Raw genomic sequence first — 84,768 nt, forward strand, 5'->3', positions numbered from 1 at the left:
CAATGTCATTAAGTTAAGATGACTCAATTAAGATCTCTATACCAGAAATGGTATAGGGGTCTTCTTTTTTATAAACATATGTTGACATAACAAGAGAAATATGTGGCCGCTTTCGCTACTGATGTTTTTAAGGTAGCGAAAGCGGCCCTTGTAATTAAGGAAAAAACTTGATTGCAAGGAGGTCGCATATGAAACCAAAGAATGTAAAAAAACTTTTATTTTCTGCAATTGAATCTACTACCGAAAACTATACTGGCTATGTTAATAACACACAAATAGACTTTACAAGAAACCGAAAACTTTCATTTTCAACAATTATCAAAGCTATCATTGGAATGGGAAGTAAGAGCATCACAAATGAGCTAATAGATTTATTTCCGGATGTTGAATCTTTACCATCTGCATCTGCTTTTGTTCAGCAACGTCAAAAAATAAAAACAGACGCTTTTAAGAGTATTTTTAATGATTTTACTTCAAAGTTGATAAATATAACTGATGATTTAGTTGTACTTGCTGTAGATGGTTCTGATATTCAAATACCAACTAATCCAGATGATAAAAGTTCTTTTCATCCTGGTTCCAATGGACAAAAGCCATACAATCTTTTACATTTAAACGCTCTCTACAATCTAGAGAATCATCTGTATACTGATGCTATCATTCAAGGAAAGATGAATACCAACGAACATTCTGCATTACAGGAAATGGTAGATAATTCTTCAATTAACAGAGCATTAGTAATAGCTGATAGAGGCTATGAATCTTATAACAATATGGCACATATACAGGAAAAAGGTTGGTTTTTCCTAATTCGAATAAAAGATGGAACTACTGGTATAAAAAATGGTTTGGATTTACCTGATATACCAGAGTTTGATGTAGACATAAATCTAAAGCTTACACGTAAACAAACAAAAGAAATGAAGAATTTATTTCTGACAGATAGAAATCACTACAAATTAATCCCACATTCAACGCCTTTTGATTATCTACCCCTAAAACTAAAAAAAGCTGATGAGGTGAAGTTTTTTGAACTTAACTTTAGGATTGTAAGATTCAAAATTACCGAAGATTCTTATGAAACAATACTTACAAATCTGGAAAAAACAGAATATTCCCCTGAAAGATTAAAAGTTCTATATGAATCTCGCTGGGGAATAGAAACTTCATTTAGAGATTTAAAATATACGATTGGGATGCTGAATTTTCACTCAAAAAAGGTGATGTGTGTCCAACAGGAAATCTATGCACATCTCATAATGTACAACTTTGCAGAAATGATTACCTCGCACGTAGTCATTGATAAAAAGCAAAGAAAATATACATACAAAGCCAACTTTTCAGTAGCTGCTCATGTGTGTAGACTATTTTTCCTCGAAAAAACAACATCACCCAATTTAGAAACCATAATTGCAAGAAATACTATTCCTATTAGACCTGGAAGGCACCGTGATAGAACCCTTACAGTAAGAGTATTTCGTGGTTTCCTATATAGAGTAGCATAAAAAAATGAAAAGTTAAAAATGCTATTTAAGCAGATTGATAATCTGTCTTATTATTATGCCCAAAAATGAAAAAACAAGATTGAAGCTCGATACTTCAATCTTGTTTTCTTCATTTTAGCCTCCACCGCAATGTTAACTTAATGACATTGGGCTTTTATGCCCCGCTCTTTTTTAAAGGAGAACTATAATGAAAAATATTATAGAGAACAATCCTTTTATCTATTAATTAAACTCTACTGAGTCGATAATCATTGCAAGCTCATCACTAACCATCGTATCTACTTCTTCATCAACACCCATGTATTCAACACATTCGAATAAGAGTGTCTTACCATTATGTTCAACGACGATTGCTGTATCGTATAAACCTAAGCCCTCTCCTACCTCAGATTCCATACATACCCAGTAAGCAAATTTCTCATCCATTGAAAATGGACCCTCATGAGTTGTAACCTTACCATCCCACATAGCAACTAAAGAATCTCTAGCTTCTTCCTGAGTCATACCTGTAAGTACTGAAACTGTTACCATGCATCTTCCTGAGCAATCGCCAACATAATCAAACCCAACAAAATCATTTCCTTCTTCTACTTCAAAAACCTCTGAATTGTATTCTACTGTCCATCCATCCTTGCTCTCATATGTTTTGTAATCTGGCATGCAATACTCTGTAGCAACTGTATTGTTAACCTCGGCTGCTGTTACCTCTGGAGCATAATGTCCAGTTGTTACCTCTGCAGTATCATTTGCAATTCCTGTGTACAATAACATTCCGATTATTGTTACAAGACTTAAACTCATCATTCCTTTTACAAACTTTTCAAAACTCATTTCTTTGTCCTCCTAATACCTTTTTCGTTCCCCTGTTTTTTACCTTTTCCCTTTTTCTGATGTAATAATATCATGTGATTTATCACACAAGTGTCACAGCAAATTTTTCCATAAAAAACGAGGCACCTATGATTAAAGTGCCTCGCTGTATTACGATATTACTATATGATGATATTACGATATTATTTTATTTGCTGTTAACATTGACGCTGCCAAATGAGCAATCAACATCAATATTCTTTCTATCTGTATTAGGAGCATCAATATCTACATCACCAAAATCACATTCACAATCAATCTTGTCGTATGTACCTGTGATATCAATATCGCCTGCATTTGCACTAACCTCAGCAGACTTGGCTGTAGAATCCATAAGATTGAGATCACCTGCATTTGCATCAATACTAATTTTTTCTGCTGTCGCATTCTTTACATCGATGTCACCTGCATTTGCATCAATATCAAACTTCTCGGCTGTTACATCATTTATATCAATGTCACCTGCGTTTGCATCAATATCAAAATCATCTGCCTGAATATCCTTGATATCAATATCTCCTGCTGCGATGTCAATCTTAAGAATGTCTAATTTTGTGTTGTTTGGAACAACTATATCAAGCTTGTAACCATCTAGGCTCTTCATATGCTTAGCACTTTCTTTCTGGATGATTGTAAGCTTTCCACCTTTAAGCTCAACTGTAGGCTCATACTTTTCTGGGAAAGTAGCATCTACTGAAAGACCTGTGCCATACTTGATATTAATATCAGCTGCACTCATATCAATAACAATATCGGTTACCTTTTCATTTGAGAAATCATAAGTCTTTGTATCTGAATTTCCGTTGTGCCAGCCGTCACTGAACCAGCTAAGACCACCAAAGTTCACAATGTGTCCCCACATAGCTGCTATCACAACAATTAATGTAATCAACCAAATTATAACTAAATACTTCTTAGTCCATTTCTTGTTTTCCATTCTTAATCCTCCTCCGCTGCCAATACAACATTTAATAATCTACGTAAGATTGCACCAATCACCCAAATAAGCCATGTGATATGCCAATCCATAGTAATGAAACTAATAATCAGATATAAGCAAGTAACTGTTGGCCAGTAAACTTCCATAACGCCTTCTGCAAATTTATTTACATACACGATATCATCCTCATCCTTTCCATAATTACCACTGATTGTTTTTGAATCATTAAGCTTTAAAACCTTTTCATAGCTTCCCATTACTGTAGTAGCATAGATAATCATGCAAACACCTGCACCTACGAAGTAGAATAAGCAATTAGAAACGATATCAATATCAATTGCTGCTGTAGGAATCCAAAGAATAAAGAGCATAATAGCTACTGCAATCATTACTGCGTGTGGAACCTTGAAAGCCTTTTTCTTTGCCTTTACCATATCAGCTGTTGACATATCAATCTGGCAAAGCTCTTTATCTAAGAATTTCCAATCATTTCCTCTGATACCTGCGAATACAAATAATGCAACTGCTACAGCGATGCTGATAAACATTCCTGTTACACCAAGACCATCTCCTACCTCTCCTCTAAGAAGGAATTCAAAAAGGATTGGCCATGTAACTGATGTGATGCAAAGTAGCACGCCGATACCGATTAATAATCCATTTCCCTTCATGACATTTAAGTAGTCCTCAATTTCTTCCATACGAAGGAAACGACGTGGCTTTGATTCTTCTCTCTCGTGAGTCTCTTTAAGTTCCTTAGTAAGTCCAAGATCTTCTGCAAGCTCATCAAGATTTCCGAACTCTGCAATGACTGTTCCAACTGCCTGATTTTCATTTACCCCATCAGTAATCATCTCATTAAATTTATCTTCCATCATTGAAAGCAACTCAGCCTTAGCTTTCTTAACCTCTGGAGTATTTGGCATATTTGCGAACATTGTCTCCAAATAGTTTTTTATTGTTTCCATATATGTTCTCCTATCTTCTCCTAATCCTGTTTTTCAATAAACCGTTCAACAACTTCTTTTGTTAGTTCCCACTCTTCACATTTCTCCCGGTAAAAATCTTTACCTGAATCTGTGACTCTGTAATAAGTTCTTTTCTTTCCGTTCCCCTCTGGATCTGGGTCCGCAACGAAGGATTCTATGTATCCGTTTTTCTCCATTCGGGTGAATGCCGAATAAAGTGTGGTCTCCTTGATTATGTATTTCTCCTCGGTGATTTGTTTTATCTGCTTTGATATTTCATAACCATAGGATGGCTCTTTTATCAGGATGCTAAGAATCATGGTGTCGTTGTAGCCACGGATTACGTCACTACTGATTTCGCCCATATTAACCTCCTTTATCTGTCGTACTATGTCTATCGTACTTTACCTGACGTACTACGACAGATGAAGTACTCCATGTGTTGAAGTAAATATACTACGACAGGCAAAGTATGTCAACACCTTTTTTGTAAAAATTTTTTTCAGACAAAAAAAAGCTATCTGAAACTTTCGTTCCAGATAGCTCAATGTGCGATATTTTTATACTGCATTTACAGCAACAACTCTAAGCTCATTGCTTGAGATAAACTCAGTTTTAATCCCCACTCTGTTAAGCTCAAAAGCCTTTCTAAAAACTTCCTCCAATGTTGCGCACTTAATGATTTCGCCAATTGCCATTTTCAAACTCCTCCTAAAAATTTTCTTACTGACTATTCTATCGGTCAGCTTTTTTGTTTTCTTAACTCTTTTCAGGAGAAATAATACCATGTCTTTTATCACACAAGTGTCACACTACTTAAATGTAACAATAGTAACGCCAGCATCACCCTCTCCAAACTCACCGAGATGGAACTCCGCTACGTTCTTGCACTTGCGAAGATACTGCTGCACGCCTGCTCGAAGGGCACCTGTTCCTTTGCCGTGTACTACACGTACTGAAGTAAGGTGACTGATATAGGCATCATCAAGATACTTCTCAAGCTTCGCAATACCTTCATCAACTGTGCATCCAAGAAGATTAATCTCTGGAGAGATGGATGCTGCCTTATTGAATCCACCGTAAGTCATATTCTTAACTCTTGTACCCTTCTTTGGAACAAACTTATCATCTTCCTCGATAAGCACAAGGTCCTTAATATTCACTGTGGACTTCATGATACCCATCTGTACTGTCACATCACCCTTTGAATTAGGAGCTGTGCAAACATTTCCTGTAAGATTCATAGAAAGAACCTTTACCTTATCTCCCACATGAAGATTTGTAGGTATGTTGTTGTTCTCCTGAACCTCCTGCTTTTCCTTAGCCTTGCTCTTTGATTTATTTACACCCTGACCCAGAGCCTGACGCTTTGCTTCCATGGCAGAAATATTTCCGCCACCCTTACCAAATTTATTAAAGTCACGAATGGCTTCATCAGCAATATCTTTTGCCTCCTGAAGGATAGCTGCTGCATCCTCATGAGCCTGACGAATAAGCTCCTCGCGCTGTGCCTTAATCTTTTCTTCCTTTGCTGTTGCATTGGCAAGCTTAGCCTCTGCTTCCTTAAGAGCAGCTGCTGCCTCTGCTGCGTCCTCCTCTACCTGATGACGCTTCTGCTCCAAATCTACCATCAAATCTTCAAATGACTTATCGTCCTCTGAAAGTCTACCTTGCGCATCCTCAATTAAATCAGCAGGAATTCCAAGCTTTGAAGAAATTGCAAAAGCGTTAGACTTTCCTGGAACACCAATAATCAAATGATATGTTGGGCTAAGAGTCTCCAGTGAAAATTCACAGGAAGCATTTTCCACTCCCTCTGTTGAAAGAGCATATACCTTAAGCTCACTATAGTGAGTGGTAGCCATAGTTCTAACATCTAAAACGTGAAGTCTGTCTAAGATAGACTGCGCCAGAGCTGCACCTTCCTTAGGATCAGTACCAGCACAAAGCTCATCGATAAGAATAAGGAACTGAGGAACCTTCTGCTCCTCCTTTGTTCCGTGTATTACCTTTGAGTAGACAAAATCCTTCTTATTCTCAGCTATAAGCTTCTCAGTCTCCTTGGAATAGCTTCCACCATTGATTGCCTCTAAAATGTGGACAATGTTAACCATGTGAGATGAGAATGTGGAAAGTGACTGCTCGATAGACTGCTCGTCACCGATATCTGCATAAACATCATCAAATACTGCTATCTGACTTCTATCCTTTGCTGGAATATGAAGACCAGCCTGAGCCATAAGTGTAAGCAGACCACAAGTCTTAAGTGATACAGTCTTACCACCAGTATTAGGTCCTGTAACAAGAAGAAGATTATAATCCTCTCCCAGCTTTATATCTGTAGCAACAACCTTCTTAGGATCAAGAAGTGGATGTCTTGCCCCACGAAGGTTTATGATTCCATCCTCATTAAACTCAGGACTGCTGGCATTGAGCTCGATTGCGTAACGTCCCTTTGCAAGAATGAAATCAATCTCTGTAAGTAATTCGTAATTACGGATGATTCCCTCTGAAGCCTCTGCAATCTGATTAGAAAGAATAGCAAGGATTCTCTCTATCTCATCCTGCTCACGTACCTGAAGCTCACGCATCTCGTTGTTCAAATCAACAGCCTGCATTGGCTCAATAAAGAAGGTACTTCCTGTTGAAGACTGATCGTGAACCATACCTGGAACCCTTGATTTGTAATCAGCACGAACTGGGAGACAGAAGCGTCCACCACGAACTGTAACTACTGGTTCCTGAAGGTAGCCTCTTGTAGTGCTGTTGTTAAGCATAGAATTCATTACGCTTTTAATCTTCTCGTTAGTGCGCTGCATTCCCTTTCTGATGTCAAAAAGAGCTGTGCTGGCATCATCTGCAATAGTCTCCTCATCAATGATGCATCTTCTAATCTCGTTGAGAATCTTCACCTCTGGAGAAAGACCATTGAAGTAGAAGGACAGGGCATCTTCCTCCTCCATCTGGCTGCCATACTTAGCAACTCGCTTTGTAACCTCAAGGACATTTGCTACCGCAAGAATCTCCTCAATACTGAGAGAAGAACCAAGCTCCAATCTGGCAAGTGAAGGACGTAAATCTGTAGTGCCGCTTACACTTACATCCGAAAACTTTACCAAACGATTAAAGGCGCAGGCTGTCTCCTGCTGCATCACCTTAATCTCTTCGATGTCATTTATTGGAAGGAGCTGCTTACAGCGAAGCTTACCTGACTCACAGGTAGCCTTCTCGGCAAGTCGCTCTATTATTTTGTCGTACTCTAATGTTTTTAAAACTTTAAGATTCATTATTCTTCTGTTCCTCTCATATATGAACATATACAATCTTATATCATTATATATAATCTTCGATAAATATCTACATAAAATAAGGGCTGGATTTCTCCAGCCCAATACTTATCTAGATTTCTCTATTCTTAATCTCAATATAAGATTTCACAACTTCAATCAGTCTGTCATAGTCCATAACTCCAGTATCCAGACAGAAGTCGTAGTTTCTGGCATCGTTCCAATCACGACCTGTGTAATACTTGTAGTAATCAGCACGGTGCTTATCAATATCATGCATACGCTTCAAAAGCTCTGCATCTGTTCCACTTACCTGTCTGCGCAAACGAGTGAGGCAATCCTCCTCTGATGCATAGAAGAAAAGCGAAAGCACATAGGCTCTGTCCTTCAAAATATAATCTGCACAGCGGCCTACTATAATACAGCTCTGAGTGTTGGCGATTCGCTTGATAACATCTGCCTGAAGCTCAAACAAATTGTCATCTGAGGTGAAGGCTGCATACTCTGGACTTAAAGGAAGTCCCTTGTAATGTGCCTTGGCAGAAAGGAAAATCTTTCTGACATGCTCATCAACCTCTCCGAAAAGCTCCTCGTTGATTCCACTCTGGTCTGATGCCATTCGAAGAATCTCTCTGTCATAAACTGGAAGACCTAGCTCCTTGCCAAGCTTCTTCGCAAGTGTAAGACCTCCCGAACCATAACTACGTGCAATCGAAATAACTAGCTTCTTGTCCTCTGACATGTGAAAACCTCCCCCATATTTACGCATTTCCTACGCTAAGCAAGAAATGCTTATTCTCCCAAGTATGCCTTCTTGATAGAATCATCATTCATAAGAGTTTTAGCATCTCCCGACAAAACGATATTCCCCGTCTCCAATACATACGCTCTGTCTGCAATAGCAAGTGCCTTCTTTGCATTCTGCTCTACCAAGAGTACTGTGGTGCCTGCCTTGGAAATCTCCTGGATGATATTGAAAATCTCCTCAACGTAGATAGGAGAAAGACCCATTGAAGGCTCATCCATAAGGATGATGCGTGGCTGACTCATAAGAGCTCGTCCCATAGCAAGCATCTGCTGCTCACCTCCTGAAAGGGTACCTGCCAACTGATTCTGGCGCTCCTTCAAACGTGGAAAACTTTCGTATACACGCTCAAAAGCATCCGCGATTTCCTTCTTGTTACTTCTAGTATATGCTCCCATTTTCAAGTTTTCAAGCACTGTTAATCCTGGGAAAACTCTTCGTCCTTCAGGCACATGAGCCATGCCCATAGATACTATTTTGTGTCCTGGAATCTTTGTGATATCAACGCCTTCAAGGAGCACCTGTCCTGAAGTTGGCTGAAGCATACCAGAGATTGTCTGAAGAGTGGTGGTCTTGCCGGCGCCGTTTGCACCGATGAGCGCAATGACCTCCCCTTCGTTAACCTCAAAGGAGATGCCCTTTAGAGCTTGGATAACTCCATAATTTACGATTAAGTCTTTTACTTCTAACATATTACTCTCCTAAATAAGCCTTAATAACTTCAGGGTCATTTAACACATCGCTGGTCTTTCCCTGCGCAAGCACGCGCCCGAAGTTTAATACCGTAAGCTTCTCACAGATTCCTGAAACTAGCTTCATATCATGTTCAATAAGAAGAATTGTCACGCCAAATTCTTTTCTGATGAGAGCGATTGTGTTCATCAAATCACGCGTTTCATTTGGATTCATACCTGCTGCAGGCTCATCCAATAGAAGAAGCTTTGGATTAGTAGCTAAGGCTCTTGCAATTTCAAGCTCTCGCTGTTTTCCATAAGGAAGATTAGAGGCGAGAATATCAGCCGAAGAATCAAGTCCAAATACTGAAAGAATCTCCAGTGCCTTTTTATCCATTTCCTTCTCTGTGGCAAAATACTTTGGAAGTCTGAAAATACCTGTTGCGGTGCCATATTCAAAGGAATTGTGTAATCCGATTTTTACATTATCAAGTACACTCTGGTCTCCGAAAAGACGAATATTTTGGAAGGTACGAGCTACACCAGCCTTGTTAATGTCTGCTGTTTTCTTACCTGTGACATTCTTACCATCCAGATAAATCATTCCATCTGTAGGTTTATAGATTCCGGTAAGCATATTGAAAACTGTAGTCTTACCTGCTCCGTTAGGTCCAATCAATCCATAAAGCTCTCCCTGCTCGATAGAAAGATTAAACTCATCAACAGCTCTAAGTCCTCCGAAGGAAATGCCTAAATTTGTAACTTCAAGTAAGCTCATTACTGCACCTCCTTCTTCTTAAATTTGCCAAGTATAGCTGCTGTTGTAAGACCGTGATCATCTCTCCACTTAAGGATAGCTGGTGCCCAGTTAAAGAGCATCAGAACAATCAGCACAATTGAGTAAATAAGCATTCTGTAGGTTGAAAGTCCTCTTAAAAGCTCAGGGAGCATTGTCAGAACAACTGCTGCAATAACCGAGCCTGAGAAATTTCCGATTCCACCAAGTACTACATAAACCAGTATCATGATGGACATGTTATAACCAAAGTTGTTTGTTGTTGCTGTAAGAGAATTGATGTTGTGAGCATAAAGCACTCCACCAAGTCCTGCGATAGCTGCCGAAATAGTAAATGCCACAAGCTTGTACTTTGTAACAGGAAGTCCTACTGTCTCCGCTGCAATCTGATTATCACGGATAGCCTTTACTGCACGACCAGTTCTTGAGTTAACAAAGTTGTGTGTAACAACAAGTGCCAGAATAAGCAACAATACTGCAATAGTAAATGTAGACTGACGAGGCGTTCCAGTAATACCCTGTGGACCATTGATGAGCATCTTGCCATCAATATCCATTCCGAGAGAAAGCTGATCCTTAATAGAGAAATGTACTCCCTTTGAATCCTTGCCAATGTACATAACATTGATAACATTCTTGATAATTTCGCCAAAAGCCAGCGTAACGATTGCAAGATAATCACCTCGAAGTCTAAGAACTGGAATAGCAATTAAGAAACCAAAAAGAGCTGCCATTGCTGTTCCAATTACAAGAGCTAGAATAAATCTTGGCACATCAGGAATGGTTTCCTGGAATACTCTTGAGAAAAATGCAGAAGAGAACGCACCAACGCACATAAATCCTGCATGTCCAAGAGAAAGCTCTCCTAGATATCCAACGCAAAGATTAAGTCCAACTGCCACAAGAGAATAAGCACAGACTGGAACAAGAAGTCCCTTCATAAGAGAGCTAAGATTTCCTGTGCTTTCCATAACTGACATTACAATGTAAAGTACTACGATAACACCGATTGTCACTAATAATTTCTGTGTAGATTTGTTTAAATTCTTGTATAAATTCATAGTCGCCACCTACACTTTCTCTTTGATTTGCTTGCCTAAAATTCCGGTAGGCTTAACCAAAAGTACAATAATTAATACCGCAAATACGATAGCATCTGCCAGCTGGCTGGAGATGTATGCTTTTGCTAAAATCTCGATAATTCCAAGAAGGAGTCCACCGATAAGTGCTCCTGGAATTGAACCGATTCCACCAAATACAGCAGCTGTAAATGCCTTGATACCTGGCATTGAACCTGTATAAGGAGTAAGTGATGGATATGAGGAACAAAGAAGTGCACCTGCGATTGCTGCAAGTCCTGAGCCAATTGCAAAGGTAAGTGAAATGGTTGCATTTACATTGATACCCATAAGAATTGCTGCTTCCTTATCCTCTGAAACAGCACGCATTGCCTGACCTGGCTTTGTGTTCTTTACGAACCACATAAGGACAATCATGATTACTACACATGTAATAATGGTAATGATTGCATTGCCTGTGATTTTAAGTGTGCCACCAGCAAGTGAAATTCCCTGCCACTTGATTACTGAAGTGAAGCTTACAGGATTTGAACCAAACAACATCAACGCCATATTCTGAAGGAAATAGCTGACACCGATAGCTGTAATCAACACTGCCAGATTAGTTGCCTTTCTAAGTGGTTTATATGCTATCTTTTCTATAATCATTCCAAGTGCTGTACAGCATACAATCGAAATAACAATAGAAAGTACAGCAGGCATGCCAGAATTTGCCATGCACATGAAAACAACATATGCGCCAATCATGATAACGTCGCCATGAGCGAAGTTAAGCATCTTTGCGATACCATAAACCATGGTGTATCCCAAAGCGATTATTGCATATACGCTTCCAAGGCTTAATCCATTGATTAAATAGGTTAAAAATCCCATAACTACAATACTCTCTTTCGTATAAGATAAAATTAGATGCAGAGCTGCCCCATCTTGGAACAGCCCTGCATCGTCATTGATGCGCTAATTAATCTACTGAAGCATATGCTCCATCTTTGATAATTACGGCTTTAGGTGCCTTTGATACCTCACCTTTATCGTTCCAGCTCATTCCCTCACCTGTAAGTCCATCGTAAGATACCTTCTGGATCTCAGCGATAAGTGCCTCGCAGATTTCCTCTGCTGAAGCCTCAGGTGTAAGACCTGCTGACTCAAGAGCCTTCTTAAGGATGTAAACTCCATCGTAAGCATCAGCTGCGAACTGGTTAGGTGTTCCGCCAAACTGCTCTTCATACTTAGAAACAAAGTTCTTTGTTGCCTCATCCTCTGCGTCAGCAGCGAATGGTGTAAGAAGGTATACACCTTCTGCAAGGCTTACATCGAAGTTTTCAACTGAAAGAAGTCCATCAAAGCCATCTACACCAAACATTACTGGAGCATATCCCATTTGGTTTGCCTGTGTAAGTACGATTGATCCTTCTGTGTAGTAGAAAGGAAGGAAAAGAAGATCTGCCTCTGCGTCCTTACACTTCTGAAGCTGTGTTGTGAAATCAGTCTTTGAATCTGCAGTGAAAGCTTCTGTTGCCACGATCTCAAGTCCAATTGCCTGAGCCTCTGCTGCAAATGTCTGATATACACCTGATGAATATGGATCTGAGCTATCGTAAATTACGCCCACCTTTGTTGCCAGCTCATTATCCTTAATATAGTCTGCAGAAACCTTTCCCTGGTTAGGGTCAGAGAAGCAAACCTGGAATACATTGTCATGTCCGCTTGTTACATCTGTTGATGAAGCAGATGGTGTAAGCATAAACATTCTATCTGCGTATGTCTCAGCAGATACTGCCTGTCCTGCACCTGAAGTAACTGTTCCTTCGAGAATCTGCATTCCCCAGTCCTTCAAAGTATTATATGCATTTACTGACTTCTGCTGATCAGCCTCGTCATCCTGGAAATTGAAAGAAATATTATAGCCATTAATTCCGCCTGCCTCGTTAACTTCATCTACTGCAAGCTGAATAGCATTCATAACACCCTGTCCGTACTGAGCAGCACCACCTGTGATTGGTCCAATACCACCAATTCTCCATGTGAGTTCTCCTGATGTGTCTACTGATTCTCCACCTGTAGCTGCTTTGTCACTTCCGCAACCTACAAATAAAGAAGCTGCCATTGCTGCACAAAGTGCTAAACTTAAAGCCTTCTTTTTCATAATTATACCTCCTGTCTTTTTCGCCGGTGAAACTTCTCGTTCACTTCAACACTTTAGTTCGCGAAACTACTTTGAAGATATAATAAATCTTGTTTAAACTATTTGCAAGAAAAACTTTCACACTTTAACTCGTTGATGTGTCCCTCGGGTAGTTTTTCCTCATCAAGTACCAGTGGTCCAAATGCCGTTCTTTTAAGCTCTAGCACGGTTTTCCCCACTGCAAAAAACATCCTTTTTACCTGGTGAAATTTTCCTTCATGAATGGTAATATAACAGGATTTTCCACCTTCATATTTCACTGTAGCAGGTGCTGTGGGCTCGCCCTCACCAATGTGAACTCCCGCCTCCAGAGCTGCCACATCCTCAGAAGTTAATTCATCATCTAACTCTACATAATAGGTTTTATCCACATGCTTCTTAGGCGAAAGCATGTCGTGAGCAAGCTGGCCGTCATTAGTGATAAGCAAAAGACCTGTAGTGTCCTTATCTAATCTTCCAACAGGTGCCAGCCCCTTTGGTGCATCAGGACACTGACTGTAAAACACATCCATGATTGTTCTCTCATGGGCATCTTCTGTAGCGGTGATAACCCCCTTAGGCTTGTTGATAACATAGTATGAAAATTTCTTATATGTGTATTCTTTACCCTGATATGAAATCAGGACTGTATTTTCATCTACCTTAGTCTCAGGTTTTGTAGCTTTTTCTCCATCAACAAAAATAAGGCCCTTCTTAAGAAGAGCCTTAACCTCAGACCTTGTTCCGATATTTAATTCTACCAAAAGCTTGTCTAATCGCATCATATTCAATTCACCTTAGTATGAAATTACTTCGTAACCTGTCTCTGTAACAAGTACCTGATACTCCCACTGAGCAGATGGCTTACCATCAAGTGTGGAAACCTCCCAACCATTGTTAGGATCAGTCTTAATCTTCTGTGTACCCATGTTAATCATTGGTTCGATAGTAAACATAAATCCTGGAACTAAAAGAAGCTCTGTGCCAGGAAGTGTGTTGTAACCAACCCATGGCTCCTCGTGGAACTCAAGTCCTACACCGTGTCCGCCAATCTCACGAACAACCTGATAACCATTAGCGTGAGCGTGCTTGCAAATAGCAGCACCTACATCACCAAGGAAGCCCCATGGCTTAACCTGCTCAAGTCCAAGATCACAACACTCCTTTGTAACCTCAACAAGTTTCTTTGTCTCTGGATCAACATCACCAATCATAAACATTCTTGATGAATCAGAATAATATCCGTCTAAAATTGTAGAACAGTCTACATTTACAATATCACCGCTTTTAAGAATTACATCCTTTGAAGGATATCCGTGGCAAACCTGATCATTTACTGATGTACATACGCTATATGGGAAGCCCTCATAATTAAGAGGAGCTGGAATACCACCCATTTTTGTAGTGGTATCATATACAATCTTATCAATTTCTGCTGTGCTCATGCCTTCATGAATTGCCTCGGCAACTGCATCGAGACAAGCCATGTTAATAACTGCTGACTGTCTAATCTTCTCTACCTGCTCTGGTGTCTTAAGCATGTCATGTGTTGGAACCTTGTGCCCCTTCACAGCAAAGCTTTCAATCTTTCTATCCATTGCCTCGTGGCACTGCTTATACTTACGACCACTGCCACACCAGCATGGGTCATTGCGATTTATCTTTTGCATTTCTACGTAAACCTTTCTTCTCTGCTTTAAACTTTTCCTTGTCCTCATCAGTCAAACCATTAATATAATTTATCTTTGTATGTTTGAGAGTAATGTCTCCAAGAACAAACTTATCCCATAACTTTTTATTTATTTTAACAGAATGCTCGTCTCTGATAAGACCATAGTTATAGCCATCGTATTTATAGGCTGCCTGGCTAGGTCCATTTTCTTCAGCGAGGTGATTCTGATATTTTTCTGCTATAGCTGCAATTCTAATTTGCTCATTTATAGTTTCCTCATCACAAGGAAGCTTTTCCCACTGCACATCAAGTAAATCCTCCCAGAAATCATTGATGGCATAAGCAAGGTCTGTCTCTTCTTCAGCAGAGAGAGTATCCAGCCCCTCTGCTACCGCAAGCCGATAAAAAAGATGGTCATGAATGGCCATATCTATAACTACATCCTTAGATGCGCTTTGGATAAAGGTTTCATTGGTGTAGAGATTCCAGAAATCTTTTGTGTAATCAGCATTATACACCTTTGCCTGCTCCTCTACCTTCCTTTCTTCAAAAAGAATGTAGAAGGCAAGATCTCTGAAGGTAACCTCTTCATCATCAATGGTAACCGCAGCGTCATCCAGGTGTGCATTATAATCCAACGGCCCCCTGCCATCTCCCATGTTTATAAGTGCGTAGACTACTACACCTGCGCACAAAATAACACCTATCAGTTTTGCAATCCTTTTAATAATCATAGCACCCTTCTAATCGTAATGATTGAGTGACATGTAACAGGTCTGTAGTTAGTAATACCTGTGGCTGTACTCTGAGCCTCTACAATAAGACCGCCACCAGCATAAAAAGCTACGTGACCTGGGTAACAAACTATATCTCCCGGCTGCATATAATTATAACTTACTTCCTGACCCACACTACGGAAAGAACCCGAGGTCATACGTGAGCCGTAGGTAATGCCAAAGTTTGCAAGGACACCCTGTACAAAACCTGAGCAATCACAGCCGTCTGTAAGGGATGTTCCACCCCAAACATATCTGTTTCCAACAAACTGATTTGCATAGGATACAACACTGGAACCACTGATTCCTGTGGTATAACCTGGATTTAAATCGCCATTAACATTGTAGTTTCCTGATGTCTTAACAGCACCACTTGTTCCACCAGCTGCAGCTCTGGCGGCAGCTTCTCTGGCAGCTCTAAGTGCTGCTTCTCTGGCGGCAATCTCCTTAGCTTCCTTAAGCTCCGCATCCAAATCGTCCATCTCGCCGCGCTTCTCAGTAACCATAACCTCAAGAGCAGATTCCTGAGTCTTCAGTTCCTTTTTCGCTGATTCGAGGGAAGCCTTTTCTTCCTCTAATGCAGCTGCAAGCTCTTCGATTTCAGCCTGTGTGGCGATGAACTGGTCAAGCTTAGCTCTATCATATTTCTCAACACTCTTAGCGTAATCAACTCGATTTAAAAACTGTGTTATCGATCCTGACTGAACGAGCATCTCAAAAAGACTTTCCTGTGGTGTCTCGTACATGTATTTGATACGAAGCTTCATTGCTTCATACTGAGCTTCCCTGGCTGCTGTAGCATCTGCTAATGCTGCCTGTGTATCTTCAATTTCTGCTGCAGTAGAATCAATTTCTGCATTAATCTCGGCTATCTGGCTAACCAAGCTATATAAATCAGCATCTAAGGCATCTATCTCATCCTGTAATGCGTCCTGCTCAGCTTCAATCTCTGAAATAGAACGAACGGCATTGGAAACTGTGGAATCCGAAGCAAGCACTGCAACGCATACCACTATACATAAAGCTGCCTTAGCTATTTTTGAATATTTCATAAACACTATCTCCAATAACCTTATAAACCCAATATATAGAGAAATTTACACAATCCCTCTATATTATGATACAAGTTATAGGAACCCTTTTCAACCTAAAAACGAAAATGACCTCAGCCTAAGCTGAGGTCTAATTTGAAGCCATTATGAAATTGTAACTAGCAAAGTTTCATGCGAATTTCCTTAGTAATTATGTCTGTATAGCTGAAGGATAACAACTGTGATGGACATGTCTCGGTGTCGTCAACTAATATAGTAAATACACTTGGGTAAGCTTCTTGAATAACACCTTGCTGAATGTCAACCTTGTTACGACCCTTGTCTAACTGAATAACAACTCTACTACCGCATTGCGATCTAACAGATTCGCGCACCTTGTCGAAGTCCTCTCGTTCCATGATGTCTCCCCCTTTTCTAGCAATATAAATATTGCAGTTCTAGCAATTTATATTTTGCTGAATCTAGTTTACCATTTTTTGTATAATTTGTCAAAATTTTATACAAGTTTTTTGAATATTTATTATAAAAAATGTCTGTCAGACCTAGAAAACGTTACACTTTATAACTTTTATTAAAGCTACATTTAAACTTCAAAGTAATCACATTTCATTCATTTGATAATTAAGTTTGACTAATTTATAATGAAATTATCAAAAACCTTGGAGGTACACATGTTAAGAACTATCATAGTGGTTTTGTTTATCAGTATTTTTCTGATTTGCAGTATTCCTATTTGGGGAATTCTTTTTATTTTAGGATTATTCAATAAGAGAGCAAAAGACGTTATCGGTTATAAAATTGTAGCTTGGGCCTTTGGTGTGGTTGCCTTCCTAGCTGGTGCGAAATATGAAGTACACGGCTTAGAAAACATTCCAAAGGATAAGACCGTTCTTTTTGTTGGAAATCATCAGAGTTACTTTGATGTAGTAATCGGATATCATCTTTGCCCTGCTGTCACAGGTTTCCTTGCAAAGGACGACATCAAAAAAGTTCCTCTTCTCAGCACCTGGATGGTAATAAACTATTGCTTATTCCTTACAAGAACAGATCCTCGTCAGGATTTAAAGCTTATTTTAAAAGCTCAGGAGTACATTAAGTCTGGCATCAATATGTTCGTATTCCCAGAAGGAACACGTTCTAAGACTGGTGAGATGGCTGAATTCCACGAAGCTTCTCTCAAGGTCGCAACAAAGACTAACAGTCTTATTGTTCCTGTTTGCTTCACAAACACAAGAGAGGTTTTGGAAGCTCACATGCCTAGATGCAAGCGTGCAAAGGTAATCGTAACCTTCCTTCCACCTATCGATCCAAATGCACTTGAGGGCGAGAATAAAAAACGCCCTGGAGCATATATCCAGAGCGTAATGAAAACTCAGCTTGATGCTGATGCAAAATTACTGTAAGCGATTCTTAATTGCTTCTACAACAGCGGTAAAGTTCATAAAGTGTGAAGCCTTAACCAATATAGTGTCACCACCGCGAATAATAGGTAATAAGTCTTCTAACATAGCTTCTACATTGGTATAGTGATGTGCCATGCAGGAGCTATTTTTTTGACTAAGAGATTTATTAATCTCCTCTGAAAGCTCACCTACTGTAAATACATATCCGATATGATTATCCTCAAGAGTCTGACCTATCTCATAATGGAGCTGACGCTCGTCCTCTCCAAGCTCTCCCATATCTCCAAGAACTGCAATCGAACGTCCTGGTGCTTTTCCAAGAACCTCAATAGAAGCCTTCATAGATACTGGATTTGCATTGTAGCAATCATCAATGATAGTAATATCTCTAACTTCGATAACGTTATTACGACCAGCAATTGTGCTAGCCTTCTCAAGGCCACGCTTGATTTCGTCATTTGTAAGACCAAGAACCTTGCCCATTGCTGTAGCAGCAAGTGCATTCATAACATTATGTGTTCCAGGAAGTGGAATATTAGCCTCGAAGGTTTCTCCGAAGGCATTGATTAAAGCATAAGTGCCTGTCATGCCATCTGCTGTAACTTCGCTGGCGCTAACCTCCTGTCCATTAAGACCATAGAAAATCTTTCTGATTCCGAGAGTATCTGCATTTATAAGCTTGTCGTCATCTCCATTGAGAATGACAGCGCCATTCTTATTCATATGCTCAAAGACTTCTGTCTTTGCCTGCAGGATTCCATCTCTTGTCTTAAGGAATTCAAGATGGCACTGACCAATATTTGTCATTACAACAAAATCTGGCTTTGCAATATCTCCCAAGCGATGCATCTCGCCAAAATCTGAGATACCCATTTCAACTACAGCTACCTGATGCTCATCTTTTATTCTGCAGATAGTAAGTGGAAGACCAATCTCGTTGTTGAAGTTGCCCTCAGTCTTGAGCACGTTGTACTTTGTACCAAGAACTGATGCAAGCATTTCCTTTGTACTTGTCTTTCCAACACTTCCGATAACACCTACAACAGGAATATCAAGCTGCATTCTGTAATTTGTAGCAATCTGCTTTAATGCAAGCTTTGTATCCTTCACGATGATGTATGGACCTGAAGCATTTTCAAGCTTTCTTTCTGAGAGGCTTGCTAAAGCTCCCTTTGAAAAAGCATCTTCAATAAAATCGTGACCATCAACTCTTGCGCCAACCATTGGGATGAACAGGAAATCCTTTTCGACCTTTCGGTTGTCATTGACGGCACCCTGTATTTCTGAATTTTGAAGGGCCTCCATGCCCTCTGGCATAATAAGCTGCCCGTCAACCACCTGAGCAACATGTGCCAATGTCATATTTTTCATATATCTTCTCTCTAATCTATGCGTACTTCATTAATGAAACCTTGATGAGATGCTCACACAAATCCTCAAAGTTCATGCCAACTACAGCTGCTTCCTGTGGAAGGAGACTTGTTGGTGTCATGCCTGGAAGTGTGTTTGCTTCAAGGCAATAAATGTTTTCCTTTTCATCCATCATGAAATCGATACGAGCATATGTTGTAAGACCAAGTGCCTTGAAGGCTGTCTGAGCATACTGCTGCATCTTGGTAGTAGCCTTTGTACTGATTTCTGCAGGACAAGTCTCAACAGCAGAACCTGCTGCATATTTATTCTTGTAATCATAGAAGCCCTGCTTTGGAGCAATCTCGATAATAGGAAGAGCCTTTCCTTCAATAACACCATCAGAAAACTCTCTACCCTTGATAAACTGCTCAATTACAACTTCATCTTCCCATTTGAAGGCTGCATCCAAGGCCGCATCAAGCTCATCTGGAGTATTTACGATAGTAACACCGATTGATGAGCCACCACAGTTTGGCTTAACGATGCATGGATACTTATCAAACTTGAACTTCTTGCGGTTTTCTTTCTTAAGTGAAACGCCTGTTGGAACAGGAACTCCTGCTTTTTCAATGACATTCTTTGTCATCTGCTTATCCATGGCAATTGCACTTGAAACGTAGTCATTTCCCGTGTATTTTATTCCAAATAAATCAAAGGCAGCCTGAACCTTACCGCTTTCGCCCTCTCCACCGTGAAGAGCCATAAATACCACATCAGCCTTCTGACAGATTTTGATAACGTTTGGTCCAAAGAAGCTTGAGCTCTGATCTGGACGGCTAGCCTTAATAGCCTCAAGGTCTGGTGCCTCTGTAGGAATATCTGCAACCTTTACAGAATTAGCCTCACTATTCTCAAAAATATCAGTGATATCACATTCTGCATCCTTATATCCCATAAAGACATCAAGCACTAATGCTCTATGACCTCTGTTTCTAAGGGCTTTTGCCACCATTGTACCAGACTTGAAGGAAACGTCTCTCTCTGAGCTTAATCCACCAGCCAAAACTACTATATCCATAAAACTACCTTTCAAATATTAAAAATTTATTTTACCATGCGTTAATATAGTATTTTTTTCGAAAAAATACAAGTGCCCCAGGATAACCAGTTTCCTTATTTGCTCTAGATTTTCACTAATGTGCCATTCATAAACTCCACAAGATCTTTTGATGCATTTAAAAAGTTTCTTATTATGTCAGCTCCATTTCTATCTCCTATGGATTCGCAAACATCCATTTGAATCATTAATGAATGAAATAAGGTCCGTGTATCATTATCACTTAGATATCTGGTAAATATATATTCCAAGCACTGTTTTACTGTAGAATAATCATTTTTCATCATGCAAACCTTTGCTAGAGCAAAGGAAGTCTCCAAATATTTATCCACCATAAATGGGCTTCTTGGATCTAATTCATTTGCCAACAGACCTCTACATATTAATTCAGCAGTCTCTATATCCCCCATAATTCGATATGCCTCGCTAATTTCGTAAAAAATCTGATATTCAACCTGAGATAATTTCACATTTGGTAAATCCCTATAATCCGGTATCTTTCTCCTAAGCTCAAAGGTTTGTATTATCTCATCAAGGAATTGTTCTACACTGAGTCCTCGCTTCCTTATTGATATAAGATGCCCTAATGTGTAATATTGCATGTTTTCCCGTTTTTCCTCTTCGTCGTTCTCCTCCTCACACTCCTCCATCAAACATCTAAACTTCTCCAGCTTCTTTTCTATTTCGTCTCCACGTCCCTTTTTTATAGCCATCAGTAATTCTTTTCTAGCTGCCTTAAGACCAAATACGCTTTCCATCCACAGCTCATCATAGATTATCCCAATGGATTCAAATATGCTGTCTAATTTCATAAATATCCTTCGGCTTGGCAGTTCTTTTCCAGCCTCAAGCCTTGCAATTGTGCTTATAGCGCAATCAATCATTTCCGCTAACTGCTGCTGGGTTAATTTGAATTCTTTTCTCAACCATTTCAAGTAGTTACTGAAACCTGTTTTGTGCATAAAAAATACCTCCTATATCTATAATGTTAATGAATCGCATTATATCAACAGGAGGTTAAAATTCGTTGTTAAATTTTTTATTAAATCCCGAACTTTAGAACTCTGGCTCTATAAGACCGTAAGCTCCGTTCTTTCTCTTATAAACTACATTAATTTCATCTGTATCAGCATTTCTGAACATAAAGAAGTCATGTCCAAGCATTTCCATCTCAAGGCATGCATCCTCAGCATACATTGGCTTCATATCAAATTTCTTAGTACGGATAATCTGAATCTTATCATCATCCGCTATCTTTTCCTCAATGAAATCCTGAGCGAAAATAGCTCTTGAATCAGACTGTTTTCTGTCGATAATCTTATTTCTGTGCTTCTTGAGCTGAGCTTCCAATGTGTTTGTAACTGCCTCGATTGAAGCATACATATCAGAAGTAACTTCCTCTGCTCTCAAGTAACTTCCCTTCATAGGGATTGTAACTTCTATTTTCTGACGTCCTTTCTCTACGTCCAATGTAACGATTGCTTCAGTATCCTTGTTAAAATACTTGTCTAACTTCTTAAAGCGCTCCTCCACCGCTTCCTTAAGACCCTGGGTTAATTCGATGTTCTTTCCTGTGATTGTTGTTTTCATGATGTCGTACCACCTTTACCGAATATTTAATAAATTAAGGAGGGACCCATTTATGGGAGGATCCCTTCATTTCCTGAACTGCCCATTGCCAAAGGCAATTTACCATGGCAGTTCTTCCTTTGATTAATAATGGAATTTAATTTATTATGTAATTAGTATAGCAATTGAATTTAAAAACCTCAAGAATTTATCTGATAATTAATAATTTCTTAATATATTGTATATACTAATAATGTGTAGTACAGCAAATAATAAGGAGATTCTCATGAAAAAGACCGCTTTAATAACTGGAGCAAGCAGAGGTATCGGACGTGCCATCGCCATTGAACTGGCAAAGAATGGCTATCATCTTGCCCTGTTTTGCCACAGCAATATAGACATGCTGAACGCGCTCGCAGAGGAGCTTGGCAAAAAATACATAGTTGAAGTTTACACCTATTGCGGTGATATATCTGACTATGGATTCACCATTCCAGCCTGCGAGGATGCTTTAGAAAAGCTTGGGCAGATAGATGTACTTATCAACAATGCCGGCGTGGCTCACCTCGGATTACTAACATGTATGTCTGTGGATGAGTGGGAACACGTTATTAACACCAATCTTTCAGCTGTTTTCTATACCAGCAAAACCATCGCACCTTCTATGATTCGCCGCAAGTCTGGTGATATCATCAACATCAGCTCAATGTGGGGCTCTGTAGGTGCCAGCTGCGAGGTAGCTTACTCAGCTTCTAAGGGTGGTGTAAATTCCTTCACAAAAGCCTTTGCCAAGGAGCTTGCCCCTAACGGAGTTGCTGTAAATGCCATCACCTGCGGTGTTGTTGATACAGATATGAATGGTCAGCTCTCTGACGATGAGAAGGCTGAACTTGCAGAAGAAATTCCAGTTGGTCGCTTCTGCAAGCCTGAGGAGATTGCACAAACTGTTTTAAGCATAATAAATGCCCCATTCTACATGACGGGGCAGATAATCGGAGTTGATGGGGGCTATATTTGATATATAACAAGGACTATAATTCCCATCACGCATATAATATAGGGTAGAAATACATTTTTATATGCTATTTCTAGTTTTGAGAAGGGCTAATTTAGATGTCCAAGCATATAATAATCAAATTATTTAAATAATTATATGCTTTTTTAGAAGTTTTATGTCTCTAAATATCTTGTATGAGCATATAAAATGAAAGGTTTTTTCTTTTTTATATGCTTGATAAACTAAAAATGCCTGTTTTAAGCATATAATTATTTAGAAATTTAATAAGTTATATGCTTTGTCATTTAAAAATGGATTATAAAATCAACCTCTTCAAGTATTCCCTATACTTCTCAGCCTCCTCATCAGGGAAGCAAATACTTGCTCCAACACCTGTGAGCCAACCATACAGCTGAGGGCTGACCGCCACATTGATTCGAGCCTTTACATAGTCTTCTCCGTCAGGTCGAAGGTCTATGCCTGTGCCAAATTTATCAAGGGTGACACCTACCAAATGCTTCGGAAATCTAATAGTGATTGCACGTTCCTCGCCAGCAAACATGCTGACATGATGTCTGGCGTACTCATGAGGGTTCAGGGCATTTCGCTGCTCTATACCTTCTCTAGAATCCTCAAGCATTTCCGCAGAAACCATTTTATCCACACGATAGTGACGTATCTCCTGATTCTCTCCGTCAAAAGCTACAAGATAATAGTTCTCATCATTTCTAATAAGGAAAGCTGGGCTTACCTTATATATCTTTCCTCCATGACGGGGCTTCATTTCCTTTGTCAGTGTCCATTCCTGATATTTGAAGGACATCATCTTATCGTTATCCAGACATTGATAAATAACATCAATTGTATAGAAAATCTTTTCATTAGCTGAAGTCGCCTTTTCAGGCACAACCACTTGACGCTGAAGCTGGGCGGCATCCTCCTTGCCTGCCAAGGTAGTCAACTTTTCCACAAGGTCTTTGGTTTTCTTCTGAGATATAAACTTTGATGCGCCAACTGCATCCACAAGAAGCTTTAATTCAGCCAGCTCAAATACGCGTGTGCCAATGTAGTAACCATGGTCGCCCTTTACCACATCCACACCAGCATCCATCAGCGTATCCATATCCTTATAGACTGTCTTTCTTTCCGCTGGAATTCCCCTTGCTTTAAGGCGGCGAGTCATTTCCACAGCATTGATTTGATGCTGTTCGTCACTCTCTTCCATAAGAATTTGATATTCATGTATAATCTTAAGCTTCTGGCCCCCAACGTGTGGCATTACCCCAATCCTCACTTTTCTATTTTATTTAAAACTTTTGTGATATAATCCTTATGTTTAAGTATAAAAGAAATATCAATTGTTTAAAAGGAATTATATGAGTAGACAAGATTTTTATAAAAAATGCAGAGAAGATTATCCTACCTTCACTTATCAGGGATATTCTTATGATTTAAATAACGAAGGTATCAGCATGACCTTTGATTTTTCTATCGATGGTCTAAGCGAATTTCATCCTACCTGGAGCATTCCACGCATCAACGAAGTAGCATCAATCGATGAAGCCCTTATTGACGACATGGTGTTCTCTCTTGGTATGGTAGAGCTTGTCAGCTATTGGAAGATAGCCTGCCCACCTACAGTAATTATCAAGGACAGAAACCTTTCTGCTGAGCAAATTAGCTGGTGGAAGAAGCTTTACTTCAACGGACTTGGGGAATTCTATTACACTAACGGTATCGAGGAGGACTTCGATGATTTCATGACTGTAAAATGCGAAGGAACAAAGCAGCCTAGATGCATCACTCCAAAGGACAGACCTCGCATCTCAGCTGGCAAGAAGCCACGTGTTATGGTTCCAGTAGGCGGCGGAAAGGATTCAGTAGTTTCTATCGAGCTTCTTCGTGAAAAAGCTGATGTTAATTGCTATGTTATCAATTCAAGAGGTGCTACAGATGCTACTGTTGAAGTGGGTGGCCTTACAGACCACACTATCTACGCTAAGCGTACTCTTGATAAAAATATGTTAGACCTCAATGCAAAGGGCTTCTTAAATGGTCACACACCATTTTCTGCGCTTGTTGCATTTTCAAGTATTATTGCTGGATATCTTAATGATTTACAGTTCGTGGCTCTTTCAAATGAGAGCAGTGCCAATGAATCCACTGTTGCAGACAGCTATGTAAATCATCAGTATTCAAAGAGCTTCGAGTTTGAGGCAGATTTCAGACACTATGAGAGAGATTTCATTGGCTCAGGAGTTTTCTACTTTAGCTTCCTGCGCCCACTTTCTGAGCTTCAGATTGCCATGCTCTTCTCACGTTTCAAGAAGTACCACGGCATTTTCAAGAGCTGTAATGTAGGTAGCAAGCAGGATATCTGGTGTGGACACTGTCCAAAGTGCCTGTTTGTTTATATCATCCTGTCTCCATTCCTTACACTTGAGGAATTGGATGCCATCTTTGGCAAGAGACTTTTCGAGGATGAGACTCTCATGGAGGATTTCGACAAGCTATGCGGCATCTTACCAGAGAAGCCATTTGAATGTGTAGGTAGCCGTGACGAGGTTAACGCCGCAATCACAGAAGCTATCAGCAAGTATGCTAAGAAGCAGCTTCAGCTTCCTGTACTTTTGATGCACTATCAGGACTCAGCAGTAGTTCCTGCCATCACATTCGAAAAATTCAAAAATCAGTATTCATCAGAACATGCTTTAGATGAATTCTTTGAAAATATAATTAAGGACGCACTATCAAATGAAGGAAACAATTAGAAATTTAGTTAATAATAAAAAGGTTTTAATTTTAGGATTTGGCCGCGAGGGCCAGTCAAGCTTTAGAATGATTTCATCCGTAGGCGGATATGAGTGCCTCGATATTGCAGATGCTAACGCTGTCAGCTCAGATCTTACAGCTATGCACAATGTTATTACAGGTGCTGCTTACTTAGATTGTCTTGATGACTACGATGTAGTTTTCAAGAGCCCAGGAATCGTTCTTCCAAAGGATATTAAGGAATATAAGTGCCACATTACCTGTCAGGCAGACCTGTTTCTTCAGGTTTACGGTGCTCAGACAATAGGAATTACAGGAACTAAGGGCAAATCCACAACATCTTCACTTTTATATCATATACTTAAGACATGTGGTAAGGATGTTCTCTTCGGTGGAAACATCGGTCTTCCTATTTTTGATATTACAGACCAGATTCATCCACGTACTATTATCGTGTTTGAGCTCTCATGCCACCAGTTGGAGTATGCTCACTACTCACCATCAAAAGCTATCCTCTTAAATCTCTATGAGGATCACCTTGACCACTATGGTTCAGTAGAAAAGTACTGGTACGCAAAGCAGAACATTTACAGAAATCAGGGCTACTGCGATTTCCTTTTCTGCAACCCAGATTTCTTACCAAAGCAGGGCGAATGCAAGGCTGCAATTATCAAGGTTAAGTCAGGAGATTTACCATTTGCATCCTTTGAGGAGATTCCAGGAGTTACACTTCGTGGTACTCACAATCTTTTCAACACAGCTTTTGTTTATGACGTTTGCCGTCGCTACGATATTAGCGATAAGGAATTCATGGAGGCTCTTGCAAGCTTCAAGACACTTGCTCACCGCCTTGAGTTCATCGGTACAAAGGACGGAATCGATTATTACGATGATTCAATTTCAACCACAGTAGAATCTGCTATCAGCGCCATTAAGGCAATTCCAAATGCAGGCACCATTCTCTTAGGTGGTATGGATAGAGGTATCGATTACGATCCACTTGTAGAATTTTTACAGACACGCACTTTAGAGCACATTATCCTCATGTACGACAGTGGAAAGGTTCTTCTTGAGAAGCTTCAGGCTGTTGCTACACCAGAATTTATGGAGCATGTGCATTACATAGAAGAATTAGCTGACGCCTGCGAATATGTTAAGGAAAACGCTAGCAAGGGCACAGCAGTTATTCTTTCACCAGCTGCAGCAAGCTATGGTGTATTCAAAAACTTCGAGCAGCGCGGTGATTTCTTCAAGGAACAGATTGGATTGTAAAAGCAGATGAGGTGTATTTATGGCACGTTCACGTTCCGGATTTTTAAATCAAGAAGGTCCAAGAGTAAAATTCTGTACAAAATGTAACTGTCGAATACCTGTAAACTCTCCTTACGAGCTTTGTAGGGATTGCATGAAAAAAGAACTCTTTCCAAAAGTGAAAGAGTTCATAAATGAAAACGATGATGTTAACGAAATGATTGTCGCTCAAGAGTTTGGAATTGAACGTTCCATCGTCCATGAGTGGGTTGTAGAAGGTCATCTAGAGTATAAGAAAAGGCTTGATTTTTAATCAAGCCTTTAAAAAATTACAAAATTAGATGGCTGATTTATGCAATTAATGCTCCTCTTGACTTCTATAAGCAGTTAAAGCATGCCACCTTGTGATTATCCTTATAATCATAAAGCTCTGGCTGCTCAGTTTTACATCTTTCTGTGGCATAAGGGCATCTGGTATGAAATCTGCAGCCCCTAGGAATATCAAGAGGGCTTGGAATGTCTCCATCAATAATATCCCTATCCAAATCTAAAATATTTTCGGGCTCAATTCCCGGAACAGACTCTAAAAGAGCCTTTGTGTATGGGTGCTTCGGATTGAAATATACTTCATCGCTGTCTCCGATTTCCACCATCTTTCCCAAATACATTACACCGATTTTATCTGATATATGACGAACCATATTTAGGTCGTGGGCTATAAAAAGATAAGTAAGACCAAATTCATTCTGCAAATCTGATAAGAGATTTACCACCTGCGCTTGTATCGACACGTCCAAAGCAGATATTGGCTCATCACATAAAATAAACTCTGGATTTACAGCAAGGGCTCTTGCGATACCTATACGCTGTCTCTGCCCACCTGAAAACTCATTGGGATATTTGTACATGTCTGAGGCAGTCAGTCCCACCTTATTTAAAAGTGAAACAATTATCTCCTCCTGCTCTTCTTCAGTCTTTTTTCCAAGCATGGAAATATTTTCACTCATGATTTCTTTTACAGTCATGTGTGGATCTAATGCTGAATAAGGGTCCTGAAAGATTATCTGCATTCTCTTATGAATATTTTTAAGCTCTTTGCCTTTGATGTTTGTAATATCTGTCCCATCATAGATTATCTGTCCCTCTGTAGGCTCAAGCATTCGGATGATTGTTCTTCCAAGAGTGGATTTTCCACAGCCCGATTCGCCTACCAGGCCAAAGGTCTCACCCTTTTCGATTTTGAAGGAAATATCATCCACTGCTTTGACAGTTTCTTTTTTTGCTCCAAAGAGCTTTCTATTTACAGCAAAATGTTTGCTAAGATTTTTTATTTCTATTAAAGTGCTCATTACAAATCCTCAGTTATGCTCTAGCCAATTCTACGTATGTGTTATCTACCTGAATCAATCTTTCACGCTCACCCTTTTGACATTTAGGAATAGCCTTTAAAAGCGCCTTTGTGTAAGCATGCTTAGGAGAATACAGAATTTCTTCCTTAGTGCCTACTTCCACAATCTCACCGCTGTTCATTACAGCTATCCTGTCTGCAATGCTGGCTACCACTCCCAAATCATGAGTGATAAGTATGATGTCCATTCCCTCTGTCTCATGTAAGCTTTTCAGTAGTTTTAAAATCTGAGCTTGGATAGTAACATCAAGTGCTGTGGTAGGCTCATCAGCGATTAGAAGCTTTGGCTTTGAACAAAGCGCCATTGCAATAAGCACTCTTTGTCTCATACCACCAGAAAACTCGTGTGGATACTGCTTCAAGCGCTTTTCAGGTGATGGTATTCCTACCTTCTTAAGCATCTCTATAGCCTCGTCTTTCGCTTCCTTTGTGGAAATCTTATGATGTCTTTTTATAACCTCCACAAGATGCGCTCCTACTGTTTTTAATGGGTTTAAGGCAGTCATTGGATCCTGGAAAATCATAGCAATCTCGTTTCCACGGAGAAGTCTTTTTTCTTTCGTGGTGAGATTTTTCAGCTCTCTTCCATCAAAAAGCATTTCATCTGTATATGCTTTTCCATTCTCAGGAAGTATATCCATAAGAGCCTTCATTGATACACTTTTTCCACTTCCAGATTCACCCACTATGGCAAGCACTTCCCCCTTATCCATAGAGATATCTATGCCCTTTACCACCTTCACAGAATCTTTATCCTGTTTGAAATCCACCTGTAGATTTTTTATTGAAATCAAATTACCCATTTGCATACCTCGTACCCATTAAGAAGCTCTGCTTGGCTCTAAATATATTCTAAGAAGATTGCCAAGCTTATTAAATGAAAATATCGTAAATACGATAAGGAGTCCTGGAATAAGTGCCATATAAATAGAATTCTGCAGATTACTCTGTGCAGCCTGAAGAAGCTTTCCCCAGGATGACAAAGGCTCCTGAATTCCTATACCAAGAAAGCTGAGAGCCGATTCTGTCATAATGGCATCAGCTATTCCCGATGTAGCTGACACGATGATTGTAGGCATAACAGCAGGCATCAGATGTCTTAGAATAATCTTTACTGTATCTATCCCAAGAAAGGATGCATACTGAATGTATTCACGCTCCTTCAAGCTCATTACCTCTGCTCTTACCAAACGGGCTATTTCCATCCATGAGAAAAATCCGATAACAACAATTATGGAAAGAAGTCCCTTTTTGAAAAATATACTTACTACAGTGACAAGTATGAGCCATGGAATGGACTGGATAACATCTACTATTCTCATCAGGGTGAAATCCACCACTCCACCTAAAAAACCGGCAAGCATACCTATGGAAACTCCCAACACCGTGCTCATCAGCATGGCAAGAATACCAACTGTGATGGATACTCGACCTCCATATACAACTCTGGCAAAATAATCTCTTCCTATCTCATCTGTTCCAAACCAATGCCCCTTTGATGGCACCTCTAGGATATGAAGTACGTCTGTCTTTGTAGCCTCCAGTGGAAGCAGTGGAGCGATTATAGAAATCACAATTATAAAGATTAAAAATATGGCAGCTAAAATAGCAAGCTTATCCTTTAGGAAGGCTGCCCTTGTCATTTTGTTTCGTCTTTTTTTATCGTTCTTCAAAGCCTATACCGCCTTCCTGATTCTTGGATCTACCACGCAATAAAGTACATCAGATAGAAGATTTCCTATTATTACAAGTGTGGATGATAATACAAGTATTACCATGATTACTGGATAATCCATTCCCTGAACAGCCTTCACAAAATAAGGTCCAATTCCTGGCCAGCTGAAGACCGTCTCTGTAATTACTGCTCCTGTTACAAGGGTAGGCAGAGCCATACCTAGTCTTGTTACGATTGGAAGCAATACATTTTTTGAAACATGCTTAAAGATGATTTCTGATTTTTTTGCACCGAATGCTCTTTGCACCATTACATAGTCCTGAGAAAACTCGGTGATTGTAGATGAACGTACATATCTGATATTTCCTGGTAAAAATGCAAAGGTCAAAACCACATATGGCATCACAAAATGCTTTAGATAATCTACTAAATCATTGCTTCCTATGGTGTTCATTCCAAGAAGCGGAAGCACTCTTAATTTGTAACCAAACACATAAATCAAAAGCATGGCAATCCAAAACGTAGGAACAGCCAATCCAACTGATGCAAATCCATCAATTAATGTATCTGCCTTTTTTCCTCTGTTGGCTCCAGCTATTAAGCCTAAGATAATAGCAAGGATATATGCTGTCACATATGATGGAAGCACCAGCTTTATTGTGTTAGGGATACGTGAAATCAAATCATTAAAGATGCTTGTGCCATTTACAATGGAGTAGCCGAAGTTTCCATTTATAAGACCACCAAGCCATCTAATGTATCTGATATACAACGGTTTATCGTATCCATATTTTTGTCTGATTAACTCCACCATCTCCGGAGACATCTTTGGTGTAGTCATTGCATCTATGGCATCGTATGGAGCCAAAGATATCAGAGTAAAACATATCATAGTGATGATAAGCAATAATGGAATTGCATTTATTATTCTTTTAAAAATATATTTGAGCATTTGTACCTCCGCTCTTTTCCAAACATGGCACATCCCCGAAGGAATGTGCCATGACAGATTTACTGAGCAATTTTAAGATATGATGTATCCTCAAAAGTGTATACAGGAACAAGCTTTGAATCCTCGATACCCTGTATTCTGTTATTTACTACTAAAATCTTATTGTTTGATGTAATTGGATAGAATGTTGCCAAATCCTGAATCTCTGCCTGAAGCTTGTTGTAAATCTCCACTCTCTTTTCAGGATCATTTTCAGATCTGCCCTCTGCAAAAAGCTTATCAATCTGTGGTGCATCATAGTACATGTAGTTGTAGCTTGCACCAGACTCAAATAAGCTTGAGAATGTATCAGGGTCAATTCCCATGATATATCCACCAAAGTACATATCATAATCATTGTTTGCGTCGTGCATCTGAGCTGAAAGTGCTGTACCATCTGCTGCATCAAGCTCTACTGTGATTCCTACCTCGCCAAGCTGCTGCTGTAATAAGAGTGCCTGAGCTGTCTGTGCTGGATCACTTCCTGAATATCCAACCTTAAGGGTTAAATCCTTTACACCAGCCTCCTCAAGAAGCTCCTTTGATTTTTCTACATTCTGTGTGTACTTTTCAACATCCTCTGTATAGAACTGGCTTGTTGGTGGTACGAATGTGTATGGTGTTAAATAAAACTCATCTGAAAGGTAGCTGGCAATGTTCATGTCATCCTTGTTTAATGCGAAAAGAATTGCCTTTCTTACATTAACATCTGGAATATTTTTTGCATTAATCATAACATATCCTACACGTCCCTCTGAGTATGAATATGTTGAAAGATTATTAGCCTCTAAATCAAGCTTGTCTACCTCTGAAGGGATTGCCTGATATGCATCTACCTCTCCACTCTGTAAAGCAAGAAGTGCTGTGTCTGAATTCTCAATAATTCTAAATACGATGTTTTCGATTGAAGGCTCTCCCTCAAAGTAGTACTTGTTCTTCTTGAACTTTACATAAGAACCAGGAACATATTCAACTACCTGGTAAGGGCCTGTACCAACTGAATTCATGTTGTAATCATTGTGCTCGAAATCTGTTACATCCTTGTAGATATGCTCTGGCATAATGAAAATCTGGCTGAGCATCTCAAGGGCTGTTGGAGTTTCAAATGGGAATGTAAATGAAACTGTATAATCATCAATCTTGTTGATCTCTACTGTGCCTTCATCATATACAAGCTGTGAATAAGCCCATCCTAGATTTTCCTCCTGCTCCATAGCAGTGTATGTGAATACTACGTCATCAGCTGTGAAAGCCTCACCGTCAGACCACTTTACATCATCTCTAAGATTGAATGTATAGGTGAGATTATCCTCTGTAGAATAATCTGTTGCCAAGAACCAGTTAATACCGTCGGCATTGTACATATAAAGAGGCGAATAAATTAATTTGATAGTAGAAAGGTCCCATCTACTACTACTTGTGATTACGTTTGTTGACTCTCCTGGATCCCCGCTAATAGCATATGTAAATGTATTATTTAAATCCGAGTTTGCAACAATTTCTTCTGCTTCTATTTTTGCTGCATCTTCAACTACTGGATCTTTATCTCCACATGCTACGAGAGACCCCGCAAGCATTACAAATGCTAAACTCAATGATATCTTCTTAAATATCTTGTTTTTCATACATCTTATCCTCCGTATTTGCTATTATTCTTAAGACAGATATTTGCCGTATTTGCTAAATACCTATCAATTAAGTAGGTTTTACGAGGATGAGTATAACATGCTTTTTCTAAACTGTGTAATATACAAAAGTGATAGTTAACTATAAATTTAATTTATAATCAAATATGTTGATTACAAGGGCGTAACTGAGTGTATTTCTAGCACAAAAAAGACCTGAGTTTTAGCTCAAGTCTTTAAAGATGACAATATCATTTATATTTGCTACTATAACCTACTATCATGACAAGTAAAATACACTGTCTGCCTGTCGGCTGCAATCTTATGAAGGAGTTTTAACGACTCCTTTATTTTTTTGTCATCAAGATTTGTAAATGGATCATCCAAAATAAGGATTGGCTTCTCATCTGGATAAAGCACATCTACTAGTGCGAGACGAGAACATAGTGCCACCAAATCCTGATAACCCTGAGAAAGGTACTCAGCGCTCTTTGTGCTTCCAGAATAAGAAAGCTTTATATTAAGATCCATATCAAGCTCAAAGTCATCAATGGCATAGCCAGACTTTGTGCCATCTGGGCTATCAAGAAGACTAAGATACTTGTGCAGACCATTCTGAAGTGGCTGCATATATTTTGACAGGAAGCTCTCCCTTGATTTCTGAAGGAAATCCTCTGTCTTGGCAAAAATATCCGCGTTCTTTTTGTATTCCTTTTCCTGCTCCTCGAGACGCTCAATCTGCTCTGCTATATCAGCAAGTTGCTCCACCTTCTCTAAGGCCTGTCCAAGGTTATCCTTCTCCTGGATAATCTGGCGATTAAGCTCCATAATCTGCTCATCAAGTGCGGTCTGTTGCTGCTGTAAATCATCCACCGAGAGCACCTGCTCATTTACATCATACATAGCCTCGAATCTGGCCATCTCATCCTTGAGTTTATTTACACGTTCTGAAACAGCTAAGTATTCGCGCTTCTTCAGACTGATTACCTGAACCTTTTCAGCTCGTTCTAAATTCTCCTCAACAGGGAAATTCTTAAGAACATTATTTATATCCGCAGTCATAGTGCGAATTGTGTTATCGTGGCGGGCAAGCTCCTCCTGCTTGGCAAGGAATTCTATAAATCTCTGTGCATCCTTCTTGAGCTGAGCTAGGAACTCATACTCTCCACCCATATCATAGAGATTGATTCCATAAGCCGATGCAAAAGGCTGAATCTTTGTGTAAAGCTCCAGCTGAACATCTGCCAGCTCATCCAAAGTGCCTTCCGCCTCCTGATGGCGTGACTGCTCCTCAGCTAAAAGATGTCTGTATTGATCAAGCTTTCTTCTGATTTCGTAAACATTTTCCTGCATGGTTGCAGCTCTGGTAAGAAGGAAATGAGAAAGGAACTCCTCACATTCTTCTTCCAACTCACGAAGCTCAAGCTTACTAATTTCAAGAGCATCTTCCTCATCCTTAATTCGCTCTTCAAATTCTTTTCTTGTGTCCAGCTTAATCTTACGTGCTCGTCTACCTGTCAGATAAAGAATAATAATATCGATAACCCCTGCTGCAAAGCTGCTTATCTCTATTATTCTTCCCAACTGGTCATCAATATATCTTGTGAAAACCAATCCTATTAACACAAAAATAATAAGTAGAATAGTTCCAAGAATATGCCAAACAGAAATGCTCTTGCTCCTACTATGTCTTTCCTCTGCATCCCTTTCGGCTATGAGAGTAATCAAACGCTCATTACTCTGTTCTACTCTGGCACTGATACCTGTAATAAGTGTGGTCTGATGCTCAATGTGGGCAAGCTGCTCGTCGGTTGGAACCATCTTATCAAAAAAGAATCTGAGCTCAGTGAGTAGTCTGCTGGATTCCTCTGAAAGCTTTGAATGCTCTGCCTTTGCCCTAAGCTCAGAAAGATTAGCTGCCATTTTGTTCCAAATAGCAAATTCACTCTCATCAGGAATCTTTATTTCAAAAGGCTTATCAAATACAGGAGGCTCCTTCTCCTGCTCATCCTCTATAACCTTGACTGCACGCTCATGGACTGACAAATCACGCTCTGTCTGCTCCAGCACAGCCAATTCATCATCCGTAGGAACTCCTGCATGGAAAAATGCCTGTAATTCTTCAAATGACTCAAGCTCATTAGCAAGATTCTCTTTGTGAATCTTGTAGGCACCAATCTCCTGCTCCCTTTTACTCTGAAGCTGAATTGTCTCAGTAAGCTTTGCCTTGTCAGCAGAAAGCTTGTCTATATTAGCCTGCTTTTCCTCAACGAGGCAGCTCATAGCCTCCACACTTTCTTCTATAGCTGGAAGCTTTTCATACTCTTCTCTACAGCGGCTAATCTCCTGCTTCACCGAAACAAGCTTACCAGGATTAACCTTACTGTTTCTGGTGTAGTTGGATTTGGCATCCTTTATACTCTTTAATGCCACATCGAAATTGCTGATATCATCCTTTGCTGCAGCAAGATTTCCCATCTTTGCATTAAGGGAATCTGTCATAGCTGTGGCAAGACTGGTCTGTGGGATGTAGACACTCTTCTCAAAAGAATCTCTGTCCACACGGAACAGCTCCTCGCCTATATTTTCTGTATAATCCTCAGAAAGAAGCCCTGTAACATTATCATACAAGGCAAATTTATCATCCTTATCCGTCTGGCCGAAAGTACGCTCGATACGATATTCCTTACCCTTGGCCTGGAACACTATATTTCCACCGCAGATGCTTCCATCCCATGGAAGATAGTGATTGCGCTCTAACAGCTTTTTCTTTGTATTTGGCGAATACTCAAGGCCATAAAACATAGCCTTCATAAATACAGAGAAGGTTGTCTTTCCCCAACCATTCTCTTGCATGATTGAATTGAAGCCCTCATCAAAATCAAATTTAAAATTCTTGATTTTACCAAAATGGGCGATATAACATGATACTATTTTCATTCGATATCCTCCCCCATAATGGCTCTAATACCTAACTCTATAATCTTAGCCTTCTCGTCTTCATCCATATCCTGTGCCTGAACAAGACGGACGAATTCTCCCTTGAGGGATTTGTCATAAAGAAAGCTATCGTAGTCTACCATAGTCTTTGTACGGTCATAGCATTTTACAAAGAAATATTTTGACTCAAAGGCACGTACAAATCGAACTATATCAATCTCGTCATCCAGCTCACGCTCGCCGGTAATGACAAACTTTATCATATCCTGTGGATCCACGTCATCAAGAAGGCGCTTAGCCTTATTAATGGCACCCTGAAGGTCCATCTCAGCCTTTACATTCACCTCAATCTCGTGAAGACGACGCTTAGCAAATGGGATAAATTCAGACTCAATTTTGCCGTCCTTTATCTCCAAAAGTGAAAAGCCTTTGTCCCCTGTCTCATCAAAGCCACGACCCTCCAAACAGCCTGGATAACAGTATACTCCTCTGTCATCAAGCTGCTCGTAGATATACTTATGGACATGGCCCAAAGCAAGATAATCTATGAACTTTCCTTTAAGTGTAGTGGTATTAACGATTTCTGCACCATCCTTACCATTATAGTCGGACTGTTGTCCGTGAAGCATGACAATATTGATAGCTGCAGAATCAAGTACGAGGCGCTGTGCCAATGTAGAAACATTGGTAGAATTAAGCTCCATACCTGTGATAACAACATCATCGCAGGTATAGCTTGTCCAGCCCTCTGAATTAAACATATGGAAATTAGAGGGAATTGTATCAATTCCCTCTTCCATAAAATCGCATCTGTCATGATTACCCTTGAGGTAGTAGAAATCTATCTCTGGGTGGGAAACTATCTGCTCTACCACACGCTTTTTGTATTCCTTGCGGATATGTGGCTTGTCAAATAAGTCTCCTGATATAAGAATCGCTCTAACATGATTTGCTTCAGCATACTCAACCATTCGCTCATAGGTCTCCATGAGCTCACCGCGCCTAAGTGCGGCCTGGTCTTTATCCAAATTACTCTCCATTTTGGAGTCTAAATGCAAGTCAGCACAATGAATAATACGCATACAATCTCCCTAACATTAATTCTCCCCATATATGATAATATTAGTGCGGGTTTGTGTCTAGCATTTTAAAGCTATTCACTTAGCTTAAACTGACTAACAACTCTTGAAAGGTTGTCAGAGATAGAATTCTGGTCATCTGACATATCATTAATGTTAGATACAGTATCTGAAAGGTGATCAATAGAATCCATGACTTCTCCGCTGTTAGCCGCAGTATTCTGTGTTGCCTCCGCAATATTCTGCAGTGCAAGACGCACCTCGCTCATTATGTTCTGAATAGAATCAGTCATTATTGAAAGCTGTTCTGAACTATTCTTTATGTTCTCTGCATCCTGTCCATATCTTTCTGCTACACCAACGAAATTCTTGTAATCAGGTGTAACTGTGTCTGATACATAATCAAGAAGTGATTTAGCATTTGTAGAAAGACCTTCGAATGCATCCTTGATTGCAGAAATAGTTTCCTGAATCTTTTCTACCGAATCAGAAGTCTGACCTGCAAGTTTTCCAATCTCAGTTGCTACTACTGCAAAGCCCTTGCCCTGCTCACCTGCTCTTGCAGCCTCGATAGAAGCATTAAGAGAAAGCAATGTAATCTGGTCAGCAATATCAGCAATAACACTGGCCATCTCACCAATATTTTCAACAACCTGAGACTGAGAAATACTTTCCTCTAACTTCTCCTGGAAGCTAGCCTGAAGGGTCTGAGATTTATCAAAGGCCTCCTGGCTGTTCTTTCCGATTTCAGTTGCACGCTTTTCAATATCAATTGCCAAATCAAGACTATTCTTTGTCTCTTCGTTAAGGTTATCCGCAGACTGGGCAACCTGATCAACAGAAGCTGAAAGCTCTTCTGTAGCTGCTGATGAATTCATCATATCCGCATTTACAGATGTCATAATATCAACAATCTTATCGAATTCTGTCTTCAGCTCCCCAGCTGCAACCTTAAGATTACTGCTGGAATTATTTATCTCAACTGCATAATCAGATATGCTCTGAATAACGCCCTTGTTGTTTCCATACATTTCATTAAGGGAATTAGACATTACTGCCAGCTCATCCTTACCCTTTATTGAAAGCTGATTAATAGTAAAATCTCCACCTGCCAGTTCTGTGGCAAATTTCTGTACTCTCTTGATAGTCTTGGCTACGCCACCAATACCTATGATGATTATTATAATTGCAAGGCAAACTGCTACGATACAAACAAGTACAAGTCTATTAATCAACAGATATATTGGCTGTAGAAGCTCATAGCCATCAATGGAAATCATAAATTTCCAGCCTGTTTCTTCTATTGTGTCGTAGAATACCTTGTAATTGGTTTTTCCTTCTTGGTAGCCTGTAACACCTGATGGATTTTTCAAAACATCCTCTGCCATAGCAACAAAGGATGGATTGGAATCTTCTGACACACTCTTTCCATCCTGAACCATCTGGTCGTCGTGACCTGCTATAAGCAAGCCGTTTGCAGCCGTAAGAATACCAACACCAGTCCTTCCAACCTTAACATTTCCAATTATATCCGTAATTGCGGTAAGCTCAATATCAACAGTTACGCAACCGATTTTCTTGCCTCCTGCAATAATAGGAGTAGAGCAAGATGACATAACAATTCCTGATGATGGATCATAGTATGGGTCAGTAATCATTGCAACATCTGAACCCATAGCATTGGTATAATATTCCTGATTAAAGTAATCATACTCGGCATTGCTATAATCCCAGGTAGTTACTGTGGAATTACCATCCTTGTAAACATAAGGGCCATAGTACTGCTGCTCAGGGTCATAAGCATAAGGCTCAAACCAAAGTCCAGAGCCTAGAACAATGTCATTAGTAGCAATCATATCCTGTAGCATCTTCTCGTAATCGTCCCACTGAGTGTAAGTGTAGGAATCTGCTACACTGATAGCAATAGCATCTGCTAAGGTCTTAACATCTCTAAGGTATCCTCCAACGATGGAATTGTTAGCCTTAAGCTCTGCCTCCATTGCCTGCTGTGTCTTTTCATCTACCAATGCATTACTTGATGTTGCAGACATGATTGTAAGAACAATCTGTGCTAACACAAGCACTGGTAAAATCATAACTAACATCTTGGTTCCAATCTTCTTGAAATTCATAGGCGCCCCCCACTAAAGTTTTATTTCAACCTACCATTTCATTCATAACAATTTGTCCCTATATGCTAGTATTCAGTTTTATTCTCCCTGCTTTAAAAATATATTTTCTATAGCATTTATAATTTTCGTCTGCATTGGTGGTTTTACAAAATAACCTGCAGGCTTAAGATCAAGTACAGCATCTACATGCTCCTTGTCAGCAATTCCAGTTAAGAAAATAACAGGAACATTCTTGTAATCCTCCTCTGCACGAATCATTTCAAGGGTCTGACGACCATCAACAACAGGCATCTCATAATCCAGAATGATTAAATCTGGACTATCCTGTCCCATTGCCTTCATGCACTGGGCAGCCGAGGTAGCAAGCGTCACTCTGTACTTATCCTGAAGCATATTTCTCATATTACGAAGAAGAACAGGATTGTCATCAACTACAATGATGTGTTTTTTCTCAGTATCCACAACCGCATTGATGATTACATCAGCGTTCATATTGAACTCCTTGCAAATCTCACGGATGATAGTCTCTCTTGTAGGCTGTGCGATATGCCTGCACTGTCCAGAATAGTAATATGATATGAACATCTGCTTTTTCTTTTCACGACCATACGTAATAACTGGAAGATCAGGATTATATTCCTTTATTGCTTCAAAAACCTCCTCATGAAGATTCTCAAAACCATCAATATCCATCAAAACCAAATCTGGTGCATACATCTTGAGCATACTCTTTACTATCTTTCCGCTGTCTGTACATAGCTGAGTATGAAAATGCTGTTCAAGAAAAGAATTTACATCGCTGGTGTCGCTACTAAAATCTCCTACAATTAATATTTTTCGCATGTCTATTCTCCTTAGTAATTACTTTTGTAGTTCGTCTATATCCATCAGAGCACCTTCGTCATCCAGATTCATAACATGAATATTAAGATGCTCTATTTTTTCCTGTATATCCTTTGGATATGAGAATGCCATTAGCTGCTTCATAACCTTATCTGCCTGATCGCTGTTGTGACTCCTAATAGCCATTTTCAACATCTCAAGGAAAGCAAATAGGTCGTCCATATCCTCCAATAATGGCTTTTCCACATCAGATGAGAGCACCGAAAGTCTTTCTTTCATGATATCCATCTCATCCAATAACACCGGAGTTAAGATTCTTACTCGATCCATATGACCATCTCTTGCTGCGAACTCGCAAAGCTTTGCTAATCCACCAAGAGCTGTCGCACCAATAGTGTTGGCCATACTCTTCACCCCATGAACCTTGATTCTATAATCCTCCAGTGGGAAACTGTCTTCATCGATTTCACCATAATATCTCATGATTTCATCGCGCTCATAGCCGATAGACTCGTAAAAATCTACTGCTGTCTGGAAGACCATATTGGCTTCTGGGAAATGAAGGAGTGCATAATCCCAATCAACTCCCTCCACCTCTGGAAGCTCAACCTGCTTAACGCGATTCTTTCTTGCCTCGTCAGTAGCATTTGTCTCGTGATATTCCAGCAAATCCTCTGGAAGGAAATCTCGAATCATCTTTTCCAGCTGTGCTGGAACAATAGGCTTTGAAAGGAATCCGTGGAATCCCAAGGTCATATATCGTTCCTTTGCTCCCGCGATGGCATTTGCGGTAAGTGCGATAACTGGTGTTCCAAGACATTTATTCCCCGGAAGAGTTGCCATCATCTTGAAGGTCTCAAGACCATCAAGTCCCGGCATCATGTGATCCAGGAAAATCATGTCGTAATGTTCTTTCTTAATCATTGAAAGGCATTCATCACCACTTGCCGCTTCCGCTATCTGAACCTTAGCCTCCTTCAATAGCGCAACGAAGACCTTTCTGTTCATGGTATTATCATCAACCACCAAAAACTTGGCTCTAGGAGCCTCAAAGCTGGTGCTGTACTCGTAGTTAGCGGTAAGCTGTTTAAGCTTCTGATTGAAATCTCCAATGTCCTCATCATTTACTATTTCCTGATTAATAGTAAATGAGAAGGTTGAACCTTTTCCGTAAACACTTTCCACTTCAAGGTTACTTCCCATCATCTTCAAGAGATTCTGGGTAATGGCCATACCAAGACCTGCGCCCTCGATGTTTCTGTTACGGTTTTCCTCTAATCGCTCAAAGGACTCAAACATTCGCTTAATATCCTCTGGCTTAATACCAATTCCTGTATCCTTAACGGCGAAGGTCAGGTCTACTGTATTATCGTAATTACGTTTACATCTCGCAGAAATCTCAATTGAGCCTTCCTGAGTATACTTTACTGCATTGGTAATAATATTTGTTAATATCTGTCGTATTCTTACGTCATCACCGAACATGTCGCAAGGAATATTGTTGGCAATATCAAGCTTGACTTCCAGACCCTTTTCCTTTGCTCTTAAGGTGACGTTATTTAGCACATCGTGCATCAGACTCATGAACTGATACTCACCGTTTACCAGCCCCATCTTACCTGACTCAATCTTTGTGATATCAAGGATATCATTAATCAGCGACAACAGGTTCTGCGAAGCAGCCTTGATATCCAAAGCATACTCCTCAACCACCTTCTCTGAAGTCTCTCGAAGAATCATCTCATCCATACCCATGATGGTGTTGATTGGAGTTCGAATCTCGTGAGACATGTTTGCAAGGAAGCTACTCTTTGCCTCTGTGGCTGTCTGAGCCTGACGCTCCGCCTTCTTAGCCTGAAGTGTCTTTTCCAGCAAGTCATCATTATTAATGGCTGCCTGCTTAAAAAGATTTCTATAAATCGATTTTTGGAATTTAATAATCGAACCAACAGCCAAGGCACTTATCAAAAGTGACTGTACAACGTCATAGTAAACACTTCTCTTAGAATCAAGGGCAATTACATAGTCCGGATGATAATAAGAGACTACGAAACAACCAATGATAATGGCTATATCTGTCAAAAGCATGAAAACGAAATCCATGCCATCCAAAAGCATGAATACAAATACGATTCCCATGGACAGCCAGCAGACCATACCACTGTTAATACCGCCTGTCAGGAAAAACATCACGGGAAACAAGCCTATACCCACAGTAAAACAGACCGCTATAGTAGCGTTCTTCAGCCTATTTCTATAATTAGCCATGTAAATACATACACCATCAATAATGCAGGCAATTAGAATTACCACTGTAAGAGCTGGTGTAGTGCCATTAATCGCATTAAAAGGAATGGCCACAATACCGCCCATGAAACCTATGATGGTGATAATATTGAACAATATCAGGTCCGTCGGTAAATCCGGACTAAAAAAGTGTTTTATAAATCCAATTAGTCTTTTCAAAGCAAACTCCAATTATATTTATAAATTTAACTTTTTACACAATCCGCCTAGCGTAAAATACTCTAATATAAATATAATGTTTTTGCTTAATAGACACAATGTCAAAACCATGAAGTATTTGTGAAAAAAGCCTACTGACCACTACATTTCGTGGCCGGTAGACTTTCTGTAACACAATCGTTTATATATTCTCTATTTGCCAGTCTACAGGAGCAAGTCCCTTAGACTGTAAAAACTCGTTTGTCTGACTAAAATGCTTACATCCAAAGAAGCCTCTGTAGGCTGAAAGTGGTGATGGATGTGGCGCCTTTAAAATCAAATGATTTGGATTATTCAGCTTGGCACATTTCTTTGCAGCTGGCGAACCCCAAAGCAGGAACACTATTGGTCTGTCCTGTTTATTAAGAATATCGATTACTGCATCTGTAAACTCCTCCCATCCCAAATCCTTATGGGAATTAGCCTGATGAGCTCTTACTGTAAGCACGTTATTGAGCATTAACACGCCCTGACGTGCCCATTTTTCAAGATATCCATTGTTTGGAATATAACAGCCCAAGTCATCCTGAAGCTCCTTGTAAATATTTACAAGAGATGGTGGAGTCTTTACTCCTGGCTTTACTGAAAAGCATAATCCATGGGCCTGACCTGGTTCATGATATGGATCCTGACCTATGATTACCACCTTTACCTCTGAAAGAGGGGTAAAATCGAAGGCATTGAAAATATCATCAGCTGGTGGAAATACCGGACCCTCGTGATATTCTCTTTTTACGCTCTCATATAAGCTCTTATAATATGGCTTTTTGAACTCTGGGGTCAGTGGTTCAAGCCAGTCATTTGAAATTGCAGACATTCTATTCTCCCTACGCTAAAATCCAGTCATCAAGAGGCAACCAAAAGCCCTTTTCCTTCAACTCCTGCTCGATTAAATCCAGTGTCTCTTCGTCGGCTGCACTGATGATGTGATAATGATAACCACTGGTAGCTGAGCTAAGTGACTTTGATTTACCAGACTCGATGGCCTCCATAAACTCCTTTGCCTCACGGCGTGAGCTTACATTAAGAGGTGCCTCAAGTCGATTGTAATATCTGTGATTTATGATGATATTCTCCGCTACGCCACCGTTATCTACAATGGCAAAAAGCTCATCTAAAATCTGATCATCTGTGTGACGACTTTTGATTATTCTCTTACATTTATTGGTATTCGTAATTACGTATCCACGGTTTGTGGAAGTAACCTCGACACCATTAGCTCTGATAAGGGCGATATCTGTGACAACTACCTGACGACTAACATCAAGCTGCTGTGCCAATGCTGTTCCAGATACAGGCTTATCAGATTGCTGGATAATCTCTATTATTTTTTGTCTTCTAGCCTGTCCGTCCATTCTATCCTCCATCTATTAAACTGCGTGAAGATTCTTCATTGAAATATCAAGGATTGGTGCTGAGTGAGTAAGTGCACCACTTGAAACATAATCAACTCCGCTGTCGATGATGTTTGCGATATTCTCCCTTGTAACATTTCCAGAGCACTCGGTCTTTGCTCGACCATCTATTATTTTAACAGCTTCTTTCATTGTTGCAACATCCATATTATCAAGCATGATAATATCTGCGCCTGCCTCCACTGCTTCCTTTACCTGCTCAAGAGTCTCTGTCTCAATCTCAATCTTGCGAACGAATGGCGCATAAGCCTTTGCCATTTCGATAGCCTTTGTGATAGAGCCTGCTGCACCTATATGATTATCCTTAAGAAGAATTCCATCTGAAAGATTGTAACGATGATTCTGACCGCCGCCACACTTTACTGCATACTTCTCAAATATTCTCATGTTAGGTGTTGTCTTTCTGGTATCAAGAAGAACTGTCTTGCTTCCCTTTAAAAGAGAGGCAACCTCATTTGTGTAAGTAGCAATACCGCTCATTCGCTGAAGATAGTTGAGAGCGACACGCTCACCAGAAAGGAGCACTCTAATGTCACCCTTTACCTTAGCCATAAGCTGGCCCTTCTTTACCTCATCGCCATCCTTAACATACTTTTCTACAATAGTATTCTCATCAAGAATCTTAAATACTCTCTCATAAACATCCATACCACAGATGATTCCATCCTGCTTACAGATAAGCTCTACCTCGCCTGGCTTTGCCTCTGGCATTACTGAGTTAGTACTAACATCCTCGCTGGAAATATCTTCTCTGAGAGCCATTCTGATAAGCTCGTCCGCATTTAAAGTCATAGTAATATTGTTCATTTTATATAGCCTCCTTCTTGGCTCTTAAAAATTCTTCTCTTTTAATTTCTCCCACTACCATTGCATGATAGTTTTCCATAATTGATGGAAGATCCTCGTATCCATCAACATTCACAAGATTATCAAAATCTTCTGTAGTTTTAAAGCTCTTCGTATTTACGATATCTGCTGCTGCACGCTTTGCAAAAACAAGACTCTCTAAAAGAGAATTGCTGGCAAGTCTGTTGCGTCCATGAACGCCGTTACAGCTGGTCTCTCCAACCGCGTAAAGCTGTTCCATTGTAGTTTTGCTATCCTTATCTACATAGATACCACCCATGAAATAATGCTGGGCTGGAACTACAGGCACCCAGGTTTCAAGTGGATCATAGCCTGCCTGCTTGCAGCGTGCATATATATTAGGAAAATGATTTAAAATTTCTTCTCGTGGAATAGGTGAAAAATCCAGCCATACATGCTCAGTCCCGTCCTTTTCCATCTGAGCAAAAATAGCTTTACTTACCACATCTCTAGGCTGAAGCTCATCTGTAAAACGCTCTCCAGCTTTATTTCTAAGAACAGCGCCCTCACCTCTTACAGACTCTGAAATCAGGAAGCTTCTTCCACTCTGATTTGAATAAAGTGTTGTTGGGTGAATCTGAACATAGTCACAATTCTCCAGCTTAACATTGTGATACATGGCAAGTGCCAGTGCATCTCCTGATATATGGCGATAGTTTGTGGAATGTGGATACACGCCGCCAAGGCCACCACAGGCAAGCACTGTCACATCTCCCTGAATTGCTCTTGTCTTTCCATCCATATCTGCCACAACGATTCCATAGCACACATTGTCCTTACATACCCAGTCGACCATTGTAGTATGCGCCATAAGAGTAATGTTATCGCGCTCCTGTGCTCTGGCTAAAAGTTTGCTGGTAATCTCTCGTCCAGTAACATCTTCGTGGAAAAGAATTCGATTATTTGAATGGGCTCCTTCCTTCGTAAATACGAATTCACCATTTCTCTTTTCAAATTCTACTCCATACCCCTCCAGGTCTTTGATAATATCCTGGGAGCTTCTAATCATAATCTCTACAGACTCTACTCTGTTCTCATAATGACCTGCACGCATGGTGTCTTCAAAGTATGCCTCATAATCGTCCTCATCTCTGAGCATACAAATACCACCCTGGGCTAAGAAGCTGTCACAGCCATCCAAAGCATCCTTTGAGATTACAAGTATTTTCTTTTCTCTAGGTAAGCTTAGTGCACAGAAAAGTCCTGCCACACCGCTACCAACTATAATTACATCATATCTCTTATCCATAGTTATCTATATCCCCTACTGCGCTAATTCAAGCATACGATGTAATGGCTTCAACGCCATCACCTTCTTCTCTTCACTTACTTCCACCACCCCAGTACCGTCACGGAGGCAATCGCGCACCTTCTCAAGAGTAACCTTCTTCATATTTGGACAAATCTGTACCGAACCAGCTGCATAGAAAGTCTTATCTGGATTCTTCTGCTTAAGCTGATAAAGAACACCAAGCTCTGTAGAAATAATGAATTCCTTCTTATCAGACTTTGTAGCATAGTCGATTATTCCAGAAGTACTTCCGATGTAATCTGCATACTCAAGTACATCAAGAGTACATTCTGGATGGATAAGCACCTCTGCCTCAGGATGAGCCTCCTTGGCACGTTTTACCATGTCAGCTGTTACATTCTTGTGTACATGACAGTAGCCATCGTTGAAAATGAAGTTCTTTTCAGGAACCTTTGTAGAAATATATCTTCCAAGATTTTCATCTGGGATGAAGAAGATGTTCTTATTTGGAAGAGACTTTACAATCTTCATGGCATTTGCGCTTGTAACACATACATCAGAGTGCATCTTAAGCTCTGCTGTAGAATTGATGTAGCAAACCACTGCAACATCCTCGTACTCTCTTCTAACTTCCTCAATACGCTCAATCTCAGCCATATGAGCCATTGGGCAATCGGCCTTTTCATCAGGCATAAGAACAGTCTTGTCAGGATTGAGAATCTTTGCAGACTCTCCCATAAATTTTACTCCTGCAAAAACAATTGTCTTTTCCTTTAAACCAACAGCCACCTTTGCCAGATAGTAGCTGTCGCCAATATAGTCTGCGATAGCCTGCACTTCCTCATTCACATAGTAATGTGCAAGGATTACCGCATCCTTCTCTTTCTTCAGCTTTTCTATTTCTTCCACCAGCGTCATAAATTATTCTCCTTTTACTCGACTTTCCTAGTAGTGTCATTTAACAGAAACTATAACACATGTAAAGTCTACTGACAAGACAGTTGTAAAAACAGTGAAAACAATTGTCCTTGAGTGGACTTTTCCCTTAGAATATGTATAATTATGTATTTGCTAATAATAAGTTTTTAACCGTTAGGAGAATTTTATGAATAATAAGAGCTCAAGAGCTTCAAACATAGAACTTCTGCGCATTGTAGCAATGTTTATGATTATCAGCTATCACATCATTCTTCATTGCGTAAACGTCCAGCTGGTAAATGTCACTTCAATAGAAAAGCTGCAGAATGGATGGTTCAACAATCCTCTGTTTTATAAACAGCTTTTGGCGCTGGCACTTATGATGCCCTTTGGACTTGTAGGTAATGCACTTTTCATTATGATTTCTGGATATTTCCTCACTGATAGAGAAATCGACATGCTAAAGATATCTAAGAAATTGCTGTCACAGCTTTTATTCGCAGCTGTCACCTTGGTACTTGCCTCATCCTTATTTATTTGGAAGTACACACAGATAGATGTAAATGAAAATCTTTTCAGCTACATAAGAATTCAGTATTTCAACAAAATGTCCTGGTTCGTGGGATACTATTTCATCATCATGCTACTGGCATTTTGCTTTTTGAATAAGTTCCTTGCCAGTCTTGATAGAAAGAAGTATTTAGGCTTCCTATTTACAATCCTTGCTATCTCTCAGCTCAGCTGGTCTGGTTCACTTTTAGATGATTTAGCAAAGGGACTTCGCACTGTTGTAATCGGAATTTTCCTTTACGCCTTAGGAGGCTACATCAAGAAATACAATCCTTTCGATAAGGTTCGTGGATACATTTTCTTCCTGGTTGTCATCCTTACTAACGTGCTTATTGGTATTTCGTATCACAACACTGTTATTGGAAAGATTCAGTCCTACTATTACAATCAGACTACCACAACTGTTCAGGTTACCGATTTTACCCAGTCTATTCCTAAGTTCGATAACTACAGTATTGTTGTTGTCATCATTGGTGTATGCATCTTCGAGCTCTTCAGAAGAATCAATCTTCCTGAGCTTCGCATCATCAACACCTTAGCAAAAGCTACCTTTATGATTTATCTTCTCCACGATAACGGTTTTGCCTACAGTATCTGGCAGACTCAGGATTGGATAACACTTCTTTACAATGATTTCTGGGGCTTTGCCTTAAAGCTCTTTATTTGGACAGCAAGTGTGTTCGGCATCGGACTTGTAGCTTACTGGATATTTGTTTTACTTTCATATGTAATAAAGAAATCAAAATGGTTATATATTAAAGAATAATGACAAGAGGAACTCATAACACAGATTGAGTTCCTCTTTCTTTTTTAATATAAAGACGTATCACCTTAGTAAACCAATAGTTTCCATCCATCAACCAAATGGATATGTGTCAATTGTGTGAAAACACTATGCAGCATTATTTTACCATGTTAATATTGCTGCTTGTGTGCGTTATATAACATTTTTATATATCACATTGTTGTAATTTGTTAACGTGTTTATTTGTTCGTGGAGGACATCAAAATGAAAAAAACAAGAAATTTGAAGGGTAGCGTAAAAGCGAAACTCATTTCTATCATGCTTTTGATAGCTATCATCCCTTTAATGGTAGCAGTTAGCATTAGTTATGTTAGCTCAACTAACAATGCAAAAGAAGTTGCAAAGCAGAATTTGGATTGGCAAGCTAAGTACATCGAGTCTGAAGTAGACAAGATTTTTACAAAATGTGCAACTGCACTTGGAAGCTTTGCTTCATCACCAGAAACAATCGCTTTCTTAAAGGGTGAAATCACTGACCCAACAGTTGTAAAAAACTCAATTAAAACAATCAACGAGTCTTTCGGTGATGATAACACAATTGTTATGTCAAACGCAAATGGTGACATGGTTTTACGTAGTGATGACGGTGCTTTAAAGAACATTGCGGAAAGAGATTATTTCCAGAACGCTATGCAAGGTTCTACTTATGTATCAAATGTATTCGTAAGCTCAGTTACAAACACAAGAAACATCTGTGTTGCTGTACCTATTCATGATAACACTTCCGATGCAATTATCGGTGTTGTACATAAGACATTAAATCCAGATGATATTCATACATTATTAGCTGCTGAAGCTGATGAGGCTTTCCTTGTTGATAAGGAAGCTACTATGGTTGCTCACTCAGATTTTGAAATTGCAGCTACAGATGAACCACAGAACTTTGCTTCATCACCATATATGACTTCAGAAGATGAGACTGGTTTCTATATTAGTACATCTAAGGGGTATCCTGTATATGTTAGCTATGTAAAAAATGCAACTTCTGGTTATGTAATTTGTACTGGCCAGGCTGAAAGTGACATTATTCAGACTGCTAGAGATGGTGCACGCTTCATTGTCTTAATTGGAGTAGGTTTAGTTTTTGCTGCATTTATCATTTCTATTGCTATTGCAACTGTCTTTACAAAGATAATTGTTGAAGTAAATACAATCTTATCTGCATTAGCTAATGGTGAATTTAAAAAGACAAATAAATATACAAATCGTAGAGATGAGTTTGGCCAGATGATTAATAATGCTAACTCTCTTATTGATAAGCTTTCAGTCATCGTTGGTCATATTAAGAGTTCTACTGCTACAGTTGGTGAGTCTTCTGATGAATTATCAGAGATGGCAAACCAGATTGCTTCTACTTCTGAGTCAGTTGCAGAGGCAGTACAGCAGATCGCTAGTGGTGCCATCGAACAGGCTGAGGAAATCCAGTCAGCTGCTGATAGCACAACAAAGATTACAGAAGCAGTAGATAACGTACAGTCTGCTACTACAGATATGTCAAACCTTGCAAACCGTATGAAGTCTGCATCAGAGGCATCAAGCAACTCTCTTGCAACACTTCAGAATACAAGTTCAGAAATGACAGCTCAGATTGAAGAAATTTCTTCAAAAATTTCTTCAACTCAGAACGCCGTTGCAAATATTAACGAGCGTGTAGAGGGAATCTCTGGTATCGCTGCTCAGACAAACCTTCTTTCTCTTAATGCTTCTATTGAGGCTGCAAGAGCTGGTGAAGCTGGTAAGGGATTTGCTGTTGTTGCTGAGGAAATCAGAAAGCTTGCAGATGATTCAGAAAGCCTTGCTTCTGAAATCAGAGTATTAATGGATCAGCTTTTAGCTGAAGCTGAGCAGGCCGTTACTGCTGCATCACAGGTTATGAATGGAAATGAAAACCAGCAGAAGGCTCTTAGCGAAACTCTTTTCGCTGTAGAGGGTATGCTTACTGATATTCAGGAGACAGTTTCAAGTGTTTCTAAGATTTCAAACGCTGCTAACACATGCGTATCTTCAAACACAGTAGTTGCAAATGCTATGTCTTCACTTTCTGCTATCTCAGAAGAGAATGCAGCTTCATCAGAGACAACTGGTGCTTCTGTTGAAGAGCTTTCAGCAACAGTTACTAACCTTGCTGATTCTGCAACAAATCTTAGAGATATTGCAGAGCAGTTAAATGAAGAAATGAAATTCTTTAAATAAGCATTATATACACTGTAATTGGAGAAACGAAATGTCTGATTTAGTTATTAGAGATAATAAGAATATAGAAGAAAAGCAATATATTGTTTTTACTGTAGATAACAAAGTTTACGGCATCGATATTATGCATATAAGCACAATTATAATGATGCCTGAGATTACTGAAATGCCACTTAGTGCTGACTACATAAGAGGAGTAATTAATCTTAGAGGTCATGTTATTCCAATCATTAGCATGCACAAGAGAATGAATTACGGAGAAGAAACTATTACTAAGGATACCCGAGTTATCGTTTTCAACATTAACGAAAATGAGCAGGTTGGTATTATTGTAGACACTGTAAGAGAAGTCACTGTAATTTCTAGTGAAGAAATTGAAAATCCTTCTCCATTTGTAAATTCAAGAGATACTTTTATTTCTGGCGTTGGAAAAAAGGATGAAGAATTAATCTCAATTCTTGATGTTAATACTATAGTTGATACAGAAATAGTTTTAGACGAAAAGATTGCATAAAAATGAGCTCCACCGCTTGCTTACGGTTGGAGCTCTTTTCTTTATTTTGCTAATGCTTCTTCGATTCCCTTTGCTAACTGATCTGCACAGCTTGTGCCCTTCATGCCGCATATGTTTCCTTTTAATACTTCTACTGTGTGAGCTGCATCAGCTCCTTCTAAGAGCTTGCCGATAGCCTTTGTATTACCATCACAACCACCAGTAAATTTTACGTTGTGAAGCTTTCCATCCTCTATCTCAAAATCAATCTTACGAGCACATACGCCCTTTGGGATGTAAGTATACTTTTCCATTAAAATAACTCCTTTTACTTATCTATAGAATTTAACAAATCAAGATTTTTAACTTCTGTTTCTGTGAAGGTCTTCTCAGAGAAATCTGCTGGCATAACTGATGGGCTATACCAAACCTGCCCCATAAAATAATTCATAAGATTTGCATCTCTGAAAGAATATCCATGGCGAGCATACATTTCATTTTTGATGATATGAATAACATCCTTTGGAATGCCTTCAAAATCTGAAGCTGAATAAACCTTATTGCTTGTATCAAACAAATATGTAGCAAAGCGTGCGTTGCCAGACACACCTCTGCTCTGCCAATAGCTTTCAACTGGTGGCCAGTATGATGTCTCCTCTAAATAGTGAGAACGTTCTGATACTGCTGCATCTATTTCTTCCTGTGACCAGTTTGCTACAGCCGAAGCGTACTCACCTGGGTCAACTACCTCGATTACCACATCACCATAATCAGTGGCTGGTTCTTCAAGAGAATCCCCTGCAGAAATATCCTCAGAGCCCTCTGCTGACTGTTCCTTAACAGGAGTAGCTGCATGCTCCTCGCTAACTGCTAAAGTCTTCTTTTCATGATTGAGTACACTGAATGTGATAACGCCTGCTAATATACCAACTGCTAAAGCTATGCACCCCTCAACAATCCATCTTTTCACATTTGGGTTGTCATCGAGAAAGTCTTTTATATCATCAACCCTGTCCAAAATCCAATCTCTGCAATCCAAAAATCTTTCTTTTACTTCTTCCATAATTCTTCCCTTTTTTGTTTTAATCCGTTACATTTTGTAACCATTTCAGATTATAACATATTTTTATCTCATTCTGTAAAAATTATTACACTTTTATTACATTGTCTGTTCAATAGCACTTCTGGTAGCCTGTACTGAGCCCTGAGCCATCTGTTTGCTACCGCCACCCTTGGCTCCAAGAAGCTCTCGAAGCCCTGCTGCAATAGCACCACAATCCCTTGTCTTACTTCCGATAACAAAGCTGTAACCTTCCTCGTCATCTCCTGAGAAGATAGCGCACAGTCCGTCATGTCTTACTACCAAGGCATTCACACCCTCACGCATTGTCTTCGCATCCAAATCCTCCGTGAAGATTGTCACATCAGAAAGCTCTGATGGATATTTTGCTATCTGATTCATAAGAATATCCGCTTTAATCTGGGATATTTTATATTTCAGCTGCTTGTTCTCTTCCATGATTCCGGAGATTCTATTTGGCAAATCCTCCTCTGGACAGTTAAGCTGCTGATATGATTTTGCCAGCAAATCCATACGGCGATTATAGTCATTAAGTGCTCTAAGGCCACAAAGGATATATACTCTGGTGCCACCCTTGTATTTACCGAATGATACCACCTTGAGCATTCCCACCTGACCGGTAGTCTTCACATGAGGCGCACAGCAGGCACAGATATCTACACCCTCGATTTCCACAAGACGAACTGCTCCCTCAATCTCTTTTTTACTGCGATAATCCGTAACCGCAAGAGTAGCCTCATCAGGGAAATATGCTTTCACTGACACATCCTTTGCAATAATCTCATTTCCGGTTCTCTCTATGAGACGAACCTGCTCATCGCTCAACTCAATATTCAAATCCAGTGTTACTGTATTGTCACTAAGGTGAAAACCAACATTATCTGCCCCATAAAGCTTATGTGCCAATCCCGTAAAAATATGCTCACCTGTATGCTGCTGCATATTTCCAAAACGATGTGCCCAATCTATGGTTCCAACTACCTTTTGACCTACTTCAATAGGCTTATCGCACAAGTGATAAATTACATCATCCTCTATTTGAACATCAGTTACACTTACCTGGCCAAGGATACCTATATCGCTTGTCTGGCCCCCCTGTTCTGGGAAAAACAAAGTCTGATCCAAAACAATCTTATAACCATTCTCAGCTTCCTCACAGGAAACCACCTCTGCAGTAAATTCAGTTGCAAAAGAATCGTCGTCGTATAAAGCTATTGTTTTCATCCGATCTTCTCCTATATAAATTCAGGGCTTCTGCCTCTCAGCAAAAAGCCCCTGTGCTCTAATTCTTTCTGAAAAGAATATCTCTGTTGATTTCTGTATAAAATGCTTCTCTGAGACGCTTATTACTGTAATTCATGCTACGAAGCCACATGAGCTTTGTCATGGTAGCCTCCAGTGTCATATCGTAGGACTCAATCATATGGAAATCCTGCTTTACCTGACGGCCAACCTCATAGATAGTCATATTGCTGCCCTCATTGGCAACCTGAGTAGTCATAACAGCAAGCTTGTCTGTACCCTTCCACTTTTCCATTTCCTCGTAGAAGGTCTCCATAAGTGTCTCTGGCATTCCGCCTACACCGAAGCTCTCAATAACCACAATGTCGTAGTTCTCAAAAAGATAGCTGAGCACTTCTGGCTTCATGCCTGGATAGAGCTTAAGCAAGGTAACCTTATCTGACATATCGTAGTAAAAGCTTGGTATGCCTCTAACTGGTACCTCAGGGATATATCTGATAATAATTCCATCCTGAATAACTGCAAGGTATGGGAAATTAATGCTGGAAAAAGCATTGTAGCTTTTTGCTCTTTCCTTCTTTGCTCTTGTACCGCAGATTACCTTGCCATCAAATACAATGCTGACATTCTGGGAATCATCATCCGATGCGTAGATAAATGAATCTAAAAGATTTGTCTTGGCATCAGTAACATCCTTGCTGATAGGCTTCTGTGAGCCTGTCACCACAATAGGCTTTGCAGAATTCTGAATCATGTAGCTGAGTGCCGCTGCTGTATAGGCAAGAGTATCTGTTCCATGACACACAACAAATCCATCATAATTAGCGTAATTTTCTTCTATCGCATTTACGATATCTTTCCAAAGTACAGGTGTCATGTTGGAGCTATCTATATTCATTACCTGAATAGTCTCCACCTGGCAAACTTTTTTCACCGCTGGGATATAAGCTAAAATGTCCTCCGCCGTAAGTCCTGGTGTAAGTCCTGCATCTGTCTGTTTTGAAGCAATGGTACCTCCGGTACCAATCATAAGTATCTTTTTCATTGTTAGTTCTTTCCGATTGGGATTCCAAAAATCTTAGTCTGGAAGCCCTCATATAAAGTATTGTAATCTGTATAATTTATATTGCTCTTGAAATAGCTGTTCCAGGTATCTCTAAGGGTATCGCAGATTGCCTTTCCCTCCTGCTCCTCGCAGAGAATTGTAGGGAAAACATAATAAATCATAAAGTAATTAAGATTCATCTGATCTGCCCCGCGAACCTTGCCGAATTTCTTGAACGACATAAAAACGTCCTCACAAAATTTCTGAGACTCAGCTGCCACATCCTCAGCCTTAACCAAGTCAGAAAGCTCGTCATATCTCTCCTCCTTAAAACGATTTGTATTTGATTCGTAGCTGGCCTTATTGTGAACCTTACTAAGGTAAATTACATCCTCAAAAATCTTGTCTACATTGTAACTCATAACACCTTCTCCATTTCTATTACTCTATTATTTCCTTGAGCTCACTTATATCATCAATCTTTGCCACGTAGCTGTCGATTGAAGCTCCATAGCCATAAGCTGCCCAGATGAAATCAACTCCTGCCTTGTCGCATGCATCCTTATCCCCCTGAATGTCACCTAAATATACAGGATGCTTGATATTATTCTTTGCAACAAGTCCTTTTATATTATCTGCCTTTCCAAGGCCATTGTCACCATAGCAAATGAAATCAGTAAAATATTTTCCATGACCGGTACGCTCCAGATAGGTCTCGATATAACCAGCCTGACAGTTGCTGACAATATAAAGCTTTGTTCGCTTGCTAAGATCCTCCAGAACATCCTCAAGCCCTGGATAAGTAGTATCAATATCGCTGACTGCCAAGTCTGCCATCTCATACTCCTCGCAAAGCTCCAAGGTCTTATATCTCTTTGCTGGGTCTGGATCTGGAATGCTGGCATCTGCAATGTCAGTCATTGTCTTACCAAATAAGCCCATCAGCATCTCTGGAGTGAACTCAACATCATATCCCATTTCCTTTGCGGCTCTTGTCCAGCTTCCTGCGAAAACTGGAATGTTGTCCCAGATAGTGCCATCCATATCAAAAATGATACCGTCTGTAGTAATTTTGCTCATAAAAATAACCTTACTTTCTAATATCAACTAGGTGCTATTTTACAATATTTCACGTATAATGGGAACTCATAGAAAGGATTTATTATGAACGACGACGAGCAGCTTTTATATAAAAGATTAATTGAGCTTTCTAACAGAGCTTATCAAAACAATATATATACTTTTAGCGACTTTCTTAGTCTGAGTCAGCAGGAGGTTATGTATCAGGCAGCCAGAGACAAGGGCTTTGCACCTATCTCCTACGATTTATTTGGCGGCTATGAAAACTGCGAGAGAAAAATGGTTCGCTTCGGAAGTGAATCTGCCTTTGGCTATGAGGTAGAATTTCCTATCAAATGCATCAAAGTAGAGCCTCTTGCAAAGAAGTTTGCCAAAGAATATACCCACAGAGATTACTTGGGTTCCCTTATGAGTCTTGGTATCGATAGAAAAAAATTCGGCGATATCTTCGTGGATGGCATGGACGCTTACATCTATGCCGACGAATCTACCGCCGATTATCTTCTTGAAAATTTTGTATCTGTAGGACGTAATTCTGTGAAATGCTCCATCTCTGAGCTTCCAGAATCCTACAAGCGTGCCGCACTAAAGGAGGCCACCATTCAGGTTGCTTCTCCTCGCGCAGATGCAGTCATTGCAAAGGTCTACAACCTTAGCCGAAAGGATACCATCCCTTATTTCACAGAGAAGAAGGTTTCCGTAAACGGCCACATTGTAGAAAACAATGACAAACTTCTTTCCGCCGGGGACTCTGTCTCCGTGCGAGGCTTCGGAAAGTTCAACCTCGTTGAAGAAGGAGGGCTCTCTCGAAAAGGAAAGCTGAACCTTGTTGTAGAAATATTTGGTCGTTAAAGTGCCCCAATAAGATGCTGTGCAATAGCTGCAAAGCCTGCATCATTTGGGTGCCCCGCCAAGAAGGACCCTATCGTATATACGGTACCATCTGGTGTGGTGTACTGATCACCAGCCTGAAGCATGTAATCCTGCACACCCTGAATATCAGAAAGGCTTACATAGGTAATGCCCTGCGCAGAAGCTACTTCCTTCTTTGTGCTGATTATGCTCTTATATGGCCAGAAATTATCAAGCATTACAATCCTTGCATTAGGATTGTAGGTCTTGATGTAAGTAATCATATCTGTAAGATCTTCTTTGAAATGGTCCTCATGACCTTTTACATTTTCACCAAGCTCGATAACGATTGTTCCATACTGGTATTTGGTAATGTATGGGTCTAAATCATCTACTTCATAATTTCTAGTACTTGAGAATTCCCAGGAACGAAGTGACATGTAATCATATGAGCTATAACCCTTTGCAGCAACTGTCAGATGTACATAGTCATTCTCAGCCGCTGTGGCACCACAGCCCCATCCTGAGCCCCACCAATCTTTTGTAGCTGGATAAAGAGTGATGGAATTGCCGATGAATAAAATATCCTTTGTAGCTGATGGTACTGACTTTGAGGTGGAAATAGGAAGAGGAATTGGTAAGTATTCCTCCGATACATCCTCAAAAGATATATATCCGTAATCGCCATTTACCTTAATTTTGTAGTAATCTGTTTCATTGCACTTTGCAACAATAGCAACTCGTGAATCCAAGGAAAGAGTACCTATGATTTCAGCGGCATCGTAAGGTTCCTGACGTACAGTAGCTTTTGACTGTGCATAATAGGTGGCTTCAAAATCCTTGAAGGTATATTTATCTTTTTTCTCAGAAGAATCCTTGTCTTCTTCTTTTTCTGCCTCGAGCCTTGCAGCTTCTTCCTCTGCCAAACGCTGCTCTTCCTGCTCTTGTTCTATACGTTCTCTCTCAGCTGTCTCAAGTTTATTCTCATATACAACAAGGCAGCCAAAGACAACAATTAATGCAAATAATGATATCCACAGAGCAATTACTATCTTCTTCTTCAAAATAATTCTCCTATCAAAAAAAATCTATTTAATTTATAATTGACGTTAATAAAAGGATTATAACACTAATAGGCAGATTAGTCATTTAGGGGAATTATGAAACCAATTTTATCAGCGGCCCAGATGAAAGAGTGGGATTCAAAAACAATTGAACAAATGGGTATGCCTTCCCTGGTTTTGATGGAGCGTGCTGCCCTTGCAGTTTGCAACAGGATTCGTCATTCATATTCTGACAAACTTAATTTTGGAATATTTGCAGGTCCAGGTAACAACGGTGGTGACGGCATAGCAATCGCGCGTATCCTTCACGCAAAGGGGGATTCTGTTAAAGCTATCGTCCTTGGTGATTCAAAGAAATTCTCACCTCAGCTAAGACAGGAGCTGGAGATAGCTGGAAACTATGGTGTGGAAATAATTTATCCATGGAATATAGATGATATAAGTGTTAAAGAGTTTTCCAGATTATTTGCGGACTGCGATATGCTGATAGATTCTCTTTTTGGCATAGGTCTGACTCGCGGATTAGAAGAAGATTACGCAGTTGCGGCTGAATATATTAACCAAAGCGGAAAGCCTGTTGTAGCTGTGGATATCCCATCCGGTTATGATACTGACAGTGGAAAACTGTTAGGAGCTGTAGGTGTTAGAGCTGATATTACCGTGACCTTTGCCTATATGAAAAAGGGATTGGTTCTGGGAGATTGTAAGGTGGCTGCTGGAAGTATTTATGTGGCTGATGTGGGAATTTATTGCAAGGATAATTCCGTGGCTCAATTACTCGATGATGAGATTCTTTCATCGATTCCAAAACGTGAACCTACCGCCAATAAAGGTACCTGCGGAAAAATCCTTGTAATCGCTGGTAGCGAAAGCATTTATGGAGCCTGCTATCTGGCTGCCAATGCCGCACTTGTGACGGGCTCTGGTCTTGTAAAGATTTATACTCATCAGAATAATATAGAATCCATTCAACAGAATTTACCTGAAACAATGTATAAGGGGTACACCTCTTTTAATGATGTCGAAGTGATGGAGCAAATTGCATGGGCTGATGCTATTGTTATTGGTCCAGGACTGGGCACCTCTGATGTGTCCGCACAGATTATCAAGACGGTATGTGAGCATGCAAAGGTGCCTGTAGTTGTTGATGCTGATGGCGTTAATCTGTTGGCAAAGGATTTAAAACTGCTTGATGAACTGACTGGCAGAGTTCCTGTAATCCTTACGCCTCATTTAAAGGAGATGGAGCGACTTTGCAATACACCTGTAAATGAGATAAATTATGATATTGAAAATGTGGCAAAAGAATTTGCTGCAAAGCACAACTGTGTTGTTGTTCTTAAAAATCACACCACAGTTATTGCTACCGTAAATACGATATTCTATTGCAACAGTGGTAATGAAGGTCTTGCCACTCCAGGAAGTGGAGATGTACTTGCAGGTATTATTGGAGCGTTGCTTGGCCAGAGAATGACAGCTGAAGATGCTGCTACCGCAGGAGCATATATTCATGGTAGTGCAGGAACTATTGCCACAGAAGAAACTGGTATAAAAGGTTTGTTAGCGAGAGATATTATCGCAAATATAAATAAAGTTATATGAAAGGCATTTTTTATGAGAGAATTTGATGTTGAAAAACAGACAAAACAATTAATTGAGTACACCAGAGAATGGTTCAACAAATTTGGAGAAAACAGCCGCGCTGTACTTGGTATTTCTGGAGGAAAGGATTCTTCTGTTACAGCTGCAGTTTTAAAAGAAGCACTTGGTGCTGAGCGAGTTCTTGGAATCATTATGCCAAACGGCGAAATGAGCGACCTTGATGATGCAAAGCTTCTTGTAGATTTCCTTAAGATTCCAAATGAAATCGTTCCTATCACAGATTATTACAATGCAGCTATTGCTACATTTGAAAAGGCAGAGAAGTTTGAAGTTACTAAGGATCTTAAAATCAACCTTGCGCCACGTCTTCGTATGTCTACCCTTTACGCAGTAGCTCAGGGACAGCCTGTTACTACTTTTGTGGTTAACACATGCAATGCCTCTGAGGACTACGTAGGTTACTCTACAAAATACGGCGATGCAGCTGGTGATGTTTCGCTTCTTCAGGATTTCACAGTTACTGAGGTTCTTCAGATTGGAGAATATCTTGGATTGCCAGAGCAGCTTGTTCACAAGGTTCCATCTGACGGTCTTTCTGGAATGTCAGATGAGGATAAGCTTGGTTTCAAATATGCTCAGCTTGATGAATATATTTCAAATGAAAATGCAGACATCCCTGCAGATGTAAAGGCTTCCATCGATAGAAAGCACGTTGCAAACCTTCACAAACTACAGCTTATGCCTGCATATAAGAGACATTAATTGCTAAATAAATTAATTACCTTCTGTATAGTCTTAAAGCCTTCATAATCGTAGCGCTCTACAGCCTCGATTACGATGATATCAGCGTTCTTGATATCGCTGGATACTTCCTTCATATAGTCACGATGAACGAAGGTGCAGTTGGTAAAATCTTTAGATATATATGGCATCATGTTTACACGGAAGCTGTCGCCGATGAGGCACAGCTTCTTTTCATTTGCCCCATTACTGGTGGTGCGACAAATCATTTTTTCCACATTGAGACCATTTACAGTTACATCAGGTCGATAATCCACTGTATACTCTGCATCGTCGTGAGTAACCATGGAATCAGGAATTCCCATATAGGTATAGAGCTCGTACTTATCCGCATCCTGTGTTCCTACAATCCACGAAGCAGGATCTGTCTGCTCAACTCCCATAGCTGCATACAACGCATTTGTACCATATAAGCCACCAAGGTGATTCCAGTGACTGTCGTATTTGTAATACACCTGATAAGTACCAGATGCCTCCAACTCCTCTATAATCGGATATATAAATGGAGCCTTCGCTTCATTTTGCATTTTCTCATAGAGACGGGAAATACGTCTCCAATCATCCACCTTTTCCACCGTAGGCATGTACTTTGGATATACAGAAGACTTGTTAGGTGCTATGAGAACATAAAGCTCCTTTCCGCGAGCCGCACATATTGACTGAAGCTGATTTACAAGATTTACGTAGTGCTGCATCTCATCCTCACTAAGGATGTTGGAACCTACATAGCACTCATATTCATTTTCTCCATACAAAAACAGCCAGCCAAATCTTCCCACGATTACATCCTGATTAACTCTAAGTGGGTAAAAGGCATCGTCATCAATAATATCCTCAGTGGCCACCTGCACCTCTTCTCCAGGTACAATTGGCTTGTTAGTCTGACCACGCTCCACAATTTTATCCTTCTTTTCAGCACCGGCACTATAAAGCATTTGGCCCACTGCTGTGGCCACCTTCTGATACTGTCCATCGATAACATTGTTAATAGATTTGTATGCTGAAATCAGTGTATATCTAAACGGAATCCTGTCATCTATAAATCCACTTACGCTCTCTCCAGTATTGATCAGATTACTCCACTCAATTTCCTGCATCTGACGCTTCTCAGTTTCAACTACAGAAAGTGCATTGTAGCTTTCTTCTGAAAATAGGCGCAACATACCGCCTCCCACCCATGGCAACACAAGGAGTGCAAGAAATACCAATATGAAAATTTTGTTCTTTAGATTAGTTAATTTCATAACACCTCAATGGAAAGCTTAAAATTGATAATAAATAAATGGATTATAAGTACCGTTCACAAGGAACAAAAGGCTAAGAAGCAGCAACCCTAGACATACAAAGGCGTTGCCCTTAACTGCCTTAATACTCATGTGAGCCTGTACAAAGCCTCCAAAGAGACATGCACATATAAAGGCAATCACGCTCATTCCTGAAAGCTCATTTAGAAGATTTATTGGCCTAAAGCCACCAACAAACATTCTTGAAATAAAGATTCCTGCGTCCATAATTGTGTTCGCACGGAACACAACCCAAAGAAGCGTTACCACAATAAATATTAATATCCTGTTCAAAAACTTAACTGGATTTTTCTCCAGAATCTTTCCAAACCATAACCTTTCAAAAATCAACAGAATACCGTATACAACTCCCCATATAAGGAAGGTCCAGTTGGCACCATGCCAGATTCCAGTAAGTAAGAATACTACAAAGATATTCCAACAGGTTTTTGCCATAGAGCATCTGCTTCCTCCAAGTGGAATGTATACATAATCTCTAAACCAGGTGGAAAGAGAAATATGCCAGCGTCTCCAAAAATCTCTGATGGATTCTGCTCGATAAGGATGGTCAAAGTTCTCTTTGAAATCAAATCCAAACATCTTTCCAAGTCCGATTGCCATATCGGAATACCCGCTGAAATCAAAGTAAATCTGGAAAGTATAGCAGATAGCACCAAGCCATGCCACTGTTGCATCTAACGTTGAAATATCAGATTGCCATACCTTATCAGCTACAGTCGCTATCGTATTTGCGATAAGTACTTTTTTGCTAAGTCCAAAACAGAATCTCTTTATTCCTTCCGCAAACTCATAAGACCCCACAGAGCGGTCTGTCAGCTGACCGGCAATGTCTTTGTAATGAACAATTGGACCTGCAATCAACTGTGGAAAACAGGCAATATAAAGAGCAAAGAATAATAGATTCTCCTGAATCTCTGCCTTATTGTTATAAACATCTATAACATAGGATAAGGCTTGGAATGTGAAAAATGATATTCCTACAGGTAGGACAATCTGGTCTATCCCCAGGGCACCTGTGCCAACACCAGAAAAAATACCTGTAGCACGTTCTGCTCCCGTAAGCTCCCCACCAAAAAACAGATTTTCAATTGTAGCAATGAAAAGGTTGAAATATTTAAAGAAGAACAACATTCCCATGTCACAAACAATAGCGCATAAAAGTCCTACTTTTCTTACACCATTACCATGTCGGTCCTGTGCCACAAGAAAGCCTGCGCACCAGTTTATCAAAATAACCGCAGCAATAAGCAGCAGATATTTCACGCCACCGAAGGCATAGAAAATCAAACTGAAGCACAGCAATATGTAGTTAGATAAAATGATTTTGCGCTCCTGCCCTCCACCTATCACTCTTGGAACCCCGTAGTAAACCAAGAGACAAAGTGGAAGGAAGATTGTGCAAAATATAAGTGAGCTAAAAACCAATTTACTCTCCCCGTGAATTGAAAATTAACCTGCTAAAAGGTTTATTCTTATAAAACCATCCCACAATTTTGTCGCATGCAAAAGCTCCAATAAAAGTAACCACTGTGCAGGCTACAGCCTTTACTGGGAAGCTTGCATCTGAAAGTAATTCCTGCACCAATCGGATGGCATAAAACTGATTCAAATAAATCATAAGACTGACCTTGCCCATCCATGAAAAGATTGGCTTATCAAAAAACTCGTGGCAAGGATTTATATCTGAAAATGAAAGAATTACAGCAACCCACATAACAAAAACTACAGGATAGCTATAATTTACATCCATCTCTGTGCACGCATATCTAAATACAATCAAATAACAAATAATCTCTAAAGCACCAAGTAAGCGCTTTCCCGCCTTAGAAAAATCATATCGATTAAACTGTCTGGTAAGACTGTAGGTGCTGCAGCCTAGTGCCATTTCAGAAAGACCTCTTAAGAAGCATTTGTAGAACATACCAGTCCAGGCATCCACTCCTGCAATTCCATCATACTCGTGAGCCATGTAGCCCAGGATAAACAGTGCAAGAAGTGGGCAAACAATCTTAACAAATACGTCGTAATATTTTCTAAGCAATGGGTAGAAGATGAAGGTAACCATGAACCAAACATCCAGGTACCAGGTAAGCTTATTTACCCATGTGCTATCGAAACCAAATACCTGAAGGAAGAAAATCGAAGCCCAAGAATCTACAACGTAATGATATCTATCAAGAGCTGTATGCTCCAAATAATACGCATTTACGATAATTGTAAGTACCGTTGCAAATAGATGATATGGGAATACATTCCAAAACTTCTTCTTCATCATCAGAGCAGTTTCTGTACCTATTTGCTCAGTAGATTTCTCTCTTTTGGCATAGGCACTAGCAGCAAGCAGGTAGCCTGATACCAAAAAGAAAAACTCTACTCCTATATAGCCTCTGGCGAAAAAATTGAAACCAGTATTTCCTAGCTCAATCATTCCGCCTTCGGCAAATCTTTTGTGAATGTGAAAGAACAATATTGCCAAAGCAAAAATAAAACGTAAAAACTCCACCCGTCCATTTTTCTTTGTCATCATTGCCTCCTTTTATTTTATAAACAATCCATTAGAAGCTGTGTCCACCACCGGAATGGCCGCCACCTCCTGAGTAGCCTCCGCCTCCTCCGGAAAATCCTCCGCCAGAATGACCTCCCGAACTACTATTTTGAGAGCGTCTCACTCTGCGTGTATCGTATATTGCCGCTGTGCCCGCAATTGCTGCACCAGCCAAAAGAATTTCTGAGCCCTTGCTGTCCATTTTTACTTTCGAACGCTCCGACATAGCCATAAAGAAACTGAACAGGAATCCAATTATTATGGCAAGCAGAAAGGCTACGATAATTCTCATAGGTCTTAAAATAAAACCTTTATTTGTAAGTGTATCCGCCTGATTGAAAGCCTTAAGGATACAGGTTTTATAGTCGCCCTTAGACGCATAGCGATATATATTATCCGTAATATCTGTGGCGTCTGCACTTGATATGCTTCTCTGGTATTTACCATAGCCAGACATCCATATCACGCGCTCATCCATATCAATGATAAATGCTACTCCATCATCATAATTGGAATACTGTGAAGTATAGTAATCAAACAGCTTCTCATCAGTAGTATCCATGCTACTCTCACTTGTTGTAGCTACCACATATTTTGTATTGCTATTCAAAGTCTCAAGATATTCTAATACCTCAGACTCATCTTCATCAGAAAGAATATCTGCATCATCTGCAATGTAAATATTCGATGCTGCAGCATGAACATCAACTGGTGTAAACAGCAATGCTGCAGCCATTAATCCAAGAACAAATCTTTTAATCTCTCGCATTTTCTAACCTACCTCCCTTCTTAAGGAATTGAGGTGCAGGATGAGTTGCGAATCGATTATATTCGTTCACAATGGCATTTATAGAAAATAGAATTACCACAAATGCCACAATCAAAGCTGCATAATAAAAAATATCATTTGGTAAATTGATAAGCCTTACCGCTATGGAAAAGGCCCATGCTAAAATTCCAAGGAGCATTACATTCTTATCACCCTTTTTCACCTTAATAAGTGCCGCAATAACCATTACCACACTTGCAGGATAAAAGATATAAGGTAGGATTCCAAGTAATGCACCTGTCATCTGCATCGATACAGCAAAAATCACTAATGCAATTACTGTAATCAAACTTGTGAGCATCGCTACGTTTAACGATGAAGATGTCTTTTTAGGTTTCTTAATCTTTTTAGCCTTTACGTTTTCTGCATTTTGGAAGTAGCCCTTGTCATTAAGATGCTGGTCTGAACTATAGGTACACTCAGCCAAAATTGCTCCTACCAAGGCTATTAATGCAGATACCAATGCACTAAATGAGCATAGGCTTTTAACATTAAAACTAAAATTCAAAATAAAGCTGGCCAAAAGAAGTACTACAAATATGCCTGCTGAAACCTTTCCTGCAAATGAGTACATCTTTCTCTTATCAATGGGCATATCGATGTAGGATACACCGTTTGCTCCGTTAATAATTGAGTATGCTACTCTGTCATTATACTTGGTAGTCATGAAGTACATAGGCATGTAAGCGCCCTGTACATCATCGTACTTCAAATCATTTGTAAGCTTGGTTTCGATTTCATATCTGGCAGATGGTTCTGGGCTGTACCCATGACTGCCCTTAGCCACCTCACCACAAAGATAATCTACTGCCTTATCTAAGGAATCTGATTTATAAACATCCTCATCAACAGTGGAATTCTCCACAAAAAAGCCTGCCAAATATCCTGGATTAAAGCTTCTCACCTTATCCATAGGGAATGGTTCAAGCTTTGCCGCAATGCTATCGTCCAAAGTCTGGGATGCATCAAAAGGAACCTTCAGGCTGTCAACCTTTACCGACACATCGACAGTAGCATAATCTGTAATATAGTAATCTGCTGTAGAATGTGTAGTCGTCCCCTTATACTCTATCTCATCATTAATACTGTAGTCATAAAGATAGTAAGGCACATACATTCCTACCAGCTTCTCGATATTTTCCTTATCCTCCAACCCCTCTGGAGTAAAGTGAAGATGCCCTGTAAGACTTCTGTATTTGTCTCTGGCTTTCTCCTTATTAAGCTGGAAAGGTAAGATATATTTTGGAGCTCCCTCTGTAGAAAACTTCTCCTGCATTGTGGCCTGATTGCCACAATATGGGCAGAACTCCATTCCATCGTTATCAATTAGCTGGATTTCTCCACCACAGCTAGGACACTGATAAATGTTTGTATTTATAGTGTCCATGCCAATCTTATCATCTGGTGTATAACTATCTACATCTGTAAGTGACCCACAGGATCTACATTTCAATTTTTGATCTTCCGCAGAAAATCTAAGCTGCCCTCCACAACTAGGGCATGGAAACATTGTTGCCATTTATTACTCTCCAACCCCTTAAGGTCTCTTAGTGCCGCAATTTACGCAGAAGTTGCCGTAGTTCTCATTACCACAATTTGGGCAGAACCATCTACCTGCCTGTGGCTGGCCCTGCTGCATAGGCTGACCTGCTGGCATACCCTGCTGCTGAGCTGCACCTGCATTTAATAACTCTGCTGCATTTGCTCCACCAACCTGAGCTGCCATATTTAATCCATAGAAGCCCATAGCTGCACCATTTGCATTGTTTGCTGCTGCTTCCATAGCTGCTGCCTGAGCCTGAACAAGTGTGGCTCCAGCCATAGCCTGATTGCGGAAAGCTCCAGTCTTCTGAAGCTCTTTGAGTGTAGCTGCATCCTCATCTGGAATGATTGTAGAAAGAATCTGAACTGATGTAAGGCTCAAACCATACTTCTCTGTCCAGTCGTGATTAAGCTCCTCACCCATAGCGTCAGAGATTTCTTTTGTATACCCTGGAATAGCTGATGGTCTGATTCCCATTCCTGAAAGCTTTCCAAGTGCTGGCTGTAATCCCTGTACGAAAGTAGCGCGAAGCTGCTCCTGAATATCGTCGATTGTGTACTCATCCTTAACATTTCCAGCAAGGTTTGTATAAAGTGCAGTTGGATCTGAAACCTGAAGGCTGTAGTTTCCGTTGCACTTTAAGGTTGTATCCATATCAAGACCGATATTGGCATCTAATACTCTAAATGGAATTGGAGATGGAGTACCAAACTTAAGACCTGTAATATCCTTCGTATTTACGAAGTATACTCTCTGCTGAACTGGCTTCTCTCCGCCAAAAGTGAAACGACGTCCAAACTCCTTGAATACCTCTGCAAAGTTACCTGCAAAGATTGATGCAGAACCATTATCCTCCCATGAATATGCACCTGCCTCAGCAGCTACATCGATAATCTTTCCGCTATCTACCAAAAGAGCACACTGACCTTCGTTAACGATTACTACAGAATCCTTAGTAATAACATCCTGCTCTCCCTTAGTGTTGCTGCTCTTACCAGAAACCTTGTGTGTGGCTCTCTTTAAAAGAACATCGTTTGACATAGAATCGCAAACGAAGAACTCTTTCCACTGATTAGCCAGCTCCGCTGATACTGACCCCTTAAATGCCTGAATTAATCCCATTTGTTACATTATCCTCCTGACAAAATTTAATTACCTTATATTATAAACAATATTACCCACTAAAACAAATTAGGAGGCCTTGCGGCCTCCTGTTTATACTATGTAGTTTACTGCTAATTTCCTAAAAGTAATCCAGTTAACAATCATTCCTGCTAATATAAATGCTGCTAATGCTACCCATACCACTCCCTGATTAAAAAATGAATTTGTGAAGAAATCAAATATCATCACAAATGGAGTTGCACTCTCTGGGAAAACATGTGTAAGTCTTGGCAAACCAATACAAGCAACCATGAAAACGATGTAATAAATCCAGAAAACATTTTTACCGTAACGAATAACATTATTTCCTGCCAAGCCTTCAATCCACATGAATAAACCGTAAAGGAATGCTGCCACCTTCAAAATCACATTTGCATCAGCCTCTGTAACAAGTATAAGAGCCAATATTACCACAACTAACAGTTCCAAAAAATCTGCAACTCTTAATCCGATAAAAAGTTTTTTTCTTGTCATTCCAAAACTCAGGCCCTTTGGCACTTCATCTGCAATGTAGAAAATCTTCAAAAATCCGTTTGTTCCTAAATATGCTCCACCAACTCCAAACAAAAGCATTTCTCTAAAATCCTCTGGTTCCATTGGGTCAGACTGAGAAACTATAAAGTATATAACCAGCATAAGCACAATGGAAAAAACTATAACCAACAGGTTGATTAATTCTGAATACTTCTTTATTTGAGCTATTGCCCTAATGTTTCTATTCATAATTCCTCCAGTCTAATTCACCATACATTTGCTATTAAGCTTATAAGCCCATAACTCCAGTAGAATGAATACTATAATTGTTCCCACACCAATTACTGTAAGTGATAAACCATTGTTTAATGCACTAATATGAATCTGTTTTCCTACCGCTGCCATTGCACCAACAACACCACCAAGACATGCCATTATCATAATAATAATCATCATTACTATCTTACCGAATTTCTTTATCTTATATCCTATAACTGTTCCAATTACTCCAGCTAAGATTGAAGCAGCAGCTGCAAGAAATGTAAAACCTACAAGCATCTTACGATCAAAAATAAAACATATTGCCAGACTAACAATTACACAACCTGTTATAAACGTAAGCTGCTGAATGATTTGTCCCCAGAATACATCCTTCCTTCTGGCTCCCATGGAAAGGACCACACTATCAAGCCAATTTGGTCCATAAATGGCATATATTGTGTTGAACAAAATCATAAACATACCGGTAAATGCCACAACATTCTGAACGATATATCCCAACATGTCCGTCATCTCTGCGCCCATTAAAAAGAACTCAAATGCAAGAATCACTTGAAGGCCCATAACAAGTCCAAAAATTTTAATACCCTGTATAAAATAATGTTCGGCAGATCTTCGTGCTAAGCTCTTCATGATTTATGCCCCCTTTCTGTCATCTACGCACATAGCATAAAAAAGATTCTGAAGTGCAACAGGCTCAACCTGAACATCATCTCCAAAATCAGCAACTGGCTCATCTGCCAACACAGTAACAACCTTGTTTCTTCCAATGCTCTCTGGATGATATACCTTAAATCCGTCTGTAGCCTTGTCTACCAATGTGTCCTCTCCACTAACTCTGTATGCTCTTGAAAGAAGCTCTTCTGTGTTTTCCTGAAGAACAATCTGTCCATCGTCAATGATGATAACTTTTTCAAATAATGAAGCTGCCTCTTCAATGATATGGGTACTAATGATAAATGTACGACCAGTCTGTGCGTACTCATCAATCACAAGCTTATAAAACTGCTCTCTTGCAACAACATCAAGACCTGCTACTGGCTCATCCAGGATTGTTATATCAGCCTTGCTGGCAAGGGCGATTATGATTGTCAAAGATGAAAGCATACCTTTTGAAAGTTTGCTTACTCTCTTCTTAGGGTTGAGATTGAATAGTGCCACAAGCTCCTTTGCATAAGCCTCATCCCAATATTTATAGAAAACCTTTGCAGTCTTTAAATAGTCCTTTACCTTCATACTGTTTGGACCAAACATGGTAACCTGAGGAATCTCTCTAGAGTAACAAATGTGTGACAGTGCTTCCTCGTTTTCCCATACTGGCTGACCATCTAATGTAACTGTCCCCTCTGTGGCAGGGTTCTGAGCTGTAAGAATTGAAAGAAGTGTAGTCTTACCTGCTCCGTTTCTTCCAATCAAGCCATATATCTTTCCAGTCTCAATATCAATATTTACATTCTTAAGAACTGTATCCTTTCCATATTTCTTTACTATATTTTTACCTGATAATGTTCCCATATGTTTTCTCCTTTTATTCTAAAGCTCCTTAGTGTCATCAATCATCTTCTTAAGCTCTGCCTTGTCGATTCCAATAAGCTTTGCCTCGCTGATGATTTTCTTAACATAGTTCTCATAAAAGCTTGTTTTTCTAGTCTCTTGTATTTTTGATTTTGCCCCTTCACACACAAACATACCTATACCTCTCTTCTTGTATATAATGCCTTTGTCTACCAATAAATTAATTCCCTTAGCTGCTGTAGCTGGATTAATCTTATAAAATTTCGAGAGCTCTGTAGTGCTAGGTACCTGCTCTTCTTCTCTTAAAATATCCCTTAAAATTTCATCCTCAATCATCTCACTGATTTGAAGGTAAATTGATTTATCTTCCCCAAGATTTTGTATCACATTTTCACCTCCTTTAGTCCATTGGTTAATTACTTGTGTAATTAACCATAACACCTCAATTATATATTGTCAACCCTTCCTTAAGTGAAATTTTTAAAAAAAGGATTCTAGCCAACCGACTAGAATCCATCTACTTTACAAATCAATTATCTCTATATCTATTTCCTCTTCCACATCTTCAATCTCTGGCTGCTGACGTCTGCGAGGCCTTGGCTCTCTTCTCTCTCTTGGTGGTCTGGAGGTTTTCTTAGCACCTTCCAGCTTCTTCACCTTCTTCTTGGCCACAAGTCTGGCTGGTATGAAGTGAAGAATAAAAATCATCACGATGACATACAAATGTACAAAGAATATATTTGTAATTACTCCGTTATGCTTCAGCAGGTATCCTGTAGAATATCCATATGCACAGAGAATCGCAAGATTAACAAGAGCCATAATCATAATAGGTATGTTGGCAGCTGCGTTCTTAATGCAATTCAGGAAATCCTTGAAGCTGGCATCAAAGTATACGAAACGTCCTATCATAAGAGTGAGGAAATATGCGATAAGTGTATCGTAGTTAGCACTCTCATAGATGAACTTAAGATAGCATAAAATCAAAATCATATATGCCATTCCTGTCAGTCTGATAGATGCCATGGCCTCCCTGTCCAAATGCTTTAATCTAACAAGCACATGATCACAGAAGGAATTAAGCAGAATGGATATAATCATAAAAATCAATAGCAGGTAATCCTTGTATGAATCCCAAATCTCTTTAAAGGGACCTGATTTCAAAAAGAGATTTATCAAAAAGTATACTGCCATGAAGCCTATGATACTTCCACCCGAAAAAATCAGCTCATAGTATCTTTCGGATAGGGAGAAAAACTCCTGCTCGAAATAATCATCGTTCTTCTTTGTGCCTTTGGCATATAAATAAAAAATCAAATAGACTATGCCAAGTAACACGCCTGTTAGCAGTGCAAAAAATATACATTGTGGCAACTGAAAATAGTGTGCCAAATATTCACTATAACTCATGTCATAAAACCTTCTTTACTTCAAATTATTTATCCTTAAACAGTTTAGCCATCTGCATCCTTACAGTCAACATGCACAATATCTAATACCTGTCTATTTTCTATTGAGCGCCACTCCTACATTAGCTATAATCAACTAAATACTAGTTTTAAATACGAAAATAAGGGAGTGGAATCAGTTTCTCAGCCATGACAATGGAGAATCTTGATACTCCATTTATTGAACTTGGAAAAATTCGTAAGGATCTTGCTGAAGCTGAACAGTCAGTCAACCCAGTTCCAATAGAAGGCAAATTTGAAGGTCAGCTTATTTTCACACCAGAGTGCTTTAGAGCTCTTATGTATACCTACATGGAAATTGCTTTATCAGATGATGTAATTATTGATAATTCTAGTCTCTGGCGCAATAAAATTGGTCAGAAGGTGGCTGTTGACTCCTTCAATGCTTCAATTAAGCCTTGGGATGAGCGAATCATAAACCACGAGTATCACACTAATGATGGCTTCAGAAGTGAGGATTATACCATCATAGAAAATGGTATGCTTAAATCATTTGCCACAACTCTTTTCGGCGCTAACAAGGCAAAGGTAGACAGAGCAGGAAACACAGACCTCTGTTACGTTGTTGAGCCTGGTGACACAAGCCTTGATGATATGATTAAAAATGTTAAGAAGGGGCTTATAGTGGGATCTATTTCCTGCGGTGAACCTAGAACTAACGGAGAATTAGCAGGCGTGGCAAAGAACGCCTTCTATGTCGAAAATGGTGAGATTAAGAATGCTGTTTCCGAGACAATGGTCAGCTTCAACGCCATAAAGATTCTTGAAAACATTGTTTCAATTTCAAAGGAAGTTCTTGCAAACGGAGATTGGGTACTACCTTATATCTGCGTGGATGGAGTTACAATTTCAGGTAAATAAAAGACAAGGAGGCGAATCAGATTGACTCGCCTCCATTTTTATACCATTGCCTCTACAATTATTAAATCATCTTCACTTCTAATCTGGAAATCTCCATCATATTTATCAACAACAGCCTGTATATTTCTCATACCATATCCATGAACCTTATTAGCTCGTTTGCTGGATATCAGTTTTCCCTTTTCATATTCCAACGGGTGATCTGAGGTGTTGCTGGATATGATGCAAAGATTGTCATTAAAAGGCCAGCTTTGAATGGATATCTTTCCTCCGTTGGCATTAGCTTCGATAGCATTCTTTAAGATATTGGAAATCAAAATACATAAATCATAATCCCCAATATTCTTCTCCTTTGGCACCACCATCTGAATTTCAAGGTCTGTTCCCCTTTCATCCGCTAAGGCTTTCATCTGTCCCAAGACACCGTCAATAGCTGGATTACCTGTATAAGATACCCTTCTAAAGGACTGTGTATCCTTAAGAAGATTGTCACAGTATTCGGAAACCTTCTCTATATTTCCCTCTGCTGCAAGAGCAGATAATGCATTTAGGTGCGCTACCAAATCATGCTTAAAGGCATGAAGTCTCTCTTCACTCTTGATAATGGTATCAATCTGCTCCTGCTGCACCTCCAGTAAAAACTTTCTCTCTGAAGCAGCACGCTGAGTTTCTTTCGCTTTTCTCTCTAATAGGCCAAGATATAAGACAAACAAACAGAAAAGAATACAGGTAACCAATAGCACGTTCCCTAGCGCACTGGCGCGCTCTATCACCTGACTCGAGCCATATTTAAAATACTCCTGAACTACATTGAGTATAAACCACAAAAATATACAGCTGAAATTCATGAAAAATAGCTGCCATATATTGTAGCTGACTTCGTCCTGCTTTCCTCTAGACATATTAGACTGATAGCAAATTACTAATACAACTGCCACTGGAAAAACAGCTGCTGTATAGGCCATATAATTTTCCTGCCATCCTAGAAAATGACTATATATTACTAGGAAAACCGTCTGAATAACCGAGGTAATTGTGTATGTTGGTAGAAATAACGGAATCCACTTTTTTGCTCCACCCTTTAAAAAGAATACATTTGAGACAGAAACCACTAGAAAAATCAAACTCTGAAGGCTTTTATCAAAAGGAATTGCCAACAGATTCTCAGCAGTAATAATCGCCAATATTCCAAACAAGGTTCTCGATCTGTCGATTCTTGGCTTTGCTCCCATTATTACAAGATAAACCAAAAAAACAGATACATAATCTTCAAATGTATATATGAATCTATATATTATCTCGGCAGCCATCATAATTAAACCTCAAATCAACATTCTATTTTGTATATTAGCAAATAATGTGAAAAAAAAGAAGCCACAAACTGTGGCTTCTCTGCACTATTCAATTATCCAAATATCCACTTAATGAAACTAAAATCAAGTCCCTGTAATCCATAATACATATCGCCTTACCTCCTCCCTTTATAATTTATCATGAGCATTTTTCATTGCTAGTTCACGATATTCTTTTCTAAAAGAATCCACATAGCTTCTCCCAATATTAAGTGCAACCCCACCAGAAAGTGCCACACGGTTTCTCTCACACTTTTTTATATCATACGCATTTACGATATATGATTTATGAATCTGTATGAAGGAATCACCAAAAAGTTCCTTGTAATACGACAAAGGATTTCTTATTGCCTTTATGGTCTTGCCATTGGTACCATAAAAATCACAATAATTACCTTCTGACTTAATATAACTGATTCCAGATTTTTTTACAAAAACCTCTTTGCTAATTTCAACTACAACATCATCTTTATAATCTCTATAGGCATTTTCAAGTCGTCGTAAAACCTCGTCTGGCTGCAAAGGCTTAAGCATAAAGCCAATAACCTTGGCGCCGAATGCATCCTGCATATTCTCGTAATGACTTGTAGCAAAAATAACTCTAGCAACTCTATCATTTTTCTCTAAAATTGACTTTATTTCAACACCATTCTTTCCTGGCATTTCTATGTCTAAAAAGAGTAAATCAATTGTTCTCTCATTAGCATCCAGCCAGTTTAACAGCTCCTCACCATTTGAAAATAAAAGCTTATCGTACTCTTCCGTCTCTTTTAGAAAAGCTTTTTCTATGATTCCAGAAAGCTCCTGTTGGATTTCTTTGCTGTCATCACAAATGGCAATTGTGAACATTAGTAAAAACCTCCGATTAATATCGTATTTACGAACTGTATTACCATCTTATTATTTATTTGTAATCTTATCAATACGTTTGTGCTTAAACTTTAATTTTAGAATATCCTCTTCGTAGTAGGATGGGATATTTACAACACATTTATCCTCATTGAAATTTAGCTCTGCTGGTGTAACAAGCCAGTCCTTATACTTGTTTCCATATCTAAAGCTTACACTATCATCTGACTCGATAACTGTTTTTCTGCCCCATTTGATTCTTGCTATTCTCTTTACTGCTTTTACAAATTCCTGTTTTTCCTCAACCTTAACAGTGACAGAAACTGGCTTTGCCCACACATAGAAGAATAAAGTCATGAACAATACGAAGCAAGCTATACTTAAGGATGTAGTTATTAACATAAAAGGATTGAAAAGACTTCCGCCATCAACAAGAATCAATGTGACAAAAACGACAAAGCCTGCTGTTCCTATCATTCCAAAATGTAGTAAATATCTATTAAATGTACTCATCGTATCCTCACTTTCGGGTTGTTTCCCCCAGCCCAGACATGAAGCTGGAGGAAAAATATAAATAATTCAGAATCCACGATATATTTTTACCATGCATGTATATAGCATTCAACACTGATGTGGCATACAACAGTTTCTTGTTACAAACGACAAAAAAGGAGGCTGTTTTGCCTCCTTTCATTAATCGTTTCCATATACCACTTTATAATACGAGTCAAAAAGTTGTTTTATCTCTTCCTGCTCTTCCTCTGGCGCAAGCTTCAGATAATCTGACAGAAGCCCTCTATCTTTAAACTCTTTATCGGACTCCTTAATAAGTCTTGCCTTCGTCATTTCCACATCAATCCTGATTTTCTTTTCCGGCGAAGCCAGCTTGTAAATGATTCGTCTTGCCAGTATTGCTCCAGCCCAGATAACCAGTATCAAAAGCACAATGCTTAGAATTACTATTCCAATAATCTTGATTAACTGAAGCCCTTCATTCTTGTAGGTTTCCTGCTGCTCTGCTCCCTCAGGAATATCTGGCAAATCCTGCACTTCCAGCTGGATTTCATTCTCAGTTTCTGGATCTATGGTTTCATTTCTGTGCCAACTGTACATTCCTGCTGTTGAGTAGGCGCTGGTTGGTTCAAAAGGAATCCAGCCTACATTCTCAATATATGCTTCAGGCCACACATGAGCACAGTTTGCTTCTACCACATAGTTTTCCTGAATTTCAAATGGGAAACTGTATCTGTACCCGATTACAGCCCTTGCAGGTATACCAATCGACCTAAGCATCATTACCATCGATGAGGTGTAGTGCACACAATATCCCGACTCTGTCTCAAAGAGGAACCTGTCAGCAATATCTGCCATTCCTTTTGAGGTACTCATATCAGAATCTGGATTATGTCCTCCAACAGCCTTGGTGTTATAGGTATACTGACGAAGATATATCTCAATAAGCTTTGCTCTGAGATAATCATTATCCGCTTTAGCAGTAATGTCTGAAGCAAGCTTTTCCATTCTGTCACTGACACCCTCTGTATCACCGTAAATCTGGTACATGTCTGTCTGTTTTAAATACTCCTCATATTCACTAGCATTCATCACGTCTTTCAAATCCTGATTATAAAGTGAAAGATAATATTCGCTGGCCTCCTGATATGTCATAGGCTCTCTGTCAATGAGAGAACCTTTTGGATTCTGAAATAGCTCCACTAAAAGTGGACTTCCGTAATCAATATCCAGATACTTTGCCTTAATCTTATAGCCTTTTCTGTGCCTATCGTCACTTCTACCCTTCTCAATAAAGCCATCCTGATTTGTTAACACCAGTGCTCCTGCTGGCGCAATTTCATCAGCTGTATCAAGGTATACATATTCCACATCCAGCTTAGAAATCTGGGAGAACATTTCAGCCTCTTCTTTATCTATGTCATTATCCTTAAGGAACTGAAGCCATTCTACCAACGCCTTTCCATCAACGCCTTTTCCACCAGCAAGATAAAGAACTCGTCTCATCTTCATCTTTTTGCCGGTCTCAGCATCCGTATATACGAAATATGGACGTTCCACAGATTCCAGAACTAGCTGCAATTTATCTGAATTAGAAATTCTACTACCAGTGGCATTGAAAGACCCGTAGCCTACTGTATATTCACTGTCTCCAATCACCGAGCACAAATAATAAGCCGTAGCATCTGCCGCATTTCCAAATACACCTTCCAGTCTTGACCAGTCGATAGGATCTCTATTCATTGGAATAAATATCAAAAAACACCCCAGCAACAGAAAGAAGTTAAATGGAAATCCCCCTTCCTTTCTTCCCCATATAATATGCTGTATAGACGATAAGGTAAGTACCACAAGCGCCACAAACAATAGCTTATCCAAAAGCTTGTCGCCCCAAAAGGCTGTCCAGTACATACGTAAATATAAGGCTGAGCCATCAAGCACAAAGGTGCCAAATAAAATCACTTTATCTCTGAAAGGCAGGTAATCAAAAATTATTCTTACCACCACTGCTAAAAGCACAGCAATGGCTATATCACTCCATTTTTCATTGACCTTTAAAAGGAAAAACATAAGAACCGCTGGAATCAGCGAAAATAATGGAATCGCCTTATTTTCCACAATACCATGGAGAATAAACTCCAATACTGCATATAAGAAAAAGAACAAAATGAACGTCAAAACAAAACTACCCCTGTTAAGGTCGTAGCTATCCCCTTTTACCAGCAAAAAAATCTCCAAACAAATGGTGATTAATGCAAATACAAACAGATGAAGTTTTTTCTCAACCGCAAATAATGCAGCTACTCTCTCCTTCATCAGGATCTTCTCTGATGATAATCCAAGTATCGCCTTCATTGACTTTTGACCTCCGCTCTTCTACTAACCTTTGAATCTCTTTAAAGGATTTTGAAGAGCCATAGAAAATACCATCTGCTACTATACTGTAAAAATCCATAAAGCTTTCACGGGAATCTACTGTAGATTCCTTAACATCACCTGATGGATAAATCAATCGGACCGGAACTCCCTGCTCACCGAAATGCCATGCCGCCGATACGACGAATTCCAGAAATATATCCCTCTTCTTTAGATACTCCAAATCTTCCCTGCTCTCAGGTGGATTGGAAGCTTCCATAAGAATCGTAACAGTCCTCTTCTCCATTTTATCTGGAGTTCTAACCATCAATTCTCCCTGTTTAGCTGACACCTTCCAGTTGATAGCATTTAGACTATCGCCTTTATAATAAGGTCTCATATCACTTCCAGGAGTATCCTCATAAAGCCTGTTACTTTTCAGTCCAGTATTATTGATTAAGTTTTCGATATCAAGTACCTTTGCTGCCACATCTGTTATCTGTGGTCTTACAATCGCCCTGAAGTTATACTGAACATCAAGCTCCACCGTATACATATAAAATGGATCTGTCAGGGAAATTCTGTCTATACCGATATTGTAAGCCCCAGCATATTTACAGGTTATACCAGACAACAGTTCCTTCTTCTCATGATTATCCAGGGAAATCTCCTGACCATTTTTTATCTCATAAAGGCTACATCTGTCATCCAAGGTAAACATCCCCATTCGATGAACTGGGAAAATTCCTGCATTTTCGAAAAGCACACGATATCTATGCTCCTCACCCTTGGTGACCTTATATACCTCTATCTCCTGAAAAATATTTAAGAATTTGTAATTTAATATGGTGTAAAGAATCGAAACTGGAATAATAAGCAACATTCCATAGAGCCATGCAAAAGAAACCGGCCCTCCATAATAGCTGGCAAAAATGATGCTCAGTACCAGCCCAATAAGATATGAAATTATCCCCCTTTTATGAATCTTAACCTTCATTTATCCACAAAAATATTTACTACCTTGTTAATTAGTTGCGTCGTTGCATCTCACCTGTTCAAGAATCCTTCTTACCAGATACTCTTTAGTAGTCCGGCTAAGCCTTGCCTCGCTTGTAAGTATTATTCTGTGAGTAAGTGTAAGTGTGGCAGCCTCTGCAATATCCTCTGGAATGCAGTAGTCTCTGTCTGCCATAAACGCTAAAGCCTGCGCACAGCGAAGCATCGAAAGCAGTGCTCGTGGTGAAGCTCCACAGGCAATTTCTGGATTATTTCTTGTGGCCTCTACAATCTCCACAGCATAGGTTCTAAGATTCTCTTTTATGGTGACAGCGTTAACCTGGCGACGCATTTCATTAATGTCCTCACCTGTCAAAACAGGAGTTGTATCCTGATGGAGCTGTCCCTCCAAGAATCTCTTTACCATATCCTCTGAGGCATCCTGATTTGGATACCCCACACTAAGCTTAATCATGAAACGATCAAGCTGTGCTTCTGGAAGTGGATAAGTTCCTGCCATCTCCACAGGATTCTGCGTTCCTATTACCATAAATGGTGCTGGCACAGGAATATCCTTTCCATCTATTGTGACCTGCTGCTCCTCCATTACCTGAAGCAGGGCAGATTGTGTTTTTGGGGATGTTCGATTGAGCTCATCAACAAGAACTATATTACTGACAACAGGACCTGGCATAACCTGAAAACTTTGGTCCTTAGAATTGAAAATAGAAACACCGGTAATATCCGATGGCATGGTATCTGGAGTACATTGAATTCGTGCAAAAGAAAGTGACACCGAATCTGCCAGCGCTTTGGCAAGTGAGGTTTTTCCCACACCTGGAACATCCTCTAATAGCACATGACCTTCCGCCAAAAAAGCAGCAATCAGCTTGTCGATTACTTCTCCTTTTCCAACAATACGCTGCTCCATGCTATCCTTTAGCTTTTGCACCTTCTCATTCATCTATATATCCTCCCCTCAATACTAATTTCCCATAACATTATATTTTAATCATACACTTTCTCAGATTCTGTTCAATATCTTTTGGTCACTTTTTCGATAAATGTCCATTAAAGTCCTTCACCTATAGAACAATAGAGGCTGCTGTGCTATTTTACAGTGAAAAGAATTTAATGGAGGGGAGCTTATGAAAAAATATCCATTAACTGCTGCACAAAACATGCATTACCAGTGGATTCGTAAATACGGTACACAGCAGGTCTCAGGGCTAAGTATTGTTGCTTCGCTGCAGGCCGACCTTGATTTTAATCTCTTAGAAAAATGCATTCGTATGGAAATCAAGCGATATAGCTGTATGCGAGTCCAATTCACAAGACCTGATTCCAACGGAAATATCAAACAATATATTGCTTCCTCAGATGACTATGAGATTCCACTTAGGGATCTTTCAAATATGACTATGGAAGAAGCAGATGATGTCATGCAAGCCTGGGCTTACAACACCATCGATGGAGCCGACATTCCTATGTTTGAGATCTTTATGGTAAAGCTACCAGAGGGCTATCGTGGATTCTTTCTGCATATGGATCACAGACTTATCGATTCTTGTGGAGTAGTTGTTATGACCAACGACATCCTGGCACTCTACACTCATTTCAAATTCGGTGCAGCAATGCCTGATGAATTAGCAGACTTTGAAGATGTTCTTATAAAGGATTTATCAAAAACTAAAAACGAAAAACGCTTCAAAAGAGATAAAAGCTTTTGGGATGATATTTTAGATAAGCTTGGCGAACCAATTTATTCCGATATTCAGGGACCTCTAACCTTAGACAAGTCTCGCAGAAAGCATAATAACCCTAATCTTCGCTCTGCCGACATAGAGCTAAAGGATTTATTTGTAGCTGTTGAAGACTATAAGCTGGAGCCCGCTTCAGCCAGGACCCTTTACGAGTTCTGCCAGAATCATCAGATTTCCATGACAAATCTTTTGCTTTTGGGAATGCGCACTTATCTATCAAAAGTAAATAACGGACAGACCGATATATCCATCCAAAACTTTATTTCCAGACGTTCCACACAAGATGAATGGACCTCTGGTGGAAGCCGCACCATTATGTTCCCTTGCCGAACAAAAATCAGCCCCAATACAGATTTTCTCTCAGCTGCCTACCAGGTTCAGGACATGCAAAACCAGATATATCTCCATGCCAACTACGACCCTCAGCTTATATATGATGAGATAAAAAAACGATATCACACACCAGAAAATACCACCTATGAAAGCTGTTATCTCACCTATCAGCCACTAACAGCAAAAATAGATAATCCTTATTTAAAAGATATTCCAATGCACTCAAAATGGTTTGCAAATGGAGCGGCCACGAAGAAAATGTACCTTACAGTTTCCCACACTGAAGATGGTGGAATGAATTTCTCATATCACTATCAGACAGCAGCTTTAAATGAAAAGCATATAGAGCTTTTAAACTATTACCTTATGAGAATCATTTTCCGAGGTGTGGAACAGCCAAATCTTACCGTAGGCGAGATTATGGCGGCAGTGTAAAGGAGGTTAGCCATGACAATAGAAAAAGCTTTTAAACAGTTAGTAGCCCAGTATTGCAAAATCTCACCAACAGAGCTGACAGGAGAGAAAAGATTCCGCGAGGATCTGGACTTTTCTTCCCTGGATTTCATGTCCTTCCTAGGTGAGCTTGAGGACGAGTTTGATATTGAATTGGAGCAGGATAAAATCATTCAGATTCACACTATCGATGAAGCACTTTCTATGATTCAGGAGTTACAGGAGGTGGGTTAATGAAACTACTTAGATGGATTTGGTATAAATTTTTTGATAAAACTGGAAATGCTTTTACTAACTTGATGGAGGTTTCATAATGGATAATCTTAGAACTCTCTGGGATAATACCGCCAATAAATTTCAGGAACTGACTGCTGTGAGATGGCTGGATAAAAAGGCCGTCTGTGGAACTACCTATGGCAAGCTTGATGAACGAATCACAAACATCCGTAAAGGTCTTTTGGCAACAGGTTTTTCTGAGGCTCATATTGCCATTATTGGCGAAAGCAGTCTCCAGTGGATTTCCAGCTATCTTGGTATAGTAACCGATACAAACGTTGCCGTTCCTTTGGATGCTTTACTTCCACAGGATGATTTAATCGAGCTGATTAATAGGGCCGACTGCCAGGTTCTTTTCCTTAGCCCAAAGCTTATCTCTCTTGCAGAACCTGCCCTTCAGCAATGCAAAAAGCTAAAACAGATTTGGCTACTTCAGGATTCTTATGAACAGAATATACCTAACGCCAAAATAGGAACTTTATCCGAACTGATGGACCTTGGAAAGGACAAGGAAGATACATATGGAGCAACCCCTGATTCCATCGCCACCATCATTTTCACCTCAGGCACCACAGGTAAAAGCAAAGGCGTAATGCTCACCCAGAAAAATCTTTTTGATAATGTAAAAAATGTTGATTACGAAGAAGCCCCAGGCTGTGTCATGATGAGTGTTCTACCAATCCATCATGCCTATTGTCTGGTAATGGACTGGCTTAAGGGATTTTCCCTTGGTGCGATAGTTTGTATCAATGATAGCTTTATGCACATGGTAAGAAATATCAGTATTTTCAAGCCAAGGGTAATCCTTATGGTACCTCTTATGATTGAATCTATTTATAAGAGACTATCCTCGTTGACTGAGCTTTCAGATGAAATGATTTATGAAACTGTCTTCGGTGGAAATCTAAAGATTATATTTACAGGTGGAGCTCATCTGGATCCATTTTACATAGATGAGTTTAAGAAATATGGTATAGATATTTACGAGGGCTACGGCATGTCCGAATGCTCACCTGTTATCACCACAAACACTGTTGATAATCACAAACCTGGTTCAATCGGAAAACCCCTTGCCAATGTTCAGCTTAAATTTGTGGATGGAGAAATACTTGTAAAGGGTACAAGCGTTATGAAGGGCTATTACAATATGCCTGAAGAAACTGCCTCTACTCTTGAGGATGGCTGGCTTCATACTGGAGACAAAGGCTATCTCGATAGAGACGGATATCTTTTCATCAATGGCCGTGTTAAAAATCTTATTATCATGTCCAATGGCGAAAACATATCTCCTGAGGAAATTGAGAATAAGCTAGGACTATCTCCTCTTATCGCAGAAGTTATCGTCACAGGAAACAACACTGGACTCACTGCAAACATCTACCCAGATGAGGATTATACACAGCAACAATGCTTGAACCCACTAGATATCAACAAAGAGCTTCAGGATTATATTGATAAATATAATAATGGCCAGCCAAGCTACCGACATATCACAAATCTGGTAGTCAGGACTGAGCCATTCATCCGAAACACCACTGGTAAAATTAAAAGAAATGATCCATCAATTTTCCATGAAGGGCAGAACGCCGTTTAAGAAAATTGTGGTCAATATATCTGCTATTTCTTCTGCGGGGGTCTCACAGGCCTCCGCTGTCCATTTGTGGAGCACACCAAGTGTGGAGCCAATTGTAGCCGCTATAAGATATGAAAACTGCTGCTTGTTTTTCATGTTCATGGCATCCCTTTGGCTGACTGTTGCCACATACTTATGAAACATCATCATAGCTTTCTCTAAGAAGCTGTCTCCTCTTGGGCTATGCAGTACGCTGGCCAGAAACTTGTTTTCCTTTGTGTAATTGCAGATCGCAAGAAAATATGACTGACAAAGCTGGTGGTCATCCTTTGGGTGAAAGCTCTCCATCAGCTTAAAAATATCTTCAATAGTCTTGTCCTCAGCTGCAGATAAAAGAGCTGGAACATTCTCATAGTGATTATAAAAGGTGCTCCGCACCACACCCGATTTCTTTACAACATCAGACACAGTAATCTTTTCAAATTCCTTCTCACTGCTGAGTATAAAGAATGAGTCAATTATCGCCTCTTCAGAGGTTGTGTATCTCTCATCTAATTCGTTCATAACTTTCTCCCTTAAAAAATAAGGAGTTACTCTGAGAGTAACTCCTTAATGTAATTAACTAAAAATAGGCTTTAAAGCATCAGCAAGCTTATCCTTCATTGCCTCAGCCTCAGCAAGATCATTACCCTTTGTAGTGAAGTAAGCCTTAATCTTTGGCTCTGTACCTGAAGGTCGAACAACTACTGTGCTACCGTTCTCAAGACCGTAGATAAGAACGTTTGCTGAAGGAAGTCCTGTCTCGGCTGTGTTCTTGTAATCTGTAACCTTAGAAACTGCAATACCTGCAAAATCAGCTGGTGGGTTCTCACGAAGTGAGCTCATGATACCAGCCATTGTATCCATACCTGAAAGGCCTGGGAACTCGAATGAGTCTACCTTGTTAAGGTAACGGCCGTACTCAGCGTAAATCTCCTCAAGTCTCTGCTTAAGTGAGCTTCCGATGCTGCGGTAGTAAGCAGCCATCTCGCAGATAAGCATAGAACCGATAACAGCATCCTTATCACGAACATAAGGACCTGCAAGATATCCGTATGACTCCTCGAAACCGAAGATAAATCTATCAACTTCTCCATCAGCCTCAAGACCAGCAATCTGATCACCAATCCACTTGAAGCCTGTAAGAACTGAACGAAGCTCTACGCCATAGTGCTCTGCAACTGCATCAGCAAGTGGTGTAGAAACGATTGACTTAACTGCAACTGGATTCTTTGGCATTGTACCCTTCTCGATACGACCTGCTGCGATGTAATCAAGAAGAAGAACACCAACCTCGTTACCAGAAACAAGCTCATAGCTTCCATCTGGACACTTCATAGCGATACCAACGCGGTCTGCATCAGGATCTGTAGCGAGCATAAGATCTGCGCCCTCTGCCTTTGCAAGCTCAAGACCAAGCTTAAGAGCATCAAAGATTTCTGGGTTTGGATAGCTACATGTTGTGAAATAACCGTTTGGATACTCCTGCTCTGGAACGATAGTGATATCTGTGATACCGATGTCGTTAAGAACACGAGTAACAGGAACTAAGCCTGAGCCGTTAAGTGGGCTGTAAACAAGCTTAAGACCAGCTGTCTTGCAAAGACCTGGACGAACCTGTCTCTCCTCGATTGCTGCATAGAATGCATCCTTGCAATCATCACCAACGAACTTAATAAGTCCCTTCTCAACGCCCTCTGCGAAAGACATAACCTTTGCACCTGTAAGGACATCTGTCTTCTGAATCTCAGCATAAACGATAGCAGCTGCATCATCTGTCATCTGGCAGCCATCTGGGCCGTATGCCTTGTAACCATTGTATTTTGCAGGGTTGTGTGAAGCTGTCACCATGATACCTGCATTGCATTTATAATAACGTGTTGCAAATGAAAGTGCTGGAACTGGCATAAGTGCATCGTAAATACGAACATTAATACCGTTAGCTGCAAGAACGCCTGCTGCTGTCTTAGCGAATACATCGCTCTTAAGACGTGAGTCATAGCTGATTGCAACTGTCTGATTGCCCCCCTGAGTCTTAACCCAGTTAGCAAGTCCCTGTGTAGCCTGACGTACAACGTAGATATTCATTCTGTTTGTACCTGCCCCAAGGACACCGCGAAGACCAGCTGTACCAAAAGCAAGTGCTACAGCGAATCTGTCTTTGATTTCTTCTTCATTTCCTTTGATTTTTGCAAGCTCAGGCTTAAGATCACAGTCCTCAAGGTCTGCGGCAAGCCAACGCTCATAATCTTTCATATACATAATCTTCATCTCCTCGTTTTCTCATAACTTAAAAACTCTCTTAATTTTAAGTAATTCGGTTAGGCATGTCAAATAGAAATGGGAGTTCTAATGTAACAAGAAACTTGTTTGTACAAATTGTACAAACAAGTTTCAGAGTGTAGACAAAGAGGATGCTGCAAAACCAAGTTTTGCATCATCCTTTCCTTTTTTCTAAGATTCTATTTTTATTTTTGTGTAAAAAGACCTGTTTTTAGGCCATTTTCAATTCCCATTCTTGCTGTATTTTTGCTAGCTTCTTTAAATTCATACACGCAAAGGTAAGCGCAACCTTCATTACCATGCGCGCCTTACCATACATCTGTGTATATCTGAAACCATGATTCTCTTTAGCTGTCCCAAAGATTCTTTCAATGGTTTCTTTTCTGTGAGAGTATAAATCTTTCATACCTAAGGTCTGTCTTATATCTTCACATGCTTCCATGTATTCTTCCCAGACATGACGAGTTACAAT

79 protein-coding genes and 1 pseudogene are annotated in these 84,768 nt (G+C 39.8%); 16 read left to right on the forward strand and 64 right to left on the reverse strand.

The features are described 5' to 3' along the window. Positions 1 to 188 precede the first annotated feature (188 nt). The gene (locus BMZ41_RS12950; RefSeq protein ID WP_090530129.1) at positions 189 to 1,505 is read left to right on the forward strand and encodes an IS4 family transposase; all 1,317 of its coding nucleotides are present in this window, start codon (positions 189 to 191) and stop codon (positions 1,503 to 1,505) included. A 222-nt stretch (positions 1,506 to 1,727) separates the two neighbouring features. On the opposite strand, the gene BMZ41_RS12955 is transcribed toward BMZ41_RS12950, so the two are convergent. The 17 genes from BMZ41_RS12955 to BMZ41_RS13030 all read right to left on the reverse strand — a co-directional run bounded on the left by BMZ41_RS12955 (position 1,728) and on the right by BMZ41_RS13030 (position 16,986). Next, a complete protein-coding gene (locus BMZ41_RS12955) occupies positions 1,728 to 2,336 on the reverse strand; it encodes a hypothetical protein (protein ID WP_090530319.1) in 609 nt (202 codons plus the stop codon). A 187-nt stretch (positions 2,337 to 2,523) separates the two neighbouring features. Beyond that, positions 2,524 to 3,312: a DUF4097 family beta strand repeat-containing protein gene (locus BMZ41_RS12960; RefSeq protein ID WP_090169966.1), complete on the reverse strand. Its 789-nt coding sequence runs from the start codon at positions 3,310 to 3,312 to the stop codon at positions 2,524 to 2,526. Positions 3,313 to 3,314: 2 nt separating this feature from the next. After that, positions 3,315 to 4,283 carry a permease prefix domain 1-containing protein gene (locus BMZ41_RS12965; protein WP_090530322.1) on the reverse strand — a complete coding sequence of 323 codons (969 nt, stop codon included), beginning with the start codon at positions 4,281 to 4,283 and terminating at the stop codon, positions 3,315 to 3,317. A gap of 20 nt (positions 4,284 to 4,303) precedes the next feature. Then, positions 4,304 to 4,648, reverse strand: a complete 345-nt coding sequence (locus BMZ41_RS12970; protein ID WP_072915130.1) for a PadR family transcriptional regulator — start codon at positions 4,646 to 4,648, stop codon at positions 4,304 to 4,306. 195 nt (positions 4,649 to 4,843) lie between these two features. Continuing rightward, positions 4,844 to 4,981: a hypothetical protein gene (locus BMZ41_RS15705; RefSeq protein ID WP_176754548.1), complete on the reverse strand. Its 138-nt coding sequence runs from the start codon at positions 4,979 to 4,981 to the stop codon at positions 4,844 to 4,846. 114 nt (positions 4,982 to 5,095) lie between these two features. Next, entirely contained in the window at positions 5,096 to 7,570 is a 2,475-nt protein-coding gene (locus BMZ41_RS12975; protein WP_090530324.1) for an endonuclease MutS2, read from the reverse strand. A gap of 112 nt (positions 7,571 to 7,682) precedes the next feature. Next, complete coding sequence (locus BMZ41_RS12980; RefSeq protein ID WP_090169974.1) at positions 7,683 to 8,312, reverse strand: cytidylate kinase-like family protein; 630 nt, start codon at positions 8,310 to 8,312, stop codon at positions 7,683 to 7,685. 50 nt (positions 8,313 to 8,362) lie between these two features. After that, the gene (locus BMZ41_RS12985) at positions 8,363 to 9,067 is read right to left on the reverse strand and encodes an ABC transporter ATP-binding protein (protein ID WP_090169976.1); all 705 of its coding nucleotides are present in this window, start codon (positions 9,065 to 9,067) and stop codon (positions 8,363 to 8,365) included. Position 9,068: 1 nt separating this feature from the next. Then, a complete protein-coding gene (locus tag BMZ41_RS12990; RefSeq protein WP_090169978.1) occupies positions 9,069 to 9,827 on the reverse strand; it encodes an ABC transporter ATP-binding protein in 759 nt (252 codons plus the stop codon). Next, positions 9,827 to 10,906 (reverse strand): branched-chain amino acid ABC transporter permease, encoded by a 1,080-nt coding sequence (locus tag BMZ41_RS12995; RefSeq protein ID WP_090169980.1) that lies wholly within the window; start codon positions 10,904 to 10,906, stop codon positions 9,827 to 9,829. Before BMZ41_RS12995 ends, BMZ41_RS12990 begins: the two co-directional genes overlap by 1 nt. A gap of 9 nt (positions 10,907 to 10,915) precedes the next feature. Beyond that, on the reverse strand, positions 10,916 to 11,797 hold the full coding sequence (locus tag BMZ41_RS13000) for a branched-chain amino acid ABC transporter permease (protein WP_090530326.1): 882 nt from the start codon (positions 11,795 to 11,797) through the stop codon (positions 10,916 to 10,918). A gap of 88 nt (positions 11,798 to 11,885) precedes the next feature. Further along, positions 11,886 to 13,070 carry an ABC transporter substrate-binding protein gene (locus BMZ41_RS13005; protein WP_090169984.1) on the reverse strand — a complete coding sequence of 395 codons (1,185 nt, stop codon included), beginning with the start codon at positions 13,068 to 13,070 and terminating at the stop codon, positions 11,886 to 11,888. A 98-nt stretch (positions 13,071 to 13,168) separates the two neighbouring features. Beyond that, positions 13,169 to 13,873 carry a pseudouridine synthase gene (locus tag BMZ41_RS13010; protein ID WP_090169986.1) on the reverse strand — a complete coding sequence of 235 codons (705 nt, stop codon included), beginning with the start codon at positions 13,871 to 13,873 and terminating at the stop codon, positions 13,169 to 13,171. 12 nt (positions 13,874 to 13,885) lie between these two features. Next, on the reverse strand, positions 13,886 to 14,758 hold the full coding sequence (locus BMZ41_RS13015) for a methionyl aminopeptidase (RefSeq protein WP_090169988.1): 873 nt from the start codon (positions 14,756 to 14,758) through the stop codon (positions 13,886 to 13,888). Beyond that, positions 14,736 to 15,494: a hypothetical protein gene (locus BMZ41_RS13020; RefSeq protein ID WP_090169990.1), complete on the reverse strand. Its 759-nt coding sequence runs from the start codon at positions 15,492 to 15,494 to the stop codon at positions 14,736 to 14,738. Before BMZ41_RS13020 ends, BMZ41_RS13015 begins: the two co-directional genes overlap by 23 nt. Then, on the reverse strand, positions 15,491 to 16,588 hold the full coding sequence (locus BMZ41_RS13025; RefSeq protein ID WP_090530329.1) for a coiled-coil domain-containing protein: 1,098 nt from the start codon (positions 16,586 to 16,588) through the stop codon (positions 15,491 to 15,493). The genes BMZ41_RS13020 and BMZ41_RS13025 overlap by 4 nt, the downstream gene beginning before the upstream one ends. A gap of 158 nt (positions 16,589 to 16,746) precedes the next feature. Continuing rightward, the gene (locus tag BMZ41_RS13030; RefSeq protein WP_015548439.1) at positions 16,747 to 16,986 is read right to left on the reverse strand and encodes a Veg family protein; all 240 of its coding nucleotides are present in this window, start codon (positions 16,984 to 16,986) and stop codon (positions 16,747 to 16,749) included. A gap of 273 nt (positions 16,987 to 17,259) precedes the next feature. Between BMZ41_RS13030 and BMZ41_RS13035 the strand changes: the two genes are divergently transcribed. Further along, positions 17,260 to 17,991, forward strand: coding sequence for a lysophospholipid acyltransferase family protein (locus tag BMZ41_RS13035; protein ID WP_176754549.1), 732 nt, complete (start codon positions 17,260 to 17,262; stop codon positions 17,989 to 17,991). Here BMZ41_RS13035 and BMZ41_RS13040 read toward each other — a convergent pair. The 4 genes from BMZ41_RS13040 to hpf form a co-directional block, all read right to left on the reverse strand. Beyond that, positions 17,983 to 19,362, reverse strand: a complete 1,380-nt coding sequence (locus BMZ41_RS13040) for a UDP-N-acetylmuramoyl-tripeptide--D-alanyl-D-alanine ligase (protein ID WP_090530332.1) — start codon at positions 19,360 to 19,362, stop codon at positions 17,983 to 17,985. The genes BMZ41_RS13035 and BMZ41_RS13040 overlap by 9 nt on opposite strands. A 16-nt stretch (positions 19,363 to 19,378) precedes the next feature. After that, a complete protein-coding gene (locus BMZ41_RS13045) occupies positions 19,379 to 20,422 on the reverse strand; it encodes a D-alanine--D-alanine ligase family protein (protein ID WP_090530335.1) in 1,044 nt (347 codons plus the stop codon). 104 nt (positions 20,423 to 20,526) lie between these two features. Continuing rightward, positions 20,527 to 21,423, reverse strand: coding sequence for a helix-turn-helix transcriptional regulator (locus BMZ41_RS13050; RefSeq protein ID WP_090530338.1), 897 nt, complete (start codon positions 21,421 to 21,423; stop codon positions 20,527 to 20,529). Between the two features lie 94 nt (positions 21,424 to 21,517). Next, positions 21,518 to 22,051 carry a ribosome hibernation-promoting factor, HPF/YfiA family gene (gene hpf, locus BMZ41_RS13055; RefSeq protein WP_090170004.1) on the reverse strand — a complete coding sequence of 178 codons (534 nt, stop codon included), beginning with the start codon at positions 22,049 to 22,051 and terminating at the stop codon, positions 21,518 to 21,520. A 265-nt stretch (positions 22,052 to 22,316) separates the two neighbouring features. On the opposite strand from hpf, the gene ymfI reads away from it, so the two are divergent. Then, positions 22,317 to 23,048: an elongation factor P 5-aminopentanone reductase gene (gene ymfI, locus BMZ41_RS13060; RefSeq protein WP_090530341.1), complete on the forward strand. Its 732-nt coding sequence runs from the start codon at positions 22,317 to 22,319 to the stop codon at positions 23,046 to 23,048. 295 nt (positions 23,049 to 23,343) lie between these two features. Here the strand turns inward: ymfI and BMZ41_RS13065 are convergent, their stop codons facing one another. Continuing rightward, positions 23,344 to 24,306 carry a helix-turn-helix transcriptional regulator gene (locus tag BMZ41_RS13065; protein ID WP_090530345.1) on the reverse strand — a complete coding sequence of 321 codons (963 nt, stop codon included), beginning with the start codon at positions 24,304 to 24,306 and terminating at the stop codon, positions 23,344 to 23,346. A 97-nt stretch (positions 24,307 to 24,403) separates the two neighbouring features. Between BMZ41_RS13065 and BMZ41_RS13070 the strand changes: the two genes are divergently transcribed. From BMZ41_RS13070 to BMZ41_RS13080, 3 genes are read left to right on the forward strand one after another with little or no spacing between them, the layout of a single operon-like run. Continuing rightward, complete coding sequence (locus BMZ41_RS13070) at positions 24,404 to 25,798, forward strand: MurL-like N-terminal domain-containing (RefSeq protein WP_090530348.1); 1,395 nt, start codon at positions 24,404 to 24,406, stop codon at positions 25,796 to 25,798. After that, positions 25,782 to 27,071, forward strand: coding sequence for a UDP-N-acetylmuramoyl-L-alanine--D-glutamate ligase (murD, locus tag BMZ41_RS13075; RefSeq protein WP_090530350.1), 1,290 nt, complete (start codon positions 25,782 to 25,784; stop codon positions 27,069 to 27,071). Before BMZ41_RS13070 ends, murD begins: the two co-directional genes overlap by 17 nt. A 19-nt stretch (positions 27,072 to 27,090) precedes the next feature. Beyond that, entirely contained in the window at positions 27,091 to 27,363 is a 273-nt protein-coding gene (locus BMZ41_RS13080; RefSeq protein WP_090530354.1) for a hypothetical protein, read from the forward strand. Between the two features lie 64 nt (positions 27,364 to 27,427). Here BMZ41_RS13080 and BMZ41_RS13085 read toward each other — a convergent pair whose 3' ends face one another. The 15 genes from BMZ41_RS13085 to nadA form a co-directional block, all read right to left on the reverse strand. Beyond that, positions 27,428 to 28,399, reverse strand: a complete 972-nt coding sequence (locus BMZ41_RS13085) for an ABC transporter ATP-binding protein (RefSeq protein WP_090170016.1) — start codon at positions 28,397 to 28,399, stop codon at positions 27,428 to 27,430. 13 nt (positions 28,400 to 28,412) lie between these two features. Continuing rightward, a complete protein-coding gene (locus BMZ41_RS13090; RefSeq protein ID WP_090530357.1) occupies positions 28,413 to 29,261 on the reverse strand; it encodes an ABC transporter ATP-binding protein in 849 nt (282 codons plus the stop codon). A gap of 18 nt (positions 29,262 to 29,279) precedes the next feature. After that, positions 29,280 to 30,131 (reverse strand): ABC transporter permease, encoded by an 852-nt coding sequence (locus BMZ41_RS13095; RefSeq protein ID WP_242870700.1) that lies wholly within the window; start codon positions 30,129 to 30,131, stop codon positions 29,280 to 29,282. Positions 30,132 to 30,134: 3 nt separating this feature from the next. Then, positions 30,135 to 31,085, reverse strand: a complete 951-nt coding sequence (locus BMZ41_RS13100; RefSeq protein WP_090170020.1) for an ABC transporter permease — start codon at positions 31,083 to 31,085, stop codon at positions 30,135 to 30,137. Between the two features lie 59 nt (positions 31,086 to 31,144). After that, entirely contained in the window at positions 31,145 to 32,749 is a 1,605-nt protein-coding gene (locus BMZ41_RS13105) for an ABC transporter substrate-binding protein (RefSeq protein ID WP_090170022.1), read from the reverse strand. Between the two features lie 267 nt (positions 32,750 to 33,016). Then, entirely contained in the window at positions 33,017 to 35,689 is a 2,673-nt protein-coding gene (locus BMZ41_RS13110) for an AAA family ATPase (RefSeq protein ID WP_090530360.1), read from the reverse strand. Further along, the gene (locus tag BMZ41_RS13115) at positions 35,686 to 36,771 is read right to left on the reverse strand and encodes a metallophosphoesterase family protein (RefSeq protein WP_090530362.1); all 1,086 of its coding nucleotides are present in this window, start codon (positions 36,769 to 36,771) and stop codon (positions 35,686 to 35,688) included. The genes BMZ41_RS13110 and BMZ41_RS13115 overlap by 4 nt, the downstream gene beginning before the upstream one ends. Positions 36,772 to 36,842: 71 nt before the next feature. After that, on the reverse strand, positions 36,843 to 38,900 hold the full coding sequence (locus tag BMZ41_RS13120) for a methyl-accepting chemotaxis protein (RefSeq protein ID WP_090530365.1): 2,058 nt from the start codon (positions 38,898 to 38,900) through the stop codon (positions 36,843 to 36,845). Positions 38,901 to 38,978: 78 nt separating this feature from the next. After that, on the reverse strand, positions 38,979 to 39,743 hold the full coding sequence (locus BMZ41_RS13125) for a response regulator (protein WP_090170032.1): 765 nt from the start codon (positions 39,741 to 39,743) through the stop codon (positions 38,979 to 38,981). Positions 39,744 to 39,761: 18 nt separating this feature from the next. Continuing rightward, positions 39,762 to 42,209: an ATP-binding protein gene (locus tag BMZ41_RS13130; protein WP_143002021.1), complete on the reverse strand. Its 2,448-nt coding sequence runs from the start codon at positions 42,207 to 42,209 to the stop codon at positions 39,762 to 39,764. A 181-nt stretch (positions 42,210 to 42,390) separates the two neighbouring features. Further along, the gene (gene ung, locus BMZ41_RS13135) at positions 42,391 to 43,065 is read right to left on the reverse strand and encodes a uracil-DNA glycosylase (protein WP_090170038.1); all 675 of its coding nucleotides are present in this window, start codon (positions 43,063 to 43,065) and stop codon (positions 42,391 to 42,393) included. A gap of 10 nt (positions 43,066 to 43,075) precedes the next feature. After that, complete coding sequence (locus BMZ41_RS13140; RefSeq protein ID WP_090170040.1) at positions 43,076 to 43,603, reverse strand: transcription repressor NadR; 528 nt, start codon at positions 43,601 to 43,603, stop codon at positions 43,076 to 43,078. Between the two features lie 15 nt (positions 43,604 to 43,618). Further along, positions 43,619 to 44,470: a carboxylating nicotinate-nucleotide diphosphorylase gene (gene nadC / locus BMZ41_RS13145; protein WP_090530368.1), complete on the reverse strand. Its 852-nt coding sequence runs from the start codon at positions 44,468 to 44,470 to the stop codon at positions 43,619 to 43,621. Between the two features lies 1 nt (position 44,471). After that, positions 44,472 to 45,779, reverse strand: coding sequence for an L-aspartate oxidase (locus BMZ41_RS13150; RefSeq protein ID WP_090170043.1), 1,308 nt, complete (start codon positions 45,777 to 45,779; stop codon positions 44,472 to 44,474). 15 nt (positions 45,780 to 45,794) lie between these two features. After that, on the reverse strand, positions 45,795 to 46,700 hold the full coding sequence (gene nadA / locus BMZ41_RS13155) for a quinolinate synthase NadA (RefSeq protein ID WP_090530372.1): 906 nt from the start codon (positions 46,698 to 46,700) through the stop codon (positions 45,795 to 45,797). A gap of 187 nt (positions 46,701 to 46,887) precedes the next feature. On the opposite strand from nadA, the gene BMZ41_RS13160 reads away from it, so the two are divergent. The 3 genes from BMZ41_RS13160 to BMZ41_RS13170 all read left to right on the forward strand — a co-directional run bounded on the left by BMZ41_RS13160 (position 46,888) and on the right by BMZ41_RS13170 (position 50,782). Beyond that, entirely contained in the window at positions 46,888 to 48,036 is a 1,149-nt protein-coding gene (locus BMZ41_RS13160; RefSeq protein WP_090170047.1) for an acyltransferase family protein, read from the forward strand. A gap of 243 nt (positions 48,037 to 48,279) precedes the next feature. Then, positions 48,280 to 50,268 carry a methyl-accepting chemotaxis protein gene (locus BMZ41_RS13165; RefSeq protein WP_090530375.1) on the forward strand — a complete coding sequence of 663 codons (1,989 nt, stop codon included), beginning with the start codon at positions 48,280 to 48,282 and terminating at the stop codon, positions 50,266 to 50,268. Positions 50,269 to 50,299: 31 nt separating this feature from the next. Then, positions 50,300 to 50,782 carry a chemotaxis protein CheW gene (locus BMZ41_RS13170; RefSeq protein WP_090530378.1) on the forward strand — a complete coding sequence of 161 codons (483 nt, stop codon included), beginning with the start codon at positions 50,300 to 50,302 and terminating at the stop codon, positions 50,780 to 50,782. Between the two features lie 41 nt (positions 50,783 to 50,823). Here BMZ41_RS13170 and BMZ41_RS13175 read toward each other — a convergent pair whose 3' ends face one another. The 6 genes from BMZ41_RS13175 to BMZ41_RS13200 all read right to left on the reverse strand — a co-directional run bounded on the left by BMZ41_RS13175 (position 50,824) and on the right by BMZ41_RS13200 (position 55,209). Beyond that, positions 50,824 to 51,075 (reverse strand): TIGR03905 family TSCPD domain-containing protein, encoded by a 252-nt coding sequence (locus tag BMZ41_RS13175; protein ID WP_090170053.1) that lies wholly within the window; start codon positions 51,073 to 51,075, stop codon positions 50,824 to 50,826. 14 nt (positions 51,076 to 51,089) lie between these two features. Next, positions 51,090 to 51,824, reverse strand: coding sequence for a YARHG domain-containing protein (locus BMZ41_RS13180; RefSeq protein WP_090530381.1), 735 nt, complete (start codon positions 51,822 to 51,824; stop codon positions 51,090 to 51,092). Between the two features lie 96 nt (positions 51,825 to 51,920). Continuing rightward, positions 51,921 to 53,066: an alanyl-tRNA editing protein gene (locus BMZ41_RS13185; protein ID WP_090530384.1), complete on the reverse strand. Its 1,146-nt coding sequence runs from the start codon at positions 53,064 to 53,066 to the stop codon at positions 51,921 to 51,923. A 58-nt stretch (positions 53,067 to 53,124) separates the two neighbouring features. Then, a complete protein-coding gene (locus BMZ41_RS13190) occupies positions 53,125 to 54,129 on the reverse strand; it encodes an asparaginase (protein ID WP_090530387.1) in 1,005 nt (334 codons plus the stop codon). Positions 54,130 to 54,131: 2 nt separating this feature from the next. Further along, positions 54,132 to 54,551, reverse strand: coding sequence for a hypothetical protein (locus tag BMZ41_RS13195; protein ID WP_090530390.1), 420 nt, complete (start codon positions 54,549 to 54,551; stop codon positions 54,132 to 54,134). Between the two features lie 19 nt (positions 54,552 to 54,570). Continuing rightward, positions 54,571 to 55,209, reverse strand: a complete 639-nt coding sequence (locus BMZ41_RS13200; protein WP_090530393.1) for an HAD family hydrolase — start codon at positions 55,207 to 55,209, stop codon at positions 54,571 to 54,573. 84 nt (positions 55,210 to 55,293) lie between these two features. Here BMZ41_RS13200 and BMZ41_RS13205 point away from each other — a divergent pair, with 84 nt between their 5' ends. Next, the gene (locus BMZ41_RS13205) at positions 55,294 to 56,061 is read left to right on the forward strand and encodes a YlmH/Sll1252 family protein (protein ID WP_090170064.1); all 768 of its coding nucleotides are present in this window, start codon (positions 55,294 to 55,296) and stop codon (positions 56,059 to 56,061) included. Here the strand turns inward: BMZ41_RS13205 and BMZ41_RS13210 are convergent. Further along, positions 56,058 to 57,125 carry an SGNH/GDSL hydrolase family protein gene (locus BMZ41_RS13210; RefSeq protein WP_090530396.1) on the reverse strand — a complete coding sequence of 356 codons (1,068 nt, stop codon included), beginning with the start codon at positions 57,123 to 57,125 and terminating at the stop codon, positions 56,058 to 56,060. The two genes, BMZ41_RS13205 and BMZ41_RS13210, sit on opposite strands and share 4 nt — an antisense overlap. Positions 57,126 to 57,221: 96 nt before the next feature. Between BMZ41_RS13210 and BMZ41_RS13215 the strand changes: the two genes are divergently transcribed. Both BMZ41_RS13215 and nadE read left to right on the forward strand, forming a co-directional pair. After that, the gene (locus BMZ41_RS13215; protein ID WP_090170068.1) at positions 57,222 to 58,727 is read left to right on the forward strand and encodes an NAD(P)H-hydrate dehydratase; all 1,506 of its coding nucleotides are present in this window, start codon (positions 57,222 to 57,224) and stop codon (positions 58,725 to 58,727) included. Between the two features lie 12 nt (positions 58,728 to 58,739). Continuing rightward, a complete protein-coding gene (gene nadE, locus BMZ41_RS13220; protein ID WP_090530399.1) occupies positions 58,740 to 59,489 on the forward strand; it encodes an NAD(+) synthase in 750 nt (249 codons plus the stop codon). On the opposite strand, the gene BMZ41_RS13225 is transcribed toward nadE, so the two are convergent. From BMZ41_RS13225 to BMZ41_RS13275, 11 genes are all read right to left on the reverse strand, one after another. Continuing rightward, positions 59,486 to 60,691 carry a DHHW family protein gene (locus BMZ41_RS13225; RefSeq protein ID WP_177184233.1) on the reverse strand — a complete coding sequence of 402 codons (1,206 nt, stop codon included), beginning with the start codon at positions 60,689 to 60,691 and terminating at the stop codon, positions 59,486 to 59,488. The genes nadE and BMZ41_RS13225 overlap by 4 nt on opposite strands. A gap of 99 nt (positions 60,692 to 60,790) precedes the next feature. Next, positions 60,791 to 62,257, reverse strand: coding sequence for an MBOAT family O-acyltransferase (locus tag BMZ41_RS13230; RefSeq protein WP_090530406.1), 1,467 nt, complete (start codon positions 62,255 to 62,257; stop codon positions 60,791 to 60,793). A gap of 1 nt (position 62,258) precedes the next feature. Next, a complete protein-coding gene (locus tag BMZ41_RS13235; protein ID WP_177184234.1) occupies positions 62,259 to 63,356 on the reverse strand; it encodes an acyltransferase family protein in 1,098 nt (365 codons plus the stop codon). Between the two features lie 31 nt (positions 63,357 to 63,387). Continuing rightward, positions 63,388 to 64,146, reverse strand: a complete 759-nt coding sequence (locus tag BMZ41_RS13240; protein ID WP_090170078.1) for a TPM domain-containing protein — start codon at positions 64,144 to 64,146, stop codon at positions 63,388 to 63,390. Further along, positions 64,133 to 65,725, reverse strand: coding sequence for a hypothetical protein (locus BMZ41_RS13245; protein ID WP_090530409.1), 1,593 nt, complete (start codon positions 65,723 to 65,725; stop codon positions 64,133 to 64,135). The genes BMZ41_RS13240 and BMZ41_RS13245 overlap by 14 nt, the downstream gene beginning before the upstream one ends. A gap of 18 nt (positions 65,726 to 65,743) precedes the next feature. Further along, positions 65,744 to 66,871, reverse strand: a complete 1,128-nt coding sequence (locus BMZ41_RS13250) for an SPFH domain-containing protein (protein ID WP_090530412.1) — start codon at positions 66,869 to 66,871, stop codon at positions 65,744 to 65,746. 93 nt (positions 66,872 to 66,964) lie between these two features. Further along, the gene (locus BMZ41_RS13255) at positions 66,965 to 67,636 is read right to left on the reverse strand and encodes a hypothetical protein (protein ID WP_090170084.1); all 672 of its coding nucleotides are present in this window, start codon (positions 67,634 to 67,636) and stop codon (positions 66,965 to 66,967) included. 12 nt (positions 67,637 to 67,648) lie between these two features. Then, positions 67,649 to 68,299 (reverse strand): hypothetical protein, encoded by a 651-nt coding sequence (locus BMZ41_RS13260; protein WP_090170086.1) that lies wholly within the window; start codon positions 68,297 to 68,299, stop codon positions 67,649 to 67,651. Positions 68,300 to 68,302: 3 nt separating this feature from the next. Then, positions 68,303 to 69,181: an ABC transporter ATP-binding protein gene (locus BMZ41_RS13265; RefSeq protein WP_090170089.1), complete on the reverse strand. Its 879-nt coding sequence runs from the start codon at positions 69,179 to 69,181 to the stop codon at positions 68,303 to 68,305. Positions 69,182 to 69,199: 18 nt separating this feature from the next. Next, positions 69,200 to 69,568, reverse strand: a complete 369-nt coding sequence (locus tag BMZ41_RS13270) for a GntR family transcriptional regulator (RefSeq protein WP_090170091.1) — start codon at positions 69,566 to 69,568, stop codon at positions 69,200 to 69,202. 135 nt (positions 69,569 to 69,703) lie between these two features. Next, complete coding sequence (locus BMZ41_RS13275; RefSeq protein WP_090530415.1) at positions 69,704 to 70,591, reverse strand: hypothetical protein; 888 nt, start codon at positions 70,589 to 70,591, stop codon at positions 69,704 to 69,706. A 188-nt stretch (positions 70,592 to 70,779) separates the two neighbouring features. Between BMZ41_RS13275 and BMZ41_RS13280 the strand changes: the two genes are divergently transcribed. Continuing rightward, positions 70,780 to 71,511 (forward strand): metallopeptidase TldD-related protein, encoded by a 732-nt coding sequence (locus BMZ41_RS13280; RefSeq protein ID WP_090530417.1) that lies wholly within the window; start codon positions 70,780 to 70,782, stop codon positions 71,509 to 71,511. Positions 71,512 to 71,549: 38 nt separating this feature from the next. Here BMZ41_RS13280 and BMZ41_RS13285 read toward each other — a convergent pair whose 3' ends face one another. The 6 genes from BMZ41_RS13285 to BMZ41_RS13310 form a co-directional block, all read right to left on the reverse strand. Next, entirely contained in the window at positions 71,550 to 72,824 is a 1,275-nt protein-coding gene (locus tag BMZ41_RS13285; protein ID WP_090530420.1) for a sensor histidine kinase, read from the reverse strand. Between the two features lie 168 nt (positions 72,825 to 72,992). Beyond that, positions 72,993 to 73,712 carry a LytR/AlgR family response regulator transcription factor gene (locus BMZ41_RS13290; RefSeq protein WP_090167839.1) on the reverse strand — a complete coding sequence of 240 codons (720 nt, stop codon included), beginning with the start codon at positions 73,710 to 73,712 and terminating at the stop codon, positions 72,993 to 72,995. A 51-nt stretch (positions 73,713 to 73,763) separates the two neighbouring features. Beyond that, entirely contained in the window at positions 73,764 to 74,225 is a 462-nt protein-coding gene (locus BMZ41_RS13295) for a hypothetical protein (RefSeq protein ID WP_090167841.1), read from the reverse strand. A 180-nt stretch (positions 74,226 to 74,405) separates the two neighbouring features. After that, positions 74,406 to 76,580, reverse strand: coding sequence for a transglutaminase-like domain-containing protein (locus BMZ41_RS13300; RefSeq protein ID WP_090530422.1), 2,175 nt, complete (start codon positions 76,578 to 76,580; stop codon positions 74,406 to 74,408). Further along, the gene (locus BMZ41_RS13305) at positions 76,507 to 77,577 is read right to left on the reverse strand and encodes a DUF58 domain-containing protein (protein ID WP_242870643.1); all 1,071 of its coding nucleotides are present in this window, start codon (positions 77,575 to 77,577) and stop codon (positions 76,507 to 76,509) included. The genes BMZ41_RS13300 and BMZ41_RS13305 overlap by 74 nt, the downstream gene beginning before the upstream one ends. Before the next feature lie 27 nt (positions 77,578 to 77,604). Then, positions 77,605 to 78,540 (reverse strand): AAA family ATPase, encoded by a 936-nt coding sequence (locus tag BMZ41_RS13310; RefSeq protein ID WP_090530425.1) that lies wholly within the window; start codon positions 78,538 to 78,540, stop codon positions 77,605 to 77,607. A gap of 184 nt (positions 78,541 to 78,724) precedes the next feature. Between BMZ41_RS13310 and BMZ41_RS13315 the strand changes: the two genes are divergently transcribed. From BMZ41_RS13315 to BMZ41_RS13325, 3 genes are all read left to right on the forward strand, one after another. Beyond that, entirely contained in the window at positions 78,725 to 80,107 is a 1,383-nt protein-coding gene (locus BMZ41_RS13315) for a condensation domain-containing protein (RefSeq protein ID WP_090530428.1), read from the forward strand. 12 nt (positions 80,108 to 80,119) lie between these two features. Then, a complete protein-coding gene (locus BMZ41_RS13320; RefSeq protein ID WP_090530431.1) occupies positions 80,120 to 80,359 on the forward strand; it encodes an acyl carrier protein in 240 nt (79 codons plus the stop codon). A gap of 79 nt (positions 80,360 to 80,438) precedes the next feature. Continuing rightward, on the forward strand, positions 80,439 to 81,995 hold the full coding sequence (locus tag BMZ41_RS13325; RefSeq protein ID WP_090530434.1) for an AMP-binding protein: 1,557 nt from the start codon (positions 80,439 to 80,441) through the stop codon (positions 81,993 to 81,995). Here the strand turns inward: BMZ41_RS13325 and BMZ41_RS13330 are convergent. The 3 genes and pseudogenes from BMZ41_RS13330 to BMZ41_RS13340 form a co-directional block, all read right to left on the reverse strand. Further along, entirely contained in the window at positions 81,963 to 82,538 is a 576-nt protein-coding gene (locus tag BMZ41_RS13330) for a TetR/AcrR family transcriptional regulator (protein WP_090530437.1), read from the reverse strand. The genes BMZ41_RS13325 and BMZ41_RS13330 overlap by 33 nt on opposite strands. A gap of 54 nt (positions 82,539 to 82,592) precedes the next feature. Then, a complete protein-coding gene (locus tag BMZ41_RS13335) occupies positions 82,593 to 84,275 on the reverse strand; it encodes a phospho-sugar mutase (RefSeq protein WP_090530441.1) in 1,683 nt (560 codons plus the stop codon). Between the two features lie 250 nt (positions 84,276 to 84,525). Next, positions 84,526 to 84,768: pseudogene (locus tag BMZ41_RS13340) on the reverse strand (transposase); the annotation flags it as partial.

Origin of the sequence: Pseudobutyrivibrio sp. UC1225 (assembly GCF_900115215.1) — a bacterium.
Taxonomy (GTDB): Bacteria; Bacillota; Clostridia; order Lachnospirales; family Lachnospiraceae; genus Pseudobutyrivibrio.

Coding starts and splice junctions, on each gene's coding strand:
- BMZ41_RS12950 (WP_090530129.1), top strand. CDS start 189: ATGAAACCAAAGAATGTAAAAAAACTTTTATTTTCTGCAATTGAATCT.
- BMZ41_RS12955 (WP_090530319.1), bottom strand. CDS start 2,336: ATGAGTTTTGAAAAGTTTGTAAAAGGAATGATGAGTTTAAGTCTTGTA.
- BMZ41_RS12960 (WP_090169966.1), bottom strand. CDS start 3,312: ATGGAAAACAAGAAATGGACTAAGAAGTATTTAGTTATAATTTGGTTG.
- BMZ41_RS12965 (WP_090530322.1), bottom strand. CDS start 4,283: ATGGAAACAATAAAAAACTATTTGGAGACAATGTTCGCAAATATGCCA.
- BMZ41_RS12970 (WP_072915130.1), bottom strand. CDS start 4,648: ATGGGCGAAATCAGTAGTGACGTAATCCGTGGCTACAACGACACCATG.
- BMZ41_RS15705 (WP_176754548.1), bottom strand. CDS start 4,981: ATGGCAATTGGCGAAATCATTAAGTGCGCAACATTGGAGGAAGTTTTT.
- BMZ41_RS12975 (WP_090530324.1), bottom strand. CDS start 7,570: ATGAATCTTAAAGTTTTAAAAACATTAGAGTACGACAAAATAATAGAG.
- BMZ41_RS12980 (WP_090169974.1), bottom strand. CDS start 8,312: ATGTCAGAGGACAAGAAGCTAGTTATTTCGATTGCACGTAGTTATGGT.
- BMZ41_RS12985 (WP_090169976.1), bottom strand. CDS start 9,067: ATGTTAGAAGTAAAAGACTTAATCGTAAATTATGGAGTTATCCAAGCT.
- BMZ41_RS12990 (WP_090169978.1), bottom strand. CDS start 9,827: ATGAGCTTACTTGAAGTTACAAATTTAGGCATTTCCTTCGGAGGACTT.
- BMZ41_RS12995 (WP_090169980.1), bottom strand. CDS start 10,906: ATGAATTTATACAAGAATTTAAACAAATCTACACAGAAATTATTAGTG.
- BMZ41_RS13000 (WP_090530326.1), bottom strand. CDS start 11,797: ATGGGATTTTTAACCTATTTAATCAATGGATTAAGCCTTGGAAGCGTA.
- BMZ41_RS13005 (WP_090169984.1), bottom strand. CDS start 13,070: ATGAAAAAGAAGGCTTTAAGTTTAGCACTTTGTGCAGCAATGGCAGCT.
- BMZ41_RS13010 (WP_090169986.1), bottom strand. CDS start 13,873: ATGATGCGATTAGACAAGCTTTTGGTAGAATTAAATATCGGAACAAGG.
- BMZ41_RS13015 (WP_090169988.1), bottom strand. CDS start 14,758: ATGCAAAAGATAAATCGCAATGACCCATGCTGGTGTGGCAGTGGTCGT.
- BMZ41_RS13020 (WP_090169990.1), bottom strand. CDS start 15,494: ATGATTATTAAAAGGATTGCAAAACTGATAGGTGTTATTTTGTGCGCA.
- BMZ41_RS13025 (WP_090530329.1), bottom strand. CDS start 16,588: ATGAAATATTCAAAAATAGCTAAGGCAGCTTTATGTATAGTGGTATGC.
- BMZ41_RS13030 (WP_015548439.1), bottom strand. CDS start 16,986: ATGGAACGAGAGGACTTCGACAAGGTGCGCGAATCTGTTAGATCGCAA.
- BMZ41_RS13035 (WP_176754549.1), top strand. CDS start 17,260: ATGTTAAGAACTATCATAGTGGTTTTGTTTATCAGTATTTTTCTGATT.
- BMZ41_RS13040 (WP_090530332.1), bottom strand. CDS start 19,362: ATGAAAAATATGACATTGGCACATGTTGCTCAGGTGGTTGACGGGCAG.
- BMZ41_RS13045 (WP_090530335.1), bottom strand. CDS start 20,422: ATGGATATAGTAGTTTTGGCTGGTGGATTAAGCTCAGAGAGAGACGTT.
- BMZ41_RS13050 (WP_090530338.1), bottom strand. CDS start 21,423: ATGCACAAAACAGGTTTCAGTAACTACTTGAAATGGTTGAGAAAAGAA.
- hpf (WP_090170004.1), bottom strand. CDS start 22,051: ATGAAAACAACAATCACAGGAAAGAACATCGAATTAACCCAGGGTCTT.
- ymfI (WP_090530341.1), top strand. CDS start 22,317: ATGAAAAAGACCGCTTTAATAACTGGAGCAAGCAGAGGTATCGGACGT.
- BMZ41_RS13065 (WP_090530345.1), bottom strand. CDS start 24,306: ATGCCACACGTTGGGGGCCAGAAGCTTAAGATTATACATGAATATCAA.
- BMZ41_RS13070 (WP_090530348.1), top strand. CDS start 24,404: ATGAGTAGACAAGATTTTTATAAAAAATGCAGAGAAGATTATCCTACC.
- murD (WP_090530350.1), top strand. CDS start 25,782: ATGAAGGAAACAATTAGAAATTTAGTTAATAATAAAAAGGTTTTAATT.
- BMZ41_RS13080 (WP_090530354.1), top strand. CDS start 27,091: ATGGCACGTTCACGTTCCGGATTTTTAAATCAAGAAGGTCCAAGAGTA.
- BMZ41_RS13085 (WP_090170016.1), bottom strand. CDS start 28,399: ATGAGCACTTTAATAGAAATAAAAAATCTTAGCAAACATTTTGCTGTA.
- BMZ41_RS13090 (WP_090530357.1), bottom strand. CDS start 29,261: ATGGGTAATTTGATTTCAATAAAAAATCTACAGGTGGATTTCAAACAG.
- BMZ41_RS13100 (WP_090170020.1), bottom strand. CDS start 31,085: ATGCTCAAATATATTTTTAAAAGAATAATAAATGCAATTCCATTATTG.
- BMZ41_RS13105 (WP_090170022.1), bottom strand. CDS start 32,749: ATGAAAAACAAGATATTTAAGAAGATATCATTGAGTTTAGCATTTGTA.
- BMZ41_RS13110 (WP_090530360.1), bottom strand. CDS start 35,689: ATGAAAATAGTATCATGTTATATCGCCCATTTTGGTAAAATCAAGAAT.
- BMZ41_RS13115 (WP_090530362.1), bottom strand. CDS start 36,771: ATGCGTATTATTCATTGTGCTGACTTGCATTTAGACTCCAAAATGGAG.
- BMZ41_RS13120 (WP_090530365.1), bottom strand. CDS start 38,900: ATGAATTTCAAGAAGATTGGAACCAAGATGTTAGTTATGATTTTACCA.
- BMZ41_RS13125 (WP_090170032.1), bottom strand. CDS start 39,743: ATGCGAAAAATATTAATTGTAGGAGATTTTAGTAGCGACACCAGCGAT.
- ung (WP_090170038.1), bottom strand. CDS start 43,065: ATGTCTGCAATTTCAAATGACTGGCTTGAACCACTGACCCCAGAGTTC.
- BMZ41_RS13140 (WP_090170040.1), bottom strand. CDS start 43,603: ATGGACGGACAGGCTAGAAGACAAAAAATAATAGAGATTATCCAGCAA.
- nadC (WP_090530368.1), bottom strand. CDS start 44,470: ATGAACAATATTACTATGACTTTAAATGCGGACGAGCTTATCAGAATG.
- BMZ41_RS13150 (WP_090170043.1), bottom strand. CDS start 45,779: ATGGATAAGAGATATGATGTAATTATAGTTGGTAGCGGTGTGGCAGGA.
- nadA (WP_090530372.1), bottom strand. CDS start 46,700: ATGACGCTGGTGGAAGAAATAGAAAAGCTGAAGAAAGAGAAGGATGCG.
- BMZ41_RS13160 (WP_090170047.1), top strand. CDS start 46,888: ATGAATAATAAGAGCTCAAGAGCTTCAAACATAGAACTTCTGCGCATT.
- BMZ41_RS13165 (WP_090530375.1), top strand. CDS start 48,280: ATGAAAAAAACAAGAAATTTGAAGGGTAGCGTAAAAGCGAAACTCATT.
- BMZ41_RS13170 (WP_090530378.1), top strand. CDS start 50,300: ATGTCTGATTTAGTTATTAGAGATAATAAGAATATAGAAGAAAAGCAA.
- BMZ41_RS13175 (WP_090170053.1), bottom strand. CDS start 51,075: ATGGAAAAGTATACTTACATCCCAAAGGGCGTATGTGCTCGTAAGATT.
- BMZ41_RS13180 (WP_090530381.1), bottom strand. CDS start 51,824: ATGGAAGAAGTAAAAGAAAGATTTTTGGATTGCAGAGATTGGATTTTG.
- BMZ41_RS13185 (WP_090530384.1), bottom strand. CDS start 53,066: ATGAAAACAATAGCTTTATACGACGACGATTCTTTTGCAACTGAATTT.
- BMZ41_RS13190 (WP_090530387.1), bottom strand. CDS start 54,129: ATGAAAAAGATACTTATGATTGGTACCGGAGGTACCATTGCTTCAAAA.
- BMZ41_RS13195 (WP_090530390.1), bottom strand. CDS start 54,551: ATGAGTTACAATGTAGACAAGATTTTTGAGGATGTAATTTACCTTAGT.
- BMZ41_RS13200 (WP_090530393.1), bottom strand. CDS start 55,209: ATGAGCAAAATTACTACAGACGGTATCATTTTTGATATGGATGGCACT.
- BMZ41_RS13205 (WP_090170064.1), top strand. CDS start 55,294: ATGAACGACGACGAGCAGCTTTTATATAAAAGATTAATTGAGCTTTCT.
- BMZ41_RS13215 (WP_090170068.1), top strand. CDS start 57,222: ATGAAACCAATTTTATCAGCGGCCCAGATGAAAGAGTGGGATTCAAAA.
- nadE (WP_090530399.1), top strand. CDS start 58,740: ATGAGAGAATTTGATGTTGAAAAACAGACAAAACAATTAATTGAGTAC.
- BMZ41_RS13225 (WP_177184233.1), bottom strand. CDS start 60,691: ATGTTGCGCCTATTTTCAGAAGAAAGCTACAATGCACTTTCTGTAGTT.
- BMZ41_RS13235 (WP_177184234.1), bottom strand. CDS start 63,356: ATGACAAAGAAAAATGGACGGGTGGAGTTTTTACGTTTTATTTTTGCT.
- BMZ41_RS13240 (WP_090170078.1), bottom strand. CDS start 64,146: ATGCGAGAGATTAAAAGATTTGTTCTTGGATTAATGGCTGCAGCATTG.
- BMZ41_RS13245 (WP_090530409.1), bottom strand. CDS start 65,725: ATGGCAACAATGTTTCCATGCCCTAGTTGTGGAGGGCAGCTTAGATTT.
- BMZ41_RS13250 (WP_090530412.1), bottom strand. CDS start 66,871: ATGGGATTAATTCAGGCATTTAAGGGGTCAGTATCAGCGGAGCTGGCT.
- BMZ41_RS13255 (WP_090170084.1), bottom strand. CDS start 67,636: ATGAATAGAAACATTAGGGCAATAGCTCAAATAAAGAAGTATTCAGAA.
- BMZ41_RS13260 (WP_090170086.1), bottom strand. CDS start 68,299: ATGAAGAGCTTAGCACGAAGATCTGCCGAACATTATTTTATACAGGGT.
- BMZ41_RS13265 (WP_090170089.1), bottom strand. CDS start 69,181: ATGGGAACATTATCAGGTAAAAATATAGTAAAGAAATATGGAAAGGAT.
- BMZ41_RS13275 (WP_090530415.1), bottom strand. CDS start 70,591: ATGAGTTATAGTGAATATTTGGCACACTATTTTCAGTTGCCACAATGT.
- BMZ41_RS13280 (WP_090530417.1), top strand. CDS start 70,780: ATGACAATGGAGAATCTTGATACTCCATTTATTGAACTTGGAAAAATT.
- BMZ41_RS13285 (WP_090530420.1), bottom strand. CDS start 72,824: ATGATGGCTGCCGAGATAATATATAGATTCATATATACATTTGAAGAT.
- BMZ41_RS13290 (WP_090167839.1), bottom strand. CDS start 73,712: ATGTTCACAATTGCCATTTGTGATGACAGCAAAGAAATCCAACAGGAG.
- BMZ41_RS13295 (WP_090167841.1), bottom strand. CDS start 74,225: ATGAGTACATTTAATAGATATTTACTACATTTTGGAATGATAGGAACA.
- BMZ41_RS13300 (WP_090530422.1), bottom strand. CDS start 76,580: ATGAAGGCGATACTTGGATTATCATCAGAGAAGATCCTGATGAAGGAG.
- BMZ41_RS13305 (WP_242870643.1), bottom strand. CDS start 77,577: ATGAAGGTTAAGATTCATAAAAGGGGGATAATTTCATATCTTATTGGG.
- BMZ41_RS13310 (WP_090530425.1), bottom strand. CDS start 78,540: ATGAATGAGAAGGTGCAAAAGCTAAAGGATAGCATGGAGCAGCGTATT.
- BMZ41_RS13315 (WP_090530428.1), top strand. CDS start 78,725: ATGAAAAAATATCCATTAACTGCTGCACAAAACATGCATTACCAGTGG.
- BMZ41_RS13320 (WP_090530431.1), top strand. CDS start 80,120: ATGACAATAGAAAAAGCTTTTAAACAGTTAGTAGCCCAGTATTGCAAA.
- BMZ41_RS13325 (WP_090530434.1), top strand. CDS start 80,439: ATGGATAATCTTAGAACTCTCTGGGATAATACCGCCAATAAATTTCAG.
- BMZ41_RS13330 (WP_090530437.1), bottom strand. CDS start 82,538: ATGAACGAATTAGATGAGAGATACACAACCTCTGAAGAGGCGATAATT.
- BMZ41_RS13335 (WP_090530441.1), bottom strand. CDS start 84,275: ATGTATATGAAAGATTATGAGCGTTGGCTTGCCGCAGACCTTGAGGAC.